Genomic DNA, 115,343 nt, shown 5'->3' on the forward strand with positions numbered 1-115,343 from the left:
ACAAAATTAAGGATAAGAATTGACAGTGTACCACCTGGATGCCAAACCTCATAACCGGTAATGAAGGAATCTTCTTTTTCCAATGAATAGAACCGTTGTCGAAAAGTGTCTCTGTCAGTTACAAAAGATTCAGATATTTGTTGATCATCAACAAAATAGGTGATGGTTTTATTCGTAGCTGTGAGCTTTTTTGAGAGATGTTGACGCAATTCAGTTTCCTTGTTTTCGGCCATTAGGCGGAATATTTCTCTAGCTTTAATGTCCAGAATATTTCTCAATTCATATTCTTTTTGTTTTGACTCAAGTTCCTTACTGAGTTTATTTAATTGAAGCTCCAATTCGGTATTTTGCTGCTTCACCTGTTCTAACTCAATTCTGGTTGATTGTAATTCAAGGGAGTTATTAGAACAGCCTGATGCGAGTAAAAGGAACGACAAAAAGTAAAGCTTCTTCATCACAGCCACTCCTTCTTGTTTAAAAGGTAAGACGAAATAGTATGCAAAATGTTTCCAATAACAGGTTTGTAAAGTCTTGCGGAAGATAGCTTAAAAAAATGCTGCTTCTCATGATGATTTTGTGATAAATGCTCAACAAAAAGGCGATGAGTCAGGTGCAATAAGTGGCAGAGAAATGGCGAGGAAAGACTGTTGATTATCAGGAGTTGGCTTCTATTTTTCGCCGCATAGGAGAAAGGGAAGAAGGAATTAAATAGTGGAGGATTGAAGCAAAAACCCGCGGAACTACCCGAGGGTCGTTGATGGAAGGAACTTATCTACAAATGATAAGCCACTTGCTGGATACTGTGCCGTCTTTGCCGTCGTGAGCTGTAACGATAATCGTTATTTTACTTCCAACTGGTTGTTTTGGAAATCTCGCAAATAAATTGGTTGCAAAAGCAGTAACGGAGACTGAAGGATCATCTGATTTGGCTGTAAATGTAAGTTCATCTCTGTCTGGGTCCGAAAAAGCTGAGTAATTTGGACCATCAGTTCCCTCAACATATTGATTTATAAGTTTCTCCTAGAATTCCATTATTATCATGAACTTCAGGAGGTCTATTGCTATTCTCGACTTATTCCCTTCTGTTTTTGAGGTTTTCGTTCGAGCCTACACTGTGCGGGCGACTTTCATCGCACACGGCGTTCCATCAACGGAGGGAAGGGGAAATTTTACAACTGGCAACTTTAACATACGTGACATATTTAAACTTGTCTGCTAACTAAAGTTAACCCATTTGGTGGCAGCTTTAGAAAGAATGGCTGATCATTACTTGTGATAATTAAACCTAAATTCTTGATTAACCCAAATATCGTTTTGCTTTATCACTTTAGCGGTGGCTACGCATTTCACTCCATTGTAGTCATATGTGGCGACAACAGAATAACCGTTGCCAACGTGCGTTACAGTAACAATTTTGAAATTATTAAGCCGTTTATGTCCGCGCGGAATTTTCCATGATTCATGTGCTTCACATTCATGCCTAATATGTTTCTCAAGTGTCCAACCTTTTCGGATCCAGTGATCTATCGAATTGATAATATCCCTGACCAGTGGCTTTGGATGTGAATCTGCTGCATAAATGTTTGTGGTAAGAAACGGAAACAAAAAGATGCCGAATAAGATGATTAATTTCCGCATCGAAAAGTCACTCCTTTATTAGTAACTTTTCCGACTGCAAAGAGAAATATCAACAAAGTTCAGTTAACATAAGGTCAATTATGTTAAATGACTCGTCGCTTTTGCCAAAGTAAGTAAAAACACACCAAATTCCAATAGCCAAATAGAAGATACCAAACAACCCGTATTCCCAGCTAGATAAAGGCCAATGAAGCAGATTACAATTGAACCTATTTTTTGCAAAGTGTTTTTTCTCATGACAGTTACCTAAATTTAGCATTTCCTAAATAATGTATCACGAGATTATGTAGTTTACAAATTACTCATTGTGATAAGTCTTGTTGTTCGGGCAGCTTATCCCAAACAACAATAATTAGTGTCGCGATTGGACCAAGAAATAATGAAAGGAAGAACCAGTTAAGACCACTGCGGTTTTTACCTTGAGCTAGTCCAGCGTTGATAAGCGATAGAGTTCCCCAACCAACAAAAAATTCATTTTCCATTAAGAGTCAATCCTCCAAGGTTCATAAACTTACTAGTATTTAGTAAGACGTAATTAAATCAATAGAGTTTCAATTAAATTACAAAATGTGTCAAGCTGCTCGAAGATATTCATCGGGGTTATCACTTAGTCTAAGCCTTACAAATTCTTCAGCAGATGTAATCACATAATCAGTCCTGTTCGTGAAAGAAAATCATGAGTTTACACAACATTACATGTGTCTTGTAGCAAATCCAAGGATAAGTGAAGAAAGTGGGCCGATGAATGCAAGTAATCTCGAAAGAACAACATTTTTAATTTGCTGTACCAGAAAGAAGGTAGCAGAGCCAACTACTGTCATTAAGTTAAGAATCCATTCAAAAGGCAAAAACATATGAAGGATTAGGGCAAATAACTCACCTAATAGCACAAAACAAATTAAACCTAACCAGAAACTCGATATGTTTTTTGAATGGAGAATTTTTAACAGAAAAAAACCAAAAATTCCTCCAATAAAAATGAAGGGAGTAATGAGTGCAAGAAGTTTTATGTTTTCAAGTGGATCATTGATAAGTAAAAAAAAGATCGAAGTTGCACCAATTAGCGAACCTGTAAAGCCTTTAAAATATGTAAGCATAATACTCCCACCTATTTTTACGGTTAAGTAGCAGTTCCATTTTAACATGACTATTAATAACTGGCGAAAGCAGAGAATGATCTATCTAACATAAGAAAAATGATGTTAAATCAATTCTTGATAAAAGGTCTTAATTAAAAAGACGACCAATAATCATGCAAAAATTAACATTCCAACTATCGATAGTATTTGAGACGAAAGTGACGTGGCTGAAACTATTCCGATAATTGATAGGCCAATGTTTTCTCGATTCAGTTTCGTAAATTTGTGGAAGCAAATTCGGTACAAAAGAAGGCTAACAAAGAACAGTAACAAGACTATCTGTACGTATTCCAAACTAAACCTCCGAAACCCCGAAGTTACCAATAGTATGAAGTTAAATCTACGCCATGCAACTACGAATGTACCAAGCACATTGCTCATTTTGTTAATTCACTTCGGGAGTGAGTTTTGTAAAAGAGAAAGCTTATATCTTACTTTCTCTAGATCCATCGTTCGAATGTCTTTTGGCGTAAGAGTCTCAGTAATTAACTGGAGAGCATCACCATGTTTCTGCAATTTCTTTTTAGTCTTGGAGGTATCCAAGTCGGAAGATAATTGGTGTATGTAAGTGTGAATTTCAGCTGCTGTCAATGAAACCTCGTCTATAATAACGCTAAAATCTGTTTCGTCATTAATAGTCAGTCTACTGATGTTTAACAAAGATGCATTTGCTGTTTCAACATTACGAAGTAAATAAATGGCGTACTTGATTTGGTCGCCTTTGGTCATTGAGAAGATATCGTCCAACTCATTTTTTTATTACGTAATTGTCCATAATCGCCTGATAAAGAAGTGAGTAGTCCCTGCACAACCTGTGATTTTCCTTTTTGATAAAAATAACTACCACAGAGCCACGAGCTAAATATAATCGCAGAAATTAAAAGGAATAGCTGATTTTTCATAACAACCCACCATTTCAAATATATGGATATTATATCACGAAGCTAAAAGGGGGATTTCAATTGTTTTGTTAACACAATATGTATTTTGAAAAAATAGAAAACGGTAACCCAATTCGTTACCGTTTTCATACAGACCCATTTATCTTACTCGGATAAACACCAAAACATTGTCTCTTGATAACACACGTTGGAACCCGTTATTCAAAAGACAACGCGAAGCAGGACCCACACGTCTACCAATCATTAAAAATTGGGTACATGGTGCGGCACTTCCAATGATGCTAACGTCGCGAATAATTCGCCTCCGTACACCATTCACTCTGACACGTCTGAATAAGATCACTACCACGTCAGTCATATCAATCACCTCACTTCTCTCTATCTGATATAGAGAATGCAAATGGGGGAAGCTTGGCAACTGATACGAGCCTGCAGTAAACGGAAATGTGCTAATTAATACGTTAATTTACAAGATAAAGGCTTGTTCAAAACCAGACTAGGCAACAAAGCCAGAAGTAAATCGTACTGCTTATAAAAACCGCACCGAAAAGGGGCAAAAGTTTAATGTTTTAGTACTGAGATGGCGTGACGAACTTTGTGAGCAAAGTGGATCGGATTGTCAATTGATTCAAAGTGTATAAACATGATACCAGGGTTGTTAAAAAGCCAGTGATTGTGAAGTGCGGTAACCAATATATCGTACAGCGGGCAATTTGATAAGAGGACCACAACACACGATTTGTTAAGAAGAGAGAATGTAAATGCTCATGGTGGTCAACTGGCCCGGCGGGAGCGGGCCAAAGTGAGCCCAGCGAGGACCATGCCGATCAGCCCCATCACAATGGCCACGATGGCCCCGGCTCGCCCGCTGCCGGTGCCGAAATCACCGGTGAAGTTGGTCAGGTGCAGCCCAGCGTAGACTATGACGATCAGTGCCGTCACTGCTGCCACGATGGCCCCGCGTCTCCCCGAACCGGAGCCGAAACGACCGGCGGAGCGGGCCAGAGACAGCCAACCGATGACCGCACTGATCAGTCCCACTACCGCGTCCATCGTGGCCCAGAGTCGCCCGGGGGTTAATCCGTTTACGACATTACCATTGGTCACTTCTGCAGAGGCAATAGTTGGAACAAGTAGAAATGCACAAAATAATACGAATGAAACTAGCCTCATTTTCATTTGTTAATCACTCCTCTTTGTTTTTCGGCTATTTCTTTATTTTCACAGCCAGTTTACACAACAAATGTCGAGAACTTATGCAGATCTTCCTCTCTTTGCGTGAATTTCTTCAAGAGTCTGTCAAATCCCGGTATAATTTTGCGTAAGCGGTATGTTCTCACAAAGGAAGCTGACTATTATGGAAAGATGTGATTGAAATGGAAGCGAAACTATTGCTTGTGGAGGACGAACCGGGCATGCTTGAGGAGATGCAGACCTTTCTGCAACGTGAGGGGTATCAGGTAGTGAGCGCCCGAACCGGCAAGGAAGCGCTAACGATCGCCTTATCTGAGCGGCCCGATCTCATCGTTCTTGATTGGATGCTCCCCGAGAAGAGCGGCATCGACGTATGCCGTGAAATCAGGCAAACTTCACAATGCGGCATTATTATGGTCACGGCAAGATCTGACGAATCGGATAAAATTGTCGGTCTGGAAATCGGTGCGGATGATTATTTGACGAAGCCGTTCAGCTTGCGCGAGCTCGCTTCGCGTATTCGTGCTTTACTTCGCCGCTTACGTGGACCCGAAGACAAGTCGATGTTCTTGGAAAGAGACAACTTGATCATTTCCGAGCCCAAATGTCAGGTATTCAAAGACGGTCAGGAGATCCAATTGACACCTACCGAATTCAAAATTCTGTTCACACTGGCGGGTCGCCCCGGCATTGTCTTTAGCCGTTTGCAATTGTTAAAGGCTGCTTTGGAGGATGAGTACATGGGATACGAAAGAACAATGGACTCTCATATTCGGAATCTTCGCCGAAAGCTGGGAGACGATCCTGCCAATCCTCGATATATTCAAACGGTATATGGTTTCGGATACCGATTTGGTGAACGTTCATGAAAATGACTGTCCGAATGAAAATATTTGCTATGGGACTGCTCTTGCTCATTGTGGGTAACATTATCTCCCTTACAACACAAGTTTACACAGTCGGTTTGTTCGATCAATTTCAAAGGGAACAAATCGATGAAAACTATTTGAGCGCCTCGCCCGAAGAGCAAATTGAAATTTTAAAATCATATTTCCTTGACAAAATGGAGCTGAACATACTTCTTAGAGCGTCCATTTTTCTTTTGATCGGATTGTCCTTTAGTTTTTGGATATCGGGAGTGCTGACCCACCCGCTCAAAAAGCTCGTAGCCGCAATAGAGCGGGTGGCGCAGGGTGACCTGAACGTCAAAGTACCTGTAGACACGAAAGATGAGTATGGGAAAGTCGCTCAAGCGTTCAATGACATGACGTTTCGTCTACGTGAAGCCGAAGAAGCTCGCAGAAGATTGGTGGCCGATGTTGCTCACGAGCTACGAACGCCGCTGTCCATTATGCAGCTTAAACTGGAGAATTATCAGCAGGCCAGTGATCATGTCCCACCAGAAAGGCTGCTTCGGATTCATGATGAGGTGATCCGAATGAGCCTGCTTGTAGATGATCTGCATGTCTTGTCGTTGGCAGAAGCAGGCCGCTTGTCGCTCGATCGCAAGCAGCTCGATCTGACGGTACACTTAGAACGAATCGTGGACGACTTGACATACGAAGCGGAAGAAAATGGGTTGGACATTTGCCTTTATACAAAATCAAGGCCGCTTACCGTGATGGCTGATGCGAGACGGATCACACAGGTTTTCTTTAATTTGCTGACCAATGCGATTCGTTACACACCACGTGGAGGGAAGATTACGGTTGAAATCGAAGACCAGGTCGGTGATGGGAATGCGTTATTTGCACGTGTGTCGGTGATCGATACCGGCATCGGAATACCGGCGGAACATCTGCTCCACCTATTTGATCGATTTTACCGCGTAGACAAAGCGCGCTCGCGGTATACAGGCGGTACGGGGCTAGGCTTATCCATCGCCCATCATTTTGTAAAGGCCCACGGTGGTTTCATCCGCGTTGCGAGTCAGCCTGATGAAGGTACTATATTTACTGTTTATCTTCCTATAAACAATGATATATAAAATAGTTGATAACCCCTGCGGACACACATACAGAAATCTCCATTATTAATTCAATATTCTCAGCAAACATAATTTCATTTAGATGGGAAAGTAACGTCAACGATACATGGGAAGACCGACATTCGGAAAAGGAACCCAATAAAATGTAAAAAGCCGCCATTTAAGCGACTTTTAATGGGGTAATGTGCGGGAACTTTCATTGGGGAACAAGAGCTTTTTAGGTTTTCTTCATCTTTTTAACGAAAAAATAAATGACACCTACAAGAACGAGGATACCTGATATCCAAAGGTAAGGAGAAGCGAGAGTCTGATTTTCTTTCATCGACGGCTGTTCATTCTGTATGGGGGTAATACCTGTTCCAAGGGAGGCAAGGTCCTCAGATGCCGCTGTTAGCTCTTGTGTCCTTGTGCAAATGTTGGTTTCGAGAAAGTTGTCCTGATTCTTGTAGGAATACACGATATAATCCTTTCCCATATCAAAAGAAAAGCCACAGCTTGCCGAATGTAAAGCAGTCACGATTGTGACCTGTTTTGTATCGATGCCTTTCCAAATTTGAGAAACATCAAATGTAACATCGACGGGATCAGCTGATGAGATAACTCCTAGCACATTTGGTCTTGGCTTCACTATCTCTGTAACTCTCCCTGCGAACACGGCGTCTGCTTGAGCCAGTGCTTCCTTTACCGGGGCAGGTGCTGCGCAGGAACAAGCATATACTGACGAAGGAATTGTGAATAACAAGCTATTCAAGGTAATAAGAAATAGAATTGTAACTTGGATGAACCTTCTCATTGACCCACACCTCTTCTTTCTGTCTGTTACTTTTTTGACGAAGAGTGGGTTATGCACGTTTCGTTGAGCGTGATGAAAGAACAAATCCTTGTTTACGTTTATAGAACCGCGATTTCAAGACTTGTTCGCAAGGAGAAAAGCAAAAGTGGTTTAAACGAGGAATAAATTGATGGGGAGCAATGGTGATGCTCAAGAATAAATGAATCAGAAAGGAGACGAATATGAGTCTAACAGAGAAACAGAAGATGGTTAGCGGAAAGCTGTATTTTTCCTCCGATCCTGAGCTGGTTGCGGATCGGGAAAACGCAAGAAGAATTGTCAGGTTGTATAATCAATCATTAGAGACAGAGTATACCCGACGAACGGAGCTGTTAAAGGAATTGCTTGGCTCCACGGGTGCAAATATTTGGATCGAACCTAATTTCCGATGTGATTACGGGTATAACATTCATGTAGGCGACCATTTTTATGCGAATTTCAACTGTACCATACTCGACGTGTGTGAAGTAATGATTGGCGATTATTGTCTCATTGGTCCAAATGTTCAAATATACACAGCTTCACATCCCCTCAATCCGACAGAGCGGAATACAGGTGCCGAGTACGGCAAACCAATTAAGATAGGGAATAGTGTGTGGATCGGTGGGGGAGCGATTATTAATCCCGGTATAACCATTGGGGATAATGTCGTGATTGGCTCTGGCTCTGTCGTGACCAAGAATGTGCCAAACAATGTCCTAGTGGTAGGGAATCCTGCAAAAGTCATTCGTGAGATTAAGAGTAGCTAGTTGTAGGATTCTCTTACTTTGATATCTGGCGCCTTCACCATTCAAACTCTTTAGGATAAGTCTGAAGTTCTTACTTAATTTTGAGCATATAAGCCATCTGTATTATAATAAAACGAAAAAGAACGTTTTTTAGACTAGACAGGTGGAATATGTATGAAAACCAACCCCAAAAATGAAATGTTAAGTGATTGGTTGTCACTCACCCAAATTCAAGCAAGTATTACCAGTGAACTTGAAAGGGAACTACAAGATAAATACAATCTATCTTTAAATGAATTTTATGTCCTGTACTTTTTATCTCAAACAAATGAGAAAAAGCTTAGACTGCAGAAATTACAGGATATGATTGGGTTAAGTCAAAGTGCAGTATCGAGAATGGTTGGGAGGCTGGAAGCAAACAATTGTAAGGCACTACAAAGGCATGTATGTGAGGCCGACCGAAGAGGTATTTACACTTCCTTAACCGAAGTAGGGGAAGAGAACTTCCATAAAGCCTTAGGCACTGTAAATGAAATTCTTCATGCTTCCTTTACAAATGGCACTACACAAAAGGAGCTACAAACGTTACTTCAAAAAATGTCTGCAAATGATGAGCATTAATGACAAGCTCAATAACAGAAAAGCCGATCATTTCTGTTTTAGGTAATGCTCGGCTTCTTTGTTATATAAAGCTGGTTTTCTTTCCTTTTTTAAACTTTACATTTGACAAGTGAAAAAGAGCAATGATAAATTATATGCACGCGCATGCATCTAAAAAACACAACGAAAAAGATTTACCTTTGAACTTACCTTAAAGGAGTGGGAGCTTCTATTATGGAGAGAAGGGAAAACCAGATACTTATGTTGCTTTTCAGGTTCCATTAGCAAGATGCTCTGATATTCCAGTTATAGAAGCTGGACGATTGGATGCTCCGATTTTAGCGAATGCTGTAATAGGAAAAGTGGATGCGGGACTTGTAGTCGTTGGGAGAGGTATGCTACATAATCCGCACTGGGTAGAAACAAGAGTTAAACTGAAAAAAGGCTGTCGTGCCAAAATAATTCAGCAGGTATTTAATAAGATTTGCATTATGAGGAGGATATATCATGAAATCAACAAAATCTGTAGCAGCTTTATTCAAACCTTTTCAATTTAAAGAACTGAAACTTGAAAATCGTTTTGTCATGGCACCTATGACCCGCAGTTTTTCACCGAAGGGGATTCCAGGTCCCGATGTGGCAGAATATTACCGTCGTCGAGCAGAAAATGGGGTTGGCCTGATCATCACCGAAGGAACGCTGATCGAGCATCCGGCTGCCGGAGCAGATCATCATGTGCCGCATTTTTATGGAGAGGAAGCACTGAACGGATGGGCACGCGTTGTTAAAGAAGTCCATGAGGCGGGTGGAAAAATTGCTCCGCAAATCTGGCATACTGGTACGGCACGTCAAAAAGAGAATTTCCCGGAATCAGATGTCAATTCAATCGGACCATCTGGCCTCAGTGCGACAGGTGAAAAAGTATCGGAACCACTCAGTGTTGAAGAAATTCACGGACTCATTCAGGCATATGCACAAGCGGCTGCAAACGCCAAGAAAATTGGTTTCGATGCGGTGGAAATCCACGGAGCGCATGGCTACCTGATTGACCAGTTCTTCTGGGATGTCACAAACAAGCGTACAGACGAATATGGCGGTGATCTGATAGGTCGCACCCGTTTTGGTGTAGAGATCATTAAGGCGGTGCGTGAAGCAGTCGGTCCTGATTTCCCGATTATTTTCCGTTTTTCGCAATGGAAACCGAGCGATTACAATTTCAAACTTGCAAAAAATCCTGAGGAGCTGAAGCTTTTCCTCACGCCGTTGTCCGAGGCTGGTGTCGATATTTTCCATGCGTCCACCCGTCGTTTCTGGGAGCCGGAATTTGAAGGCTCTGATCTCAATCTGGCAGGCTGGACTCGAAAATTGACTGGGAAACCAGCTATTACGGTTGGATCTGTTGGATTGGACTCCGAGTTCCTGAGCTTATTCAGCGAGGGTAAGGGTGGCCAGCCAGATAACATCGACAATCTGATTGACCGTGTTGAGCAGGAAGAGTTTGATCTGGTGGCAGTTGGAAGAGCGCTACTGAGTGATCCGGCTTGGGTTGCAAAAATTCGTGAAGGCAACACCCAAGAACTTCAACCATTTACGCGAGAAGCACTAAAAACCTTATCGTAAAAGGAATTTGACCCGATTACAAGCTAGCGGGAGCATAACAAGTTTGCTTACATTTATAAACACAGGCAGCTTCTCATGGTGAGGAGCTGCCTGGATTCATATTCGTCCGTTGTCAAATGCCACGTACCTTACCGGTAGATGCACGCCATAACCTGATATCCGCAAGCCTTTTCGTTTTAAAATACGAAAATAAAAAGCATCCCGAAATAACAATAATGCCGCCAACACCCTGTAGCCACGTCATCTGCTCTCCGATGAGAAAAAACGCGAGAATGGAAGTGAAGATCGGATTGAAGTTCAGAAAAATACCCGAAGTTGTAGCCCCGAGTTTTTGTACGCCAATATTCCAAAGCACCATGCATACGACAGTAGAGATAACGCCTGTATATAAAATAGAACCGACAAAAGGAGCGTTGATGTTGGTAACCGTAAAGTCAGCGAGATTGAAAGGCAGAAGAATTACCAGCCCAAAGATGGCAGAATACAAAATGGACATTAGCGGAGTTGTCTTGCTCATGGCCCATTTGCTGCATACCGAGTAAATTCCCCACACACAGACAGCCGCCAGCATCCACAAGTCCCCGACGTTGAACTGCAAGGACAAGAGGTATGAAATATCTCCCTTGGACAGGACGAGAACGACTCCCACTAGCAAAAACATCATGGTCAAGATTTGAAGGGCCCTGATTTTTTCTTTTAAAAAGACAAACGAAAAAAGGGAAATCGTAACCATGTTTAAAGTGGAAATTAAGCCGACATTCGTCGCCGAGGTCTTTTCCAACGCTAAAAATTGAAAAACGTTAAAGAGAACAACCCCAGTCAGTCCCATGCAAAATAGCGGGAGAATGGCATCTCGCGTTGGTAGCAGCTTTTTTTCCTTCCACCATACCATTGGAAGTAAGCAGAGAACAGCAATAATCCAACGCAGACTCGTCAAGGTCAGCGGTGAAGCATGACCGACAAGCGATTTTCCCAAGACAAAATTTCCTCCCCATAACATGCTTGTTAATAGCAGCAACATGGCATAAATACTTGGCATAACATTACACTCCTTTTGTATCTGCTTATTAATGAAAATAACATTTACATTGCATTTTCGGTAAATTATTTTGTATAATTAATGAAATTCAAAACAATGTAAAGTTATGCAACGGTAAAAAGTATGATCATTCAATTGAAGTATTGAAAAGTTGCGTTTTTTCGAATAAATGAAAGAGGGAGAATCACATGGAATCTTTCGTTAGCAAGGTGCTGGATGATGTCGATATCCAAATACTCGATCTGATGCAAAAAGATGCGCAGCTAAGTAATGCGGAGCTTGCGAGACGCGTGAATTTATCGCCACCCGCGACGCATGCTAGGGTAAAGCGGCTGGAGAGCGAGGGATACATCAATCGCCAGGTGGCGATCCTGAATCTGGAGAAGCTCGGGTTTGATCTATTGTGTTTTGTGTTTATCAGTACAAATATTCACCAGGCGTACGAGCTGGAGGTATTGGAGAATGCATTGCGTTCGATGCCGGAAGTTTTAGAGTGTCATTGCTTGACGGGAGAGTATGATTATCTTTTGAAGGTAGCCATCAAAGATCGGAAGGGATTGGACAGCTTCATTCGAAAAATAAACAGGCTGGGCGTATCACGCATTCAAACGAACCTGTCTCTCCGGGAAATCAAATATTCTACAGTTTTGCCTATCGGGGATGATCCATTTTCATAGATATGTTAAAATAGAATGCCGGAAAAAACCAAAATGAAGGGAAGGAATGTATGAATACAGCGGAAGAAAAAAAGAAAGCCAACCATAAAAAACTATCAATCAGAAACATTATCAAAAGGGCTCTATTTATTACGATCGGTGCCGTGATCATGGCTTACGGGCTTGAAGCGGTATTAATTCCGAATAATATCATTGACGGTGGAGTAACGGGTTTATCCATGATCTTGAGTCATGTAACGACTATCAACCTCAGTTTGTTCCTCGTCCTGTTAAACTTACCTTTCTTTTTCTTGGGGTATAAGCAAATAGGCAAGACATTTGCGATTAGTATGCTATATGGAATCGTGGCTCTTTCGGTGGCGACTTCCTTTATGCATCATGTAAAGCCGATGGTGGAGAATGAACTGCTCGCCATTGTTTTCGGTGGCTTAATATTAGGGCTAGGAGTAGGCTTGACCATTAGAAATGGTGGGGTTTTAGACGGAACAGAAACATTGGCGATTTTGGTTGAAAAGCGGCTGCCGTTTTCTGTCGGTGAAATTATCATGTTCGTTAATGTGATTATTTTCACGATCGCAGCGTTTGTGTTCTCTTTGGAAAATGCTCTATTTTCGATGATCACTTATTATGTTGCCTTTAAGACAATCGACATTGTTGTTAAAGGATTGGATGATATGAAATCCGTTTATATCATAAGTGATAACACTATTGAGATTGCGGATGCGATTACGGAGCGGTTAGGCCGAGGAGTAACCTATTTACATGGAGAAGGTTCTTATAGCGGTGAAGATAAGCGAATTATTTTATGCGTCTTTACAAGACTAGAGGAAACAAAGCTCAAAGATATTATCAAAGAGCTAGACCCGCAAGCGTTTATTATTGCTACAGATGTATCCTCCGTACACGGTGGTCGTTTTAAGAAAAGAGATATTCACTAATTCGAAAACAGCGGCAAAACGTAAGACCAGCAAAAAGTCTTGCGTTCTGCCGCTGTTTTCCTTTTTGCGCTAAGTCCTTCTTTTGCTCCATTAATATAGATAGGTCCGGTCAAGGCAAGGATCTTACTACGTTCATAGGATTAGTAGATATCTTATGACGGGCAGTTTAATGCAGCAGCTTGGAAACTTATACCTGAAAATTGCGTATCTAAATCAAGGCGAAAAAGAGTGGAGTGACATATGAAATATCTTTTTCAGTTTTAGTTTTAGTTGGTGCAGTAATACCGATTGGGTGAACACAGGGAGGATAATAGGATGAAGATGCCGAGCGATAGTGAGCTGACATTTCTATTCGAAGGAGACGAGCGACAGCTTCAACAATTTATTGAAAATCATCGTGAAACATTAGAGCGCCATCGATTTGTGCTGGCGGACGAGCTTGCGATCGAGAAGCAAATTCCGATAGTATTCGCTTACGTATACAGCGTCATCGTAGATTGGGGAGAGTTTGACGAGGAGATCGTCCGCTTGTTCGGTGAACGGCTTCCAGATGAATCGGTCGAGGTGACGACTACGGACAAAGGATTTGACGTTACCTACAATGGACAACTGCATTCAATTGCGCTCACGTTTTCCGGAAAAGATCGCTATATCACGATTCGCGAGTTCCAGGAATTGATTAGGGACAAATACGAAATTCGTTTGTTTGCAGCCTCGTATCTTTCCGATACCCACGAATTTTTGATATTACCGAAGAGGCAGTGGGAGGTGCTGGATGCCCGGTATCCGGCTCGGAATAGGGAGATGTTCCGCGCAATCGATGGCGAGCTGGACTTTCCGTAACCTCAGGACATTATACGAAGGTGGGGCGGGGACTTCATTACGACGGGTACGATAGCTTCCATTTTGGGGCTACGGGGAAAGATTATAAATCAATGTGTCATTACGCTAACTGGGTCGATCGCGTACCAAAACAGCAGCGAGTCTAGGACCTTTTTTTCAGGTCTTAGGTCGCTGCTGTTTTATCATCCGGGTTCAGTCTAAAACTAACTTATCTGATTCTGGAGATTTTTTTATCCAAGAACTGCATAGGATCAACAATTCCAGTCTATTTATATTATTTTCAACAAACAGACTCAGCTATTTGACACATACAGACTACACGTGTAGTATAGTACTACGCGTGTAGTCTGTTTTGATAATAAAAGGAGTTGATAACTATGTAACATGAGAATCAGTTGAATCGGTTAGTCATTGCCTGTGATGAAGATGTATGCCCTCTAAATAAGGGATTTAGAATAAGCTCGAAATGGGCAATGGTAAAGGTGAAAACAACATGAATCCACCAGTGATACAGGAAGAAAAAAAGCAACGTGTCAATCGGTTACAGATTCTTTTTTTCCTCGTATTTTTGTTTTTTTCCACGATCATCGTTCGACTGATGCAGCTGCAAATTATGAAAGGAGACGAGTTTGCCAGCGAGCTGATGAGCCGTTCGTATAAAACAGACTCGATTCCGGCAATGCGGGGAAATATTTATGACCACACCGGGAATATCATTGCCGAAAGTCGCCCCTCATTTGTCGTTGTATTCAGAGAAACGGATACGATGAATAAAGAAGCATATATCAGCATCATCGAAAAATTGGAAAAGATTTTAAGCCCCGTCGACCGAGCCACCCTTTTGAAGAAGATGGATGTCGGCTATGCCTTTGAAAACGGGAATTACATCAGAGTCTCCCGGCAGATGCCAAAATACATGGAAAAAGAATTGAAAAGCGATCTCTCACCGAAAGAGATGGCAGAAATAGAAGAGCGACGCGGAGAGCTGGAAGGGATCGAAGTCGTGATGAAGCCAATCCGACAATATAATCCGAAGCAAATCGCCGTTCAAGCAGTCGGGTATGTGCGGCCCTACCACGTGGCAGATCAATTGGATATCGGCACTTACAAAGCTGAGCAGAAGCGATACTTGCCAAATCAATTTGTCGGATTAGATGGAATTGAGCTTTCGTATGAAGGCGAGCTGAGGGGAAGGAATGGCCAGCGATTGTATGAAGTGGCAGCGGACCAAACCGTTATCAAGGAGCTGGAGACGATATTGCCAGAGCGAGGCAATGATATTACCCTGACGATTGATCAGCGTGTCCAATTGGCGATACGCGACTCTATCCGCGAGTTTCTCCCCAAGCTCCGCTCTACCATCTCCGAGGCCAGATATGCCAAGAGCGCATATGTCGTGGCCATCGAAATTAAAACGGGAAAAATTGTCTCGATGGTCAGCTATCCAGAGTATGATCCAAACGTCTGGATTGAAGGCCCTGATCAGAAAACATACGATCAGATCAAGTACGCAGTGACAAATGGAACGATTCGCGAGGCACCGTATGACTCAAGGCCTTTGACGGGAGAGGCAGCAGAAATGGAAAACTATAAGCACCCACGCTCCATTGTGCCATCCGGCTCAGTAATCAAACCGATTACGGTTTTGCTCGGATTACAGGAAGGAATCATTAGAACGAATGATCAATGGCAGGATAGTGGCGTGTATCAATACGGCAGGGGATCGGATCGAATTAAAAATGATAATAGTAAAGCTAATGGCATGATATCACCAGAGAAAGCTCTGCAGAAATCCTCGAATACATATATGGCCCGAATAGGAGAGGAGTTGTCTAAACGCAAGCGGGGCGCGTCTGCACCATTACTGCAAAGCTATTATCATGCGTTTGGCTTGGGCATTCCGACAGGAGTTGATTTGCCAAACGAGAGCAGCGGAAAACAAGACTATCTGGTCATGGACAAAAATTATGGTCCGCTTGCAGCCATGGTTCAAGCTTCCTTTGGTCAGCAAATCAGAGCAACTACGATGCAACTCGCGCAGTATTCAGCGACTCTAGCGAACAAGGGTGTACGTTTACAGCCCCAATTAGTAGAAAAGATTACTGCGCCAGACGGTACGATTGTGAAGTCCTTTCAGCCGCAGGTTTTGAGTGAATTCCCACAACCTGATGCATACTGGGATATATTGAAAAAGGGTATGGTTTTGGTGACAAAGCCAGGCGGGACTGCAGTCCGTGCATTTGAAGGTCTTCCATATAGTGTTGCGGCCAAAACGGGCACTTCTGAGCAAGACATATATGTTCCTGTTCCGACAAGCGATGCTAAAACCGGAGAGAAAAAGATTCAATGGAAAATGCATGCGCGTATCACAAATGGGGTTAGTATTTCGTTCGCCCCTGCAAACGATCCGAAGCTTGCTGTTGCTGTAGTCGTCCCGGAAGGTGGTTATGGTGGACGCTCTGCCGCGGTCATTACGCGTAGTGTTTATGAAATCTATGACAAATATATTGGCTTACAGAAATAAGGACGAAAGAGTGGCAGGTATGGTGCATTGCGGTCATTTGTATTACGCGTGTAATCTGCAGGTCGCAAAAAGGAATTCAAAATGAGAAGTGAGGTTAAAAGGATGAAGAAATTTTTTGCAAGCAAATGGATAGCGGGATTTGCAATCATTATGTTGAGTGGGTGTGGAGTGATTCGAGAAGACCTCGCAGCTGTCCAGTTGAAAGAACCGACTCAACACGAGACAGAAGGTACACTAGATCAGCAGTTCAAACAATTAGAAAAGGATTTCGGTGCGCGCCTCGGTGTTTATGCACTGGACACGGGCACAGGCCTGACAATCCGTTATCGTGCAGATGAACGTTTCGCATACGCATCCACTTCCAAGGCTCTGGCTGTCGGCGCAGTGCTTGCACAAAGCCCTGCAGAAGAGCTGGATAAACGAATTACTTATACTAGCGAGGATCTGGTTACCTACTCTCCCATTACCAAGGAGCATGTAGAGAAAGGAATGACTATCAGGGAGCTTTGCGAAGCTGCTGTACGCTATAGCGATAACACCGCAGCAAATCTTTTATTCAAGGAATTGGGTGGACCAGAAGGCTTTGCAAAAGTGCTGAAGGAGATCGGCGATGATGTTACCACCCCCGTCCGGATTGAACCTGATTTGAACGAAGCCACTCCTGGCGACATACGCGATACGAGCACTCCAAAAGCTTTGGCAACCTCACTTCAAGCATTTACGCTCGGCGAAGTCCTACCCGCTGACAAACGTTCCATTCTTATCAATTGGATGAAGGAAAACACGACGGGAGACGAATTAATCCGCGCGGGTGCTCCCACGGGGTGGGTCGTCGGAGATAAGTCTGGGGCAGGAAGCTTTGGAACACGTAACGACATTGCCGTTGTTTGGCCGCCAGATCGCGCACCTATTGTGATTGCCATTTTATCCAGTCGCGATACAAAGGATGCGAAATTTGACAATGCCCTAATCGCACAAGCTGCCAAGATTGTACTCGATTCCCTAAGTAAAACCATGTAAAGCAGAGAATAAAAGCCCGCAAGCTGTTTATTTGTCAGTTTGTGGGCTTTTCCCAGCAACAGAATCGCATCAGAATGCTTGCATGAAACGACATCCGCATGTACGATATGTTTTGTTCGCGTTTTCTCTTCAGGTCCATTCATTTTGCTAGTACATTTCATGTCTTCAAGTGTTTTCTACTGAACTGAAGTTGCTATGCATAGGGAAAAGAGGATACCGTCGGTTCGAAGAGGGAGATGAGTAGAGTGTTCATTACTCAATTAATTACAGGCTTTATCGTGTCTTCTTTTACTGTTGTTGTCATCTTGCTTATGAAAAAGCTCTTTCGAAAGCACTTGTCTGCAAAGTGGCAATACAATCTATGGTATCTATTGTTCATAGCGCTATTGCTTCCTTTTATACCAGCTCATTTTTTTCCATCTGGAAATCTCTTTTCTTTTTTACCCTTCCATTCCTATCAGGAAAGTAGTGAACTGGCTTCTCTGTCAGAAAATCCAACGAGAGGTAACGTAGATTGGCTTGGTGACTTTTCGATCTCTGTCCATCATGCTACTCCAGCTTATTTGGATGATCTCATCGCCATTATTTGGATTGGTGGGCTTATTCTTTGCGTAGTACCGGCTGTCATTGCTTGGCTTAGAATCAAGCGGATTCAAAGGAATATGTCCACATTAAAAAATGAAGCTATCCTACAACTGCTTGAGGAGTGCAAACAACAGCTCCATGTCTCAAGAGATTTGGTTGTAGGGGAGTCTCCTTTTGTCAAAACTCCGATGATGTTTGGGCTTCATAAAGTTTATGTGGTCTTTCCGCTACACTTTCAAGAATGGCTGACGATGAAAGAAATCAAATACATTTTGCTTCATGAGCTGAATCACTACAAAAATAAGGATAATTTGACAAATTATCTGATCGTTATTTTTCAAATTCTGTATTGGTTCAATCCACTCGTGTGGTTTGCCTTTAAAGAAATGCGATTGGACCGTGAAATCTCCTGCGATAGCGACGTACTAAAAGCATTAGATGAGCAACACTATAGTGAATATGGGCATACCATTATTCATTTTGTACACAAAGTATCCAGACAAAGGAGTTTCGTCTTTGAAAGTCAAATGGCTAGCTCCAAAGAACAATTAAAAAAGCGAATTCAAAAGATCGCATCCTTTCAAACAGAGTCTAAGCAGCTGAAGAAAAACAGCATCATGATTTTTACGCTGGCAGGTTTTCTCGTTGCCAGTCAAATTCCTCTTGTAACGGCCATTGCCAGCGAAAATGTTTATTATCCATTTACGAGAGAGAATACAGATTATGAGGACCTTAGCTCTTATTTTGAAGGGTACGACGGCAGCTTTGTCTTGTACGACATGAAAGCCGATCATTTTCAAATTTATAACAAAAAGAACAGCGAACTGAGAGTTTCACCGGATTCCACTTACAAAATCTATATCGGGCTATTTGCTTTGGAGACCGGTATCATCACGAAGGACGATTCCACGCTCGCTTGGAACGGTGAAGTGTATCCGTATGCTGCTTGGAATAAAAATCAAAATGTAAAATCAGCGATGGAAAGCTCTGTGAATTGGTACTTTGAAGAATTAGAAAAAAGAATGAACCAGAAAAGTATACAGAACTATCTAAAGCAACTAGGTTATGGCAATGAAAATTTGTCCGGTGGTATTGGGCAATCTTGGATAGAGTCAACGCTTAAGATTTCTCCCGTGGAGCAGGTTTTATTACTAAAATCACTGTATAACAATCAATTGGGATTTCAAGAAAAAAATATCCAGGCGATCAAAGAGACCATTCAATTAGAAGAAAAGGATGGTACAATTCTTTCAGGTAAAACAGGGACAGGCTCCGTAAATGATAAAACGGTAAACGGCTGGTTTATTGGATATTTAGAGAAAAAAGGGAACACCTATTTCTTTGCAACGAACATACAAAATGAAGATCATAGTTATGGAAGTAAGGCAGCACAAATCACTTTATCGATCTTAAATAAAAAAGGCATTTATTAAAAGGAGGTGGATGAGAGTGTCGAACCAAGTGCCTGGTATCTCTGAAGCAGAGTGGGAAGTAATGAACGTGCTCTGGGAGAAGGAGCCGCTCACAGCAAATGAAGTCATTTTCTCCTTACAAGAAAAAATGGATTGGAAGCCGAAAACCATTCGTACGCTGTTGGATCGGTTAGTGAAGAAGAAGGTAGTCGGGGTAAATCAAAATCAAAAGTTGTATACTTTTTTTCCGTTATACACGCAAGAAGAATGCCAAAAGGCAGAAGCTCAGACTTTTCTTAAACGAATCTATGGAGGCACGATGAAGTCCATGCTGGTGCAGTTTATTGAAGAGGAAGCGTTAACAGAAGAGGATATGAACGAGTTGCGCTCTATTTTGAATGAGAAGCCTAAAAAATAGATGCTTGAATATACGTGCATCAAAACGCAAATACCCCTTTACCTTTCCATCAAGGAGAGAAAAGGGGTATTATTATTACTTCGGGTCACTCAGTTGCCGGAATCAAAGACTAAACAAACTACAAAGGCATTCTGAAGGGTAGAGGAGAGATTATTTTGATAAGAAACAGAGAAGGAAGCAGTACTCTCAAGAAAAAATTCGCACAAGGTAGAAACTATTTCATAGGCTTTATAATTTTGCTTTGCCTTTTTGTCGTTCCTGTTTCTGCTTTTGCTGAAGCAGCTACCATACCATCTATTCAATCACTCAATCTAGAACTAAGATCAGCGGTGCTTGTTGAACCAGTAACCGGCCAGGTCTTACTGTCCATAAACGCAGATCAAGCATACGCTCCAGCAAGTATGACGAAAATGATGACTGGATACATAGTCGCGGATCAAGTCAAAAAAGGAGCAATTTCTTGGAACGATGTAGTAACTGTCAAGGAAAATGCTTCGAAAACGATTGGTTCTCGCGTTTACCTTGCACTTGGGGAAACTCATACGGTAAAAGAGCTATTTACTGCCATGCTTGTCCATTCCGCGAATGACGCTGCCGTTGCTCTAGCGGAATACGTATCGGGATCAGAGCAGCAATTCGTAGCCTTGATGAATGAGGAAGCCAAAAAGCTGGGAATGCAAAAATCCTACTATATAAATGTATCTGGACTAGATCATGCAGATATGCCAATACCGTTTCGACCTCAGGAACAAGGGGAAAATGTAATGTCTGCCATGGACGTTGCGACACTGGTAAAATCGATTATCCAGGATCACCCAGAAATAGTAGAGGTTACGACGCTGCCATCCTATCAATTCCGTGCGTCAGATAAAGAGCCTCTCGTCAATACAAATTGGATGCTCGAATCAAATAAAAATACCAAATATAAGCAATACGCCTATGAGGGCCTTGACGGATTGAAGACTGGCTTTACCGACAGTGCTGGTTATTGCTTTGCCGGTACTGCAGAGCGTGATGGAATGCGGTTGATTAGTGTTGTGATGGGAACAAAATTGTTGGCAAAACGATTCACAGAGACGAAAAAAGTGTTGGACTATGGCTTCGACCATTTTGAGCTCAAAAAAGTGGTAGCCGCCAAGAGTACGCCAAAAGGCATGGAGATCGTTCCAGTCAAAATGGGTACAAAAACAGAGGTGCCTGTAGTAACTGAGCAAGCTGTTCATTTTATTGTTCCGAAAGGCTCGGATGTCTCTCAGCTTTCCTATAAAACCGATTTTGTGGTAGAAGCACTCACTGCTCCTCTTCCTGTGGGAACAAAGGCGGGGACCATTACTTACACGTACCAAATCGAAGGCATGGATACTGTCCAACACAAAACGGTTAACATGGTCGCAACGGAGGAAATTGAAAAAGCAGGATGGTTCCGTCTCATGTTCCGCTCGATATGGGAAGCCTTGAGTGGTCTCTTTTGATTTCAGCGTAATTACAACAAAGTCAGCGGGATCTGAAGTAACCATAATTAACCTGCAGTTTATCTGATTGAGTCATAGACAAAATCTGCGTGTTGATTGATAATCAAAGCAAAAGAATGCATGAAGCCCATTTCCCCCTAATGGAGGTTCATGAAACCATAACATTCACATAACAGGAAAGTAGGTGATCGTATGTTTAGTCAGGTCTTGGCAGTCGTTGAGGCAAAAGGACGCGTAGCATTCGCTCAATCTCCCCCTTATTGGACCTGAAAAGGGCAATAAACTAGGGGGGTGAACACCCCCCTGAGGGGGAAAAATGATGCATAAGAAGTTTATCTTTCATCCGCTAACCGTTCGATACAGCGTGTTTATGCTTGGTTTGGCAGTCATGGGTTTTGGGATTGCTATGATGATTGAGGCCAATGTGGGTGTTGCCCCGTGGGATACGCTGCATATCGGATTACAAAAGACGTTTGGATTGACTATTGGTATGTGGTCCCAGATCATGGGTGCGAGTATAATCATCGCATCCTACGTCATTGGCAAAATAAAGCCTACCGTGGGCATGTTTTTGAACATGATTTTCTTCGGGCTGTTTATAGACTTATTCATGTGGCTAAAATGGGTCCCGATCGGAGAGACAATCATAGAGCGAGTCGTCTTGTTCGCTTCCGGGCTGCTCATCTATACTTTCGGCACAGGAATGTACATCTCACCGCGGCTAGGGGCGGGACCACGCGACAGCTTTATGCTGGCCCTGCATGAGCGAATGGGTTGGGGCATTGGCAAAGTCAGAGTCGGGATTGAATGCACGGTGACATTGTTCGGTTTTTTGCTCGGAGGTCCTGTCTCGGTGGGGACACTGGTGACGGCTTTGGCAATCGGACCGTTAATCAAGCAGTTTATCCCGTTATGGGAACGAATGATGGCAAAGCCATATGGAAAAGCACCTGTGACCAATTTAGCTGAATAAATTTCTTTATGACCACCACGTTAACACATCGCGTGGTGGTTTTTTTTAGCCACAGTACTTGGTAAAAGCAGAAGTACTTGAAATAGCAAATCACGTGTAATTAAATGGGAAGAGAAGCCATTTGGTAAGAAATGATTTACCTTTATATCCTAGAATGAATGGGAGGAATACAGATGAAAGCGATTCAAATCGTAGAGTTTGGTGGACCTGAGGTTTTAAAGTGCGCAGAAGTAAACGAACCGAACCCAGCTGCAAGCGAAGTCCGTGTTAAACTATTTGCTGCCGGTGTGAACCCGAATGAAACCTATATTCGTACAGGGACGTACTCCTTTTATATTCCAGAGTTGCCATACACCCCCGGGTTTGATGGAGCCGGAATAGTTGATGCAATAGGTGAAGGTGTAACGCATCTAAACGTGGGAGATCGCGTATTCGTAGCTGCTCTGCTAGCGAAACGGAATACGGGGACGTATGCACAAAAGGTAGTTTGCGATGCAAGTGCTGTCCATCGCTTGCCTGAGTCTATTTCCTATGAGAAAGGGGCGTCTCTTGGCATCCCAGCATTAACCGCTTATCGAGCATTGTTTCATAGGTCGAAGATCAAGCCAGGGGAGAACGTATTGATACACGGGGCAAGCGGTGGTGTTGGATTGCTGGCAGTGCAAATGGCCAAAGGATTCGGAGCGACGGTAATTGGAACGGCGAGTACAGATGAGGGAAAAGCATTGGTGAAAGCTTCGGGGGCCACACATGTACTCGATCACATCACGGAAGATTCTATCGAAGAAATTATGTCTTTCACAAATGGTAGAGGACCAGATGTGATCATTGAGTTTTTGGCAAACGTGAATTTAGAGACTGATCTGAAGGTAATCGCCCCTTATGGTCGCATCGTCGTCGTCGGAAACCGGGGCAGTATTGAAATCAATCCTAGACTCGCAATGATGAAAGAAGCAGATATACTAGGGTTGGCGCTTTGGAATGCGCTACCCGATGAGTACCAGGAGTGTTTACATGCGATTGAGGCTTTCCTCGAATCTGGTATTTTACATCCGGTGATTGGTGACGTATTAGCCTTGGAGGATGCAGAAAAGGCACATGAACAGATCATTCATAATAAAGCTCAAGGAAAGATAGTCCTATCTATTGAATAATTGGTAGGTTCAACAAAGCAAATCATAACCCGGCAATCTTCCAGACTTAAGTACGAGACACCTCAATGGGTGTCTTTTTTGTTAAGCAAAATGGTATGATATGACATAAGATTCCAATTGTAAGGAAAGAAAGGATGTATTATGAATTTAGGGTATACCGTTACACAGCAACAATTGATGGGAATTTTATTGAACGTCGCCGTGGTTCGGCCTGTGTTCATCTGGGGCGCTCCGGGTATTGGAAAATCGTCTTTGGTCGAAAATTTTGCGGAGCAAGTAGGTCTTCCATGCGTTTCTTTGCTTGGCAGCCAGCTTGCTCCTGAGGATATAATTGGTGTTCCGCAAATTATGGACGGAAAGAGTAGATTTTGCCCACCTGCCATGATTGCGCGGGAAGAGCCGTATTGCTTGTTTTTGGATGAATTAAACGCTTGCTCACAGGAAGTTCAGAAAGCCTTTTACAGCTTGATTCATGAAAAGCGCGTTGGTGATTACAAGCTTCCAGAAGGCTCTATTGTGATTGGTGCAGGGAATCGTGTGCAAGACAGTGCGATCGTGAAGCCTATGTCGTCTGCTTTGATTAATCGCATGTTCCATGTGCAATTAAAGGTTTCCCACAAAGAGTGGATGGAGTGGGCGTACAGCAACGGGATTCACCCGATGATCACGCAATTTCTGGAGATCAGACCAGACTACCTGTGGTCACAACCACCAAAAACGGAGGAGCCTTTTTCTACACCACGGTCCTGGCATATTCTCTCGGATGCCTTACATGAGCTTGGACAGGATATTTCAAACGAAATGATTGGCATTTTGGCTAGCGGATGTGTCACGCCTCCGCATGCAGCGCAATTTAAAGCTTTTCATAAAAACGTCAATGGCAAGCATCAGCTAAATCGGATTATCGAAGGTGAAGCGGTGTTTCCGACTGCACCGGAGGACAGAGATGTTCTCTATTTTCTAGCGGATTCGTTCCGAGCGCAGATCATTAAGGAGCTTCCAGCGGAAAAGGCATCTGTCCACGATCAGCACAAAAGATTCGCTCACCGAGCCAAAGCTTTGTTGAAGGACCTGAGCAGTATTTCGCTTGAGATGGCGCAAATGGTAGTTGCGAAGCACGACGAAGGCAACTCGCTTCCGGATTGGTTTGTTGTGGAGGTTATTCGTGATTTGCCTAGACTTGCGATGGAAAGAAAGGATAAGTAAAGCATGTCCAAGAAAAAGCAGGCTCAGCTGGATATCGCTCTTCAAAACTATTTGCAGGCGGTCAACTTTCTCGAGAAGCATCCGATGTTTGCACCGCTATGCGCGCGCGTACACTTTATTCGCAAAGAGCATAACCTGTGCCCGGAAAATGGCTGGGCGATTGTAACCAAAGCAGGGACTGTTCATATTCATCCCTCTCGAAGAGCAGAAGTAAGCGAATGGGTGTATGTTTTGGCTCACAGCCTGCTTCATCTCGGCTTCGGTCATTTTGTAGAGAAGGAACAACCAGCGGTGTGGAATATCGCCTGTGATTGTTTTATTGCAAAATTTTTGCAGGATATGAAATTAGGCAGCCCGCCTGTGGAACTATCCTATGGGATTACCTTTTCTGGAAAAAGCGAAGAGGAGCTATATCTGCACTTTCTCGAGCAAGGGATTCCCGAGCAAATGAAGCTGTTTGGAACAGGCGGAGAAAAACAACCAGACCTGATCTTTGCAGATAAAAGTGTTCGCTATTCGTACAATCGAGATGTCAAATGGGAGGAGCTTTTCGGGAAGGGACTAGCGCAGGCTGTGCAAAGTGCTGTAAGTGTAGCGGGAGGATATTCGGCAATGCTTGGCGGCGAAGAAAACAAGCTGTCTCCCGCACAAAAGGCAAAGCAGTGGTTCATAAACCATTATCCGCTGCTTGCCTCTCTCGCAGCCAACTTTACGATTGTCGAGGATCAGCAAATCTGTCAGCGGCTGGACATTTCCGTTGCCGCAATTGACGTAACTACCCAAGAAATCTTTTTCAATCCTGCGGCTGGTCTCGATGAGGAAGAAAGCAAGTTTGTCATGGCCCATGAGCTGCTGCACGCAGGACTGAGGCATCATGAGCGCTGCTTGGGCAGAGACCCGTATTTTTGGAATGTCAGCTGTGATTATGTGATTAATCATTGGCTCGTGGAGATGGGTGTCGGGCAATTGCCGGAGATTGGCGTTCTGCTAGACCAGGAGTTGAGCAGTCTTTCCGCAGAAGCGATCTACGACCGGATTGTGACCGATTTAAGAACGTATCGGAAGCTGTATACATTTCGTGGAATCGGGCAGGGCGATATCCTGGACCACGGGGATAAACGCTTTTGGGACATAAAGGAAGGAACTGCGCTTGATGACTTTTACAAAGGGGCTTTGGCACAAGGCTTGGTCTATCATCAGGAGCTGGGGCGAGGACTGCTTCCAGCGGGGCTGATCGAGGAGATTCGCGCCCTGGGTCAACCGCCGATTCCGTGGGATGTGGAATTAGCAAGATGGTTTGATGATCTTTTCCCCCCTTTGGAAAAGAGAAGAACCTTCTCCCGTATGAGCAGGCGCCAATCGTCGACTCCCGATATTCCAAGACCGGCCTGGGCGTACCAGGAGACCGACTTGGAGGGCAGGACTTTCGGTGTTGTTCTCGATACCTCTGGCTCCATGGATCAAAAGCTGTTGGGAAAAGCGCTGGGTGCCATCGCCAGCTACAGTCTGTCAAAGGATGTGCCGTTTGTCCGTGTCGTGTTTTGCGATGCTGCGGCATATGATGCAGGCTACTTGGCAACCGATGAAATTGCTGAAAGAGTAAAAATCAAGGGGCGGGGAGGAACCGTTCTTCAGCCGGGAATTGATCTACTCGAAAAGGCAGAGGACTTTCCCAAAAACGGCCCGATCCTAATTATTACAGACGGTTATTGTGACCGTATTCGCGTTTCCAGAAAACATGCCTTCATTCTTCCAAAGGGAAAAAATCTCCCCTTTGTTCCGAGAGGGCCAGTATTTCGCATTGACTAGCAAAGCAGAGGAGTGAAGTAGAAGGAGATGTACGAAATCCCTCTGGAGCTCCTTTGCCTTTAAAAAATGCAAGGATGTCTATGGGTACGACAGCAACGGGCTGAGACGATATGCCTTGATCATCCAGCTTCAATACGATAAAACCGTGAATGAAGAGGACAAGGAGTTTCTGGAATTTTTGATGCATCAGGAAATGGGTATGCACAGAAACCATCCGTATCAGGGTGCTGATGAATCGATGGATATCCTGGCGTATTTGCTGGCAAAGTTTAGGGATGTCAATAGTCAGAGTGTGAGCACTTCAACTTGGGCAACGGAGTGCTCAACTGCTCTGGCAGTTCCAATTTCAGCATGGAAAGTGCGCTCGTAATGAAATCATCCAGAGGATGGACATGCTCTTGAAATTTCCGAACATTCAGTATAATCTTGAGGAGATAGATTGATTCGAAAGCGGAGGGTGGTTGATGCATGTTCGAGGAGAGCGTTTCGCTCAGGATGTGGAAACGTTTTGTTCATGAAGGTGTAATTGACTCAGCGCGAATCAACAAACGGATTAGTGAATCGTGGCACCGCTGCAAGCGAAACAGTGTAAATCCTCATGCGGGTACTGGTCAGATAGTGCTCGCCGGAGATGCCCTGGTGAGTAAGCAGGAGAACAGCAGACTCTTGCTTGAGCTTGCCTTGCCCCAGATTAATCGGCTGACCCCTTTCATCCACGATTTAGGGATGATCGCGCTGGTCATCGATCCAGAGGGCTATGTGCTTAGTATGCAAGGGGAGAAGCACGCGCTCGCGGATGCACACGCGATCAATTTTGTCGAAGGAGTGCGCTGGACGGAGGAGGAAGTGGGGACCAATGCGATTGGTACGGCCATCCAGGCAAAAGAGGCGATTATGATAAACGGGACGGAGCACTATTCGGTCGCCTCGCATCGCTGGAGCTGCTTTGCGGCACCTATCCATGACGAAATGGGAGCATTGCTAGGGGTGATTGATGTTTCCAGCTGTCTAGAAAGAAGCCATCCGCAGACGATGGCGACGGTGATGACACTCGCTTATTCCATTGAGCAGGCATGGATGAAGCAGCGGCAGCAAGATGAGCTGGAATTGATCCACCGCTCCATACTGATGGCGGATGAGAAAGACAGTTTTACGGTTGTGTGCAATCGGGAGCAGCGGCTGGTCTATGCCAGTAAAAGAGTGCGCACGCAAATAGTCAACTGGGCGGGACTGGCGCGCCAGGAAGTGACAGAGCAAGGCTTTCATGAAGCGAAGCAGACGCCTGTCTTTTCTATGCGGCATCAAGGTGTTATCGGGTGGGCAGTCGAACTGGTGCCAAGGAGTATACAATTTCCTCACGCGTATGAAAACGGCGCTTCGACGTTTCGGTTCAAGGGTGAGGCAGGGACGAGCAAGACGTTTGACTCTGTGCTTCTGGAGCTGGCGCGAATCGCTCCGACAGATGCAAATGCTGTGATCTTTGGGGAAAGCGGTACAGGAAAAGAGCTTGCTGCGCAGGCTATTCACGACAACAGCCCGCGAAAAGACGGCCCTTTTGTGGCGGTCAACTGTGGGGCGATTCCTCGTGAGCTGATGGAAAGCGAGCTGTTCGGATACGTGGAAGGAGCTTTCACAGGAGCTCGTCGGCGCGGTTACCAAGGAAAATTGGCGCAGGCAAACGGAGGAACACTGTTTCTCGATGAGATTGGGGAAGTTCCGACAGCTATGCAGGTCGCCTTGCTTCGCGTGCTGCAGGAGCGCAAGGTAACACCGATTGGAAGCAGTGAAGAGCTTGCTTTGGATATTCGAGTGATCGCTGCCACCCATCGCAATTTGCGTCAGCAAGTAAGGGAAGGAACGTTTCGTGAAGACCTGTTTTATCGTTTGCATGTCCTGCCTGTGTCACTGCCACCGCTTCGTTCGCGCAAGGAAGATATTCCACTGCTCATTCGCCATTACTGCCAGAAAAATAACTACCAGCTCTCCCTGCCAGCTGACACGCTGTCAGATTTGATGGCATACGACTGGCCTGGAAATATACGCGAGCTGTACAATGTGGTGGAGCGTATGAGGGTTCTTCCTCAAGAGGATTGGAAGCGTTTTCTAAAGGGTTTGTCCGCACATGCCTGGCAGGATGCCCGTCCAGCAGACTCCGCTGTGTCCGCAGTTGACTCCAGCGATACTGTAGAGGCTTCACATAAGTATCGGGATGATTTGAGTTTTCGCGATCAACTAGAGAGAAAAACGATTGTCCAAGCGCTTGAAAAGAGTGGCGGCAGTGCCTCTGTAGCAGCCGAGCTGCTGGGCATTCCACGCAGTACCTTTTACCGCAAGCTGAAAAAATATCGTCTTTAACAATAATAGGATGGGAGATAGAGTCGATGCAAAACAGCTGGATAAAAACCTCAGTACAATTACTCGATACCGTCTCCCAACCATACACAGGGGAAGTGCTCGTTCCATTCAGTCTGGATGAGGCATATGCTCGCCAGTGTGCAAAAGACCAAAGGATGTTGCCCCTCGTACATCTATGGCGGCATGAGCGAGCAATGGTACTAGGCTCTCGTGATGCAAAGCTGCCGTATGCTGGAGATGCAATCTGCGAGCTACGGATGAAAGGGTATGAGACGGCTGTCCGACAATCGGGCGGTGCAGCCGTTCCGCTTGCCCCTGGGGTCGTCAATCTGTCGCTTGTCATGCAGGCAGGTGCTACTGATTTGAATCCGGAGCCATTTTTTGTCCATATGGTGGAGCTGATTCGGGCAGCTTTGGGAACAGATGGCGCCCGGATGAGTAGCGGTGAGGTAGTAGGAGCTTATTGTCCTGGCTCTTATGATTTGGCTATTGATGGACTCAAGTTTTGCGGGATTGCCCAGCGCCGCTTAACGCGGGCAGTCGCCGTGCAGGCGTTTGTCAATGTAGAGGGAAGCGGACGTGAGTATGGGGAGCAGGTGCTCTCCTTTTACCGAGTAGCAGCCAAAGGTACCAATGTCCAGAACTATCCACAGGTGCAGCCCGAACGGATGGCGAGTCTGGCTGAACTGGGAGTGCCTGGTGGAGTGAGTGGATTTGCTGCGAGAATCCGCGAAGCTTTAACGACTCACGAAGAATCAGCTATTACTGTGATGGATTGTTGTCCAACGTGGCTTGAAGAAGAGGCTGAGAAAGCATTGGGTACATTAAAAGGGAGGAATCTGTTGGTCGGTTCTTGAGGAACCGGCTTTTTTGTATTACCTGTCACTAACACTTTGCCTGCTACATTCCCCTTTTTGTGTAAAGCGCTCCAAACAAACCTGGCAAATGCACGTTAGGCGCGGCATTATCAATTGAGTTGCATCACAGCTGTTAATCTCATAGATGAGACAAAATGAGACAAACTGGGATATCGTCTCATTTTGTCTCATTTTTTGCTTAGAACAGTCCAAGGTAAATAATCTGAAAAAACTGTCATATCAGCATTTTTCCTGCATACGGTGAGCTGGCATGGGGATTGCAAAATAAAAAAGCAAGAGCGATCGTCCGGTCGTTCCACATACCAAGTGATGGAGGGGGCGTATCTGATGGAAGTCATCCAAGCGGAAGAACAAGTGTTGTCACGTGAAAAGGCGAGATGGATGTACCGTAAGATGCTGGAAATTCGGAATTTTGAGGATGCGGTGCATGTGCTGTTTGGCCAGGGCAAGCTGCCGGGATTCGTTCATCTGTATGCGGGAGAAGAAGCGATTGCTGTTGGGCTGGGAGCACATCTGAATCACCAGGACAGTATCACCAGCACGCATAGGGGACACGGTCACTGCATTGCCAAAGAATGCGACTTGAACGGAATGATGGCAGAAATATACGGAAAAGCAACTGGTCTTTGTAAAGGCAAGGGAGGCTCGATGCATATCGCGGACCTGGATAAGGGGATGCTCGGGGCAAACGGTATCGTTGGAGGCGGATATCCACTAGCATGCGGCTCTGCTTTGACGGCCAAGCTGAAAAAGACCAATGCTGTCAGTGTCTGCTTTTTCGGGGACGGAGCGAACAACCAGGGGACGTTCCACGAGGGACTGAACCTCGCTGCAATTTGGAAGCTGCCCGTCGTGTTTGTGGCTGAAAACAATGGTTATGGAGAGGCGACACCATTTACATACGCCTCAAGCTGCACACATATCGTAGACCGTGCAAGCGGTTACAACATGCCTGGCGTTCAGGTGGATGGAAAAGATGTGCTGGCTGTATACCGCGCGGCAGAAGAAGCAGTTGCCCGTGCGCGTCGGGGCGATGGGCCAACGCTGATTGAATGTATCACATATCGCAACTATGGCCATTTCGAGGGTGACGCACAGAAATATAAGAAGGAAGACGACAAACAAGAGCATTTGAATGAGCGCGATGCCATCGCTGTCTTCCGTGCCCATCTGGCTTCTTCGCAAACGCTGGATGAGACGGAATTGACCGAAATCGAAAATGAAGTTGAGGCTGCGGTACAAGAGTCGATTCGCTTTGCTGAGGAGAGCCCGTATCCTGAAGCTGGCGAGCTATTGACCGATGTATACGTGTCGTACTAAGAAAGGGGGATGGATGAGATGACGAGAAAAATCAGTTTTTCAGCTGCGGTGAACGAAGCGATGAAGCTGGCCATGCGTGCGGATGAGAATGTTATTTTGATGGGGGAAGACGTCGCAGGCGGGGCACAAGTGGATCATTTGCAGGACGATGAAGCATGGGGCGGCGTACTGGGAGTCACCAAGGGTCTGGTACAGGAATTTGGGCGTGATCGCGTACTGGATACCCCGATTACTGAAGCGGGTTATATCGGTGCAGCGATGGCAGCTGCCGCGACCGGCATGCGGCCGATTGCTGAGTTGATGTTTAACGATTTCATCGGCAGCTGCCTCGACCAGGTCATGAACCAAGGGGCCAAGTTCCGCTATATGTTCGGCGGAAAGGCACAAGTGCCAGTCACGATCCGCACCATGCACGGTGCTGGATTCAGGGCGGCGGCGCAGCATTCGCAGAGCCTGTATGCGGTGTTCACGCACATTCCGGGGATCAAGGTGGTTGTCCCATCCACTCCTTACGAGGCCAAGGGCTTGCTGCTCGCTTCCATCGAGGACAACGATCCGGTCATTTTCTTCGAAGACAAGACACTGTATAACACGACAGGAGAGGTGCCAGAAGGATACTACACCATACCGCTTGGCAAGGCGGATATCAAGCGGACTGGCAGTGACATCACGATTGTAGCAATCGGCAAGCAAGTACAAACGGCGCTTACGGCTGCAGAGCAGCTTGCAAAAAAAGGCATCGAGGTAGAGGTCGTAGATCCGCGGACACTGTCGCCGCTTGATGAGGAAACGATCCTCGCTTCTGTCGCGAAAACAAATCGTCTGATCGTAATAGATGAGGCCAATCCGCGCTGCAGCATTGCTACAGATATCGCTGCGCTTGTGGCAGACAAAGGCTTTGATACCCTGGATGCACCGATCAAGCGGGTTACAGCACCGCATACGCCCGTTCCGTTCTCGCCTGTATTGGAGGACTTGTATCTGCCTTCTCCGGAAAAAGTGATCCAGGCCGTGTCCGAGTTGATCGGGGACGCTTCGATCACCGCCGTTTCATAAAATTGACTGGGGAGCACCCGACTGGCAGCAGCAGAGAACGTCGGGTGCCTCGCCAATGAATCAGAGGACAACGTTGGCAGGAGAGGAGAGAGGAAAATGGCAGAGAATATCATCATGCCCAAGCTGGGAATGGCAATGGTGGAAGGAACGGTCATCGCTTGGAAGAAGCAGGCGGGCGAACCGGTGAAAAAGGGAGAGGGCATCGTCGATATCAGCTCAGAAAAAATTGAGATGGAGGTGGAGGCCCCGGCTGATGGTGTCCTGCTTAGTATCGATGTGCCGCAGGGAGGAGTTGTTCCATATGGGACAGTTCTTGGTGTAGTAGGTCAGCTGGGCGAGCTGGTATCAGTCGCCGCGACCCCTGCTACGGCTTCAGGAAATGCTCAGGCAGAATCAGCTGCTTCACTGGCAGTTCATGATCAGCAGGAAGCCCGAACGAGTGTAGCGATAGCAGCAGCTTCTTTGTCACCACAGTCGCGCAATGGCATCAAAATATCTCCTGTTGCCCGTAAAATGGCAGAGGAAGAAGGTGTTGATTACACCCTTCTGATCGGAACAGGGCCGCAGGGACGGATTACAAAGGAAGATGTGGAACGGGCAGTTCAGGCTCGAGGACGGGCAGATGTGAAAACAGAGCAAGCAAAGAAGGAGTCAATCGTGCCCGCAGCAAATGGACAATCCGCCGTGGCAGACACAACCGCAGCTGCGCCAGCCACAGAGCCTTCTCCTGTAAAAACGCTAGAGCGCATTCCGGTTACAGGCATGCGCAGGGTCATCGCTGAACGGATGCATACGAGCTTGCAGCAGAGCGCACAGTTGACGATCAACATGCAGGCGGACATTACGGAGCTTTTACAGCTGAGGGAAAAGCTGTCTGCAGAAATGGAAGCTCGCCATCAGCTGAAGCTATCAGTTACAGATTGGATTGCTAGATCAGTCGTACTCGCTCTCCTGCGTCACAAGCAGTTGAACAGCGCGTTTTTGCAGAATAGCATCGAGATTTATGAAGAGGTTCATTTAGGCATCGCGGTGGCTTTGGAAAAGGGCCTTGTCGTTCCGGTGATCCGCCATGCAGAAGCAAAAACGCTTGCCGAGCTATCTCATGAGATCAAAACTATCAGCACAAAAGCCCGGCAAAATCAGCTTGCCCCCGAAGAAATGAAAGGCTCCACCTTTACAATCACCAATCTCGGCAGCTATGGCGTGGATACCTTTACGCCTGTCTTGAACCCGCCGGAAACAGGCATCCTTGGAATCGGAGCAGCCAGAGATACACCCGTATATATCGGCGGTGAGCTACAGCGGCGTAGCTTGTTGCCGCTCTCCCTGACTTTTGATCATCGGGTATTGGACGGAGCTCCTGCAGCGGCATTTTTGGCCGAGGTTAGACGTTATCTCGAAGAGCCCTACAGCTTGCTGATCTAGGAGGAAGAGAGCATGCATGATATCGCAATCATTGGCGGAGGGCCTGCCGGTTACGTAGCTGCGATCACAGCGGCGCGGCGTGGCAAAAAAGTAGTACTGATTGAACAAAAAGAACTTGGCGGCACGTGCCTGAACGAGGGCTGCATGCCGACGAAGGCATTGCTAGAATGCGCAGAGACGTATCAGCACGTTTTGCATGCCGATCGCTTCGGTATTGAGGGTGCGGGGACTCAAGCCCAGATCAATTGGGGGAAGGTACACGATTACAAGCAGGGCATCGTTCGTAAGCTGACAGGTGGCGTACAATATTTGATGAAGCGAAATCAGGTGCAGGTTATTCGCGGTAGCGCGTCCTTTCAGAATGAGCACACCTTGCAGGTACATACCCCGGACGGCATCAGTGTGATTGAGGCAGAAAAGTATATCGTAGCGACAGGTGCAGAGCCTATTGCCCTTCCTTTTGCACCTTTTGACGGAGAATGGGTCTTAGGCAGCAGTCATTGCTTGTCGCTTCCCTCTGCCCCGCCTGTCATGCTCATCGTAGGTGGAGGGGTGATAGGCTGCGAATTTGCTTCTGTATACAGTCGCATGGGCAGCCGAGTCATTTTGATCGAAATGGCTGGACAGCTCCTTCCCGGAGAAGACAGTGATATTGCTGGTATTCTGAAGAAAAGTCTTCGGCAGTCGGGTGTTGAGATTCATCTCGAAAGCAGCGTAAAATCGCTTGATCGAACAAGCAAAACGGCGCACATCCGCACTGCGGAGGGCATGCGTGATGTAATGGCAGACGCAGTGCTAGTTGGAATTGGACGAAAGCCTCGTGTATCTGGACTCGGCCTTGATCGGGCAGGTGTTCGTTGCACAGCACGGGGAATTGAGGTAAATGAACAGATGCAGACAAGCCAGCCCCATATTTATGCCGTCGGGGATGTGGCAGGTGGCATCCAGCTCGCCCATGTTGCATTCCACGAAGGCGAAGTGGCTGCTCTCGGCGCATGTGGAGAAGATGTCACCGTCAACTTTCGGGCTGTTCCTCGCTGTATCTACACTTCGCCAGAGGTAGCTTCAGTCGGTTTGACGGAATGCCAGGCTCGGGACCAGTATGAAGGACTACTCGTCGGAGAATTTCCTTTTTCGGCCAACGGCAAAGCGATGATTGTGCAAGAGACTTCTGGGAAAGTGAAGGTGCTGGTAGAGCCAGTCTATCACGAGATTGTCGGTGTTACGCTCGTCGGACCGAGAGCAACAGAGCTAATTGGGCAAGCGGCACTCCTGCTGCATGCGGAGATGACAGCGGATGCGATGGAGAGCTTCATCGCCCCGCACCCTACGCTCTCCGAGGCACTGTTGGAAGCGGTTCGAGGGGCACTCGGACACGCCATTCACAGTTAACCTTACAAAAAACTGAATTGGTATACAGGAAACCAGAATGGCATTCATTCTGGTTTTTTTTGTTTTTGTTGACACTTTCTCAAAAAGAAAACAATTGACATCGATAATAGTAATCATTACGATGTAATAATATAAGGTAAACCGTAATCATTACTTTTTAAGGAGTGTTATAAACAGATGCACAAAGTAACCTTACCCGGGCTATTGGCGAGTATTTTTGCCATTAGCTTGCTGACTGGATGCAGCGACACCACGAACAGTGTCACGGAGATGCCAGACAAGACGCGAGAGCTCGTCTATGCAATGGCGAAAGATATAAACGATATGAACCCACATTTGTACCCTGGCTCGATGGCGGCACAGGGCATGGTGTACGAATCGTTGGTCGAGAACACTAGGGACGGGATCAAGCCCTTGCTGGCAGAATCTTGGGACATCTCTGGAGACGGCAAGGACTACATCTTCCATTTGCGAAAAGATGTCTCTTTCCACGATGGTGCACCATTTAACTCTGAAGCGGTCAAAAGAAACATCGAAGCCGTACAGCGCAATGCGAGCAAGCATGCCTGGATCAAACTGTCCTCGAAACTCAAGGATGTTAGTGTAGTCGATGAGCATACAGTCCGATTAACGCTCACGGAGCCGTATTATCCAACGTTACTCGAGCTATCAATGACGCGTCCCTATGTATTTCTGTCGCCTAACGATTTTAAAAATGGAGAAACGAAGGACGGCGTCGCGGGCTTTAATGGCACCGGGCCTTATAAACTGATCGAGCATGTGACCGATCAATACGCGCGCTTCGAGGCAAACGAAAACTACTGGAATGGGGCACCAAAGGTAAAGCGAATAACAAGCAAAGTCCTGCCTGCCGGTGAGACAACTTTGTTAGCTTTGCAAAAGGGTGAGGTCAACTTTGTTTTCACAGACGATCGCGGCGCTGACAGTATCGATGTGGAAGCGATGAATCGACTGACTCATACGGGAACATATCAAATTGTCCGCAGTGAACCGATGAATACGAAGATGATCGTAGCGAATAGCAGCAAGTCTGACAGCCCCGTCAGCGAGAAAGCGGTGCGCGAAGCAATCTGGCACTCCATCGACCGGAAGACGATTAGCCAAAGTATCTTCAGCGATACGGAAACGGCGGCGGAAACGCTTTTTTCCACCAATGTAACCTACGCCAATATTGAATTGAAGAAGCGTGAATACGATCCGGAAGCCGCGAAGCGATTGCTGGTGCAGTCTGGCTGGATTGAAGCAAAAGATGGTGAGGTTCGGATGAAAGAGGGACGCCCGCTCACGATGAAGCTGTATTATGATGTAAATTCCTCTTCCCAGAAAACACAGGCTGAGCTGATTCAAAATGAGGTTTCCAAGATCGGCATGAAGCTTGAATTGATCGGTGAGGAATCAAGCTCCATTGCGAATCGGAGAGCAAAGGGCGACTATGATCTGCTCTTCAACCAAACATGGGGACTTGCCTATGATCCGCAGAGCACGATAGCCGCCTTTGCCGCCGAGTCGTCCTATCGCTATACAACGAGCGGAATCCCTCAGGCAAAAGACCTTTACCGAAAAATTGACGAAGTAATGTTATCTGCAGACGAAAAAACGAGACAAGCGCTTTATACCGACATTTTGACGATCGTACATAGCGAGGCGGTCTTTATTCCGTTGACAAACGGCAGCGTAACTGTGGTCGCTCCAGCTAGTCTACAAGGAGTTTCGTTCAAGCAAACTCAATTCGAGCTTCCGTTTGAACGAATGCATTTCGAGTAGAGGGCGTAAAAACGATGATCCGAGAAAGGGGTGTGAAAGAAACACATTATGGGCGGTTACATCGTTAAACGTATTCTTATCGCATTGCCGTTGCTTGTTGTCATTTCATTTTTGTCATTTGTGCTGAACCATCTGTCACCGATGGACCCAGCTGAGATTATCCTACGTGCACAGGAAGTGCCGATCGTAACCGATGAGCTAATTACAGAGACGAGAGCCGCGCTCGGCATGGACCAGCCGCTGCTCATCAGGTATTTTGACTGGCTGTCTTCCTGCATCCAGCTTGATTTCGGAAGCTCCTACGTTACGGGAAAACCGGTATGGTCGCTACTTGGCCCGGCTTTGCTAAATACCCTCAAACTGACACTGGTTTCGGCGATTTTCATTTTTGTTCTATCAATTGGGCTTGGCATTGTCTGTGCTTTGAGAGAGGGAAAACTACTGGATCTATCCGTTCGCGGCATTTCTTTTATGCTGACCTCGATGCCGCCTTATTGGCTTGCGGCGCTGATGGTTTGGTATTTTTCCGTGAAGCTGGACTGGTTTCCCACCAGTGGAATGGACTCGTATAGCAGCTACGTGTTGCCAGTAACCGTGATTGTAGTCGGATATGCAGGCATCTATTTCCGACTGATCCGCAGCTCCATGCTGAGTAATCTACATGAAGACTACGTTCTGTATGGCAGAGCATGCGGCTTGCCAGAAAAAAGGATCACGCTGCACATTTTACGCAATTCCTTACAGGTCGCTGTATCGGTGTTCGGTCTTGCGATACCCATCATTTTGGGCAGCACGGTTGTTGTGGAAAGCATCTTCGCATGGCCTGGTCTCGGTACATTGACTGTCAAATCGATACTCAGCAGGGATTTTCCCATAATTCAGGCGTATATGCTGGTGCTGGCCTCTTCCTTCGTGTTATTCAATACCGTGTCTGACATTATCAATGTGTTCCTGAATCCCAAGCTGCGGAAGGAGTTTTAAATGAAGCTGGTTGAGCAATTGACGAAGGATAAATTAGGGGCTGTGTCACTTGCCATTGTCACGTCAACCCTTTTGATCGGCCTATGCGCACCTTTACTTGCGCCGCATGATCCGAATGAGGTACATATGGAGCTGCGCTTTGCAGAGGTATCTTGGCAATACTGGCTTGGCAACGACCATCTCGGTCGCTGCGTTCTTTCTCGGCTCATTTACGGTATTCGTCCAAGCGTTCTGTGGGTGTTAGTCGCGTTAGTCGCGTCTGCATTTATCGGTACCGTGCTCGGTTTTATCGCAGGCTATTTCAAGGGGAAAACGGATGCGCTGCTGATGCGAATTTGCGATTGCATGCTTTCTTTTCCGGGATACGTGATGACGCTCGCGATTGTTGGCATGCTGGGGGCGGGGCTAGAAAACATACTGCTCGCGTTTGTGCTGATGAAATGGGCATGGTTCGCCCGTATCATTCGTACTGCTGTCATGCAATATGCGGACGCGGATTACGTGAAGTTTGCCAAAACGCTCGGAGCTGGCCATTTCCGCATAATGGCGAAGCATATCATGCCAGTCGTTCTCCCTGAAATTGCTGTTATATCAAGCAGTAGCTTTGGGTCCATGATATTGCAAATATCCGGCTTGTCCTTTCTTGGTCTGGGTATTCAGGCACCGAATGCAGAGTGGGGCATGATGCTGAATGAAGCGAGATCGGTCATGTTCTCCCGTCCGGAACTGATGTTGATTCCTGGTCTAGCGATTATGGTAGTCGTATCGGCGGTCAATTTCTTGTCCGATTCGCTTCAAACTGCTCTTGATCCGAAATTGATAAGTGCTAGACATGGAACGAAAACACCTATTGGGACATTTTTACCGAAGCTGCGAGGGAAGGAGGTTGCCTAATCAGCCATGAATGTGCTTGAAGTCGATCATTTGAAAATATGGAACCGTCTCACTGGTCGTCTGCTTGTTCCGGACAGCTCTTTCTGTCTCAAACAAGGGGAATGCCTTGCTATCGTTGGGGAAAGTGGAAGCGGAAAGTCACTGACCTGCCGGGCTTTAATGCGTCTGAATCGGCCCGGGCTTCATCAGTCAGGCGACATCATCCTGAATGGGATCAATTTGTCCGAGCTTCCCGAGAAACAGATGCGCAAGCTGAGAGGAAAGCAACTCTGCATGATTATGCAGAATGGCATGCGTGCATTTGATCCGTCTCGTCCAGTCGGTGCTCATCTGCTTGAAACGCTTAGGATACATACTTCTCATTGGAGCCGTACCGAAATGACCGAAAACGTTAAACGAGCAATGGAGAGCGTTGGTTTCAAAGACCCAACGGCAGTAATGAGTCGTTATCCGCATGAATTGTCAGGTGGCATGCTCCAAAGGGTCATGATTGCACTTGCTATCGTGCTAGAACCAGACATCATCATCGCCGACGAACCAACGACAGCGCTAGACGCCATTACACAGTACGAGGTTGTAGAACAGTTCATGCTATTGCGATACCGTCTTGGCTGCTCAATGATTTTTGTCTCGCACGATCTGGGTGTGGTCAAACGCATTGCTGATAATGTTTTGGTTATGAAGGACGGAGAGATTGTTGAGCAAGGTGAGACAGGAGACATTTTCTCCCGCGCCAACCATCCGTATACCCGTTATCTTGTTTCGTCAAAGCTGGCTCTGCAGCGTCATTTCAAGCAGCTTATGGGAGGCGAGGATGTTGCTGATAGTTGATGGCGTATTCAAATCATATAAAAAAGGCGGCTGGTTCAGTAGTACGCAGCAGCAAGTACTGTACGACATTAGCTTTGAATGGAAGAGGGGCGAATGCCTTGGCATTATTGGCGAAAGCGGGAGTGGCAAATCGACGCTGGGACGATTGCTGCTGGGCATAGAGAAACCAGATCGGGGCAGCATCATGCTGGATGGAAAACCGGTATCAGATTACCGTACGAGGAGGGGAGGCATCAGTGCGGTATTTCAAGACTATACGTCTTCAATTAATCCGTTTTATACAGTGGAACAGGCGATGCTTGAACCGTTAATGCTTGCAAAGGAGAAGCCGGAGCTGCGAAAAAGTAAAATGGAGCACCTGCTAGTACAGGTCGGCCTGGATGCATCCTATCTTCCGAAATATCCCCACGAGCTGTCAGGCGGGGAAGCGCAGCGGGTTTGCATTGCCAGAGCCGTTTCCACCGAACCCGCATGCATGGTGCTGGACGAAGCAATTAGCTCTCTCGATGGCTCCGTCCAAGTGCAGGTTCTTGAATTACTAAAAAGCCTAAGGGTCACGCATGGTATGGGTTATATCTTTATCACTCACGATATCCAGGCAGCTGCCTATGTGTGCGACAGGGTTATGATCGTGAGAAATGGCCGGATTGAGGAGATAGTTGGCGTCGAACGTCTGGGCAGTGTCCAATCACCTTATGCAAAGGAGCTGCTGCAAAAGATCATGGCATAACCTAACCAATAAATGGGGAAGGAGCACAAGCAGTGAAAGGAGCTTTAGCCTGGCCGTTTATGCGGCTGTATTTGCTCACGTTATTTTATTTCAGTGGCAATTCGATATTAAATGTTTTGATCCCTTTAAAAGGGGAAGCACTGGGAGCGTCTAATACGTCGATTGGCGTCATTATGGGAGCGTATCTTTTTACTACCATGCTTTTCCGTCCGTGGGCTGGGGGGCTGATTCAACGTCACGGTCCTATTAACGTGCTGCGCGTCATCTTGCTAGTCAACGGAGTTGCGCTTGTCATGTACGCCGTTACCGGTCTAGGAGGATATTTTATTGCTCGTGTACTGCAGGGGGTATGCACGGCCTTTTTTTCTATGGCATTGCAGCTTGGCATTATTGACGCCCTTCCCGACAAAGATCGGTCGCAGGGCATCTCCATGTATTCTATGTGCTCCTATCTGCCGGGAATGATTGGTCCTGTGCTTGCAATAGGAATCTGGCATACAGGTGATATGAACTTGTTTGCAATCATTATGATCGCGATCGCAATTCTGACTGGGGTGGTAGGCTATACGGCAAAAATGGACACCAAGTCAGCTGAGCCCTCAGGTAAATCCGAACAACATAGCCAGGCGACTGTGCTGCTGCAATCCTTTGGTCAATTGGTACATAATCCACATTTGTTCAAAAGTAGTGTGCTAATGTTGAGCGCATCGCTAATCTTCGGCGCCGTAACTACATTTATTCCGTTGTACGCTTCGCAGATTGAAAGGGGCAGCGCAGCCGTATATTTGATGCTGCAGGCGGCAGTTGTCGTTGCGGCACGCTTTGTGCTCAGGAGAAAAATTCCTTCCGATGGCCGATGGCATTCTTTTTTTATGATGGGCACGATGCTAATGCTGGCCGTGGCTTCGTTATGCGTCAGCTTGGCAACAATTGCTGGAGCGGTTCTATTTTATGCTGGGGCGCTATTAATGGGCGTCGCGCAAGCACTCCTTTATCCAACACTGACGACCTATTTAAGCTTCGTATTACCAAAAGAGAATCGTAATGTGCTGATCGGTTTGTTTATCGCCATGGCAGATCTTGGCGTTTCGCTCGGAGGAATCGTGATGGGGCCAGTGGCTGATTTGACCTCCTATTCCATGATGTATATGCTTTGCACGATCCTCGGAACAGCGATGATTCTGGTCGCTTATGACCGCTGTTCACTCTCAGAGAGGGAGAGGCAATCAACAAAGCAAAGCGATGTAGCAATGACGAAAAGCGATCTATAGCCAAGTAAATGAAAGAATCGTAGAACTACCTTTAGCTTCTTAGCAGCAATAATAACGCTCGCTCATGACCAGGAAGCGTAAACCGAGTGATCAGAGTAGCCCTCTTTCAGGAAAATCGTGAGAAGGGCTTTTTCTGATTTGTCCGTTTGGCAGACAAAGGAAAGTGGAGGCATATCCTTGTAAAAAGACAAATAGTATACAAATAGTACAAAGGTCTCCTGACTTTTTGTGGAGATCCGTTTATCCCAAATGATTATATAAAAAAAACGATTGTTATTTTAATAAAAAATAGTTATTATCATTTTAGAATCAATATAAATAAATGGCTTGGTATGTAAGTGACTTTCCCGAGCCTTTTGGGAGGATGAGTCAAAATATTCCATTGAACCGTCCATGAAAAATGTTGTTTTTTGTCAGCCAGTTTGCAAGTTTCTTACTGCTTTAGGCATAATGATTCGCGACTTCATTTACACACTGAGGAGGGACATGAATGGACGCCAATAACACAGCTAACACTGGAAAGTGCCCGGTACACCACGGCGGCGCAACTAGTCATAAATCTAGTGGTACGTCAAACAGGGACTGGTGGCCCAACCAGTTGAACTTGAATATTTTACACCAGCATGACCGAAAATCTAATCCGATGGGTGAAGACTTTGATTATGCGGAGGAATTTAAAAAGTTAGATTACTTCGCTCTTAAGCAGGATCTTTACGATCTAATGACAAACAGTCAAGACTGGTGGCCTGCAGATTATGGCCATTATGGTCCATTCTTTATCCGTATGGCTTGGCACGCAGCAGGTACTTATCGAACAGGTGACGGTCGCGGCGGAGCGGGAGCTGGCTCACAGCGTTTTGCTCCACTGAATAGTTGGCCAGACAACGGTAACCTCGACAAAGCCCGCCGACTGCTATGGCCGATTAAGCAAAAGTATGGCAACAAGATCTCGTGGGCAGATTTGCTCGTTCTAACAGGTAATGTCGCTATTGAATCCATGGGCGGCAAGACATTTGGTTTTGGTGGAGGACGCGAAGATATCTGGCATCCAGAAGAAGACATCTACTGGGGTACCGAAACGGAATGGCTGGGTGATAAGCGGTATACAGGCGATCGTGACCTTGAGAATCCACTGGCTGCCGTTCAGATGGGTCTGATCTATGTGAACCCAGAAGGTCCAAACGGTAAGCCAGATCCGCTTGGAAGTGCTCGCGACATACGCGAAACCTTTGCACGTATGGGAATGAACGATGAAGAAACCGTTGCACTTACAGCCGGCGGACACACTTTTGGCAAGGCGCACGGTGCAGGAGATGCTGCCCTTGTTGGTCCAGAGCCAGAGGCTGCTCCTATCGAAGCACAAGGCTTGGGCTGGCTAAGCACGCACGGCAGCGGCAAAGGTCGTGACGCCATCACCAGTGGTGTTGAAGGGGCATGGACTGCGAATCCAACGCAGTGGGATAATGGCTATTTTGATCTTCTTTTTGGTTACGAATGGGAGCTTACAAAAAGTCCGGCAGGTGCACATCAGTGGGCTGCGGTAAATCCTGCTGAGAAGGATCTAGCACCAGATGCAGAAGATCCATCTATCCGTGTTCCGACCATGATGACCACTGCTGATATGGCAATGCGTATGGATCCGGAATACGAGAAAATATCTCGACGCTTCCATGAGAACCCAGAAGAGTTTGCAGATGCATTCGCTCGTGCATGGTTCAAGCTAATACACCGTGACATGGGTCCTCGTGCAAGATATCTAGGCCCAGAAGTTCCAGAAGAAGTGCTGGTCTGGCAAGATCCTATACCAGCAGTAGATTATGAATTATCAGATGCAGAAATAGCAGATCTGAAAGCCAAGATCTTAGCTTCGGGACTCACAGTTAGCGAGCTTGTAACAACGGCTTGGGCTTCAGCTAGTACCTTCCGTGCCTCAGATAAACGTGGCGGCGCAAATGGTGCACGCATCCGTCTTGCTCCACAGAAGGAGTGGGAAGTAAATCAGCCGGAACAATTGACAAAGGTGCTGACTGTATTAGAAGGCATTCAAAACGAACTAGATAAGAACGTCAGCATTGCTGATTTGATTGTACTCGGTGGTAGTGCTGCAGTAGAAAAAGCTGCACGGGATGCAGGCTTTGATGTAACAGTTCCTTTTGCTCCTGGACGCGGCGAAGCAACACAAGAGCAAACAGATGTAGAGAGCTTTGCCGTGCTAGAGCCAGTCGCTGATGGTTTCCGCAACTATCAGAAGAAACAGTATAGTGTGAGCGCAGAAGAACTCCTAGTAGACAAGGCACAGCTGCTAAATCTGACTGCACCAGAAATGACTGTACTTATTGGCGGGATGCGTGTACTAGGTACAAACTACGGTGGTACGGCGCACGGTGTATTTACGGATCGTGTAGGAACGCTTACGAACGACTTCTTCGTTAGCCTGCTTGACATGGGAGTAGTGTGGAAGCCTGTAGACGGCGGGGTATACGAAGGACGTGATCGCAAGACCGGTGAAGTCGTGCGTACAGCAACGAGAGTTGACCTCGTGTTCGGTTCGAACTCCGTTTTACGCGCACTTGCGGAAGTTTATGCCCAAGACGATAACAAAGAAAAGTTTGTTCGTGACTTTATCGCTGCTTGGGTCAAGGTAATGAATGCAGACCGTTTTGACCTAAAATAACGGCTCCGACAGCCCTTTTCATATGAAGCCAGCGACTAGGAAGGCATCCTTTCCATAGTCGATGGCTTCTTTGTCTTGGTGTCAGGCTTTAGTCGCGCATAGCTCCTGCCTCTCGAGAAGTCATTGCACCTATTCCTTGGCTCAGATCTTTTTCAATTTCTTGTTTTACCTTTTGTGCATCCGTTCCGGCAAACTCTGGGTTCAAAACAGAACTCAGATTCTCGTTAACTTGTTGATCCTCTTGCATGAGAGTCCACCTCCATTTAATGTTCAACAATCTTATTATTTTCAAAAAAACACCATGTCTATCCAGAAAAATTGAGCAAATTCCACTTGAAGATGCGCAAAAGTATGGAATTGATAAAATGCTGCCCAAAAATATGCACCGATTGTAGAAAAGAATGCCTAATTTTCGGCAATAACAAAATCCAGCTACTGAAAATCGTTTATGTTCCTTGTGCCTGACGTTGGCATGGAGCTTGCTTACTGTTACTCGGTAGACACATTACATGCTAAATGTCAGGGAGGAAATTATCAATGCAATGCTTATGGTGTAACGAAGATAAAGCGAGAAAAACCACAAAAGATGGCTATTGGGTACTACCCGATGGAGCAAGCACTGTAGAGATACTTCAGGTGCCTGCACTTGAATGTGCTGACTGCGGATTATATATTGAAGATGAGATCAATGAAGAGGTCGAAGATAGATTACATACTAGCGATCTAACTCACTATTCGAATGTATTCACCTATGAAGAACTTCTGAAAGCACCTACGATTTAACGATTTCTGTTATAGAAGTACCCGTTGCTCCTTCACATGGTGCTTGCAGCGATAGTATGCATGACATTTTGCCTATCATTGACTTTAACAACATGTAAAGGTTTAGAATGTTTGTTCCATTCGTAGTCGTATGGAATTTATGCAGTGGAGGATGACATGTATACAAAAAAAGAAAAGATTTTAGTTGTCGGTGCAGGGTTTGTTGGTGCAGCGATGACCTACCACTTATCAAAGCAAAATAAAAATGTCACCTTAATCGAGAGTAATGTAAAGGCTGCTAGTGAGGTAACGGAAAAATCATTCGCCTGGATCAACCCGGCTGGCCGAGTTTTTGGCAATTCCCGACCTTTATACGATGCAGTTCTAGATGAATACCATGCATTAGAAAAAGAGCTTCCTGATCTAAACGTAAATTGGCATGGCGCTCTTACTTGGGGAGTTTCTGCAAACATGGAAGGGTCTCATGTCCAAGGATTGAATCGAAACCAGATTATCGAATTGGAGCCAAACCTGAAAGAATACCCCGAAGAAGCCGTTTTTGCACATAAAGAGGGCGCATTAGATCCTGTTTTAGCCACAAACCTGTTTATTAAAAAAGCGGAACAGAACGGCGCAACGGTTCTTTTTGATTCAAAAGCAATACAAATAATCAAAGAAGGTTCAAAGGTTGTTGGCGTACAAACGTCCGATCGTTTTATTGAGGCGGATGTCATCGTACTTGCTGCTGGTACCGCAGTTCCTGAGCTTTGTCGACCACTTGGTATCGAAGTGCCCGTTTCGCCTTCGCCTTGCATTCTGATTCGCATGAACTCGAAGGAGAAATTAATTCACACGCTCATATCGAACCAGCAATTTGAAGCGAGACAGCTAACCAGCAACACGCTACTTGCAGCGGAAGATTATATCGATGAATCAGAAGAAAATGGGCCAGAGGCAGTTGGGAAACGAGCATTTGAAACCCTTCGCCATAGCTTGCAAGGAGGGGAGAACTTGACGCTGGAGAGTATCCGTGTAGGGATGAGACCAATGCCTGAAGACGGGTATCCAATTGTTGGATTTCACGACCAGATACAGGGGCTCTACCTAGCAGTCATGCATGCAGCGATTGCATTAGCTCCTTTTGTAAGTCGTTTGGCAGCAAAGGAGATTATCGAAAATGTGCAGATGGACGATTTAAACAGTTGGCGATTGTCGAGGTTTTCAGTTTGACATCCATGAATACCTGTTGAACCTCTATCGCTTAAAAACTTCATCTCCTTTTGTCTAGGGTAAACCATGATGGTTTGCCCTTTTTTGTGTTTCGAGATGCGTAGCTAGTGTGTGTTTCGTTTTGTTTGTCATTGACCTTTACACGATGTCAGGGTTTAGAATGTTTGTTGCATTCCAAATCCAATGGACGATTAAGTCCATGGCCTACAACTACTCGGTGGAATGGCGGTTTTCATTGATTCAAAAACAATTTATTTTTTTGGCAATTATGATAAAATGATTTTACGTAGGATTTAATTCTATTTATACTAATAATTGCAGGACATAATTCTTCTATCGGTTGTAGGAAAGCGATTCATGCTGATGGCTTTAAGTGGTAGCCATGAGTTGCCATGGTCTTGGGGAGGAGGTGAGTATTCATGCAGAACAGACAACTTTTAGAGTCTCTAACAATCAGACTTTTGAACACCCATGATGAGCTACTGGCAGTAAAAGAGCTGGAAGAAATGATTTGGGCGGACGATGACCCAGTGCCTGTGCATCAAACGATGACAGCAGTCAAGCACGGCGGCATGGTCATAGGAGCATTTGTGGGAGAGCGCCTAATCGGCTTTCAATACAGCTTTGCGGGGTTTGACGGCGAAAAGGCATACCTTTGCTCGCACACCATGGGTATCCATCCCGAATACCAAAAAGGTGGAGTGGGAGCGAAGATCAAACTAGCCCAACAGAAAGCCGCGATTGAAAAAGGCTACGACCTCGTTTTATGGACGTATGACCCTTTGGAAACGGTCAACGGAAATTTGAACATTCGCAAATTGGGAGCTATTTGTTCCACTTATATCCAGAACTGCTATGGCGAGCTGACAGATATTTTGAATGCCGGCTTACCTTCAGATCGGTTTCAGGTAGAGTGGTGGATCAGGCGTCCCGGAGTAATCGAGAAACTAGCGAATCCCCAAAAAAAGAGAGAAATGGACGCTCATACAAAGTCAGCCTTGCATTTTGAAATCAATGAGCAAGGCGATCCCGAGCCGCAAACGATTGATCTCACACAGGAGCAGCATGACGGTCCACTAGTCGTTTCCGTACCCTCTGCATTTCAGGATGTGAAAGCGAGGAATTACGATCTTTCGCTCCGTTGGCGAATGGCAACCCGGGGAGTTTTCAAGCATTACTTTCAAAATGGTTGGGTTGTTTGCGATTTTATCAAAGGTGATCCAACAGAACCTGTTCATTATTACCTAATGGAAAAAAAGCCAAGGTAGAACTGTTGAAACTAGACATTCTATCTAGGGTTGCTGTTGATATGGAGATAAAAATTCGTTATCATGTATTCAATGAAGTATTTAATTCTACAAATCGAGCGGAGATGCTTATGATAGCCCAGACATTCCAACAGCTAATCAAGGAGAAATACCAAGATCTTTCTCCCGGACAAAAGAAGGTTGCGGAATTTTTAGTAACTTCCCTGGAACAGAGCGCGCTCTATACGATTTCTCAGATTGCGCGTGAAGTCGGCGTCAGTGAAACAACTGTCATTCGATTGGCGTATGCGCTAGGTTTAAACAGCTTTTCTGAGATGCAAAAAATGATTAGAGAAGAGATGCTTAGCCATAAACATCATGCTTCTCATGCGCTTTCCACTTCAGAAGAGGAAGAAGGAAAAGTAACGAACATATTTGCTCATGCTATCCAGCATGAAAAGAAAATACTGGATTGTTTAATTGATCAAGTAAGAGAGGAGGATATCTGGAGAACAGTAGACCTATTGATAAAAGCTGACCGAATCTTTGTTGGAGGCTTTCGAGAATCATATACTGCTGCTTACTGGCTATCCTACAAACTAAATCAGCTTCGTGATCACGTTTTCAGTTCTTCCCCAACAGGGTACAATCCAGAAACGTTATGTGATTTTACCGAAAATTCAGTTGTGTTGTTAATTTCCTTGCCGCGCTACTCAAAAGAAGCACTGGTTTTGGCGGAACAAGCAAAAGCACAAAAGGCTACCTTAATAGCGATGACAGACCGACCTTTATCACCAATCGGGCAACTTGCCACGATTACACTCAGTACCGGAGAAAATCCCGAGATTTTTTCAGATCACATTTTGGAGCTCCTTAGTCTTTCAGAATTAATTGTAATGGGTATGCACGAAAAAGATCCACAAAACATTCGGGCACGGCGGGAAAAACTCGAACAGCTGTACAACCACACAGGAATGTTTATCGAGTAAAATAATAACTTTTGAGAATAGAGAGGTAACATGATGAAGATTAAAAGTGTAATTGTAAGACGATTGAAATTGGATTTGGTTCATCCCTTCACTACAAGTCTGGGAACAGAAAGAGATCGGGAATTTCTTCTCGTTGAAATTCAGAATGAGGATGGCTTATCTGGATGGGCAGAATCGGTTGCAAGCGCGGACCCTTTTTATAAAGAAGAAACAGTAAAAACAAATTTGCATATCATGGAGGATTTCCTGATCCCGATCCTTCAAAGAGAGGAAATCAGTCACCCAGATGATGTGACGAAGCTCTTTTCACATATTCGCGGGAACTATATGGCGAAATCGGCCCTGGAAGGTGCCATTTGGGATTTATACGCTAGAGAGAAAAATATATCTTTGGCAACTGCTTTAGGAGGAGTCAAGAAGCAGATCGAAGTAGGGGTTAGCATCGGAATCCAGGATTCTATAGATGAGACGCTACGTAAAATTGAACGTAGTCTGTCAGAAGGCTATAAACGGATTAAAATTAAAATCAGACCGGGCTGGGACGTAGAAGTAACACGTTCAGTACGTAAAGAATTCCCTACGATTCCTCTAATGGTCGATGCAAATTCTGCATACAGCTTAGCGGATATTGATCATTTGGCCCAACTCGACGAGTTTCAATTAATGATGATTGAGCAGCCTTTGGAACACGACGATCTGATTGATCACGCAGAATTACAAGCACGCATTCAAACCCCTGTTTGTTTGGATGAAAGCATCCATTCCGCGGAGGATGTACGGAAAGCGATTAAATTGGGAAGTACAAAAGTAATCAATATCAAAATTGGACGGGTTGGCGGACTCACAGAAGCCAAAAAAATACATGATCTATGCCAAAAGCACAACATCCCTGTCTGGTGTGGAGGAATGCTCGAATCCGGAATTGGAAGGGCACATAATATTGCCATGACTTCTCTCCCTAATTTTACATTGCCTGGAGATACGGCGGCGTCCTCTAACTATTGGCATGCTGATATTATTAACCCGGAAGTCACCGTAGACAACGGAATCATAACCGTTCCAGATGGGGTTGGTATCGGCTACATACCGGATATGAACAGAATAAAAGCCGTTACTTTGGAAGAAAAGGTATATGGTTAAGTAATAGTTCTGACTAGCTTATATAACCAATGCTAGGGAAAAAACTGTCACGTCTAGTCCGTTAACAAGCTGTATCCATTTTTATATGAAACCTAATCCCGAGAGGAGTTATGAAAAATGGAACTACAACGCAATTCAAAAGACTTGCAATCCATCCAGCTTGATGAGTTATTTACGACTTTGGCAGATGAAAAGAAATTCAATGGAAACATCATGGTACTTGATAAAGGTGTTCCCATTTACGCGGGTTCATTCGGTTTCGCTCAACTGGCTTCTTCCACGATGTTGACTACCGATTCGGTTTTTGAGATTGCGTCCGTTTCCAAAGCATTTACAGCGATGGGCATCATGATTTTGCAAGAACAGGGAAAACTCAGCTACGAGGATACAATCGAAAAATTCCTTCCTGATTTTCCATATGCAGATATTTCTGTACAGAATCTGCTGACACATACGTCCGGTTTGCCGGATTACATGGAGTTATTTGAGCAACACTGGGACAGGTCAAAAATTGCCACGAGCCATGATATTCTTGAGCAGCTTAAGCTCCATAAGCCTGACGTCTATTTTCGTCCGAATGAAAAATATGAATATAGCAATACCGGATATGTGTTACTCGCCTTAATCATCGAGCAAGTGTCGGGAACAAGCTTTGCTGATTTTATGGAACAACGAATTTTTCATCCGCTTGAGATGGAGAGGACTCGCGTTTACAACAGAAGATATTCTCGGCAGTCAATTGACAATTATGCTTATGGATACGTTTATTCCAAGCATTTAGATAAATATTGTTTGCCAGACGAATTAGCAGAGCACGATTTTGTGTTTTATCTGGATGGAATTCAGGGAGATGGGGTCGTTAATTCAACGCTCGGAGACTTAAGAAAATGGGATAGGGCCTTATATACAGAAAAGCTGGTAAGCAAAGAGACCCTAGAAAAAGCCTTTTCTCCTGTTCTCTTGGCAGATCACCAATCGTATGATTACGGGTATGGCTGGCGGATTCGCAATGAACCCGGGGTGGGAAAGGTTGTTTGCCACGGAGGTGGCTGGCCAGGATATCAAACCTGGTTGGGCCGTTATATCGATAAAGATAAAACGCTGATTTTTCTTTCAAACATGGAGCAGGACCACGCACGGATACAAGCAACTATTGAAGCTGTGGAGAATATTATTTTTAATCGGCCCTATCAGATCCCGGAGTGAGGAATGAAAACCATTGTTTCTTGTGTATAGCCGGGGAATCCGGCTTATTTTCTTTCAGGAAAGGTATGTAACCGTCAAGTTTCCGTCACCCTTTCAGAATTTGGAGACGGTTCAATCAAGGCTAGGAGCTCATAGTGCAGCTCGTTTTGACTAAATAGGTAATGAATAATCGCCAGGTGCTCGTGTTTCCGTGTATAGAGTAAGATTAAACCCTGGGTCTGCCCTAAGGTAAACTTCGATATCGTAATCGGGCATCGCAGCGAATTTTTAGCATTATGTCAAAGAAGACAAACGAATGAAGCAGCAATGGATCAAATGATCATAGAACTCTATGAAGTACTTGAAACAAACGATTTGGTAATGACGGGAACGCATATGACGATCTTTCATGTAACCAATTACGTGTATGATCCTGAGGATGCAGATATCGAAGTATGTATTCCGGTAAACACTGCATTTAAAAGGGGAGCGTTTTATACCAGAATAATCGAAGGTGGATTGTATATGAGCACAATTTATATCGGCAGTTATGAGGATATTAATCGTCCTTACCAAGCGCTCATTGCATGGGCAAAACAGAACAATTATTCTATCACAGGGCCATCTGTAGAGCGATACTATCGAGATCGTGGAGAAACGGACAATCAATCTGAATACGTCACTGAAATATGCATTCCGATTGCAAGTTACTCAAATATTGGTCAATGAAGTTTGATCATACAATTAAATTGCCGTGGATTTATGATCCACCATATTATTTAGAATTATTAGCGACATGAAAAGTCTGTAATATCCTTTATATGATATTTGAAGTTCCTGGAGATCTCTCTTTGGGGCATCAAGAGGTGCGCTGGCAAAATTCAGCACTATGCATGGGATTAGTAGGAAAGATGTTGACCTTGACACAATGTTAGGGTATAGAATGTGTTTTACATTTACAGAAGGAGAATTTTGTCAAATAAAGCCCTCCTTCGTTGTAAAAAGTATCTCAACCTACTAGGAAGTGAACAGAATGACGAACCAACCAACTCAAGTAACAAATATGCCTGTATTTTCACAAACGATCACTGACTTTTGGGGGGCATCATTTATGAATGGAGACGTCCTCTATAGTGATGAATCATTTACTCTCACCATCAAAAACTGTCTGAAGCGATCTTTCGTCAAAAGTTGAATGACGCAGGAATCACTTTGCACGGCGCAGATTATCTTTTTTATTTTTCAAAAGCGGATAAGATCGAATTGCTGCAAGAAAACATCGAAGGTGACTTGTGCCGGTTAAAACAGCAAGATGATGCCGTTTTCTCCGAGTTCCAGTCCTCTGCCTCGGAACAAGACCTGGATGACGCTCAAGTGGAATTGGATCATTGGGCGGTGTTCGGCTCTTTTGAGCAGAACCGCCTCGTAAGCGTCGCGAGTATGTACCCTTGGGAGGACGACTTGCAAATTGCGGATCTCGGCGTACTGACTCTAGCGCCTTTTAGAGGAAAAGGTCACACCCGCAAAGTGGTGCGCTCTATTTGCAAATATGCCTATAGTCAAGGATATGTACCCCAATACCGTTGCCAAATCGATAACCATGCGTCTACATTGCTGGCAAAAGCGGTCGGTTTGACGCTGTTTGGAAAGTGGGAAGTGATTTCACCAGACTCTACTGACTGACAGGTTCATGTTTTATCGTCAAAAAATGAATCGATCTTGGGGTGTTTTTATGAAGAAAAAGCAGTCTAAGGTGCTATCCGCTGCACTTGCACTCACTCTGATTGCACCAAGCGGAGCAATGGCCTCCAATGTGGCACCAGCAGTTGCTGCAAACCAAGGATTGGGGAAAACTGCTGCCGAGAAGGCTGAGCTGATACTCGAATTTACGGAAACGTTTCGTGTTCAATATGCACTGATCGACAACGGTAAAATCACAATTTCTGGACAGACTGGCAAGAACGATAAGCCACTGACCAAGGAAACTAGCAAGAATGAGTTCCGCCTGTGACAGTTATAAACATTGGAAAAGGCGGACCAACCGAATCGGTCCGCATTATTACTGGAACACACCTGTAACGTACCAGCCACCCATCATGTGGAAATGGATAGATACGAGAGAGGGGCCGGTATCAGACAATCATTAAAACCTTTGAGCAACCTCACGCGCTTGTTGAATCGCCTTTTCTTTTATCGCGGGCTCTTGCTCGGGATTTTTGGCCATTCCCTCAACAAATATTCCCTCAAAGGTAGGAACTCCAACGAAGTCCATAATAATCTTCAGGTGGCGGTGCCCCATTTCTAAGTCTTCATCATCTGAACCTGGTGACAAGAAACTGCCACTAGCTTGAATATGAACGGCTTTTTTCTCACTCAGAAGGCCAACTCGGCCGATATCCGGTACATATCTGAAAGTCTTGCCCACAATGCAGATGCAGTCGATGTATGACTTCAGAACGGGAGGATAGGAATAATTCCAAATGGGAGTAACAAATACATATTTATCTGCTTCGACAAATTGGTCAACCAACTCATTCATACTGCTTAATTTCACTATTTCTGCTTCGGTTAACTGTTCAAATGCCAGGCCAGCTCTCAGTTTGTCCCATCCGCTAAAAACGTCTTTATCCAGCTGAGGAATATCCACTTTATACAGATCAAGGTGGATCACTTCATCATATGGATTTGTGGATCGATAAGACTGTATAAACTCATTACCTACTAACATGCTGTATGACTTTTCATGATCGTGTGGATTTGCTGTAATATATAATACTGTTGCCATAATGTAATACCTACTTTCTGTTTTTAGATATTCATTTAACTAGAACCAAATTTGGCTCCTTACTATGCTGACGGATGGCCAACCGGGATTTGTGACAAAACTTTTCTTGAGGAACGAAAAATCTACGGATGACAAATGCTTTGTCACATTGCTCATGCTTCATCCGTCAGTCCTTATAGAGAGTTTTTTATTTATGAGCGAGGGAGTTTATATGATGAGCGAACAGGTTTGGTTGGCAAATAGATTCGACGCACATCGGCAGCATCTTCAGGCAGTGGCTTACCGAATGCTAGGATCATTGAGCGAAGCGGAGGATGCGGTACAGGAGTCTTGGCTGCGCCTTAGTCGTGCTGATGCAAAAGGCATTGAGAACATGGGAGGATGGTTGACAACTGTTGTTTCACGGATTTGTCTCGACATGTTGCGCTCGCGAAAATCAAGACGCGAAGAATCGATAGATGCTCAGGTTGCCGATGCTATTACAAGTCAAGAGAATATCATTGACCCCGAACAAGAAGCCATATTGGCTGATTCCGTTGGTATTGCACTGCTAGTCGTGCTCGGGAATCTGAATCCTGCAGAGCGCATTACGTTCGTGCTGCACGATGTTTTCGCCTTGCCTTTTAATGAGATTGCTCCTATTGTAGGGAAGTCGGAGGTTGCGACAAGACAGCTTGCAAGCAGGGCACGCCAACGGATACGTAGGGCGAAAGCTGTTCCCGAGATCGACCATGAGCACCAACGCGACGTCGTGCAAGCATTTCTAGCTGCAGCGCATGCAGGCAATTTCGATATGCTAGTAGCTGCGCTCGATCCGGATGTAATTCTTCGCGACGATCGTCAAACAGGGGCTGCAAGAGTAACACGAGGAGCGGTTGCTCTGGCGAAGCTAGTTTCGGGACGTGCACAGAAAGCAGCACAACTAGCGCTTGTAGACGGAACAGTAGGAATCATAGTAGCTCCTCAAGGAAAATTGCTCTATGTACTCAAATTTACGATGAGTCACGGAAAAATTACCGAAGTCGACTTGATCTCCAACCCTGAGCGCATAAGCCAGCTTGATCTGGCGCTATTGAACGTTTGAACACAGTTGTGCCCAGGTATTCAGCAACTTGAGTATAGGAAATCTCGTCAGACCCATTTTTAAATATCCCTTGGAGGAGAGGGTACACACGTGAATAAGAAAATAGTGAAAATAGAATCACCTAAACTAGTTCCTGTGGATTTACCCGTATTCAAACAACTTACGATACAGTCCGATGATTTTTTTGAAATGAGAATGATTGAAGACTGTGTGATTGAGAATCAAACGGCGCATAAAGTTACTTTTGAAAAAGTCATCTTCAAAAATGTAACTTTTACTGAAACAATATTACGCGGAGCTGAATTTACTGATGTCATTTTTGAGAGATGTGATCTGTCTAATGTAGATTTCACTGATGCTATTATCCATAGAACAAAGTTCAATGAATGCAAAATGATTGGGATTAATTTTGCTAGCGTTACCCTAAGGAATGTTGAAATGACTAGCTGCATAGCCGATTATGCCACATTCAAATTGTCAAACATTAAACAGGCTATCATTCAAGATAGCTCTTTACGTAAAACAGATTTTAGCAATTCAAAAATACAAAAATTTCACTTATACTCCTCCAATATAGACCAAGCTCAATTGTCTGGAACGAAGCTAGAGGGAATAGATTTAAGTGATTGTGAATTCGATGGGTTAGGCGTAACCGTGGATGATTTAAAAGGGTGTATCATTTCTCGTGAACAAACTTACATATTCGCAAAATTATTTGGACTCATTGTTAACGAATGATCTGAACAAATCATGAGAGTTAAGGAAAATGCAATCATGCAAGCTCAGAGGAGGTGATGTGCAGATGATTTTAACAAAAGGAGAGCGTGACAAGGACTCGCATTCGTCCTGGTATGGAGATTATGCTGACGGATATTACATTCGAACAAGGCAAAAACCCATTTGCACGACATCATTTTTCAAGTATTGCTCAATAAGGGAAGTGATAGTAGAGGACGTTTTTTCGTTAAAAACTATCATTTCCTATTTTACTGCTGACATTTCCTATAGAGTGGAAGGCGCTACGACACACCAACAGAAATCCGAATAATAAAGTTATCAGGGTCCTTCTCAGTAAGGTAATTAAGCATCTCCACTTCATATACATCGGTACTGACGTTCAATCCCATGCTGTTAATGTACTTTTTCAGTGTAGCGTATGTGGACGACATGCTTTCATACGATCCAATATGATCCAAGACAGCATACTTTCCTTTTGGTCTTGTAACCATTTTTTCTGTTTGAATAGGGTCAATAAGTTTATAGGCAATATAGTTTGGAAAGTAATGTTCAGCATGAAAACGTTCTTTACTCAAAATCGACCAAAGAGGAAACTCATGAAGGATGAGGTGTTTTTCGGAATAATCGCGATGCTCACTCAGCTTTTTGGCATATTCTTGCTCATCCAGACAATGTTCTATCTGTGTAGTAATGAAGTACTGCGCTTCACATTCCTCAGTCATCGGGGTATCCCTCAAGTCATTCATGGCTGTTTCGGTCATCTCGACAGCGCCCTTCAAAAAATACTGCATTCTTTGGATTCGAAGATGCTCCACTTCCAGGTCTCGTTGTTTCTGTTGTATTAGGTTAACGAACATCGTTGAATTATGGTTCTGAAAAAAATCCTTGATCTCCTGCAAAGAACTGCCTGCCTTTTTGAGTACATTGATGATATCTAGCGCGTAGCATTGTTTAAAAGAGTAAAACCGATAGCCCTTTTCGTTAACAAAATCAGGCTTTAAAAGCCCGATCTCATCGTAGTGAAAAAGGGTATGTTTCGTAACGCCACAAGTTTTGGCCATTTCACTAGTAGTAAAATACTTTTGCTGGATTTTCGACATGGATTACCACTCCCAAACATTTTCATTCCATACTTTTATGATAAAGAAATTATATAATGAATGATTTATCCTTGACTATAGGGTTACCCGATAGTTTAAATTCGTAATCGTACAAAATTTAGCAACAACGTGAAATTCTCTACGATCTAGAATGAACATTCCGTATGTTTGCGTTTGGAGGAATAAAGCATGACATTACTATTAAAAAATCGGGGCTCGGTATTGATTCTGATGTTCAATATTTTCCTCGTTTTTACCGGGATTGGCCTGATCATACCGATCATGCCTAAGTTCATGACGGCATTGGGCATTAGCGGAAGTACCGTCGGCTTGCTGGTTGCTGCCTTTTCGCTGACACAGCTTCTTTTTTCGCCAATTGCTGGCCGTTTGGCGGATTCTTTTGGAAGAAAACGAATGATTGTCATTGGCTTAATCATATTCGCATTCACTGAATGGCTGTTTGGGATAGCGAGCAACTCAGAGCTGCTGTTCCTCTCTAGGCTGCTCGGAGGTATTAGTGCAGCCATGATCATGCCAGCCGTAATGGCTTGTGTGGCAGACGTCACGACGAATGAAGAACGTGCTGCTGGGATGGGCTATATAAACGCGGCGATTACAACTGGCTTTATTATCGGACCAGGTATTGGCGGATATATCGCCGAATTTGGGATTCGCGTACCTTTTTATTCCGCAGCAGTTGCGGGGCTGATTGCAGCAGGCTTTACACTGTTTTTCCTGCAGGAATCGCGTACTGCCAAAGAAGGACCATCTCAATCTTCAACAATTGCGAAACAGAGACCCGGTCTTTTCTCGCAGTTAGGGCAGATCTATCGCGAGCCGTATTTTTTAAGCTTGATTATAGTGTTTGTAATGTCTTTCGGACTGGCGAATTTTGAAACGGTCTTCGGACTGTTCGTCGATCATAAATTCGGGTTCGGTCCAAAAGATATTGCCTTTATCATTACATTTGGCTCGATAGCAGGAGCAGTGGTTCAAGCTACCTGCTTTAGCTGGATTTTGAACAGGTTCGGCGAGAAACGTGTTATCTCGGTCTGCTTATTTTTTGCAGGTTTATTTATTCTCATGACGCTGTTCGTCCACAAATTCTGGGCTATTTTTGCAGTTACCTTCATTATCTTTTTAGCGATCGATATTTTGCGTCCAGCTATCGGTACGCAAATGTCGATGGTTGCCGAGGATCAACAAGGATACGTTGCTGGACTTAACTCATCCTTTACTAGTCTCGGTAATATTGCCGGGCCGGTAGTGGCAGGGTATATGTTCGATGTGAATCTCAACTCTCCTTACGTGCTCGCATCGATCATCCTGTTTATCTGTTTTGGCTTATCGCTGAGGGGTAAGAAGCATAAACAGCTGAAGGCAGGAGCAGCCTAATACAAAAATTCGACAAATACGTAACCTAGATCCCGATATCTTGTATCGGGATTTTTTCTTTGCCTTTTTCCCAAGCAATCTGCCGCGTTTCTCGATCAGGAGGTTCATAAAAACCTTGAGGTTCCTTAGGGTAATCCATTAGGGTGTAGCTGGTTCCAATTCGACCGTTCTTATCCTGCCCATGTATGAAAATCCCTGCTTAAACGTCCTCATTCTTCTAAATACTCTCTATCTCCCATTGGCACCGAACATGCAAGTGGATCATCTTGGAAAGATCATGCTAGAGCTTCCACATGTTGTCCGCCACCGCAACTCCACCTGATGTCCAATCATTAAGCAAAGAAAGGTGTGATTTTCATGCAAAAAAAGGATTACAGAGGGTATCGTGCTTATCAGTATTTAGAGCCGGGTGTCGATTTCAAAGAGTTTAAGCTATCGAAGGAAACAGGTTTATTCCCGCCATACACGATCCCGTTGACAGAGGCGCAAGAAGAGCGAGCAAAAAGGCTTTTTGAAGAAAACCTCGTGATCTCTCTTCATGACCACATGTTTGTTGCACCAGAGAATCTGAATGAATTTTTCGAGTTTCGCCGGTGGGGCAGGGACAGCATGGGGTATGAGGGGTTGAGCAAGTCTGGTCTGGATTGCGTTTTTGATAATCTCATGAATGGAACCGCTATGATCACCTCTCGCGCGGGGTGGAAATGGGATGATATCCTGTTTGACTTGGGCATGCGCTTGTGTGATATCGCGCACCAGGACATGGTTGTTCTTGGACTCACCACGGATGACATTCGTCAAGCAAAGAAAAATAGAAAGATTGCCTTCGTCACTTCTTTGGAAGCATCCACGATGATCGAGAATGAGCTAGATCGATTGGATATTTTATATGGCTTTGGCGTTCGCTGCATGGGGATCGCCTACAGTGAAGGCAACTCGCTCGGGTACGGATTAAAGGAGAAAAACGACGGCGGCCTGACGGAGTTCGGCAGACAGGCTGTACGCCGTATGAACAAGCTCGGGATTGCCATCGATATCTCTCACTCTGGAGACAAAACCTCGCTGGATACGATTGAGACGAGTGAAAAACCGATTTTCATTACTCACGCAGGTGCTCGGGCGCTTTGGGACTCGAACCGCTTAAAGCCAGATCACATCATTCGAGCATGCGCGGAGCGCGGCGGTGTTATCGGCATTGAGGCAGCTCCTCATACAACGATGACAAAAAATCAGCCGAGGCACAATCTTGATTCTTTCATGGAGCATTTCGAGTATTGTGCGAACCTGGTTGGAATTGATCATGTCGCATTTGGACCGGATGTATTGTTCGGCGACCATGTTGGTATCCATCGTGTTTTTGCCAGTGCCTTATCAATAGCGGCAGCTCATGGCAAAAAAGATTTTGAGGAAGTCGATTATGTCGAGGGGATCGAAAATCCGACAGAAGCATTTCCGAATATCGTCCGTTGGTTGATCACACGCGGTTATTCTGATGAAGATATTGCTAAAGTGATTGGCGGCAATATCATGCGGGTCCTCGATGAGGTATGGTATCAACCGAAAACGATGGGCGTAGGCAAAAAAGACGAAAAAGCTACTGTCTGATCTCCACATACTCTACTAGACAACGCAAAAAGAGCAGTTTGATACGCTCAAGATAGTTCTCGCTTAGCATTTTTCTCGCTAATAGGAGACCTATCTTTCTTTTTATCTGTATCATCAATTCCTAATAAATTCCAGTTGGATCAAAAATTTTTAGCCTCTATTAACCAGAGGGGTTCCCATACTAAGATGATAGAGAAATATCAGTATGAATATCTGGGGAGGGATACTGTGGATAAGCGAACGCTTCTGGTTGTGGCAAAAGATCATCGAACACACACTGTTTTTGCTAGTCAAATCCATGATTTTTTCCAAAATCGAATTACGATCCTCCATGAGTCGAAAGTCTCCAATACGGATGAGGTTGACTTCGTTCTCGCATCATCAGCAAAAGTCATTGAGGGATGGAAGATACCAAGCGAGAAGCTGATCATTGCAAGAAGAGCTATTAACATCGCCAAAATGGAAGAGTTGGTGACCCTCCCCACGGACGTCCGTTGCCTCGTCGTCAACAACATGCTGGAAACGTCGTACGAAACAATTGAATTATTGCGCAATCTTGGCTTTCAGTTTGATATGGTCCCGTACTATCCGGGATGCAAGCAGCCCATTGACGGCATTCATACCGCGATTTACGCTGAGGGAGCAGAGCTGCTGCCACGCGGTATGCAAAAGGTCGTGAATATCGGAATACGGCCACTTGATGTGTCTACAATTATCGAGCTTGCGGTCCGACTGAATGCCAACGTTGATCGGGCCAATCTGTATTCCGCAAGGTACCTCCGAGAAATCATCGAGCACAACAAACGTTTTTTCCGGACCTTGAATCAAATGAAGGAACTCAACAAGCATCTGGATACGATCCTCAATACCGTTCATGAAGGCATTATTACGACTGATCCCAATAAAACGATCATTCAAATCAACCAAGCTGCGAAAAACATCCTCGGCATCTCTGGTTTAAGCAAAGACCTGGTAGGGAAACCCGTTGACGAAGTGCTTCCTTGGCTGGCTCTCCCCGAAGGAATGGAGCAAGGGGAGGTCAATATGGTGCAAGCGGTTAATCATCTGAATCTGGTCGTAAATAATATACCGATCACATTGGAAGACGAAAAGATTGGTGTGGTGACGGCCTTTCAAGATGTAACCAACCTCCAAAAGGTTGAGCAGGAAGTGCGAAAAGAATTGCAGGGAAAGGGCCTGTCCTCCAAATACACAATCAAGGACATCATCGGCAAAAGCGAGCGCCTTACTTCAACACTGGGAGTGCTCCAAAAAATTTCTACAACCGATAAAACCGTCTTGATCCTTGGTGAGAATGGCACAGGCAAGGAACTATTCGCGCATTCCATCCATAGCTTGTCCAAACGTAGAAACGGTCCCTTTTTGCCTGTCAATTTCGCAGGTTTGCCTGAATCGCTAGCGGAAAGTGAGCTGTTTGGCTACGAAGGCGGATCTTTCACTGGAGCGAAGAAGAACGGAAAGCCCGGTCTGTTTGAGCTTGCTCATAATGGGACTCTTTTTCTGGATGAAATCGGAGACGCTTCTCCTTCTCTCCAAGCTCTCTTGCTTCGTGTGCTCCAAGAGAAGCAGGTCATGCGAATTGGGGGACAGCAAATTATTCCTATCGATGTTCGAATCATCGCGGCAACCAATCGCAGTCTGAAAGACCTCGTCGAAGAAGGGAAGTTTCGTCAGGACTTGTACTACCGCTTGTTTGTTCTCCCGTTGCGTGTTCCATCCTTGCGGGAGCGTAGGGAAGATATCCCGTTACTCGTCGAGCATTTTGTAAAAGAGAATACCGTCATCAAAGTGAATATTGAGCCTGCTGTCATGCATCGGCTGCTCACTTACGACTGGCCGGGAAATGTCCGGGAGCTGAACAGCGTCGTCCAGTATATGACGAGTGTCATGAGCGGAAACACAATTACAGAGCTTGATTTGCCTGAACAGTTTAGGGACGCAGAGCAACAGCAGCATAAAACTAAAAAAGGGGATTTGGAGGAGTTGGAGGCAAAAGGAGAGCTGTTTAGCTTCTTTGTCATCCTGGATTGTCTAGAGCAAGCGAAAAGCAGATTGGAGTGTGTCGGCAGGGGAAAAATCGTTGAATTTGCCTCGCGAAAAGGCGTTCCGATAACTGACCAGCAGGTTCGACACCGCATGGATAGCTTAAAGGATTTGGGATACATTTATTCCGGACGTCGTGGACAAGGCAGTCGCATCACAGACAAAGGCTTGCACATGCTTTCTATGATGAAGCAAACGATGGAATTACGCGCATGACTTTAGTTCTGAATATTCAAAAGATTAAACCCGCCTATCTATCATCATTCTGGAAAGGGAGTATGTTTTGTGAGCCATACTGAGCGAGCCGAATGGCCAGAAATTATGAATACGATCATAAATGTCCGCAGTTACCAGGAGATGTCAGTCCCGGAGCTAGCTTTAGAGGAAGTGCTTTACGCTTTTTCATTGGGACCTTCACTAGCAAATACACAGCCATGGGAGCTGCTGATGGTGAAAGGGTCCGACGAGAGAGAGAAACTGACTGCCTCCACACTGGACCCATTTCTGTCGCCCGGCAGCCTTGGTGCACAAGCATGGTTAAAGAACGCGCCAGTCATCGTTGTCGTGTTGATTGAAAAACGAAGAGCTCTGGTTCGACTTGGAGAGAGAGGGGAGATATTTGCGATCCAAGATACTTTTTGCGCCATACAAAACGCACGTCTGACTGCAGCGCTACACGGACTCAGTACGTCGGTCATCCGGGAATTTGACTCGCACCTTTTGCAAAAAAATCTGGAACTCCCTTGGTACATAGAACCAGTCGCCATTCTCACTATCGGCTACAGCGAGGAAGAAAAGGAAATTCCACCGCGACTTACCGTTGCAGAGATCATTTCGTAAATGGAGGTGGACAAGATGAATTCAAAATCTAACTATGCCATTCCTGCGATTTTTGAACGGGTCAGCAAACGCAGGTTCACTAAGCAACCTATTGCACCCGAAATACTTGAACAGCTTTTACTCGCAGCCACGCGTGCCCCCTCTAGTGGCAATATGCAGCCCTGGGAGTTTATTGTCATTGACGAACCTGACAAGAAACAAGAAATTGTGCGCTCGACCTACAGTGGCTACTTTTCCCAAGGAAAGAACTATCAATATTGGATCGCAGATGCAGCCGTCGTGATTGTCGCTTGCACCAACGTGAAACGGACGGTTGCCCGTTACGGCCCGGCCGGAAAAGAATGGGCGCTCATTGATTCTGCTGCTGCAGTTCAAAATCTGCTGCTAACTGCTACGGCGTTGGGATTGTCGGGCTGCTGGGTAGGGGGAATCAATGAACAGGAGATCAAAGCAAGCCTTCGTATCCCTGACTACGTTCGGATTATCGGTTTGGTTCCGATTGGCTATTCAGAGGAAGATGCCACACCGAAAAGCCGCCTGCCGCTGAAATGGGTTACGCATCTTAATGCCTATAACATTCCTTTTTATGATTAGGTTGTCGCTCACACCCTAAGTCACCGTAATCCCCCTCCAAGAGACCGAAATTAGGTGCATTTCCACGTGTTTTGATTGGCATAGACTTTGCTACTGTTCATCCTCGAGGAGGGGTAACTCATGAATGAAACGAAAACACAGGAACTATTCCAGGTGGTCGAGGAGATGCGACCGCAGATCATTGAATTCCTACAGCGCCTCATTCAGATTCCAAGTGAAAATCCGCCAGGAAACTACAATGAGATATGTGATTTCTTACAGAAAGGCCTAACGCAGCTTGGCTTTGAGGTGCAGGTCATCTCTGTACCAGATGAGATGACACATGCAGCAGGGCTTGCGACCCCGCGAAAAAATGTGGTTGCGACTCTGCGTGGCTCGGGTGGGGGAAGAAACCTGATTTTCAATTCGCATCTCGACACTGTACCTGCGGGAGATCCAGCGCAGTGGTTGTTTCCGCCCTTTTCTGGAGCGATTGCGGATGGGCGTATTTATGGCAGAGGAGCCACAGATTCCAAGGGTCGTTTAACCGCATACATCATGTCCGCAGTGGCAGTAGCTCAGTCCACCATTTCGCGAAAGGGAGACGTCATCATTGCCGCCACATGCGACGAGGAGACGGGCGGTATTCTGGGTGCAGGCTATATCAATCAGAATGGGCATGTACATGGCGATATGGTGATCGTAGAAGGCTACAGCAATCACATCGTTCGGGCGATGGCAGGCGTCCTGCAGCTACGAATCGTCACGGAAGGAATCCCGGCCCATGCAGGCTACAAATGGAAGGGGTTAAATGCTGTAGAAATGATGGCAAAAGTGGTACAGGGGTTGGCACAATTACAAAAAGAGCTGGAGCGAGAGCCTTCTTCCATTCCAGGGATGAAATACACTACGGTCAACGTCGGAACCATACACGGAGGAACAAAAGTTAATGTCGTTCCTGCTACATGCGAGATCGAAGTAGATTTTCGCGTCATTCCTGAGCACAGCCTCGATCAGATCTATAACCGAGTCGTGTCGATTCTACAGTCGTTGGAGCAAAAGGACCCCACATTTAAAGCCAAGCTGATACGGATTACTGATTTTCAGACGGAACCGACGATCGTAGATGAAAGCTCACCGCTCATTTCCGAGCTGCAGGATGCTGTACAGGAGGTAACTGGCCGCACCTTGCCTGTCGTAGGAGTATTGGCTCAATCAGACACACGCTGGTTCATCCGAAATGGGATACCAGGAATCAATTTTGGGCCTGGCACGAGTGAGAATAACATCCATGGCTTTAACGAGTGCATGGAGATCGAAGACTTGATTCAGACGACGAAAATCTTGGCTGTCCTCACGAAAAATATCATCGGCTAATCGCTCATACACCTATCAAAAAAACGAAAAGGAAAGAGGACCGTGACATGAACCAATGGCAGACGCTCATTCCAGAAGAACACCTCTTGCAGCAGGTGTCGAAAAGTAAGCTAATGGCGTATACGCAGACCATTTCCAAAGAAGTGCGTCTGTCCGGCTCGGAAGAAGAGCTGCGTGCTTTTCATTTTGCGCGTGAAACTTTAGCTGAATTCGGTGTGGAGTCCGAGCTGCATTTTCACGACGCCTATATCAGCTTGCCTGTGAAATCACAACTCGTCGTGACTGATCAATTGATTCCATCGATTACACATTCAATGGGGCAATCCGTCAATCATTTACAGGCAGAGCTGGTGTATGCGGCTTCCGGTACATCGCTTCATTACAAAGACTTGCAGGTTGTTGGAAAAATCGTACTTCTGGACGGGCTGGCTACACCGATTGCAGTAAAAACGGCGGAGGAGCAGGGCGCGATTGGGGCGGTCTTTATCAATGCGACCCACACTCATGAAATGATCGTCTCGACCGTATGGGGAACTCCAACGCTCGATAACAAAGGGCTGCTTCCAAGCATTCCAGTCGTCTCTGTCACCATTGAGGCAGGAGAGACAATCAAGAACAGTCTGTCAGATGGACAAAATGAATGTACGATCTCGACAGTCGTCGAAACAGGAATTCGCACCATTCCTACTCTCATAGCGGAAATCAAAGGGCAAACAGAGCCGGAGAAATTCGTGCTGTTTAGCGGCCATATTGACTCCTGGCATTATGGAGCGATGGACAATGGCACAGCAAATGCTGCCATGCTGGAGGTCGCGCGCATTCTTTCCGGACAGCGCAATCTATTAAAACGGACGCTGCGCCTCGCTTTTTGGTCCGGACATTCGCACGGTCGCTATGCGGGCTCAGCTTGGTATTGTGACACGCATTGGGAAGATTTACGGGAGAATTGCCTCCTGCACATCAATATCGATTCTGTAGGGGCGATAGACTCAACTGTCCTGACTGAAGCCAATACCATGCAAGAAACAAGAAAGCTCGCAAACGAAGTCATAAGTGCGGTCACCAATCAGGAATTCGCAGGATCACGCTTTGGACGCTCTGGAGATCAGTCGTTCTGGGGGACGGGAACTCCTTCCCTTTTCATGGGCCTTTCCGAACAAGAGCCATCTAACGAACCTGCAGCAAAAGCATTCAGCCAGCTTTTCGGGTCAGGGAAATCGGGAGGGTTTGGCTGGTGGTGGCATACGACGGAAGATACCATCGATAAAATCGACCCCGAGCTCTTGGTCCGGGATTGTCAAATCTACCTGTCCATTATTTGGCGTTCGCTGACGAATCCAATCTATCCGATTGACCAGCTGGAGGCGATCAGGGAGATTGAGCAAAGCGTCACAGAGTGGCAGGAGAAGGCAGGAAATCGTTTCGATTTGTCGTCCACACTCGAACGAATTGGGATCCTTACATCCAGTTTAGTGGAGCTACAGAATGTAATAGGGACAGTAACAGATGAGGAAAAGCTGACGACGATCAATCACTGCTTGCTGGAGCTGTCCAGCTACCTGGTACCGCTGAACTACGTGAAGGGCAGCAATTTTGAGCATGATTTGGCTTTAAAGCAACCAGCCGTACCGAAATTCACTGACATCGAGCTGCTGGTTCAAACGACAACGGAGCAGCAAGAGTACTATTTCCTGATTACTGCCCTGCAAAGAAAACGAAATGAAGTCAATTATGCGCTCAAACAAGCAAACCATCTCGTACAGCACACACTACAATTTTTACAAAAATGAAAACGAGAATATCGAAGCTGTTCCCATTTGCGGAGGTTCCTGGGGGCAGCTTTTTTCTATTTCTCCTAGGTTTCGACTCACCATGACTTAGGGTCACTTGGGGTCATCCAAGGAGCTGTTCACCAACCTAATGAGCCGAAAGCGATCTGCCAGAGCCGTAAAAGTAAGGAATTTACCTGTCTTGTACACTCAACCGAGCTGGCATAGTCCTTGCTATTAACTCTTGTAAACAAAGGAAGATGTCGATTCGCAGGGGGGAAGTCATGTCTCGAGACAAACCAAAAGTGTTGGAAGTCAGAAACGTGAAAACTCGGATCAAAATGGAGAACAAAGAGTACGCCATCATTGAGGGTATCGATTTCCACGTCGATAGCAAAGAAACGGTAGGGATTGTCGGGGAATCAGGTTGCGGGAAGAGCATGACCGCCTTGTCGATCATGGGTCTTCTGCCAGAAAACGCGAGAGTAAGCGAGGGAGAAATATGCTTACAGGGAATCAACTTGCTATCCATTAGTAAAGACGCTTATCGAAAAAAACGTGGAAATGAGATGTCGATGATATTTCAGGAGCCGATGTCCTCACTGAATCCGGTATATACGATTGGCTTTCAATTGATCGAGTTGTTACGAGAGCACACAATCATGAGCAAGTCACAGGCAAAAAAGAAAGCGATCGAGATGCTTCAAACCGTGGGAATTCCCAGGCCAAACGAGGTGATTAACGAATATCCGCATCAGCTGTCAGGCGGGATGAGGCAGCGGGTGATGATTGCCATGGGACTTGCCTGCAATCCAGATATTTTGATTGCAGATGAACCGACAACCGCATTGGATGTCACGATCCAAGCGCAGATTCTTGAATTGATGAAAAAACTCCAGGAACAGTTTGACATGGCGATCTTGCTCATCACACACGACTTGGGAGTTGTCGCGGAGGTTTGTGATCGGGTAATTGTGATGTACGCAGGACAAATCGTGGAGGAAGCACCCGTGCTCACCCTTTTTGAAACGCCCAGCCACCCGTATACGAAAGGGTTGATCGCATCGACACCCAAAATCGGGGACGAAAAGGATCGCTTACATACCATCGAGGGAACTGTTCCTCAGCTGTCCGCAATGCCAAAAGGATGCCGTTTCTCCACACGCTGTTCGGAGGTGACAGAGCGCTGTATGCGAGAATCGCCGCCACTGGTTGAGCTTTCCGAGCATGTCAGATGCCGCTGCTGGTTATATCCAAAAACAAGTGGGGTGTCTGTATGAATGAGATTTTATTGGAAGCAAAAAGCTTAAAAAAGTATTTTCCCATAAAGAAGGGACTATTGCGGCGTACTACCTCCCATGTAAAGGCAGTGGATGATTTATCCTTTCACGTCTTTAAAGGCGAAACCTTGGGAATCGTCGGCGAATCAGGCTGCGGAAAATCAACGACAGGCAGACTGTTAATTCGCCTATTGGATGCAACGGAAGGTGAGGTGATCTACAAGGGTAAAAACATCCTACACACGCAAAAAGAAGAGATGCGAGAGCTGCGAAAGGAATTGCAAATGGTATTCCAGGATCCGTACTCGTCACTGAACCCACGATTGACAGTAGGGCAGATTCTTGAGGAACCACTCGCAAACTATCAATTGTATCCAAAAAAAGAGTGGCGGAGTAAGATTCTCGAGCTGCTTCAGGTGGTGGGACTAGGAGAGCAAGCGATCCATCGATTTCCACACGAGTTTAGTGGAGGACAGCGACAGCGGATCGGCATCGCACGGGCTTTGATGCTAGGTCCCGAGCTGATTGTCGCTGACGAGCCCGTGTCTGCTTTGGATGTCTCAATCCAATCACAGGTATTGAATCTATTGAAGGATTTGCAACAGCAATTTTCTCTTACCTTTATTTTCATCTCCCATGATTTAAGCGTTGTCAATCATTTTTGCGACCGCATTCTGGTCATGTATTTGGGGCGTGTCGTCGAAATCAGCTCGAAAAAGAGCTTGTTTGAAAAGCCTCTCCATCCGTATTCACAAGCGCTCTTATCTGCTGTCCCAAGCTCTGATCCAAAACGCAAGAAAGACCGGATTATCTTGACAGGTGACGTTCCAAGCCCATCCAATCCTCCGACAGGCTGTGCGTTCCATCCGCGCTGTCCGTCTTGTATGGACGTGTGCAGGCAGGTACGACCAGCCTTGAGACAGACAACAGCGGGAGAAGCGGTTGCTTGCCATTTATACAGCGAATAGGACCACACCGGTAGTTTCAAACCAAACAAGAACAGGGGGAAATCAACGTGAAGCGACTCAACCGAAAGAATGTCATGCTCTCACTCTTGCTGTCTGCCAGTATGCTTGCAGCCTGTTCATCACAGCCGACGAGTAGTGGTAGTCAAAATGCAGCAAGCCCATCTGGCACCAGCACCTCTGCCGCCTCGACCACTCAGCCCTCACCTGCAAACGGACAGCCAGCTGTCGGTGGAACACTGGTGGTGGGAACACTATCAGGACCCGATACCTTGAATCCGCTTGTCTCCAATACTACACCTGGCAGCTGGATCGTCAACAATTTGTATCCGCATTTGATGCAGATGAATTCGAGTGGAAAAAAAGAGCCTTACTTGGCTGAATCGGTCAAGACATCTGATGACGGTCTTACCATCACCATCAAACTCCGGGATGGGGTAACCTGGCAGGATGGACAGCCGATTACCTCGGAGGACGTCGCATTTACAGGACAACTGCTGCACGACAAAAAGCTTCAATGGACAGCGGAGATTTTCGATCAGGTTGCCAAGGTTGAAACCCCTGACAAGCTGACAGTAGTGTACACGTTAAAGGGTCCATACCCCGCATTCTCGGGGGCGATTGGTTACTGGGTGCGAATCGTTCCGAAGCATATTTGGGAAAAGGTTGACGACCCTAAAGCCTTTGAAAACCAAGATCCTGTCGGGGCTGGTCCGTTTAAGCTCGTCAAGTATGAAAAAGGCCAGTACATCGAGCTTGCTGCGATCGACAAATGGTTTGCAGCACCAGGTGGACGCGCATATTTGGATAAAGTGATATTCAAGATTTACCCGGATGCCAATACGATGACGCTGGCGCTGCAAAAAGGGGAAGTGGATGTGACATCGTCTGATTTGCCGACCTCTGCTGCCAAGCTGCTGGAAACCAATCCTTCCATTAAGGTGGAGCAAACGGCGAGCCTGGGCTTTGCGTACTACAGCTTTAATACGGATGCATCGAAAGGCGTTTCTCCGACGCAAGATGTAAACTTCCGCCTGGCGATGGCAACTGCGACTGACCGCAACACCATTCTGAATGTGGCGTTGGAAGGGGCAGGCATGCAAATAGACACGCCGATTTCCCCACTGTTTGCAGATTGGATCAATCCTGACGCAAAAGCACCCGCGTATGATTCTGCAAAAGCAAAAGAAACACTCACAAATGCTGGCTATAGTGACACCGATGGCGATGGAATTCTCAACGCCCCAAGCAGCTTCGGAGGCAAAAACGTAGAGCCAGAGGTCATCTATGACGGAGCAAACGTCTTCCACCAAAAGGTTGCGAAAATTCTGGAGAAGAACGCCGCCGATATTGGCGTGAAGCTGATCTTGAAGCCGGTCGAGTACAACACGCTGGTCGCGAAGGTGTTTAACGAACACGATTTCCAAATGCACATCGGAAAATGGGGGGTTTTGGACGAGCCAAGCGAGACTTTCGCCAATCTGTACCATTCGAAAGCCAAGAACAACATGGCCACCTACACCAATACAGAGATGGATCGCCTGGCAGATGGAGCGAAATACGCCAAAACCGAAGAAATTGCCAGGGATGATGTAAAAGCAGCCCAAGCGCTGTTTGTCAAAGAGTTCCCGGTTGTGCCGATCTATGTTCAAAAATTCAATCTGGCCTACAACGCAGATAAATTCGGTGGTTTCACTTTGTTCCCGGGAGACCTTCAAGGCTTGGTAGACCCGAACTCTCTCGTTGGCGTGTACAAAAAGTAAACCGGACATCTTCCCGAGTGGTTGCAGCCTGACTGCTCGGGAAGCGTGATCTACGTAAGGGAGTGCCGCTCATGACGCATTTTCTGATTGCTCGGCTGCTGCGCGGCGTAATTACCGTGCTCGTTGCTGTGACTGCCACTTTTTTGATCCTGCGTGTCATGCCCGGCGACCCGACAACAATGATGCTGGACAATCGAGTCCCTGAGGAAATCAGGCAGCAGTTGTTAAAGGACTTTGGCTTGGACAAGGATCTGTTTACACAATACATCATCTTTCTCAAGCAGCTGTTCCTTCAATTCGATCTGGGAACCTCCTTTGTGCAGAGGGTGCCCGTGATGGATGTGATTTTATCAAGGCTGCCCTGGACCTTGATTTTGATGTCTGTCTCCTTGCTTATTACAGCATTGATTGGCATACCTTTGGGTGTCATCGCCGCCTATCGAAAAGGATCGTTCCTCGACCAGGCGATCAATGCTTTGTCGATCTTGGGGATTGCGCTATTTATTCCCTGGCTGGGGATTATCCTGCTATATTTCCTCGGATTAAAAATTCCCTGGTTCCCCATAGGTGGAGCTGTGACGGTTGGCGTCGAAGGCTGGGATTATATCTGGGATGCCACCCATCATCTCGTTTTGCCAGTCGTGTCATTAACGATTGTACATCTGGCTAGCTATGTGCTGTATATGCGGGCAAGCACGATTGATGTTTTGAACGAGGAATACATTCGCACCGCTCGGGCCAAAGGCTTGAAGGAAAGAGTGGTGCTCTGGCGGCATGCCGTACGAAATTCCTTGCTCTCTACCGTTACCATGATGGGGTTGCAGCTCGGTGCCATCGTCGGCGGTGCCATCCTGACCGAAACCGTGTTTGCCTATCCAGGCCTCGGCAGGCTGATCTATGAAGCAGTTAAAGAGCATGATTATCCAATCCTGCAAGGCACCTTCTTGATCTTGGCAGTAACGGTTGTCATAGTGAATATCTTGACTGATCTCGTCTATTCGTACCTGGATCCCAAAATTACGAACAGCTAGGGGGTGAAAGCGATTGGAAAATACTACGTTGATCGAAGAAAAAGTCCCTAGTTCGTTGCCTTTAACGATCCAACAGCCGAGAACATCCCCTTTGCGGGAGTTCATCAAACACTTTCGGCGGAACCGCTTCGGAGTCATCGGTCTGTATGGCATTGTCGTTTTGTTGCTTCTAGTTATTCTCGCACCAGTCTTCAGCGATCGCCCCACGGGGTACGGAGACGTCGCAAACATGCTCCAACCGCCGAGTGCCCAGTATTGGTTTGGCACCGATTCAGTCGGCTTAAGTATTTTCGACCAGGTCATCTGGGGGACGCGTGTTTCTTTGTATGTCGGCCTGACTTCTGCCGTAATCTCGATCGTGATCGGCGTGCCGATTGGTCTGATATCCGGTTATTACGGGGGGAGAGTCTCCCATATCGGCATGGCGATTACAGATATCTTCCTGACGCTTCCTGTCCTTCCTTTGATGATTATCATGGCGGCTGTACTCGGTACAGGCATCAGCAATATCGCGATCATCATCGGCTTGTTCAGCTGGCCGCAGATTGCACGGGTGACTCGCGCAGAAGCGCTTGCGATTCGTGAAAAGCAATATATCGAAGCAGCGAGAGCGATTGGGACGAAGGAGTCTAAAATCATCTTCCGCCACGTTCTCTTAAATGCCTTTCCACCGATTCTCGTCAATATGACCATCATTATGGGGACCTCCGTGCTTTCCGAGGCAGGGCTGAGCTTCCTCGGTTTGGGCGATCCGATGAGCTGGAGCTGGGGGACCATTTTGCAGAATGCACATTCTACTGGTGTCATTATCCATGCGTGGTGGCTGGCATTGTTTCCGAGCATTGCCATCGTTGTTCTTGTGCTGTCCTTTAACTTCCTCGGAATCGGCATCAATGAAGCTCTGAATCCGCGCTTGAGAAAAAGATAATTTTCTGGAGGGACAAAAAATGCTGACCAAGATTCCAAAAAAAGCTTACACGGAAAGGATTTCCCGTATTCAAGAGCATTTGCAAAAGAACGCTATCAGCGGACTTCTCGTCACAAACACGTACAACATTTTTTACACGACTGGGCTGTTTCACTTTCCAAATGAACGGCCTGTTGCGTTGTTTGTACCAGCGACCGGCGAATCCATCCTGTTCGTTCCCGTGATGGAGCTGGCAGAGGCGAAGCATGCGACAATCTTCCAAGACATACGCGACTATTTTGAATACCCGGGAGTCGTGCATCCGATCGATTGGATGATAAGCAGCATAAAGCAAACGTTTTCGAATCTAACGCAAGTAAGCATCGATGGTGGGAGTCGCGAGCTTTATCTCCGCGTAAAAGAATTGTTTGCGCCCACATCCTTGTCAGTGAATACCCTCATTCATGAAATGCGGTTGACAAAGGATTCCTATGAGGTCGAATTGCTGCGTTTGGCTGGATACTACTCCGACTATATCGTCAAAAAAGGAACAGAGGTAGCCGCTCCGGGCATGTCAGAGCTGGAGATGCTGCAAACGATCTCGGGGGATACCTTGAACAAAATGATTGAAGATTTGGGCGAGGTTGTGTACGTCCCGGGTGGACCTGCTGGTGGACTCGTTCCTAGCGGCCTCCGCACGGCGATGCCACATGCGTTGCCAAGTGCGAGGCGCATGGAGAAGGGAGAGACGTTGATCCTCAGTTGCGGTGCAAATGTAGGGGGTTATCGGGCCGAGTGTGAACGCACCTGCTTTATCGGGGATGTGAGCGATGAGCAGGCTAAAGTGCTGGAGATCATGGCAACTGCGCAGCAGATGGCGATCGAAGCCATGCGTCCTGGCAATAAATGTTCAGATATTGACGCAATCGCACTCGATTACATCCGAAAAGCTGGCTACGGTCAGTACCTGCTGCATCGCACAGGTCATGGAAAAGGCTTGGAGGAGCATGAAGCCCCGTGGATCGAGGTGGGAGACCATACCATACTGCGTCCAGGTATGGTGCTATCAAGCGAACCGGGCATTTACATCGAGGGATTCTCCGGCTTCCGGCATTCGGATACGATCATCGTCACAGACGACGAGCCACTTGTCGTTACGCAATTTCCAAAGACACTCGATCAATTGATTATCAAAGTATAGGAGGTATGGCATGTACACGACTATTAATGATTGCCAAATTTACTATGAGGTCCATGGAAAAGAGGATGGGGATGCGATTTTTTTTATCCATGGAGCACCTGGTCTAGGAGATTGTCGCGCAGACCGCAAAGCGTTCGCTCCTTTGGAAGAGACTCATAAGCTCGTATTTTTGGATATGCGAGGCTCTGGCAGATCGGAAGAAAAGCCACCCTATACGCATGAGCAATGGGCAGCTGATATCGACGAATTGCGCAAGCAGCTGCATCTGGACAAAATCGTGATTCATGGCGGCTCGTATGGCGGGTACATGGCATTGGAATACGTCACTCGCTATCCCCAGCATGTCTCGCAAGTCATGCTACGAGATACAAAACCCGGCTCAGATCGCCAGGATGGCGCGACAAAGAGGGCGCTGGAAGCCAATCTTCCCGGGCTGACAGAAGATGAGCTGGTCCGTATGTTTGCCGGCGAGATGCGTTCCAACGAAGAGCTAAAATCCGTATTTTTCGCTCTCCAGCCTTTATATACGGTGGAGTACGATCCTGTAATCGCGAAAGAAAAAATGGATTCTATCTACTATCACTATGAGACGCATAACTTTGCCTTTCGTGTGAATCAACCGACGTTTAACCTCCGTGACAAGCTGCCAGCCGTTAATGTGCCCGTTCTTGTTTCTGTTGGCAGACACGATTGGATAACCCCAGTAGAAGCTTCAGAGGAAATCGCAAGTCTGATTCCGCGATCCGAGCTGGTTATCTATGAAAATAGTGGACACTCGCCACATCTTGAAGAAAATGAGAAGTACGTAAGCCGAGTCAGGCAATTTCTTTCTAAATAGTGTGGCTGTCATTTGAACGAGAAAAGCTAGAGGAGGGTACCAAAATGAATTTGAATGATGTTCTCACGCATTTGGAGAAAAACTTCGTTGAAGATTTGGAGCGTGTTCGCGAATTTTTGCGGATGCCGAGTATTAGCTATACTGGTGAAGGCATAGAAAAGACAGCGAACAAATTGAAAGAGATTATCGAAGAGCTCGGAGGAACTGCCGAAGTAGTTCCGACCAAAGGGCATCCGATTGTATTTGGGGAGTTTGACGAAGGGCAGGAGCACACCCTTCTGGTCTATGGGATGTACGATGTGATGCCGACGGACGAAGAGGGCTGGACAGTAGATCCTTGGAGCGCAGAAATCAAGGAGCTGCCCAAATTTGGTCCGTGCATCATCAACCGGGGTGCAGTCAATACGAAAGGGCCACTGGGTGCTTTCTTCAATACGATTCGCGCCATAAAAGAAGTGGATGGCAAGCTTCCTGTCAACCTGATCTTTGCTGTCGAGGGAGAAGAGGAAATGGGGAGCCGCAACTTCCCTGCCTTCCTCGAGCAGTATAAGGAGAAACTAGCAAAAGCTGAAGCTGTCCTATTTCCTTTCTTCGAGCAGGATGAGGTAGGTACGCCTGGACTCGTGCTCGGTACGAAAGGCTTGCTCTATTTTGAACTGGTATGTCAAGGCGGCGAGTGGGGCGGCCCCACTTCTCGCGGCATTCACGGTTCCTTTAACGCATGGGTGAAAAACCCTGCCTGGCGACTCGTTCAAGCACTGTCGACCATGGTAGACGTGGATGAAAACATTTTAATAGAGGGTCTCCTGGATGAAGTGTCCGAGATACCTGCAAAAGAGAGAGTGATTTTAGAACAACAGATCGAGGAAGGCATCTATGACGAAAAGGTGTTTCTCGAAAACTATGATGTGAAACGCTTGAAGTATGACGGTACAGGGATGGATGTCTGGGAGAAGCTGTATAGCCGACCTCAGCTGAACATCGACGGAATTTACTCCGGCTACACAGGGCCGGGAACAAAAACGCTATTGCCACATATCGCGACGGCCAAAGTCGATGTCCGCATGGTGCCTCATATGGAGCCGGATGAAGTGGTCCGCCTCATTCGCGCGCATTTGGATAAACACGGCTTTGCCGACATCGAAATGAACGTCGCTAATAAATACTATTGGTCGAAAGTATCTGTGGATGAGCATGTTGTTCAGGCGATGATCGACACGTATCGGACAATGGGCAAAGAACCGCAAATCCAACCGCTGAACCCTGGTAGCGCTCCCTACTATGTATTTGAGCGCTATCTGCAAATTCCATATGTAACAGGAGGCATGGGTCACGGGGCAAGACAGCATTCCAGCGACGAATACTGCACGGTACAAGGCGTGCTTGATTTTGAGAAGTCAATGGCGATCTTTTTTGATCACTATTGCCAACGAGTCTCTGGCAAGCCTGGTGAACAAGAAACGGTTTCCAAGTAATACAAGCTAATCTTAGTACAAGATCTTCGTTGTAGAGGAGGCTTATCCGTGACTTGCGAGCTAGATCAGGTAGAAAAGACGATATTAAACGACATATCGACGGATGTTCCGAAAGCGATTCTGGAGCGATTCGTCACATTGACTCGTGAATCTGGGAGTGAGGACGAGAGGATCGCTGCTCATTTCTTGACCCAGTTTCTGGAGGATTGGCAAATCCCACATCGGATTCACTACCCGAATATTCACTTAAGTGTTCCTAAAAGGGCTACCCTCATCGTCACCGAGCCTGTGTCGCGGGAAATCAGAGCCAAAACGCCGTCGTGCTCGATTTCGACAGGGGACCAATGGATATGTGGCGAGATGGTGTACATTCCTGCAGAGAAAGACGATCTCTCAGATGCATTTGACCCCCTGGCAACTAACAAATACGGTGATATCCGTGGGAAGATCGTATTGACAGACGGTTACCCGGTGTCAGGAAAAACGAAGGAATTAGGCAATGAGGGAGCACTAGGCGTTATTTTCATCAGTCCCGGTCGTTATATCCATGAAGGAACGATCGGAGTCATCTGGGGCTCACCTGATTTGGATAACATGGACGAAGAGCCACGGATTCCTGCTTTGATGATTGGAAAGCAAGATGGGCATGCATTAATTACCGAATGTCAGTCAGGAAAAGTAACCCTGCAATTCCAGACGCATTTGGACAGCGGCTGGTTTCCATGTCCATTGATTGATGTCTGGATTGAGGGAACCGAGGAACCCGAAAAGTACGTTTTATTGCACGGTCATTTGGATTCCTGGCATCAGGGAATAGGAGACAATGGTACAGGAAATGCCGCATTGGTGGAAATGGCACGCCTGTTTCATAAGCATCGTCATCTGCTAAAGCGCAGCATTAGAATTGCGATTTGGCCAGGGCATTCGACAGGCAGATATGCAGGCTCTACCTGGTTCGCAGATCAGTTTGGCCTTGATCTCGACGAGAATTGCATTGCGCAGGTGAATTGCGACTCACCAGGCTGTCGCTGGGCGACTTCGTACGAGGACATGTCCTGGATGAGCGAAGTAGAGGGGCTTTGCCAGTCATCTATACAAGATGCCATCGGTGAGCAGTCCAAAGGCTTCCGGCCACATCGGGCGGGCGATTATTCGTTTAACAACATCGGAATCACGTCGTTTTACATGCTTTCGTCCAGCATTCCCGCAGAAGAATTGAAGGAAAAGGGCTACTACGCCGTTGGGGGCTGTGGATCGAATATCGAGTGGCACAGTGAAGAGGATCTCATGAATGTTGCTGACCTCGATATTCTCGTTCGAGACATTCGGGTATACATGACTACGATTCTGCGCGTTGTCCATTCACCGATTCATCCCTTTTTCTTTTCGAAGACGCTGGAAGAGTTGATGGATACGCTGGAGGAATATGAATTGGCAGCAGCGGGGCATTTTACATTCTCCATTATGAAAAAGGAAGCTACGGAGCTTGCTCATGAAATGCAGGATTTTTACAAGCAACTGCCATTGCTTTCATCTCCCTCGGTCTCAGATCCAAATGTGAAAAGAGTGAACGAGATCATTCGCCAAATCGGCCGAGAGATGGTCACCATCAACTATTCACGAACGGGTAAATTCAGGCACGATCTGGCGATTGATATGCCACGATTACCGGATTTATCTGCGGCACACTATTTGTCCGAGTTAGATCCTGCGTCTCACGCGTATAGGGTTGTCCTCACGCATCTTACACGCGGTCAAAATCGTGTGACCTGGGCCATTCAGCGTGTACGCCGTCTGCTGAAAACATACTCATCTGTAGGGGAACAAGCCACAACCTAATCGGAGGGTGCTATGACGAGTCTCGTAAAAGAGCATGAGAAGCTGCTGCTTGATGAAATCAGCATGGAGATCCCCAAACGGATTTTGCAAACATTCAGCGGGTTGATCCGGGAGTCTGGCAGTGAGGACGAACGCAATGCCGCCGACTTTCTAGCATCGCTCTTGAATGAATGGGGTGTGCCACACACCGTGCACGAGCCTTCTATTTACTTGAGCGTTCCCAAAACAGCTTCAGTAAAGACGCTTACGCCTGAACCCAAGTCGTTCCGTGCAAAAACGCCTTCCTTCTCCGTCTCGACAAATGGCATACCAGTAGCAGGGGAGCTGGTTTATGTCCCATCAGCACAAGCGACGGACCGCTACGATATATTCGATGCCAAGGTGAAGGAAGAAGTGAACAATCTCACTGGAAAAATCGTCATCACTGAAGGGCTGGCGATGCCCGAAAAGGTTGCCACTTTTCACGACAAAGGAGTCCTGGGTGCCATATTTATCAATCCTGGCAAGAACATCCATGATGGGATTTGCACCACGATTTGGGGCTCCCCGGACTTGGACACGATCGACAATGAGCCAAAAATTCCCGTGCTGGCCATCAATATAACAGATGGGGAAGAGCTAAAGGCGATGTGCCAGGCAGGAAACACGATGGTCGAGCTGTCAACAAGCCTTGCAAAGGGCTGGTTCAACTGCCCGTTGATCGACCTGTTTATCAAGGGAACCGAGGAGCCGGAGAAGTATGTTCTCTTGCACGGTCATCTGGATTCTTGGCATGTGGGGATTGGTGATAATACGACAGGTGATGCAGCATTGATGGAAATGGCAAGGATTTTCTACAAGCATCGCGATAAGCTGAAACGGAGCTTGCGAATTGCCATCTGGCCGGGACATTCAACCGGACGCTATGCTGGGTCGACATGGTTCGCAGACAAGTTTGCACTGGATCTGGATGCCAATTGCATTGCGCAAGTAAACTGTGACTCTCCCGGCTGCCGTCAGGCTACCTCCTACGAAAAAATGGACTGGACGAATGAAGTGGAGGATCATTGCAAACAGTCTATTTACGATGCGGTGCAAGAGGAAGCCAAGGGAAAACGTCCGAATCGTGCTGGCGATTATTCGTTCCACAATATCGGGATCACATCCTTCTTTAAGCTATCGTCCAGCATTCCGCGGGAGCAGTTGAAGGAAAAAGGATACTATCCGGTAGGAGGCTGCGGTTCCAACATTGAGTGGCATACGGAAGACGACTTGATGCATGTAGCAGATTACGAGATTTTGCACAGAGATTTGCGGGTGTATATGACCTCGATCTATCGCGTGTTACAGGCGAATTTACTTCCGTATGATTTCAGCAAGACTGCCGATGAGTTCTTGGAAACTATCAGGCGATATCAGGAAGCAGCTGGTGAGCATTTTTCGTTTGAACAAGCTACAAGCGAGGCCACAGCTCTACGTCGTGCTTTACAAGTGTTTTATAGCGAATTGCAATCACTGCAAATGGCAAATCTTTCTTCGCCAGCTGTCAGGGAAGCAAATGAAAAGCTTTTGCAACTAGGAAGGACGCTAATTCCGATCAACTTTACTCGGCGCGGTAAATTCCACCATGATCCTGCCGTTCAAATTCACGCATTGCCCGATATCGCTCCTTCACTGCAGCTAACGTCATTAGAGCCAGGCTCTCACCGCTATCGGGTTATTCAAAATCACTTGCTTCGAGGACAAAATCGCGTGGTTTCGGCGATGAAGGAAGCGCAAAAGATCATGAGAAGTCAATAGATCACTAACAGCACACAATTCATGCTTTCCTGTCAGTAATAACCTTTTGGCAGTCAACGATTCGCATTCGTGTCGGTGGCTGCTTTTTTGTTGTTCTCCATTTCATGATCTCATATGGGCATTGGTGATTAGATTGATGCCAATTTTCTGAATGTTAGGTTTTTGGGGTCCTTACTGCCTGGGATTCCGACCCTAAATTCACCTTCAAGGAAGAAGTTTTCTGCAATTCGACAGCAAGATAGGCCTTTGTTTGCCCTTTTAGTGAATGGCACGGGACTTGCGTATATCATCAGACGAGGCAACGAACGACAAAAGGGGGTAGATGAGTGTTGGTGGAAGCCATGAAAAGGCTGCTGGATGAGATTAGTATGGACACACCAAAAGCGATCCTGGAGCGCTTTGGCAGCCTGGTGAGAGAATCGGGAAGTGAAGATGAAAGAGTCGCTGCTCAGTTTTTATCCAGTCTGTTGGATCAATGGGGTGTACCTCATCAGGTGCATCGCCCGAATCTTTACCTGAGTGTACCAAGACTTGCAAGGCTCAAGCTGATATTGCCTGTGGAAAAAGAAATACGAGCAAAGAATCCGGCCTTCTCAGTGATTACTGGTGATGAATGGAGGGGCGGGGAACTGGTCTATGTCCCCACGGGCTTCAAGAAAAAGTGGGACAACCAAAAGGATGCTTCCTTTGATCCAGCGTCTGGAAGCCTGTCTGGGAAAATTGTCTTGACCGAGGGCTTTCCGAGACCAGCTAGAATCAGGGAGCTAAACGAGCAAGGAATCATCGGCGCCATATTTATCCACCCCGGCAAAAACATTCACGAGAGCATTTGTACACCGATCTGGGGTGCGCCGGACCTGGATACGTACGAAAACGTCCCCAAGCTGCCTGTTCTGATGATCAATCGCACAGACGGACAGGAACTGATTGATAGAATCGCTGAGGGAACCGTGGAGGTGCAGTTCCAAACCCATTTGGATCAAGGCTGGTTTACATGTCCACTCATCGACATCTTCATCGAGGGCACGGAAGAACCAGATAAATATGTCCTGCTGCACGGGCACATGGATTCATGGCATCAAGGCTTGGGAGATAACGCTACTGGTAATGCCGCCATGATTGAAATGGCACGAGTGTTCTACCAAAATCGTCACCTGCTAAAACGTAGCCTGCGGATCGCGATATGGCCGGGTCACTCCACGGGTCGTTATGCAGGATCGACGTGGTTTGCGGATACGTATGGCTTGGATCTAGATGAAAATTGCATCGCCCCGGTCAATTGTGATTCTCCCGGATGTCGATGGGCGACGTCCTACCACGAGATGAGCTGGATGAGCGAAGTCGATCCGTTCTGTAAAACAGCCATTCAGGAAGCGATTGGGGAAGAATCCGTCGGACATCGACCATCGCGGGCGGGCGATTATTCGTTCCATAATATCGGATTGACTGCCTTTTACATGCTATCCTCATGCATTCCTGATGAATTGCTGCAAGAAAAAGGCTACTATCCTGTTGGCGGTTGCGGCTCAAATATTGAATGGCACACGGAAGAGGACCTGATTCACATCATCGATTACGAAATCCTGGAGCGAGATATACGGGTCTATACCGCTTCTCTTTATCGGATCGTGAATGCCACCTTGCACCCTTTCCAATTTGTAAACACCGCCGATGAGTTTATCCAGACTATCGAGACTTATCAGGATTCTGCCGGCAAGCATTTCTCATTCGAGCTCGCACTTGGCGAGGCAAGGGAGCTCCGCACGACGCTGATCGATTTCTACAATCGCATTGAGCACGTACAGCTTCACACGAAGGACGTAAGCGATCCACAAGTAAAGCAGGTTAACCAGGTACTAAGAGGCTTGAGCAGATCGCTCGTATCCATCAATTTTACACGACGTGGCAAGTTTTGGCATGATCCAGCCATTGATATTCCGCCTCTTCCTGATATCGCGCCTGCCACGACACTGCCTCAGCTCGAGGAAGGTTCCCATCATTACAGGGTGACTCTGACGCACTTGATGAGGGGACAGAACCGACTTGCCTGGACGTTGCATCAAGCCAAGCGTCTCGTTCGCACATCATCCGTCTTTTAGGGGGGAAATCGAATGAAAAAAGCAAGCAAGTGGAAGTTCGGTCTTTTGGCAACAACCGTGCTTCTGGCAACCGTGCTTTCTGCATGCACCAGCGAGACCCAGACACAGCCCAAAACCAATGATACGCCGAAAACAGAGCCTGCGGATGCCAAGGGCAGGGAGATTCGTACTCTTCAAATCCTGACCAGACCGCAAGCCTCCTCACCTGATGAATACGAGCGGGCGAACCTGATTGCAGGGGCTATGATAGAGCTGGGTATAAGCGTCGAGCTAAAGCCAATGCCCTATGAACAGCAATCAGATATTGTCTGGTACAAACGCGACCAGTGGGACATGACCGGCTGGCAAATGGCAGCACGTCCAGAAAGATTAGATCCGGATGAATTTATTTATAACCTGTTTCATTCCAGCACGGCAAAAGATGGTTACAACTTCGTAGGGTACAACAACCCTGAGTACGACAGGATTGCAGAGCAGCAGCGGATCACAGTGGATCGGGAAGAGCGGAAAAATCTGATTTTCAAAGCGCAGGAGCTGATCGCAAGCGATGTCGCCTATCTTTTCAACGTCCACCCCAAATTAAAATACGTATACAACCACCAAGTGTTTGACAAAAACTCCATTGTTGAGATGGCGGGGATGGGTATCCGCAACATTTGGACCTATCTGAATGCGATGCCGATCGGACAACAAAAAAACATGATCTTAAACAGCAACGACTCCGTTCAGGCTATCAATCCATTTTACATCAGCGGTTCCTTTGATTCATGGGTAACGGAGCTGATTTGGGATCGCCTGATGCGAATCGACAAAGACGGTCTTCCGAAGTCTTGGGCTGCCGAATCGGTCACCTGGAAAACAGATACACAGGTTGAGATCAAGCTGCGTGCAGGCATGAAATGGCATGACGGCAAGCCTGTTACCGCCGAAGACGTGAAGTTCTCCTATGAGGCTCCGATGACGGGTGAAGTGCCGATGTATAAGCCTTTTGTCGAAATCATCGATAAGATCGATATCAAAGATCCGCTCACCTTGGAGTTTACACTGAAACGACCTTGGGCTGCTTTCGAAACGGCGAGCTTATCTAAATTGAATCTTGTTCCAAAACATATTTGGGGACCGATCATTGAGGATTTGAAGAACAAACCGGAGAATGCGGAGAGCTATCAAGAGAAAACGCCTATCGGCTCTGGACCTTTTAAATACGAGAACTGGAAATTCAAAGAGGAGGTCGTCTTGACCACCAACAAAGCGCATATTTCACCTCCGAAAATCGAGAAGTGGATCATGAAGGAGATTCCGAATACCGAGGCGTCTCTTGGCATGATTGAAAATGGAGAAATCAACTTCCTGGCGGTGTTCCCGGGAGATGGACAGTTGCTCCAGCAAAAGGTAGAAGCGAGTCCCAACCTCACGATGGTAACAACGACCGATCTTGGCTTCCAATTCTTTGCAGTGAATCACCGCAGACCACCATTCAATGACGTGGCTTTCCGGCGCGCCTTGGCTGCTTCCATCGACCGGGACTTGATGGCACAGGTCGTATACAAGGAATTCGCAGAACCAGGCGATTCTGTCATCTCGCCAGCCCTATCAATCTGGAAAAATCCGAATCTACCATATCCGTCAGGTGGAGTAGAGGAAGCAAAAAAGATTTTGCAGGAAGCTGGCTATGAATGGGATGCAAAAGGCAAGCTGCTCTATCCGGCAGGCAAAAAAGAAGAGCTCGGAAAATAAAAGGCTGAATCTCCTTCATATGTGCCAGGCGTGAGGAATACTGGCCGTAGCTGATCGCCAGTATTCCCCACCTTTGAAGCTTTCCGAGAAAGGAGGGAACGTATTGGGGAACCGATCAAAATTCATTTTGAGTCGACTCGCTCAGATGATCCTGACTCTCTGGATCATTGCGACGATCCTGTTTTTTATCTTTCGACTGATGCCTGGTAATCCGCTGGTTGCCTACATTGACCCGACGTTTACCAAAGAGCAGCAAGACATTTTGATGGCACAGTTTGGCTTGGATAAACCGCTGTGGATGCAGTATTTGATCTATTTGGCCAACCTGGTCCAAGGTGAGCTGGGCGATTCCTTTAAATTTCGGGCGCCTGTCATGGATGTGATCTGGGGCGTTTTACCCAACACGCTGTACCTGATGCTCTTTTCGTTTGTGATCGCCTATCTAGTCGGGATACTCGGGGGAGTATTGCTCGCGTGGAAGCGCAAAACCAAATTCGAAACAGTCGGCATAATTGTCACCCTGTTTACGAGATCAGCGCCACAAATGTGGGTCGGAATGATCGTGCTTGTGATCTTTTCCTTTCAGCTGCATTGGTTTCCATCAGGGGGAGCATCCGCGACTGGTGTCGTCTATGCATCCGAATGGGAGAAGCTTGCTTCGCTTTCGTTTCTGAAGCACCTGTTTCTGCCGGCATTGACAGCGGCTATTTATTTGATGGGACTTCCTCTTCTATTGATGAGGTCCAACATGCTGGACGTAATGGGTGAGTCCTACGTGGAAGTCGCCAGAATGAGGGGACTTAGTGAGCGCAGAATCATGCTCAAATATGCCGCGCGAAATGCAGCATTGCCAGTTGTCACTGCTATGGCAGTGGGGATCGGGTACGCGCTTGGAGGGAATGTCGTCATTGAAATGGTGTTCAGCTGGCCGGGGTTGGGGCGTCTTCTCGTCAATGCGGTTTCGGCAAGTGATTACGCATTGGCCCAAGGAGCGTTTATTTTGAGCGCCGCTGTCATGGTCATGATGAACTTTATAGCGGATATTCTGTACAGCTTTTTGGATCCGAGGGTCACATTTGGCAAAGGGAGGTGAGTGGAATGAACACGGACGTAAGAATGGGGCAAAGCTCCGTACAAGTCGCTTATCGGAAAACAAGTGTGCTGACGATCCTTGCAAAGAATTTTGCGGGTGTCTACCGTTTTTTGAAAAACGATCCATTTAGCATGACGGGTGCAGTCATTTACCTGTTTTTTATCTTGATCGCGCTGTTCGCGCCACTCATTGCGCCCTATGATCCACATGAGATGATCAAGCACAACGGAAAACTGGCGTTTAATCAACCGCCTTCTGCTGAGCACTGGCTCGGGACGACGAACATGGGACGAGATATTTTTTCCCAGCTCATCTATGGAGCTAAGCCCGCGATGATGGTAGGGCTGACGGCTGCATTTTTCGTAGTAGTCGTAGGTACTCTTGTCGGCCTGTTCGCAGGCTATTATAAAGGTCGCGTAGACGGTGTGCTCATGCGGATTACGGATATTGCATTCGGTATTCCGTTTGAACCTTTCGTCATCGTTTTAGTCGCTTTCTTAGGACCGAGTGTCTGGAATATCGTCCTGGCGATGGGGCTGCTGTTATGGCGGGATACGGCTCGTGTCATACGTTCCCAGGTTCTCTCAGTACGCGAACGCAGCTTTGTGGAAGCCGCAAAAATTTCGGGTGCTTCTGATTTGCGTATTTTATTCGTGCAAGTAGCTCCCAACATTCTTCCGCTTTCCTTTTTGTACGGATCACTTGCTATGGGCTGGGCTATCTTGACGGAGGCGGCAGTGAGCTTTCTCGGCTTTGGTGACCCTGCCATGATGAGCTGGGGCTTCATGCTCAATGATGCGTATGCTTCCCAGGCATTAAGTCGCGAGGCGTACTGGTGGATTATTCCACCTGGCATATTTATCATGCTGACAGTCATGGCTGGCTTCTATATAGGAAGAGGCTCTGAAGAAATCTTGTATCCTCGGTTGAAGAATCAATAACCAAGGGGGTGAAATCATTGTCGTTATTGGAAGTAAACGACTTGAAAATCTACTACAAAACGTCACGAGGTATGAGCAAGGCTGTCGATGGCGTTTCCTTCTCAGTTGATCAAGGTAAAAGCCTGGGGCTTGTGGGGGAAAGCGGCTGCGGCAAAAGCACCTTGGTGAAAGGCATTATTCGCGTGCTCGCCGGAAATGGGAGCATTGCCGGAGGTTCCGTCACTTTTGATGGGAGTGACTTGACCCAAATGACCGAATCGAGAATTCGCCAGGTTCGCTGGAAGGATTTATCCCTCATACCACAGGCGGCGATGGACTCGCTCAATCCCGTATATCCTGTCATCGATTCATTCTTGGAAATTTTGATGCTAAAGGGCAAGCTATCTCGCGCGGAGGCAACGAAAAGAGCACATGATCTGTTCACCATGGTTGGCCTGGATACAAAGCGACTACGATACTATCCGCACGAATTTTCAGGAGGAATGAAGCAACGGGCGATGATTGCACTCGCGCTTGCCCTAAGTCCAAAGCTTGTCATTGCGGATGAGCCCGTTACTGCACTAGATGTGATTGTGCAAAATCAAGTGCTCCGTGTTCTGAAAACTTTGAAAAAAGGGCTTGGCCTCACGCTGGTGATGATTACACATGATATCTCTGTCGTAGCGGAGACATGTGATGATGTGGCGGTAATGTATGCAGGGAAAATCATTGAAATTGGTCCCGTTTCCCAAGTACTGAAGAACTCGATGCATCCGTACACGATGGGACTAGCCAATGCATTCCCGAACTTGAAGAAAACAGAAAATACACTGATTTCGATTGAGGGTTCTCCGCCAGATTTGGTTGATCCACCCAAAGGATGCCGATTTGCTGCACGTTGTCCGTTCAAACTCGAAACGTGTGCTCATGAAGAACCATCGCTTGTTCCTGTGGGCGATCGTCATTTTGCAGCATGTCATCGTTTGAACGAAATCGCAACCCTGCAGCAGATGGCCAAGGAGGTGGGTACATGGCAGAAAATCCCATCATAGAAGTGCAGGGGTTATCCAAGCATTTTGAAGCAAGGCAGCATTTGTTTCGCAAAAGCGGAGTAGGCGGTGGCGTGTTAAAGGCAGTTGATGATGTGAGCTTTCGTATTCCCAAAGGACATTCTCTAGGTATTGCCGGTGAAAGCGGCTGCGGGAAAACCACGACCGCCAAGATGCTTTTGAAGCTATATGAGCCCACTTCTGGAACTTTTTTATTCAACGGCAAAAACATCACTCATCTAAAAGGGAAGGAAGAGCTCAAGCAGTTTCGCAAGCAGGCGCAATTGATGTTTCAAAATCCATTTGAGGCCTTGAACCCTCGATTCACGATTTTTCGCTCTTTGCTGGAGCCACTGATCGTCCACAACATCGGTACAAACGAAGAGAGGGTTTTCCTTATTAAGCAGGCACTTGAGCAAGTCAATTTGATTCCTGCGGAAACCTTTTTTGAAAAGTATCCCCACCAGATGAGCGGGGGGCAACTCCAGCGGGTCGTATTGGCACGGGCATTGATCGTAGATCCGATCTTTCTGGTAGCGGATGAGCCGGTATCCATGCTGGATGTCTCTGTACGCGCGGGCGTTCTCAACCTGATGAAAGCCTTGACAGAGCGTCTGCAGCTTACGACGGTCTACATCTCCCACGATCTATCGCTCATCTCTTATATGTGCGAGCAAACGGCGATTATGTACCTGGGAAAAGTCGTTGAGATCGGAGATACCATGAGCGTCTTGCACAAGCCCAAGCATCCCTATACCCAGGCCTTGCTAGCAGCAGTACCCTCTCCCGATCCAGATGAGGAGCCGGAGGAGGTTCGCATAAAAAATCATGTGCCCAGCCCGATTAACATGCCCAGAGGCTGTCATTTCCAGGACAGATGCCCCTATACCGAGGCTATCTGCCGGGAGAAGACACCTGAGCTGCGACAAGCCGATACCGGTCAAATCGTTGCTTGCCACATGGTTACACCTTATTTGGAAAGAAAGGCAGACAGAGAGGAGCATGTGATATGAAGATCATGTATGTCGTGCCAGGCCCGATGGATCAAGCGGAAGCCACTCGCAGAGGCGAAATGTTAAAGCTTTGGGCAGCTCCAGGGACGAATGTGGAAATCGTCACGGTACAAGAGGGGCCAGCGTCCATCGAATCGATGTATGAGGAATACTTGTCCATTCCTCCCGTAGCCAAGATCATGTACCAGCTAGAACAGGAAGGCTATGATGCCGCCATCCTCGGTTGTGCAGGTGACCCGGGCCTCGATGCATTTCGGGAGATCACCACGCGTATGCTTGTCGTTGGTCCTGCTGCAAGCAGCTTTCATGCAGCCGCCATGCTTGGGCATCAATTCACCTTGCTCACGGTTGCAGACAGCATGATTGGTTCGAGTCATGAGTTAGTCGCCCGGTCGGGATTGACTGACAAGCTGGCCTCCGTGCGCGCTGTCAACATACCCGTTTTGGAACTGGCCACAAATCGTGAGGAGACCTTGGAAAAGCTCGTTCGCATCGGACGGGAGGCCATCGAGAAGGATCACGCTGACGTACTTGTTCTAGGGTGCATGTCTATGGGCTTTTTGAATGTGGCAGAAGAAATGCAAGAAGCGCTAGGCATTCCTGTTATCAACCCAGCCAAAATCGCTTTGAAAATGACGGAAGCCCTCGTGTCGATCGAGCTGGTTCATTCCAAGAAGGCATTTGGTTTACCGCCAAAGCTGTCCAGTGGAAAAGTAAAATCACTCGATGAGCTGTTGGTAAGCCGTTCTTGAACTTGCAACGGACGAAAGAAGTGAATGTCTAGACGAGTAAGATTAAAAGTTTCGGACTTGCCATGGTAAATGACAGAGGGGTGAAGCGCTGGTGAAGATAGCCTATGTCGGAGCAGCGCCAAAATCGCATGAAGAGGTGGGTGAATTGATTCAGAAATCAGGGCTTGCGAGTAAGATCGCGTCCGTCCGAGCTGTCAATATACCTGTATTAGATCTGGCTGCGAATCGGGAGGTGACGCTGGAAAAGCTCGTTCGTATCGGGCGGGAAGCCATCGACAAAGACTGTGCGGACGTACTTGTTCTAGGCTGCATGTCTATGGCATTTTTGCAAGTCGCAGAGGAGATGCAGAAGCTGCTTGGCATCCCTGTGATCAATCCGGCAAAAGCTGCACTGAAGCTCGCTGAATCCTTGGCATGCTGCGGCTTGAAGCAATCAAAAGCAGCAATTTCCGTACCGCCAAAGCTATCCGCAGGTAAATAAATCCACGTTGGGAGAGAGTTAAATGACAACTACTTATAAAGATACGGAAAAAACACTCCTGGATGAAATCAATCTGGATGCTTCAAAGGTTATCCTGGAGAGGTTCAGCACTCTTGTCCGTGAATCATCCAGTGAAGATGAGCGTAGTGCTTTTGGTCATCTCGTCAGCTTTTTAGAGAAATGGGGAGTGCAGCATAAGGTTCATCATCCAGAGCTGTATCTGAGTGTTCCTGTACGAGCAGGCGTCAAAGTGACAAGCCCGACGGTAAAGGAAATTCGCGCAAAAACTCCAGCATTCGCTGTATCCACAGGCGATCAATGGTTGAGCGGAGAGCTTGTTTATGTCCCATCCGGTCATGCGGCAGACATGCAAGAAGTGTTTCATTCACAGGTTAGTGTAGATTCGAGTGATCTGAAAGGAAAGGTGGTCATTACCGAAGGTCTCGCCATGCCAGGAAAAGTAGCCTCATTTGACAAGCTTGGGGTACTTGGTGCAATCTTCGTTAATCCGGGTAAAAACATCCATGACGGAATTTGCACAACAATTTGGGGAGCCCCTGATCTGGATACGATTGATCAAGAGCCAAAAATCCCTGCGCTTGCCATCAACCGAGCAGATGGAGATGAGCTGATCGAGTTATGCAAGCAAGGTAGTGTCCAGGTCGAATTCCAAACGGCTCACAAAAAAGGATGGTTTGCCTGCCCGCTCATCGACATTTTCATCGAAGGGACAGAAGAGCCAGAGAAATACGTCTTGCTTCATGGACACCTGGATTCGTGGCATGTAGGGATCGGTGACAATACCACCGGGGACGCAGCGATGCTGGAAATGGCACGCGTTTTCTTCAAGCATCGCGACAAGCTGAAGCGCAGCTTGCGGATCGCAATTTGGCCAGGTCATTCTACAGGACGCTATGCGGGCTCTACCTGGTTTGCGGACACATACGGTCTCGATCTGGATGCCAATTGTGTCGCGCAAGTAAACTGCGATTCACCAGGCTGCCGTTGGGCTACTTCGTACGACTACAGTGAATGGATGAGCGAAGTAAATGAGCTGTGCCAAGGAGCGATCCTGGATACGGTGCAACAGAGCTCGAAAGGTAGCAGACCTTCTCGTGCTGGAGACTACTCATTCAATAATATCGGGATTACTTCTTTCTACATGCTCTCCTCAAGCATGCCGGAGGAGCTGCTAAAGGAAAAAGGATATTACCCTGTTGGCGGCTGCGGTGCAAACATCGAATGGCATACAGAAGAGGATTTGCTGCATGTGGCAGATTTGGACATTTTGCTCAAGGACATCAAGATATACACCGCATCCATCCTGCGCGTGGTCAATGCCTCGATTCTACCGTACAATTTCCGCAATACGGTAGACGAATTCATGGAAACCATCCAAACCTATCAGGAAGCAGCAGGGAGTCATTTCAGCTTCGAAATCGCACTTTCGGAGGCACAAAATCTGCGTGCAGAGCTCGATTCGTATTACCAAGCGATCGAAGAGTTGGTAAATACGGAAGTGACCGATCCACAGGTTAGAAAAGCGAATGAACAGCTGCAGGAGCTCGGACGGACGCTGATTACCATCAACTTCTCTCGTCGTGGCAAATTCCGCCATGACCCGGCTCTCGATGTTCCCAAGCTGCCAGATATCGCACCAGCTACGACATTGAAAACTCTCGCACCGGATTCGCATTTGTACAATGTAACGATTAATCACCTAAGACGTGGTCAAAACCGAGTGGCGTGGGCTTTAAAAGAAGCGAAGCGAATCATTCGCAGCTAATTACGAAGTCCAAGAAAAGAGAAGGGAACGAAGACCCGATAGACTCGATGATCGGGTCTTTTTTTGCTTTCTTCTCGACCTCTTTCGCTTTAGAATGATAGGGATGAAAATTAGGTAGGTATGGTAGAATCAGGGCGGAGGACTAGAACTGGGGGGAATAAAAATTGAACAAGCATAGATTTGGTGTATCTGGAAGTACCATTTTAACGAATCCTGAGCAGTTCAATGAGCTGTTTTGGGACGATATTGACCTCATTGAAATTGGGGAATTTCCGAGTGAATCAGCTTTCCATGCTTTCCTAGATCTTTGTAGAGAAAAACAAACTCCGTTTGGTGTTCATTCGCCGTTACTTCGAAATGGAAGTAAATACGACTTACTCGAAAAGGTTTCATTTGACCCTCTGGTCGCCAGAAAGCAGGTAGAGGAAGAAGCCGCGTTATTGTCACGTTTAGGTGCTGAATATATGTTGGTGCATTTTCCTTACTTCACAGGTGAATCCACTGAAAAAGCAACTGACTTAATTGAAGAGGGATTGCAAGAATTGAGTCGCATCCAAAACGAATACGCGATTCCGATTATCTGTGAACCGAAATTAGGGCTTGGCCGTTCTGCGAAAGGAATTCAATATCTTGATTCTTTTCCGTTAGAAAAATGGGAAAAGTATTCCTTGAAGCTCTGTATAGACATTGGGGATTATTTGATCGCAACAGGTGAGGGAATCGTAAAATATGTAGAGAAGTGGAAGGAACACATCAAGATCGTTCATTTGCACAATGTAGCCTATCAAGGCGATAAATACATTTGGATTCCTGTACATCCGAGTCATGAAAATAACGGAGAGCAATACAAGCTAGCACCTATTCTGCGTTTTTTATCACAATGCAAAGAAGTAAATTTCATTTTTGAACATACACCACATAGCAACCCAAGCAGAGGGTTTGTTTATGAAGGATATACCTGGACGAAAAATATGGTGATGTCGAGTGGAACTGACTGCTAGACAATCATGAAAGGTACCCTGAGTCCACCAACATTCACCACCGAGACGAATGTATAATACCCTACATTAACCCAATTTCTATCCATCTAGAATGTCTTTGAGTTAATGGGATACAAACAGTTCATGTAGGGGAGTATCGAATGAGCGATAATAAGCAGAAGAATGCGAAATTAATGTATGATTACATTGTTGTAGGTACCGGACCTGCAGGGTCTGTTATCGCAAAGAAACTAACGGACGATAAAAAAACATCTGTTCTCGTATTGGAAGCAGGAGAAAATAATGATAAGGACACGCCAATTAGCAACTCAACGTATGCCTTAGAGCTTGAGGAGCTTTATTTTCCTCAATATTTTTGGCAAGGAGAAGGAATACCGCAGGAAGAAGTAAATGAACGAAGTTTTGAATGGACGACCGGTCGATTATTGGGTGGAGGCTCCTCCATTAACACACAGCAGTATGTAAGACCGACTTCAGCCGTTTTTCGGCAATGGGAAAAGTTATTGGGACCTCTCTGGTCACCAAAAAACGCAATTAATGGGTTCCGAAAAATGGAAAATTACAATGGGAAGACAAACAATAGCAATGCACATGGCTATAAGGGTAGGATCGACATTCGGCAAGCACCGGAAAATCCAACAGCAATGTCAAAAAAGTTAGTGTCAGCCATCGAGAAAGCAACAGGATTTCGAAAAATTCTCGACTACAATGACCCGAAGACCCCACTAGGGCCTTTTACGCGATGGCAATTATTTCAACAGCCCAGTGGACGGCGAGAAAGTGCTTCCACAGCCTTTTTATCATCAGATATCATGACTTCTGGAGGTCAAGGAGTCAATGGTCGAAAATTGAGTGTTTCCTTCAAATCTACAGCTCTGCGGGTTTTATTTAGGAATAAGCGAGCGATTGGCGTAGAATTTCTTCAAGAGGGTAAACGCGTGCGAGCCTACACGCGGAAAAAAGTAATTATTTCAGCAGGCATCAACAGTTCTCAGCTTTTAATGCTTTCTGGAATCGGTCCAGCGAAAATGCTAAAGGACGCAAAAATCCCTATTGTTTATGCCAACTCCAACGTGGGCAAAGGCATTAGAAACCACACGCTCAACTTTGCAGTGTTCAGTGCCAATCCGAAAGATAACCCATTACCTGATGATGATCCAAATGCGCTTTATTCAGGTGGTGCCTTCCTGCCTGATCCCACGCCAGGCTCAAATAAAACTCGTCGTGCCGTGCAACTAATCGGAATTGGCTCTAAAGGGAAACTGCAAATAGCTATCCTTTTCCTAAAACCAAAAAGCCGTGGTTCCATAAAAATACAAAGCAATGATCCGTTGAAAATTGTGCTGGCTGATGAAGGCTATCTTACAAATCCCGCTGATCTTGAAGCAGTTAAAAACTGTTATAAAATATATATCAAGAAGATCGCTGCACAGTTAGCTTTGATCGACCGATCATACCAGCTTATTTCTCCGACACTAGACATTATCAATAATAATCGCAAGCTGGAAGAGTTTATCAAAAATAATTTTGACCATAATCATCATGAACAAGGTGCGCTTCGCATGGCGCCCCTTAACAAGGGGGGAGTGGTGGATAGCCACGGTCAAGTCCATGGAGTAAAAGACCTAATTGTTGCTGATGATTCGATTATTCCATTCACGGTGGATGGTAACACGTCTGCACCAGCCTACCTTATCGGACATACAATTGCACAACAGCTATTGAAAAAAAAACGCGCGAATGAATGAGAAGACGTAAAACAAGGCACTCCCGAGGAAATGCCTTGACCAATTGTCTAACACTATCGCCTGAAAGTTCTTAGCGGGTCAAAACTGAGCGGCAGTCTAGAACGATATTACGACCTCTACGTCTGCCGCTGTTTCTGTTATTGGATCAGACATCAACAAGCTAATGATTAACCCAAGAAAGCAATAGAACGTTTCACTTTCCTAGCGAATGCAATGGGATTATCGATCGACTCCCAGTGAATATACATCAGACGTGGGTTGTCAAAGAGCCAGTGATTATGGACTGCTGTTACTTTAATCCCGTTTTTTCGAAGATTTGACAGTAAACGGTTTACTTGGTTTTGGAAAAGAGCCGTTTCACCTAAACATAGTGCACGTCCTGAACTATTTAGGGATTCGAATGAGAATAGTTGGTACCGGATCAATGGGGAGGTGGTTTTTCTACCCAAAATGGATGCATTGAATTTTCTGTTTCTGGAGACGAAACAAACGGGACCTCTTGTAATTTCATGCTCTGTTCCACCTAAAATGGCTGAAAATCGGTTACAGAGTCTTCTGAATTGAGGACTTGTATTCACTTTGGCCATATTCGTCATCCTTTCGATTATGATGAAAATGTAACTTCATGACGCCACCAAGTTAACCCAGGAAAGCAATGGATGCTTTGGTTTTCCTGGCGAATACGATAGGATTCTCTACGGCTTCCCAATGCATATACATTAAGCGCGGGTTTTCTTTCAGCCAGTGATTGTGAAGTGCCGTCACTTTTATCCCACGTTTACGAAGATTTGACATCAAACGGTTCACCTGATTTTGGTGAACGGCAGTCTCGCCCAAACAAAGTGCACGACCAGACTTATCTAAGGATTCGAACGAAAACATTTGAGCCCGAACCAAAGGGGAAAGGGTTCGTCTTCCCAGGATTGTTTCCCGAAGATTGGTAAGTCGCATGACGAAACAAACTGGTCCTTGGTCAATTTCCGATTCGCCACCTAATATTCTTCCAAATTGGGTACAGAGTCTTCTGAATTGCGGGCTAACCTTCACATTTTTCGCCATAGTAATCCTCCTTTTTGTCAATTCCGAATTATCTTATGACGAACCGAAAAAAGGGACATGGTTAAAAACCTGCTTTTTCAATTGAAAAGGACCCACTTTTCGTTGAGATCCTGGTTAACTTGTTCTTAATAGCACTAGATTACATAGAAATCCATGTATAAAAGCATCAGGAATAAAAACTAGCAATCTCTTGCAAACGAAGATGCAGCTATTTTCACACGGACATGCAAACAAACAAACGGCTTTGATGAATTCTCATCGAAGCCGTTTGCATAAAAGAAAGCTATTCGTCACCACTCGTTTTTCCCCGATACATATGGGAGTGTGGATGTCTTCCGTCTACGGTCGTGTATCCCTCGAAATAATGATAATGACCACCACTTGGTAATGGGATGGCAGGACCGGTTGTTCCTTTGATTCGATGAGTATGACCATCGCTCAAGTCTGTCACTGTATAATACTTATGAACGTGAGGTACTCCTGTCGGGGCTGGCTCCGTCATTCCTGCATAATAGTGCGAGTGACCATCGTCACATGAAGTACATCCTGAGAAAGCGTGAGTGTGGACAGGTCTACCATCCCAGGACGAAATATACAATGTGTGAGAGTGTTCAGAACCCAATCCACTTGATTCGATTACAAATCCTGTTACAGGTATTCGCATTGATGTTCCTCTTTTCTAAATGAATTTTCATGAGTTTAGGGAGATGGGGGGAGTAACAATGTTAAGGAAGAGTTGCCCAAGTTTCGACTTCTGGAGATTTCACATGATGATGTATGCCTATGTATTTACTCAGCTGCTTGAAATAGGCTTAAGCCTAAAACAGCAAAGTTGGGTAAGCCTATTTTGAAAAGAGGGGATAAAGGATGACTTTAAACTGTCATTTATTGGATTTGAATAAAAAAGCAGTGACGGACTAGGATCGAAACACCTAGACTGTCACTGCTTTTATTGTGCTAACTATCTTATGTGGATGGGGGGAATGACTTGAGTTTAGGCCCGGGCCGGATGAATACGGCAATCCACATCAGATAAGCAGCCCATGAACTTTTCTTTGTCCATTTGCCCGTTACAGGATTTTTTCGAAAAAAGGTCATTTTTCCCCGAATGACCCCCAAGAACAAACCCACGCCAAATCCTAGTAGTAAAATGGTAGGTGCAACGACCGAGTCAAACCATATGACCATGACATCCTGAGTAGTTGCCACCGTAAGTAGCGTTGTTTTCTGATAGACTCCTTGCAATTCGTTAATCAGGTTGTGAAAGATCATTCTTGTCCGCTAATGTTTCAGATAAAATATTCACCATATTGAGTTGCCCATTATTGAGTAGTTTACTTCCCCAGAAGTAGGCGTCTACATAGGATACACTGTAAAACAATACAGAGGGGAGTATCGACATGTATCGATATGCAAATCATTATTATCAGTGGGATCATCCTATGTATGGACAATGGCTTCGCTACAATTGGGATAATTATTGGAACCCTTATCAGATAAATTGGAATAACAGATGGGGCGAGAGTACCCACATTCCTCTACAGGATTATGGTCCAAAGCCTTTGGTGATAGATATCGATCAAGCGGCTAAGGAGAGCAACAACTATAGAACTGCATTATGGACAGGTAAATACTTCCAGGTCACCCTCATGAGCATCAAAGTTGGAGATGACATCGGCTTGGAAGTTCATCCAGAAACGGATCAATTTATACGAATTGAACAAGGTCAGGGACTTGTTCAAATGGGACCTCGCAAGGATTCTTTAGATTTTCAAGAAATGGCATATGATGGCTACGCAATTATGGTGCCTGCAGGAACATGGCATAATGTAATCAACACTGGCAACACACCGCTCAAGGTTTACGTCATTTATGCCCCTCCTCATCATCCTTTTGGAACAGTGCATGTAATAAAAGCTGAAGCGATGTCGGAACACACTTAACTGAAGGGTAAAATGAAAACACAGCAAAAAGCCACTTTGCCATAAGGTGGTTTTTTGCTCTGAGCTTGCATAGCTAGTTGTTCAATCACAAGAGAATCCTTCAGCAGCTTTCGATCAGTATATGATTCGGGTGCGAAAGATGTTTTTAAGTAGGACAACTATGGTTTATACTCGGAAAACAGAGTATTTTTCCACGACACCATACCGAAAAGAGATTCGTAGTTTAATCTGAAAAAGTGGGGCTTGATCTGATGATAAAAATAACGAAGCAAACGGCTAAACAATTTTTATTACGTCGACTCATTTATCCAGAATTACAACAAGCCAACTTCTGTGAACTTCTGCAATGCTTAGAAGCGATTCAACTTGATCCAGTTAATACGGTTGAGCGAAATCATCATCTAGTGGCGGCATTACGCTTACCATCATTCTCTCCTCTCGATTTGAACAGTACCCTAAAGAATGGTCAAGCTTTCGAGTATTTCGCACAGGCAGCGTGTATTTTGCCCATGAATGACTACCCGCTTTTTGCAGACATTCGAACACAAATGAGATTGAGAGCTCAAGAAGAATTGAATCGGTATGCTTCAACCACAGCCGATATTTTATCAAAATTAGCGAATGAGGGGCCGCTCCCATCAAATGCGTTTGCAAGTGAAAATAAAGTTCGTGCAGGATGGGATACAACGGAAGAAAAGACCAAGGAATCCTCCCACGTTCTAGCGATGCTGTTTCAAACAGGACAAATTCAAGTAGTGGGGCGAGAAGGAGCAACTCGTTTTTTTGCTCGAACAGAAGATGCAATCCCTCTTTCCTTACTACAGCAAGAACATGAACAAAGCAGCGAAGAACGCTCTCATGCTCTGTTAAAAAAGTATGCACGAGCCTACAGAATATTTAGTGCAGACGATGCTCGGTATGGTTGGCAACACAAAAGTACGGCGCCAAGGCGCAAAAAAATGCATCAGGAATTCCTAGCAAACAACACCTTTACGGAAGTGAGTATTGAGGGTGTTAAACGCTCGTATGCCATATTAACCGAGGATTTACCTGAACTCGTAAAATGCCAATCTTTGGAGATACCTGAAGGAATCCATTTTATTTCGCCGCTTGATTCACTGCTATGGTATAGAGAACGGTTGGTAGACTTGTATGATTTCCATTATCGCTGGGAGATCTATACACCAAAACAAAAAAGAATGTATGGGGCATATGTAATGCCAATTTTGGAAGATGGGAATTTGATCGGACGGATTGATCCTCTCTTTGATAGAGCGAATGGTACTTTGCATGTTCAATTACTCTTTTTTGAATCAGATGTCTTTTGGTCAAACAATCGTAAAACGCGTATCATGGAAGCATTGCATTTATTTGCAAAACAGCTTGGGGCAGATCATGTAAAGTTACCTGAAACGATATCAATCAAGCTGTAGTTGGGAAGAAAACAAACAGGTAAAGAATGACCGAAGTCAGGTTTATGCTGCCCGACTCTAAAAGCACGAAGAATGGTAAAATGTGAATACCGATGAAAATCATATGAACAGAAAGGATGGTAGCATGAGCGGAGCTAATCAGGAGTATATCGTCATCTCGGGTGCACGGGAAAACAATCTCAAGAACGTATCCTTGCGCATTCCCAAGAGGCAGATCACGATCTTTACTGGAGTATCTGGATCTGGAAAGTCCTCAATCGTCTTCGATACAATCGCCGCAGAATCTACGCGATTATTAAATGAGAACTTCAGCATGTTCGTGCGCACTTTCCTCCCACGCTATCCGCAGCCGGATGCGGACGCAATTGAGAATCTGAGCATGGCTGTTATTGTAGATCAAAAGCGGCTTGGCGGCGGTTCCCATTCCACGATGGGCACAATTACCGATATCGCTCCCATTCTTCGGCTTCTTTTCTCCCGAGTGGGCGAGCCCTACGTAGGACAAGCGCACATGTTCTCCTTTAACGATCCACACGGCATGTGTCCTGAGTGCAACGGAATCGGTCGCAAATTAGGCGTCGACATGACCAAGGCGATAGACATGTCAAAGTCGTTAAATGAAGGGGCAATTATGCTCCCGGACTATAAGGTAGAAAGCTGGGATTGGACGATGATCGTGCAGTCAGGGTCTTTTGATCCAGACAAAAAGCTGAGCGATTATTCGGCTGAGGAACTGGAAGAGCTGCTGTACGGCAAGGCGCGAAAAGTGAAGATGGATTTCGCCGGTAAAGCGACGAATATTACAGTCGAAGGCGTTATCGAGAAGTTCACAAACAAATACATCAAGCAAGATGTGAAGACGAAGTCTGAGCGAACACAAAAAGCAGTTGCCCCGTACATCAATGAGGGTCCCTGCCCCAGCTGCCACGGCGCCAGACTCAGTCAGGCCGCGCTTAGCTGCAGGATTAATGGACTGAGCATTGCCGAAATGTCCTCCATGGAGGTCGGACAGCTTATCCGCAACATTCGCGAGATTGATGATCCAGTGGCTGCGCCAGTCGTCACTTCGCTGACAGAGCGTTTACAGCATCTGGTGGATATCGGGCTTGACTATTTGACGCTGGACCGTGAGACAGATACGTTGTCGGGTGGCGAGTCGCAGCGTGTCAAGATGGTGAAGCATCTGAGTGGTAGCCTTGTGGATGTCACGTACATTTTTGATGAGCCGAGCGTTGGTTTGCACCCCCGTGATGTACATCGGTTAAATGAATTGCTTCAGAAGCTTCGCGACAAGGGTAATACCGTGATTGTCGTGGAGCATGATCCCGATGTAATCAAGGTGGCGGATCATATCGTTGATGTCGGCCCTCATGCTGGCAATCGCGGCGGTTCCATCGTGTATGAAGGCAGCTACAATGGACTCCTCGAATCAGGCACACTAACAGGTAGCCATATGAAACAGCCACTCCAGCTGAAGAATGATTGCAGGCAGTCATCCGGCAAGCTGTCAATCAAGCATGCCACGCTGCACAACCTGCAGAATGTGAGTGTAGATATCCCAACTGGAGTACTGACCGTGGTTACAGGTGTTGCTGGCTCGGGTAAAAGTACACTGATCAACGAAGTTTTCCTCAGCCAGCATTCGGATGCGATCGTCATCGACCAATCGGCGGTAGGGGTGTCAACACGCTCGAATCCAGCGACCTATACGGGGATTATGGATGATGTACGCAAGGCATTTGCTTCCGCGAACAAAGTGAACCAGGGCTTGTTCAGCTTCAACTCCAAGGGAGCTTGCGAAAACTGCCAAGGTCTGGGTGTTGTGTGTATACTGACCTGGCATTCCTCGATAGCGTCAAGCTGCCATGCGAAGTATGCGGAGGAAAACGGTTCAAGGAAGAGGTCCTCTCGTACAAGCTAAACGGCAAGTCTATTGCAGAAGTCTTGGAGATGACGGTGGAGCAGGCATTGGTTTTTTTCGAGCTCAAAGAGGTTGTGCGCAAGCTTCGGGCACTGAGCGATGTGGGGCTTAACTACATCACACTCGGACAGCCGCTCAGCACGCTTTCGGGTGGAGAATGCCAACGCATCAAGCTGGCAAGCGAGCTGCATAAGAAAGGAAGCATCTACGTGATGGACGAGCCGACAACTGGCCTGCATATGTCAGATATCGGTCATCTTCTGGGGATCATGAACCGCCTCGTGGATGCTGGCAATACGGTGATCGTCATCGAGCACAACCTTGAGGTAATCAGTCAAGCAGATTGGATTATCGATATGGGACCGGATGGGGGTAGTAAAGGCGGCCAGGTGGTGTTCGAGGGTACACCTTCGCAGATCATTCATGCCAAGCAGTCGATCACTGGAAGATACTTGTTGCCATCATCAAACTAGAACAGGGCTGCTTTCCCTCGGTGATCAGTCAAGCTCGTGGCATCATATACTCGTTTCCAGAAAAATGGGGCGGCTGATTCCGGTCGAGTACCGAGAAACAGCCGCTCTTTCACTTGTCCATTTTACCTTGGTCTTTTCAGGTTCAAGCCCGGGCAGGAATGACCGAATAGGGGAGGGTTATTGGCTTTTTTCCAAAGGTGCTATCCCAGCCAAACTCTCCCCGACAAAACAGTAACGTGGCGGACTAACAGTTGTAATGACACCGGAGAAGGGAGCAATTATCGGACTTCCTTCAAACGTACCCAAAAGATCTCCTTCCGCACACGTCTCACCAGCGGTAGCCTCAGGGATAAATAACCCGGGATGAGGTGCAGTCAATGTGGTGATCTCGTCGTAAAAAACAACGGAGGAACCGGGGGGAGCGGCATTCACTAAGCCAAGATGGCGTAGGCTGCGGATGATAGCTCGGCAGCATTCCTCAGCAGCAGGGATATCGATGATGCCACCCGGTTGACCCGCGGGCAATTCGATTATCAACGCTTTTTGACCAGCCTGGCACGATTCAACGAACAACTGTCCTCTGACTCCGCTTGATTGGATGACGATCGGGAGAGATAGCGACTCTGCAAGCTCCCGTATTTCCGGATATTCCTTGTAGAGTGCGAGTGTATAGGTGGTACCACCAGCACCGATGCAATGCAGATCAATCAAATATTCGGCATCGCGCGTCTCGTGCCAGAGTGCATGGGCCAATTGCATGGTGGGGCTGCCCTCAGCTTGGCCAGGGAAAATGCGATTCATATCAATCCCATCAAAAGGGGAGACGCGCGTTCTATTTCGGAAAGAAGCGGGATTGCATATCGGGATAACTTTCACGCGGCCGTTGATCGTCTGTTGATCAAGCTCCTTCATAAGCAGCATAGCAGCGTGAACAGCCGTCTGCTCATCGCCATGGATAGCAGCTGTTACAGTAATGCTAGGTCCATTTCCGTTACCAAATTCATATACTGAAAAGCTAGTGACGCTTGTTTGCTCAAATATGACCTCACGCATGAGGGAAAACCTCCATTTCTTTACTGGTATTTGCATGTAATGAAACGTTTATATAGTCCACTCCTGGCCTGGTCAACTTAATTCCGGCCCTGCCTCTGGTCGTAACGACATATCCCCGTTGTTCAAGGGCTTTCAAGCGGCTGCGTATTTGCTGCTCCGATAAATCCTTGTGCCATTCTTGGGTTTTCTCCGCAATTTTTTTTCGGCCAATCGATTCCCCCTTCTGGTTAAACGAATGAATCAATTTCAAAATAAACAGGAATTCCTCATGATCCACAGGTAGCTCTTCTACCGGTGGGAGGGGGACGGCTGTTGTTTCTGATACTAGGCTCGCAGTCATCAGTGGCTCCCTCTGACTCTTCCGCTGGAAAAAGCCTTCATTCGGGATATCATTCATGGTGATAAACGTCCCTTCGCAAACGGCAAGCATATAATCAATCGTGTTTTTCAGCTCCCGCACATTCCCGTACCAATGATATTGCATTAATCGTGCCATCACCTCGGGGAGGAGCTGGATGTGGCTCCTACCGCTTTGGGAGAGGAAGTGCTTTACAAGGTGCGGGATGTCCTCTTTCCGGTTGCGAAGCTCAGGCAAATGAATAAACAGGATTTTAAGTCGGTGGTAGAGGTCCTCCCGAAATGTTCCACATTCGATCATGGACAATAGATTTCGGTTGGTGGCAGCGATGACGCGTACATCGATCGGGATAATCTTATTTCCCCCGACCCGCATGATCTCTTTTTCCTGTAAAACGCGAAGCAGTCTGGCTTGCAGCTTTAAAGAGATGTCCCCGATTTCGTCCAGAAAGATCGTTCCGCCGTTCGCTTGTTCAAACAGACCGATTTTTCCTCCTTTTTTGGCGCCAGTGAAGGCACCTTCCTCATAGCCGAACAATTCGCTTTCAACCAGTTCATCGGAAAGTGCGCTGAAATTGACTGCGAGAAACGGACCCTCCCGACGCAGTGATTCATTATGAATAGCGCTCGCATACAGCTCTTTTCCCGTTCCGCTTTCTCCTTCAATCAGCACGGTCAAATTTGTTTTCGCGATTTTGCCAGCGATCTGCTTGCACTTTTCGATGGCAGGGCTATCCCCACGTATATCAGAAAACGTGTATTTGGCGATGTAGCCTTTTTTCACCAGCTCGCGTCGAAACGTTTTTTCCATTTCAATCGTTTCGTGCGCATTTTTAAATGTGGCAACAATTGCGCCCTCATTTTCTAAATAAAAGCGGTGGACAATCACATCGGAATGCAGGACGGAAAACCAACCGGATTCCTCCGCAGAGTTGTTAAATACAAATGAAACGAGTTCGGAGTTGTGAAACACCTCTCGCAGATGTCTACCGAGTGCTTTTGCAGGAAACATGCCTAGCATGTTCTGTAGGTTTTCATTGAACACGGTAATGACACCCTTGCTGTTGACTGCCAAAATTCCGTCGTTTACCCCGTCCAATACTTGCTTGAGATGCTTGTTCAACCGATCTGACTCTTTACTCGTTTTGGACAACTTTTTGCTGAGGTCAATGATTTTCCGTATGTATTTCTCGGATACGATGTCACCCTTCTGTGCAAGCAGACCGATATGCTGAAGGATGGTCATGATTGTCGTGATATCTATTAGTCGCGGGCCAATATTCACGGTTTCCTTAATAAAAGAGGGGACCAGGCTTACTTCCCCGGGGGTAATGGCAATCTCCACTTCGGGAATGTTTTTTTTGCCTGGGTAGAAAGGGATATAGTTGATATGGTTAATCCCTAGCTGGAGCAAGGTTTCGATAGATTCATAGACCGTTTCTGGAGCATCATTTACATACAAGGCGTTTGTCTGTTCTGGTAGAAACAACAGCTTGTCAATGTGCTCAAAATTGACCGTCCGCTTGGCGACTACAACCGTACAGCCGCTTCCGATAAAAGGAGCCGTTTCTTCCTCAATAGCAGAGGTGGAGAGAATGATGAGCTGGTTGTGAAAGACTTGCGGAATTCCTTCATCATAGGAGTAGGAGTGAATGCGTACGAAATCGCCAATCACGTCTTGGAGCTGGCGGACAAGCATTTTTCGGGTTTCCATCGTACCGGTCAATAAAATGATCTCTTTGGCGTGCATCGTAAACCCCCTGAATCTTTCGCATGAAATGGTGGTTAATGGTGATAAATGGTTATAATTTTCCACGTTATTTTTAACCATTATAGGAGGGGAAAGAGTGATTTGTACACAAAATATAGAAAATTTAAAATACAACCGAACCATTTCTTCACTATTTTCCAGTTTGGCATACTCTTTGCTTAAGATAGGAACCATGACAGGTTGAATGAACTTGTCTATGTATTGCACATAAAGGAGGGGGATGTTTTTTGAAAAAGAACAGAAGGTTACTTAGCGGCCTGAGCTGTATGCTCGTTGTCGGGATGCTCGCCGCTTGTTCTGCGCCTGCAGAACAGGCAAAGCCCAATACGAACACAGGAGGCACGAGTAACACCGCGACACCAGCAACCAGTACAGCAACAGGGACTACACAGACAGAGAAAAAGGCAGTGGATAAAACGATCACGTTAGCAGTCGAGGCAGAGCCTGTCTCACTCGATCCGCAAAACGTAACCGATGGAAACTCCATCACTGTACAGAGATCCATGTATGAAGGCTTGCTCACCTTTACGGACAAAATGCAGCCTGTGCCCGTTCTGGCGACAGAATACCAGTTGAACGAGAATGCAACGGAAATCACCTTCACCTTGCGCGAAGGAATCACCTTCCATGATGGCTCCCCGTTTAACGCGGAAGTGGTGAAGGCCAACCTCGATTTCGTACTGGATGAAAAAAATGGCATGGCAAGAAGAAGCTTTTTCTCATTTATCAAGGAAGTCGTGGTCAAAGACCCGACACACGTGACAATCATCGCCAATGCTCCAAATTCGACGATGATTTCGTATCTGGCCCATCCCGCCGCGTCAATGAAATCATTGGAGGTTCTAAAAAAGAAAAAAGCTGATCCCACCTTTAACCTTGACCGCAATCCGGTAGGCACAGGTCCTTATCAATTTGTAGAGTGGAAAGAGAATCAGCACGTGAAGGTTACACCGTTTGCTAACTATTGGAACAAGGAACAGGCTGCCAAAGCGGAAAGCATCGTGTATAAGCCGGTCGTGGAAGCTAGCACGCGGATTAATATGCTGAAAGCCGGAGAAACGGACATCATCACCAAGCTGCCGACCTTGAACGCCAAGGAGATTGCCGAAGACAAAAACTTCAACGTATACAAGGCACCTTCACTAAACGTCTACTATGTCGGAATGAACCTCAAGCTGAAAAAATATCAGGACAAGAAAGTAAGGCAGGCCATGAACTATGCCGTGAACAAGGATGAATTGATTGGTGGCGTTCTGGACGGCTATGGGACTGTGGCTGATTCCGCAATCGCACCGAACACCTACGGCTATTCGCAGCAAAAGGTATATGAGTATAACCCGGACCAAGCCAAGAAAATGCTTGAAGAAGCAGGGCTGAAGGATGGCTTTGAGGCAACACTGTGGACCAGAAATTCAAGCGAGTTCATCGCGATTGCCGAAAATGTCGCGATGCAGCTTGGCAAGGTAGGTATTAAGGCGAAGGTCCAAGCGTACGAGAGCGGCACTTTGTTTGATATGCTTGACCACGAAAAAGGAACCGATCTCTGGATTGGCCGCTGGTCTCCAGGAACAGGGGAAGTAGATTATGGCATTCGTCCGAATTTTCATACGAAAAGTTTTGCCCCTGACAACAATAACTCTGGCTTCTACAGCAATACACAGGTAGATAAGCTACTTGACGAAGCGATCATGACAGCGAACAAGGATGAGGCGATGAAAAAGTACGCTGAGGTGCAAAAAATCATTTACGACGACGCGCCTTGGGTATTCCTGCATGTACCTGACCTCATCGTTGCAAAAACAACTTCTGTTAACGGTGTGATGGTGCTGCCTAGTGATACTGTGATCGTTAACACCGCCGAAAAGCAATAAGACCCAATACGTTGCGGGCAAGTTTTGCAGGCTAGCTCGATTGCCCGCAACGGTTGTCTAAAGAGGTGAGCTTCTTGTTGTCATTTATTTTGAGGCGGACGGCTGGCATGGTGCCTATGTTGATCGTTGTTTCCATTATTGCGTTTTTATTTGTCCACCTGACGCCCGGAGACCCAATCCGCGTGCTGTACGGCAATGAAATCGATGCGGAAACGTACCAGAAGCTCAAGGAAAAAGAAGGCTTCAACGATCCGCTTTACCTGCAATATACGCGTTATGTCAGCAAGATCGTCACCCAAGGAGATTTCGGCATTTCCTATCGCACGAAGTCGAATGTGTCCGATGAGATCCTGCGTCGCTTTTCCTATACACTTTTTCTGACCCTCGCCAGCATGGTCTGGGCGGTGGTGATTGGGCTTATCGTGGGAATCCTATCGGCCGTCAAGCGAAACTCGCTGCTAGATCGGCTCGGCATGGTGTCAGCCATCACCGCCCTGAGCATTCCGGAATTCTGGTTTGGCCTTATGCTCATGCAAATTTTCGCGGTGCAGCTTGGCTGGTTTCCGACGAGTGGGAGTGGAACGATTTCTCATCTGATCTTGCCTTCCCTGACACTGGGTCTAGGCGTAGCAGCCATCATCGCACGGTTTACGCGCTCCAGCATTTTGGAGGTACTTCGAGAGGATTATGTTCGTACGGCAAGGGCGAAGGGGCAAAATCAATGGGTCATCGTGTTGACACATGTGTTGCGTAGTGCCTTGATTCCGGTCGTGACTATGACCGGCTTGCAGTTTGGCTTCTTGCTCGGTGGTGCCGTCGTTGTGGAGCAGGTTTTTGCTTGGCCAGGTCTGGGCTCTTATTTGATCGACTCTATCCTGACGCGTGATTATCCCGTGATCCAGGCGTTGATCCTGCTCTTTTCCGTGCAGTTTTTGGTGGTGAACCTACTAGTCGACATCAGTTACGGACTTTTAAATCCGCAAATTCGCTACGAATAACGAGGAGAAGGAGACCGATATGCAAACAATGAAAAACCAATCTCCCTCGCCTTTTCAGACGTTTCTGAAAAAGTTTCGCAAGCAGCGCGTTGCGCTCTGGTCCCTGTTTGTCGTCGTTGGCATCGTTTTCGTGGGGGTGTTTGCTCCGCTGCTCGTCCCATATGACCCACATCGGCCCGTAACAGATCAATACAAGGAAAAAGGAATGGATGCGAGCCAGCTGACGAGTGAGCAGGTGTCGGTAACAGTCTGGATGAGCGATGGTAGCAAAGCCAATGACAGTGCTGGAAGCGAGTTCACCCTGACAAGCGAGGATGGGCAGATCGCCGCAGCTCGGAAAACGGACAGCGGGGCGTTCGTATATGCGAGTGGTGAAGGAACGACCTCCATCCTGATATCAAACGGAGAGATTGTCAGTCGCCTGAAAGTGGTGGTGTCCGGCCAGGATAACGGACTTCCCTCTCTGTCCCAATTGGTGGCTACCGCCCCTAAGCAGTCCTTGCAAAAAGGGGAGAGCGTAAAAGCGGGCGTTAGTGCCATCTTGACGGACGGCACGGAACTGGCAGAAATGACGGATATCCTGTCGTTTGCCAAGCAAGATGAGGCGATGGAGGCATCTGCACCAAGAGCGAACGATGGCTTTGCCAGTTCGACAGATGGCTTTAGCAATTCGGCTGAAGCAGCTGCAGATAGTAGGTCTCTTTCATTCCAATCGCTAATGCCCGCTGTAGTGGAAGTGAGTCAGGATGGCACGATTACCGCAGTCGGAGATGGGGAAGGGACGATCAAGGTTTCAGTTGATGAGATTTCTACCCTGATTCCGGTGGCTGTGAATCTGCCGATTAGTAAGGCCATTCCGGTGCGTATGGAGCCAGGCAGTCTGGTCATGAATCTGGTGAATGCGTATAAACACCAGCCGCCGTCCTCCCTGCACTGGTTTGGCACTGATCACCAAAATCGAGACATATTCTCCCGGGTTCTTTGGGGAACGAGAGAAACACTCCTGATTGGTTTCGTATCCGTCTCGATCGGCGCAGTTATCGGGACGATTCTCGGGCTGATCGCCGGTTACTGGGGTCGGTGGATCGATGGATTGATTACACGATGTACAGATGTACTGCTTGCATTCCCAGGCATCTTGCTTGCAATCGCGGTAATCGCCCTGCTTGGACCCGGGATCACGAATATCATCTTCGCTGTGTCTGTCTTTACGATTCCGATCTTCATTCGGATCGTACGGGGTAGTACGCTGGCACTGAAAGAGATGACTTATGTAGAGGCAGCACGGTCCATCGGGGTCCGTGACTCTGTCATCATCAGGCGACATATCTTTCCAGGTACGATCTCTGTAGTAATGGTGTATTTGACGATGCGGATTGGAACCGCCATTCTTATCGGAGCTTCACTGAGCTTTCTTGGGCTGGGTGGCGATATTACAGCTCCCGAATGGGGGGCCATGCTGAGTGCGGCAAAGGATAACAGCCGTAATCTGTTCCACCCGACCTTTTTTCCGGGCATCGCGATTGTAATTACTGTTCTTTGCTTCAACCTGATGGGCGATGGGCTGCGTGATGCGCTTGACCCGAAATTAAAGGACTAGGAGGCGGGGCACATGCAAAACATCATGCTGGAAGTAACTGATTTAACAGTCAATTTTCGCAATGATGATACAGAATATACGGTTGTGAACAGCATTTCTTTTCAAGTGAAAAAGGGGGAGACCTTGGGGCTAGTCGGGGAATCCGGATGCGGCAAAAGCGTTACCTCCTTATCCATCATGAGGCTGGTGCCGACACCTCCGGGGCGTATCGCGTCGGGAGAAATCCGCTACAAGGGCACCAACCTCCTCGCACTGAAGGAAAAAGAGATGAATGCGGTCCGAGGCAATGAGATTTCGATGATTTTTCAGGAGCCGATGACGTCGCTGACTCCTGTATTCACGATAGGACGACAGCTGGACGAGGTGATTCTGCTCCACACGGACTTGTCCAAAAAGGCAGCAAAAGCGAAATCGATCGAGATGTTAAAGCTGGTCGGCATACCACGTGCGGAGGAGATATATTCCAGTTACCCGCATGAGCTGTCTGGCGGTATGCGTCAACGGGTGATGATTGCGATCGGGCTCGCCTGCGAGCCGCAGCTGTTGATCGCGGATGAACCCACGACGGCACTCGATGTAACGATCCAGGCGCAAATTTTGGATCTCATGCGGGAGCTGAAGGAAAAAACAGATACCTCCATCCTGTTCATCACGCACGACCTAGGAGTCGTCGCGGAAATGTGCGATCGGGTGATGGTCATGTATGCAGGAGAAATTGTGGAGGAGGCAGATGTGGATACGTTGTTCCACAATCCAAAGCATCCCTATACCTGCGGACTGCTTGAGTCGATCCCTAGCTTGCATGAGAAAAAACACCGCTTGTTTTCCATCGGTGGACAGGTGCCGGCCGCTGGTTCTATCCAGATGGGGTGCCGTTTCCGTGACAGGTGTAGTAAAGCCTTCGAGCGCTGCGAAAAAGAGGACCCGGAATTGATCCCGCTCTCCAGCGGTCATTTCTGCCGATGCTGGCTGTATGTGGAGCAAGGGGGACGATCATGAGCGATACCCTATTAGACGTACAACAGCTACAGGTACATTTTCCGATCAAAAAGGGCATATTTCAACGGACACAAGGGTATGTCAAAGCCGTAGATGACGTTTCGTTTACGATCGGCAAAGGAGAGACTTTCGGTTTGGTTGGCGAGTCGGGCTGCGGAAAGTCCACGACCGGTCGGACCGTCATGAATCTGATCAAGCCGAGCGGTGGACAGGTGCTTTTTGCAGGGGAAAACCTGTCAGCCCTGTCCCCGAAGGAGATGCTCTCGAGACGAAAGGACCTGCAAATGGTGTTTCAAGACCCGTATGCATCCCTAAACCCACGTCTGACTGTTGAACAAATTTTAGAGGAGCCGCTTACGGCGCATCATGTGGGGGAAGCGGCTGAGCGAAAGCGGACTATCGAGCGGATGATGGAGGTTTGTGGACTAAATCCTGCCTATCTGAAACGGTACGCACACGAGTTTTCTGGGGGACAGCGGCAGCGTATTTGTATCGCACGGGCTTTGATTCTGAAGCCGAAGTTGATTGTGGCTGACGAACCGGTCTCCGCTCTTGATGTCTCCATCCAATCGCAAATCCTTAATCTTCTCCAGGATTTACAGGAAGAATTTCAGCTCACGTATCTATTTATTTCGCATGATCTGGCGGTGGTGAAGCATCTGTGCAGCCGATTGGGTGTGATGTATTTGGGTCGAATGGCGGAGATTGGCGCGGCGGACAGCATATACGCAAATCCACTCCACCCGTATACGAAGTCTCTCCTGTCGGCCATCCCTGCTGCAGACCCCCGGCAGAAACAAGAGAGGATCTTGCTGCGCGGCGAAGTGCCGTCGCCAGCTAATCCCCCTAAGGGTTGTGCATTTGTAACTAGATGCCCGAGTGCCAAAGACATCTGCAAGCATGAAAGGCCTCGTGTCAGCAGGGTGGAAGACGATCATTTGGTCGCCTGTCATCTCTTTACGTAAGAGAGGAGTCACATATGGAAGAAACAATGGTAGTAGTCAAACGCGGAAATCAAGTCGAAAGCAAACACGCTGGGAGCATCGCCGTCGTGGATAGGGATGGCAATCTCCTATATGGTCTAGGGGACATCACAAAGATGACCTTTTCCCGCTCTGCATTGAAACCGGTACAGGCCATTCCCGTTCTGCAGTCAGGTGCCGCGGAGCGTTTTCTGATGACGGATAAGGAAATCGCCATTTGCTGCGGTTCTCATAATGGAGAAGAGCAACACACGCAGGTCGTCGAATCCATGCTGTTTCGCATCGGGCTACAAGAAGAAAACCTACAGTGCGGGCCCCATCCGCCATACAATCAGGCGCATTATCTGGAGATGGTGCGAAGGCAGGAGGAGCCTAGCGCGATTCATAACAACTGCTCGGGCAAGCATGCCGGCATGTTGGCGTTAGCGATGCACCTGGAAAGTGATATCGCTACCTATCACCATTTGGAGCACCCCGTTCAGCGCAAAGTGGCGGAAAGCCTGGCGGAGCTGGCTGAGATCCCGGAAGATCAGATGTTGACAGGCATCGACGGCTGCGGCGTGCCCAATTTTTCCATTCCGCTTCACAAGTTGGCGCTCGTCTTCGCCAAATTAGCCAATCCCGATAACATTGAGCCTCTATCGCTCAGGCAAGCAATCAAGCGAATTACCCACGCCATGGTCCAGTATCCAGAAATGATCAGCGGGACGAATGATTTCTGCACGGAGCTGATGAAGGTAGGAAATGGAAAAATCATCGCAAAGGGCGGTGCAGAAGGTGTGTATTGCTTGGGGCTTCCACATAGGGGGATCGGTATCGCAATCAAGGTAGAAGACGGTAATTGGAGGGCAGCTACACCGGCTGCTGTTGAGGTGCTGAAACAGCTAGGGGAGCTTACCTCGCAAGAAGAGATGGCTCTTAAAGCTTTTCACACGCCTGTAATCGAAAATCGCAAGGGTGAGGTGGTCGGTAGCGTAGAGCCCATTTTCCAATTGAAAGCAGCAAACACCATTCACTAAGGGGGATATCATGATGTCACTTGTGAAACGTAACGTCTCGAAGCTGCTCTCCATTTTCCTGACTTCCATTTTAATGGTAGCAGGAGGAGTGCAGGGAGCATTTGCGGAAGAAAGTACAGCTGCAGCCAAAGGATCACTCATTATTATTGGCGGAAACCTGGAAACCAACAACGCAGACATCTACAACAAAATGATTGAGCTTTCAGGGGGAAAGGAAAAGGCTGTTATCGGGATTTTTCCCACAGCCAGCGGTTCCATGACCTCGTCGAACGAGATGAAAAAAGATTTGGAAGCGTACGGCATTCCGGCGGATCATGTCCGCATCATCGACATTACTGAAAAGAACTACACCGAAAAGGTGAACAACGCAGATGTCGTGAAAGCCATTTCCGAAAGCACGGGGCTCTTTTTCGTTGGCGGTGACCAGTCGCGCATCACCAAAGCGTTTTATAATCCGGACGGTTCCCATACAAAGGCGCTCACTGCAGTGTGGGATTTGTACAAGGCAGGAGGTATGGTAAGCGGCTCATCCGCAGGAGCAGCGATTATGTCCAATCCGATGATCCAGAACACTACCTCGTTGGAAACATTCGAAAAGGGTGTGACCTACGATGGAGACAAACCCGGATTGTGGGTGACGAAAGGTCTTGGCTTTTTTGAAGGCGGAATCGTTGACCAGCACTTCAGCAAGCGCGGCCGGATCGGTCGTCTCGTCGTGGCCCTAGTCCATGAAAAAATGAACTTCGGCTTTGGTATTGATGAAAATTCTGCGATGGTTGTGAAAGGCAGCGAGATCCAGGTCATCGGCGCAAGCGGCATGTTCTTGATCGACGTGTCAAAAACAACTCTGAGCAAAAAAGGTGCCTATGAAAACGTTGATGTTTCCTATATCGAAAAAGGGGACAAATACAATTTTGCCACCAAACAGTTCACCATGGATGAATCCAAAACACTGATTCCAAAAGGGAAAGAATATTACGAAGGAAATTCGCTGAACACGAACATTTTTGGCTCGGACGCTGCGAAAACGGCCCTGCTGGATGATTTGATCGATAATACGGAAAAGCAATCACGCGGTCTGGCGTTCAGTCTCGACTCGAGTAAGAAGGGAAAAGGCGTATCCGTCGTCTTCACCAAAACAGCCGAGACAATCGGGTACTATGATGCAACCGAGTATGCTTCCTCTGCGCTTCATGTGCGAATGGATATCATTCCGATCGAGGTTCAGGTAAAAGAGTCGAAATAATGAATGGCTTCACTTTTTTGCCATCCGCTTGGATGAGGCAATGACATGCAAGCAAATCCAAAAAGTAGTGAGACCAATTTTTTAAGAGGACCTATCAAAAGCTTTGAAAACGTAAAAAGCTTCGAAAAGTGATCTAACGGACTGACCCCTGTCATACGGACCGGGGTCAGTCCCCTATTCATTTGCGAAGTTTTTATATTTCCCAATTAGTTATGTCGATAGCTACCTCGTTTTTATGACACAAAAATTCATTACAGTATTCCAAAAAAACCCTTTACAAGATTACGGTATAGGAATAATATATTTTCATGGAACAAAAAATCAGAAAATGAATTCAATTCAGACAGGAGGAACAAGTTTCTGGAAAGCATCTATGAGAAGATTCGCGAGCTGCGCACACAGCAGAACATGACCTTAAAAGAACTTAGCGCCAAGTCGGGCTTGTCGATTAGCTTCTTGTCGCAGGTGGAGAGAGGCAATAGTTCACTCGCTATCACATCTCTGCAAAAAATCGCCGAGGTGCTGAATGTGCCCATTACCGCTTTTTTCGAAGAACAGCAAAATTCACAGTACTTTGTGCCTGAGTCTGAGCGAAAGCAATTTCAGATTGAGGGATCGAGCGCAATCTATGTGCGCTTGGGTGGTGATTTTACGGGTAGGGCGCTGGAGCCGTTTCATGTAACGCTGCCGCCTGGACAAAAGCAGGATGTGGTGTTTAACCATCCAGGGGAGGAGTTTTACTACGTCATCGATGGTCAAGTCATTTTCACTGTGGAAGGCCAGGAGTATCACCTATCCAAAGGAGACACGATCCACTTTCCATCGACTCTCGATCATACGTGGTTTAATCCAACGGAAGAAGCTGCACAGGTAATCAGCGTGTTGACGCCAGTCATCTTTAAAATAAACAACTAGAGGAGTGTAAAAACAGACACATTCTTTTTTTTGCGGAAAATTTTCCGAAATTTCTGTTTATTTATGTTGTCCAAAAATAGCTATAGGGAGGAATTATGCAATGATCGTAATCAACGCTAAAGAAGTGAAACCGGATGACCGACCAGGGGATACTTTGCTAAAAACGTTGTTTCCGAAAGACATCATCGAGGGAGGAAAGGTCATGTTTGGCACTGTGGTCATTCCGCCTAAAGCACGCGTCCCTATGCATGGTCAAGGGTCACACGAACAGGATGAGTATTCTTATATCATTCGCGGGACCATTCAGACTGGCAGTGGGGGAAAAGAGTACATGGTTTCAGCAGGGGAAGCGACGTTGATCCCAGCCGGAGAAGAGCACTGGGCGTACAATGCCGGAGACGAGGACTGTGAGATCGTCTGGGTGCTCGTGGAACGTTGATATACGTGCCCTTTCAATCAGGGTCCATATCAAAATAAATAGACAAATAGGTATAAGCAAGGGGGATATTGTGATGAGGAAAGCGCCAAAGGTTTTAAAACTTGTCAGTACGCTTACGCTAATGGCCAGCCTGGCATTGGCTGGATGCAGCAGCCAACCGTCAGCAACTAGCAAGCCAGCAGACAACAATCAATCACCGCAAGCGACACAGGAGGCACCGAAAGACAATACCAATACACAGGCATTTTTGCGGTCTAACCTGAAAACAGAGCCAGTCTCTCTTGATCCACCAAAAGCGTATGATCCGGTAGCGTTTGAGGTGCTTTACAACGTGCTGGAGGGTCTTGTGCGATTGGATGAAAACCATATGACTCAACCGGCGATCGCGGAGAAATGGGAGATTTCCGAAGGCGGCAAGAAATATACGTTCAAGCTGCGGGACAGCAAATGGTCCAATGGCGACCCAGTAACCGCCCATGACTTCGAATTGGCTTGGAAACGCATGGTTGATCCGAAAAACGCCTTTCCGGCAGCGTTCCTCGCGTATGTAATCGAGGGCGCCGAAAAGTTCAACAAAGGCGAAGGCACCGCTGATGATGTGAAGGTAAAAGCTATTGATGACAAAACGCTGGAAGTGACACTGAAAGCGCCGACAGGCTACTTTCTGAACCTGGTTGCAACCCCGGTATTCTACCCAGTAAACAAAAAGACCGTGGAAGCCAATCCGAACTGGTCTGCCGATGCATCCACCATCATCTCCAATGGACCATTTACGCTTACGGAGTGGACTCATGACCAATCGATTAAAGCGGTAAAAAACGAAAATTACTGGGATAAGGATAAAGTCAAGCTGGCGGGCATCAACTGGGTCATGATTAATGACGAAAATACGCAGTTCCAAATGTTCCAGACTGGCGAGCTCGATAACATCGAAACTGTGCCAAAAGATTCAAAAGAAAAGCTGCTGGCATCTGGTGAAGCCAAAATTGCCCCAGAAGCAGCAACTAGCTTCTATCGTTTGAACACAGCCATGCCGCCATTCACCAACAAAAACGTTCGCAAGGCGTTTGCGCTTTCGGTAAACCGTCAGCTGCTCATCGACAAGGTGACACAAGGCAAGCAGGTGCCAGCAATGGGCATCGTGCCGGTTGGTTTCCCTGAGCCGGATGGCAAAGACTTCCGTCAGGTAGGTGGGGAGCTCTTCAAGGACAATGATTTGGAACAGGCAAAAGCACTTCTGGCACAAGGCATGCAAGAAGAGGGATGGACCACGCTGCCGGAAGTGACACTCACGTATGATACGAACGCTTTGAACAAGACAGTCGCACAAGTATTGCAAGAAATGTTCAAGAAAAATCTAGGCGTCGAAGTGAAGCTGGATAGCCGTGAGTGGAAGGTATTCCTCGATGAGCAGCGCGCGAGCAAACATCAGATGTCACTCTCCACATTCTATGCGGACTATGCAGACCCACTCAATTTCATCGAGATTTTTCAGACCGGTCACCCTGGCAATCGGATTAACTACAGCAACAAGGCATTCGATGAATTGATTCAAAAAGCGAGCGTAGAGCCGGATGAGAAAACGCGTTTTTCCCTCATGCACGATGCAGAGAAGATGTTCTTTGACGATATGCCTGTGTTGCCGCTTTACTACAGTACAAAGGCATACATGGAGCAGCCGAACGTAAAAGGCATCTTGCGTCATCCTGCAGCACTGATGGATTACAAAACAGTGGAGATCACGCCTAAGTAAGCGAAATCATGGCTAATCATCAAGGGATAGGAAAGCACAACAATAGGGAAAGGTGTGTTGAGTGTCCATGAATGAGCGCCTGGAAAAACTGTATGCTTATATGGAACAAAGCGGTGTGGATGCCATGCTGATCACTCTGCCAAAGCATATTTATTACCTGACTGGCTTTCTCAATGAGCCGAACAAGCGGTTTATGGGACTGGTTTTGCCAAAGGGCGAGCAACCGTTTCTGATTGTACCATTGCTCGATCTGGAGAAAGCGCAGCTAGCCTCAAGTGTGACGACTATTTTTGCGCATAGCGATTCGTCCGATCCATATGCATTGCTAAAAGAGAAGCTGCCCGCTCCGATCGCAAAGCTCGCCGTAGAGGAGGAGCATTTGCACGTGGCTCGCTACCGAGCTGTGATGGAAGCGACTGGCGCTAACGTATCCGTTGATGCCGGAGAGCCTTTGCGCGAGATGAGAATGGTGAAAGGCCCGGAAGAGATCGTGATTATGAAGAAGGCCATCCGCCTCATCGAAGAAGTGCTGCAAGCGACCATCCCCTATGTGAAGCCAGGTATAACG

Annotated in this window: 101 protein-coding genes and 1 pseudogene (2 of these 102 cut by a window edge); 84 read left to right on the forward strand and 18 right to left on the reverse strand. The window is 46.6% G+C overall.

What is annotated here, in order from left to right:
- From SB752_RS14805 to SB752_RS14835, 7 genes are all read right to left on the reverse strand, one after another.
- Nucleotides 1-455, reverse strand: partial view of a hypothetical protein gene (locus tag SB752_RS14805; protein WP_410716394.1) — the 5' portion only. It extends 49 nt beyond the left edge of the window; only the first 455 of its 504 coding nucleotides appear in the window; it begins with the start codon at nucleotides 453-455; its stop codon lies beyond the left edge, outside the window.
- 811 nt (nucleotides 456-1,266) lie between these two features.
- Nucleotides 1,267-1,638 carry a hypothetical protein gene (locus tag SB752_RS14810; protein ID WP_410716395.1) on the reverse strand — a complete coding sequence of 124 codons (372 nt, stop codon included), beginning with the start codon at nucleotides 1,636-1,638 and terminating at the stop codon, nucleotides 1,267-1,269.
- Between the two features lie 302 nt (nucleotides 1,639-1,940).
- A complete protein-coding gene (locus tag SB752_RS14815) occupies nucleotides 1,941-2,120 on the reverse strand; it encodes a hypothetical protein (protein ID WP_410716396.1) in 180 nt (59 codons plus the stop codon).
- 210 nt (nucleotides 2,121-2,330) lie between these two features.
- A complete protein-coding gene (locus SB752_RS14820; RefSeq protein WP_410716397.1) occupies nucleotides 2,331-2,735 on the reverse strand; it encodes a hypothetical protein in 405 nt (134 codons plus the stop codon).
- Nucleotides 2,736-3,502: 767 nt separating this feature from the next.
- The gene (locus SB752_RS14825) at nucleotides 3,503-3,679 is read right to left on the reverse strand and encodes a hypothetical protein (protein WP_410716398.1); all 177 of its coding nucleotides are present in this window, start codon (nucleotides 3,677-3,679) and stop codon (nucleotides 3,503-3,505) included.
- Between the two features lie 561 nt (nucleotides 3,680-4,240).
- A complete protein-coding gene (locus tag SB752_RS14830; RefSeq protein ID WP_410716399.1) occupies nucleotides 4,241-4,408 on the reverse strand; it encodes a DUF1259 domain-containing protein in 168 nt (55 codons plus the stop codon).
- A 45-nt stretch (nucleotides 4,409-4,453) separates the two neighbouring features.
- Nucleotides 4,454-4,858, reverse strand: a complete 405-nt coding sequence (locus SB752_RS14835) for a DUF6223 family protein (protein ID WP_410716400.1) — start codon at nucleotides 4,856-4,858, stop codon at nucleotides 4,454-4,456.
- 197 nt (nucleotides 4,859-5,055) lie between these two features.
- Here SB752_RS14835 and SB752_RS14840 point away from each other — a divergent pair, with 197 nt between their 5' ends.
- On the forward strand, nucleotides 5,056-5,742 hold the full coding sequence (locus SB752_RS14840) for a response regulator transcription factor (RefSeq protein WP_410716401.1): 687 nt from the start codon (nucleotides 5,056-5,058) through the stop codon (nucleotides 5,740-5,742).
- Complete coding sequence (locus tag SB752_RS14845) at nucleotides 5,739-6,860, forward strand: sensor histidine kinase (protein WP_410716402.1); 1,122 nt, start codon at nucleotides 5,739-5,741, stop codon at nucleotides 6,858-6,860. Before SB752_RS14840 ends, SB752_RS14845 begins: the two co-directional genes overlap by 4 nt.
- Nucleotides 6,861-7,077: 217 nt before the next feature.
- Here the strand turns inward: SB752_RS14845 and SB752_RS14850 are convergent, their stop codons facing one another.
- The gene (locus SB752_RS14850) at nucleotides 7,078-7,653 is read right to left on the reverse strand and encodes a hypothetical protein (protein WP_410716403.1); all 576 of its coding nucleotides are present in this window, start codon (nucleotides 7,651-7,653) and stop codon (nucleotides 7,078-7,080) included.
- A 221-nt stretch (nucleotides 7,654-7,874) separates the two neighbouring features.
- Here SB752_RS14850 and SB752_RS14855 point away from each other — a divergent pair, with 221 nt between their 5' ends.
- From SB752_RS14855 to SB752_RS14865, 3 genes are all read left to right on the forward strand, one after another.
- A complete protein-coding gene (locus tag SB752_RS14855; RefSeq protein WP_410716404.1) occupies nucleotides 7,875-8,441 on the forward strand; it encodes a sugar O-acetyltransferase in 567 nt (188 codons plus the stop codon).
- Nucleotides 8,442-8,594: 153 nt separating this feature from the next.
- Complete coding sequence (locus SB752_RS14860; RefSeq protein ID WP_410716405.1) at nucleotides 8,595-9,041, forward strand: MarR family winged helix-turn-helix transcriptional regulator; 447 nt, start codon at nucleotides 8,595-8,597, stop codon at nucleotides 9,039-9,041.
- Between the two features lie 486 nt (nucleotides 9,042-9,527).
- Complete coding sequence (locus SB752_RS14865; RefSeq protein WP_410716406.1) at nucleotides 9,528-10,640, forward strand: NADH:flavin oxidoreductase; 1,113 nt, start codon at nucleotides 9,528-9,530, stop codon at nucleotides 10,638-10,640.
- Between the two features lie 112 nt (nucleotides 10,641-10,752).
- Here SB752_RS14865 and SB752_RS14870 read toward each other — a convergent pair whose 3' ends face one another.
- Nucleotides 10,753-11,679: a DMT family transporter gene (locus SB752_RS14870; protein WP_410716407.1), complete on the reverse strand. Its 927-nt coding sequence runs from the start codon at nucleotides 11,677-11,679 to the stop codon at nucleotides 10,753-10,755.
- 188 nt (nucleotides 11,680-11,867) lie between these two features.
- On the opposite strand from SB752_RS14870, the gene SB752_RS14875 reads away from it, so the two are divergent.
- The 26 genes from SB752_RS14875 (at nucleotide 11,868) to katG (ending at nucleotide 44,302) form a co-directional block, all read left to right on the forward strand.
- A complete protein-coding gene (locus tag SB752_RS14875; RefSeq protein WP_410716408.1) occupies nucleotides 11,868-12,356 on the forward strand; it encodes an Lrp/AsnC family transcriptional regulator in 489 nt (162 codons plus the stop codon).
- Nucleotides 12,357-12,406: 50 nt separating this feature from the next.
- Nucleotides 12,407-13,294: a YitT family protein gene (locus tag SB752_RS14880; RefSeq protein ID WP_410716409.1), complete on the forward strand. Its 888-nt coding sequence runs from the start codon at nucleotides 12,407-12,409 to the stop codon at nucleotides 13,292-13,294.
- A 315-nt stretch (nucleotides 13,295-13,609) separates the two neighbouring features.
- Nucleotides 13,610-14,137 (forward strand): hypothetical protein, encoded by a 528-nt coding sequence (locus SB752_RS14885; protein WP_410716410.1) that lies wholly within the window; start codon nucleotides 13,610-13,612, stop codon nucleotides 14,135-14,137.
- A gap of 493 nt (nucleotides 14,138-14,630) precedes the next feature.
- A complete protein-coding gene (locus SB752_RS14890) occupies nucleotides 14,631-16,661 on the forward strand; it encodes a peptidoglycan D,D-transpeptidase FtsI family protein (RefSeq protein ID WP_410716411.1) in 2,031 nt (676 codons plus the stop codon).
- Between the two features lie 102 nt (nucleotides 16,662-16,763).
- The gene (bla, locus tag SB752_RS14895) at nucleotides 16,764-17,681 is read left to right on the forward strand and encodes a class A beta-lactamase (RefSeq protein ID WP_410716412.1); all 918 of its coding nucleotides are present in this window, start codon (nucleotides 16,764-16,766) and stop codon (nucleotides 17,679-17,681) included.
- A 236-nt stretch (nucleotides 17,682-17,917) separates the two neighbouring features.
- Nucleotides 17,918-19,699: a BlaR1 family beta-lactam sensor/signal transducer gene (locus SB752_RS14900; protein WP_410716413.1), complete on the forward strand. Its 1,782-nt coding sequence runs from the start codon at nucleotides 17,918-17,920 to the stop codon at nucleotides 19,697-19,699.
- A 16-nt stretch (nucleotides 19,700-19,715) separates the two neighbouring features.
- Nucleotides 19,716-20,096: a penicillinase repressor BlaI gene (gene blaI, locus SB752_RS14905; RefSeq protein ID WP_410716414.1), complete on the forward strand. Its 381-nt coding sequence runs from the start codon at nucleotides 19,716-19,718 to the stop codon at nucleotides 20,094-20,096.
- Between the two features lie 155 nt (nucleotides 20,097-20,251).
- The gene (locus SB752_RS14910) at nucleotides 20,252-21,568 is read left to right on the forward strand and encodes a D-alanyl-D-alanine carboxypeptidase family protein (protein ID WP_410716415.1); all 1,317 of its coding nucleotides are present in this window, start codon (nucleotides 20,252-20,254) and stop codon (nucleotides 21,566-21,568) included.
- A gap of 319 nt (nucleotides 21,569-21,887) precedes the next feature.
- Nucleotides 21,888-22,541, forward strand: a complete 654-nt coding sequence (locus SB752_RS14915) for a YczE/YyaS/YitT family protein (protein WP_410716416.1) — start codon at nucleotides 21,888-21,890, stop codon at nucleotides 22,539-22,541.
- Nucleotides 22,542-22,714: 173 nt separating this feature from the next.
- The gene (locus SB752_RS14920) at nucleotides 22,715-23,695 is read left to right on the forward strand and encodes an NADPH:quinone reductase (protein ID WP_410716417.1); all 981 of its coding nucleotides are present in this window, start codon (nucleotides 22,715-22,717) and stop codon (nucleotides 23,693-23,695) included.
- A gap of 141 nt (nucleotides 23,696-23,836) precedes the next feature.
- Nucleotides 23,837-24,901 (forward strand): AAA family ATPase, encoded by a 1,065-nt coding sequence (locus SB752_RS14925; RefSeq protein WP_410716418.1) that lies wholly within the window; start codon nucleotides 23,837-23,839, stop codon nucleotides 24,899-24,901.
- Nucleotides 24,902-24,904: 3 nt separating this feature from the next.
- Nucleotides 24,905-26,710 (forward strand): vWA domain-containing protein, encoded by a 1,806-nt coding sequence (locus SB752_RS14930; RefSeq protein WP_410716419.1) that lies wholly within the window; start codon nucleotides 24,905-24,907, stop codon nucleotides 26,708-26,710.
- A 115-nt stretch (nucleotides 26,711-26,825) separates the two neighbouring features.
- On the forward strand, nucleotides 26,826-27,080 hold the full coding sequence (locus SB752_RS14935) for a hypothetical protein (RefSeq protein WP_410716420.1): 255 nt from the start codon (nucleotides 26,826-26,828) through the stop codon (nucleotides 27,078-27,080).
- 98 nt (nucleotides 27,081-27,178) lie between these two features.
- Nucleotides 27,179-29,065, forward strand: coding sequence for a sigma-54-dependent Fis family transcriptional regulator (locus tag SB752_RS14940; RefSeq protein ID WP_410716421.1), 1,887 nt, complete (start codon nucleotides 27,179-27,181; stop codon nucleotides 29,063-29,065).
- A 26-nt stretch (nucleotides 29,066-29,091) separates the two neighbouring features.
- On the forward strand, nucleotides 29,092-29,922 hold the full coding sequence (locus SB752_RS14945) for a lipoate--protein ligase family protein (RefSeq protein WP_410716422.1): 831 nt from the start codon (nucleotides 29,092-29,094) through the stop codon (nucleotides 29,920-29,922).
- A gap of 348 nt (nucleotides 29,923-30,270) precedes the next feature.
- Nucleotides 30,271-31,263: a thiamine pyrophosphate-dependent dehydrogenase E1 component subunit alpha gene (locus SB752_RS14950; RefSeq protein ID WP_410716423.1), complete on the forward strand. Its 993-nt coding sequence runs from the start codon at nucleotides 30,271-30,273 to the stop codon at nucleotides 31,261-31,263.
- Between the two features lie 18 nt (nucleotides 31,264-31,281).
- Entirely contained in the window at nucleotides 31,282-32,319 is a 1,038-nt protein-coding gene (locus SB752_RS14955; RefSeq protein ID WP_410716424.1) for an alpha-ketoacid dehydrogenase subunit beta, read from the forward strand.
- Nucleotides 32,320-32,415: 96 nt separating this feature from the next.
- Nucleotides 32,416-33,744, forward strand: coding sequence for a dihydrolipoamide acetyltransferase family protein (locus tag SB752_RS14960; protein WP_410716425.1), 1,329 nt, complete (start codon nucleotides 32,416-32,418; stop codon nucleotides 33,742-33,744).
- Nucleotides 33,745-33,756: 12 nt separating this feature from the next.
- A complete protein-coding gene (lpdA, locus tag SB752_RS14965; protein WP_410716426.1) occupies nucleotides 33,757-35,136 on the forward strand; it encodes a dihydrolipoyl dehydrogenase in 1,380 nt (459 codons plus the stop codon).
- A gap of 177 nt (nucleotides 35,137-35,313) precedes the next feature.
- The gene (gene cntA, locus SB752_RS14970; protein WP_410716427.1) at nucleotides 35,314-36,921 is read left to right on the forward strand and encodes a staphylopine-dependent metal ABC transporter substrate-binding lipoprotein; all 1,608 of its coding nucleotides are present in this window, start codon (nucleotides 35,314-35,316) and stop codon (nucleotides 36,919-36,921) included.
- 48 nt (nucleotides 36,922-36,969) lie between these two features.
- Nucleotides 36,970-37,902, forward strand: a complete 933-nt coding sequence (gene opp1B / locus SB752_RS14975; RefSeq protein ID WP_410716428.1) for a nickel/cobalt ABC transporter permease — start codon at nucleotides 36,970-36,972, stop codon at nucleotides 37,900-37,902.
- On the forward strand, nucleotides 37,903-38,796 hold the full coding sequence (cntC, locus tag SB752_RS14980; protein ID WP_410716429.1) for a staphylopine uptake ABC transporter permease subunit CntC: 894 nt from the start codon (nucleotides 37,903-37,905) through the stop codon (nucleotides 38,794-38,796).
- A 6-nt stretch (nucleotides 38,797-38,802) separates the two neighbouring features.
- The gene (cntD, locus tag SB752_RS14985) at nucleotides 38,803-39,627 is read left to right on the forward strand and encodes a staphylopine uptake ABC transporter ATP-binding protein CntD (protein ID WP_410716430.1); all 825 of its coding nucleotides are present in this window, start codon (nucleotides 38,803-38,805) and stop codon (nucleotides 39,625-39,627) included.
- Entirely contained in the window at nucleotides 39,614-40,357 is a 744-nt protein-coding gene (locus SB752_RS14990) for an ABC transporter ATP-binding protein (protein ID WP_410716600.1), read from the forward strand. Before cntD ends, SB752_RS14990 begins: the two co-directional genes overlap by 14 nt.
- 32 nt (nucleotides 40,358-40,389) lie before the next feature.
- A complete protein-coding gene (gene cntE, locus SB752_RS14995; protein WP_410716431.1) occupies nucleotides 40,390-41,628 on the forward strand; it encodes a staphylopine family metallophore export MFS transporter CntE in 1,239 nt (412 codons plus the stop codon).
- A 490-nt stretch (nucleotides 41,629-42,118) separates the two neighbouring features.
- Nucleotides 42,119-44,302: a catalase/peroxidase HPI gene (katG, locus tag SB752_RS15000; RefSeq protein ID WP_410716432.1), complete on the forward strand. Its 2,184-nt coding sequence runs from the start codon at nucleotides 42,119-42,121 to the stop codon at nucleotides 44,300-44,302.
- Nucleotides 44,303-44,390: 88 nt separating this feature from the next.
- On the opposite strand, the gene SB752_RS15005 is transcribed toward katG, so the two are convergent.
- Entirely contained in the window at nucleotides 44,391-44,549 is a 159-nt protein-coding gene (locus SB752_RS15005) for a hypothetical protein (RefSeq protein ID WP_410716433.1), read from the reverse strand.
- Nucleotides 44,550-44,839: 290 nt separating this feature from the next.
- Here SB752_RS15005 and SB752_RS15010 point away from each other — a divergent pair, with 290 nt between their 5' ends.
- From SB752_RS15010 to SB752_RS15050, 9 genes are all read left to right on the forward strand, one after another.
- Nucleotides 44,840-45,085: a YokU family protein gene (locus SB752_RS15010; RefSeq protein ID WP_410716434.1), complete on the forward strand. Its 246-nt coding sequence runs from the start codon at nucleotides 44,840-44,842 to the stop codon at nucleotides 45,083-45,085.
- Between the two features lie 156 nt (nucleotides 45,086-45,241).
- Nucleotides 45,242-46,294: an NAD(P)/FAD-dependent oxidoreductase gene (locus SB752_RS15015; RefSeq protein ID WP_410716435.1), complete on the forward strand. Its 1,053-nt coding sequence runs from the start codon at nucleotides 45,242-45,244 to the stop codon at nucleotides 46,292-46,294.
- Nucleotides 46,295-46,713: 419 nt separating this feature from the next.
- On the forward strand, nucleotides 46,714-47,562 hold the full coding sequence (locus SB752_RS15020; protein WP_410716436.1) for a GNAT family N-acetyltransferase: 849 nt from the start codon (nucleotides 46,714-46,716) through the stop codon (nucleotides 47,560-47,562).
- Between the two features lie 5 nt (nucleotides 47,563-47,567).
- Complete coding sequence (locus tag SB752_RS15025; RefSeq protein ID WP_410716437.1) at nucleotides 47,568-48,530, forward strand: MurR/RpiR family transcriptional regulator; 963 nt, start codon at nucleotides 47,568-47,570, stop codon at nucleotides 48,528-48,530.
- Nucleotides 48,531-48,563: 33 nt separating this feature from the next.
- A complete protein-coding gene (gene menC / locus SB752_RS15030; protein ID WP_410716601.1) occupies nucleotides 48,564-49,670 on the forward strand; it encodes an o-succinylbenzoate synthase in 1,107 nt (368 codons plus the stop codon).
- Between the two features lie 117 nt (nucleotides 49,671-49,787).
- Nucleotides 49,788-50,876: a serine hydrolase domain-containing protein gene (locus tag SB752_RS15035; protein WP_410716438.1), complete on the forward strand. Its 1,089-nt coding sequence runs from the start codon at nucleotides 49,788-49,790 to the stop codon at nucleotides 50,874-50,876.
- Between the two features lie 246 nt (nucleotides 50,877-51,122).
- Nucleotides 51,123-51,584 carry a GyrI-like domain-containing protein gene (locus tag SB752_RS15040; protein WP_410716602.1) on the forward strand — a complete coding sequence of 154 codons (462 nt, stop codon included), beginning with the start codon at nucleotides 51,123-51,125 and terminating at the stop codon, nucleotides 51,582-51,584.
- Nucleotides 51,585-52,118: 534 nt separating this feature from the next.
- Complete coding sequence (locus SB752_RS15045; protein ID WP_410716439.1) at nucleotides 52,119-52,538, forward strand: GNAT family N-acetyltransferase; 420 nt, start codon at nucleotides 52,119-52,121, stop codon at nucleotides 52,536-52,538.
- A 49-nt stretch (nucleotides 52,539-52,587) separates the two neighbouring features.
- A complete protein-coding gene (locus SB752_RS15050) occupies nucleotides 52,588-52,866 on the forward strand; it encodes a hypothetical protein (protein WP_410716440.1) in 279 nt (92 codons plus the stop codon).
- A 132-nt stretch (nucleotides 52,867-52,998) separates the two neighbouring features.
- Here SB752_RS15050 and SB752_RS15055 read toward each other — a convergent pair whose 3' ends face one another.
- Nucleotides 52,999-53,640, reverse strand: a complete 642-nt coding sequence (locus tag SB752_RS15055) for an NAD(P)H-dependent oxidoreductase (protein ID WP_410716441.1) — start codon at nucleotides 53,638-53,640, stop codon at nucleotides 52,999-53,001.
- A gap of 214 nt (nucleotides 53,641-53,854) precedes the next feature.
- On the opposite strand from SB752_RS15055, the gene SB752_RS15060 reads away from it, so the two are divergent.
- Both SB752_RS15060 and SB752_RS15065 read left to right on the forward strand, forming a co-directional pair.
- Nucleotides 53,855-54,724 carry a sigma-70 family RNA polymerase sigma factor gene (locus SB752_RS15060; RefSeq protein WP_410716442.1) on the forward strand — a complete coding sequence of 290 codons (870 nt, stop codon included), beginning with the start codon at nucleotides 53,855-53,857 and terminating at the stop codon, nucleotides 54,722-54,724.
- Between the two features lie 90 nt (nucleotides 54,725-54,814).
- Nucleotides 54,815-55,462: a pentapeptide repeat-containing protein gene (locus SB752_RS15065; RefSeq protein ID WP_410716443.1), complete on the forward strand. Its 648-nt coding sequence runs from the start codon at nucleotides 54,815-54,817 to the stop codon at nucleotides 55,460-55,462.
- A 281-nt stretch (nucleotides 55,463-55,743) separates the two neighbouring features.
- Here SB752_RS15065 and SB752_RS15070 read toward each other — a convergent pair whose 3' ends face one another.
- On the reverse strand, nucleotides 55,744-56,562 hold the full coding sequence (locus SB752_RS15070) for a MerR family transcriptional regulator (protein WP_410716444.1): 819 nt from the start codon (nucleotides 56,560-56,562) through the stop codon (nucleotides 55,744-55,746).
- 189 nt (nucleotides 56,563-56,751) lie between these two features.
- On the opposite strand from SB752_RS15070, the gene SB752_RS15075 reads away from it, so the two are divergent.
- The 28 genes from SB752_RS15075 to SB752_RS15210 all read left to right on the forward strand — a co-directional run bounded on the left by SB752_RS15075 (nucleotide 56,752) and on the right by SB752_RS15210 (nucleotide 92,942).
- Nucleotides 56,752-57,957, forward strand: coding sequence for an MFS transporter (locus tag SB752_RS15075; protein ID WP_410716445.1), 1,206 nt, complete (start codon nucleotides 56,752-56,754; stop codon nucleotides 57,955-57,957).
- A 357-nt stretch (nucleotides 57,958-58,314) separates the two neighbouring features.
- Nucleotides 58,315-59,562, forward strand: coding sequence for a dipeptidase (locus SB752_RS15080; RefSeq protein WP_410716446.1), 1,248 nt, complete (start codon nucleotides 58,315-58,317; stop codon nucleotides 59,560-59,562).
- A 228-nt stretch (nucleotides 59,563-59,790) separates the two neighbouring features.
- On the forward strand, nucleotides 59,791-61,842 hold the full coding sequence (locus SB752_RS15085) for a sigma-54 interaction domain-containing protein (protein WP_410716447.1): 2,052 nt from the start codon (nucleotides 59,791-59,793) through the stop codon (nucleotides 61,840-61,842).
- 69 nt (nucleotides 61,843-61,911) lie between these two features.
- A complete protein-coding gene (locus SB752_RS15090) occupies nucleotides 61,912-62,466 on the forward strand; it encodes a nitroreductase family protein (protein WP_410716448.1) in 555 nt (184 codons plus the stop codon).
- A 15-nt stretch (nucleotides 62,467-62,481) separates the two neighbouring features.
- On the forward strand, nucleotides 62,482-63,060 hold the full coding sequence (locus SB752_RS15095) for a nitroreductase family protein (protein WP_410716449.1): 579 nt from the start codon (nucleotides 62,482-62,484) through the stop codon (nucleotides 63,058-63,060).
- A 120-nt stretch (nucleotides 63,061-63,180) separates the two neighbouring features.
- Entirely contained in the window at nucleotides 63,181-64,416 is a 1,236-nt protein-coding gene (locus tag SB752_RS15100; RefSeq protein WP_410716450.1) for a M20 family metallopeptidase, read from the forward strand.
- A gap of 47 nt (nucleotides 64,417-64,463) precedes the next feature.
- A complete protein-coding gene (locus SB752_RS15105; RefSeq protein WP_410716451.1) occupies nucleotides 64,464-66,206 on the forward strand; it encodes a M28 family peptidase in 1,743 nt (580 codons plus the stop codon).
- Between the two features lie 263 nt (nucleotides 66,207-66,469).
- Nucleotides 66,470-67,465, forward strand: coding sequence for an ABC transporter ATP-binding protein (locus SB752_RS15110; RefSeq protein ID WP_410716452.1), 996 nt, complete (start codon nucleotides 66,470-66,472; stop codon nucleotides 67,463-67,465).
- A complete protein-coding gene (locus SB752_RS15115) occupies nucleotides 67,462-68,433 on the forward strand; it encodes an ABC transporter ATP-binding protein (protein ID WP_410716453.1) in 972 nt (323 codons plus the stop codon). The genes SB752_RS15110 and SB752_RS15115 overlap by 4 nt, the downstream gene beginning before the upstream one ends.
- A gap of 47 nt (nucleotides 68,434-68,480) precedes the next feature.
- Nucleotides 68,481-70,193 carry an ABC transporter substrate-binding protein gene (locus SB752_RS15120; RefSeq protein WP_410716454.1) on the forward strand — a complete coding sequence of 571 codons (1,713 nt, stop codon included), beginning with the start codon at nucleotides 68,481-68,483 and terminating at the stop codon, nucleotides 70,191-70,193.
- Between the two features lie 71 nt (nucleotides 70,194-70,264).
- Entirely contained in the window at nucleotides 70,265-71,224 is a 960-nt protein-coding gene (locus SB752_RS15125) for an ABC transporter permease (RefSeq protein ID WP_410716455.1), read from the forward strand.
- A 13-nt stretch (nucleotides 71,225-71,237) separates the two neighbouring features.
- Nucleotides 71,238-72,152: an ABC transporter permease gene (locus SB752_RS15130; RefSeq protein ID WP_410716456.1), complete on the forward strand. Its 915-nt coding sequence runs from the start codon at nucleotides 71,238-71,240 to the stop codon at nucleotides 72,150-72,152.
- Between the two features lie 19 nt (nucleotides 72,153-72,171).
- Nucleotides 72,172-73,332 (forward strand): M24 family metallopeptidase, encoded by a 1,161-nt coding sequence (locus tag SB752_RS15135; RefSeq protein WP_410716457.1) that lies wholly within the window; start codon nucleotides 72,172-72,174, stop codon nucleotides 73,330-73,332.
- 10 nt (nucleotides 73,333-73,342) lie between these two features.
- Nucleotides 73,343-74,170 carry an alpha/beta fold hydrolase gene (locus SB752_RS15140; RefSeq protein ID WP_410716458.1) on the forward strand — a complete coding sequence of 276 codons (828 nt, stop codon included), beginning with the start codon at nucleotides 73,343-73,345 and terminating at the stop codon, nucleotides 74,168-74,170.
- Between the two features lie 44 nt (nucleotides 74,171-74,214).
- Nucleotides 74,215-75,645 carry a M20/M25/M40 family metallo-hydrolase gene (locus SB752_RS15145; protein ID WP_410716459.1) on the forward strand — a complete coding sequence of 477 codons (1,431 nt, stop codon included), beginning with the start codon at nucleotides 74,215-74,217 and terminating at the stop codon, nucleotides 75,643-75,645.
- Between the two features lie 48 nt (nucleotides 75,646-75,693).
- Nucleotides 75,694-77,484 carry a M28 family peptidase gene (locus tag SB752_RS15150; RefSeq protein ID WP_410716460.1) on the forward strand — a complete coding sequence of 597 codons (1,791 nt, stop codon included), beginning with the start codon at nucleotides 75,694-75,696 and terminating at the stop codon, nucleotides 77,482-77,484.
- A 12-nt stretch (nucleotides 77,485-77,496) separates the two neighbouring features.
- On the forward strand, nucleotides 77,497-79,263 hold the full coding sequence (locus SB752_RS15155) for a M28 family peptidase (RefSeq protein WP_410716461.1): 1,767 nt from the start codon (nucleotides 77,497-77,499) through the stop codon (nucleotides 79,261-79,263).
- A 326-nt stretch (nucleotides 79,264-79,589) separates the two neighbouring features.
- Entirely contained in the window at nucleotides 79,590-81,362 is a 1,773-nt protein-coding gene (locus SB752_RS15160) for a M28 family peptidase (RefSeq protein WP_410716462.1), read from the forward strand.
- Between the two features lie 12 nt (nucleotides 81,363-81,374).
- Nucleotides 81,375-83,099: an ABC transporter substrate-binding protein gene (locus tag SB752_RS15165; protein ID WP_410716463.1), complete on the forward strand. Its 1,725-nt coding sequence runs from the start codon at nucleotides 81,375-81,377 to the stop codon at nucleotides 83,097-83,099.
- A 103-nt stretch (nucleotides 83,100-83,202) separates the two neighbouring features.
- Nucleotides 83,203-84,192 carry an ABC transporter permease gene (locus SB752_RS15170; RefSeq protein ID WP_410716464.1) on the forward strand — a complete coding sequence of 330 codons (990 nt, stop codon included), beginning with the start codon at nucleotides 83,203-83,205 and terminating at the stop codon, nucleotides 84,190-84,192.
- A 5-nt stretch (nucleotides 84,193-84,197) separates the two neighbouring features.
- Nucleotides 84,198-85,133 (forward strand): ABC transporter permease, encoded by a 936-nt coding sequence (locus tag SB752_RS15175; RefSeq protein ID WP_410716465.1) that lies wholly within the window; start codon nucleotides 84,198-84,200, stop codon nucleotides 85,131-85,133.
- 8 nt (nucleotides 85,134-85,141) lie between these two features.
- Complete coding sequence (locus SB752_RS15180) at nucleotides 85,142-86,164, forward strand: ABC transporter ATP-binding protein (protein ID WP_410716466.1); 1,023 nt, start codon at nucleotides 85,142-85,144, stop codon at nucleotides 86,162-86,164.
- Nucleotides 86,143-87,174, forward strand: coding sequence for an ABC transporter ATP-binding protein (locus SB752_RS15185; protein ID WP_410716467.1), 1,032 nt, complete (start codon nucleotides 86,143-86,145; stop codon nucleotides 87,172-87,174). The genes SB752_RS15180 and SB752_RS15185 overlap by 22 nt, the downstream gene beginning before the upstream one ends.
- The gene (locus tag SB752_RS15190) at nucleotides 87,171-87,926 is read left to right on the forward strand and encodes an aspartate/glutamate racemase family protein (RefSeq protein WP_410716468.1); all 756 of its coding nucleotides are present in this window, start codon (nucleotides 87,171-87,173) and stop codon (nucleotides 87,924-87,926) included. The genes SB752_RS15185 and SB752_RS15190 overlap by 4 nt, the downstream gene beginning before the upstream one ends.
- 91 nt (nucleotides 87,927-88,017) lie before the next feature.
- A complete protein-coding gene (locus tag SB752_RS15195) occupies nucleotides 88,018-88,407 on the forward strand; it encodes an aspartate/glutamate racemase family protein (RefSeq protein WP_410716469.1) in 390 nt (129 codons plus the stop codon).
- Between the two features lie 22 nt (nucleotides 88,408-88,429).
- Nucleotides 88,430-90,193 (forward strand): M28 family peptidase, encoded by a 1,764-nt coding sequence (locus SB752_RS15200; RefSeq protein ID WP_410716470.1) that lies wholly within the window; start codon nucleotides 88,430-88,432, stop codon nucleotides 90,191-90,193.
- 164 nt (nucleotides 90,194-90,357) lie between these two features.
- Nucleotides 90,358-91,194 carry a TIM barrel protein gene (locus SB752_RS15205; RefSeq protein WP_410716471.1) on the forward strand — a complete coding sequence of 279 codons (837 nt, stop codon included), beginning with the start codon at nucleotides 90,358-90,360 and terminating at the stop codon, nucleotides 91,192-91,194.
- Between the two features lie 140 nt (nucleotides 91,195-91,334).
- Nucleotides 91,335-92,942, forward strand: a complete 1,608-nt coding sequence (locus SB752_RS15210) for a GMC family oxidoreductase (RefSeq protein WP_410716472.1) — start codon at nucleotides 91,335-91,337, stop codon at nucleotides 92,940-92,942.
- A 167-nt stretch (nucleotides 92,943-93,109) separates the two neighbouring features.
- On the opposite strand, the gene SB752_RS15215 is transcribed toward SB752_RS15210, so the two are convergent.
- From SB752_RS15215 to SB752_RS15230, 4 genes are all read right to left on the reverse strand, one after another.
- Nucleotides 93,110-93,529: a DUF1259 domain-containing protein gene (locus SB752_RS15215; protein ID WP_410716473.1), complete on the reverse strand. Its 420-nt coding sequence runs from the start codon at nucleotides 93,527-93,529 to the stop codon at nucleotides 93,110-93,112.
- Between the two features lie 52 nt (nucleotides 93,530-93,581).
- Nucleotides 93,582-94,001, reverse strand: coding sequence for a DUF1259 domain-containing protein (locus SB752_RS15220; RefSeq protein WP_410716474.1), 420 nt, complete (start codon nucleotides 93,999-94,001; stop codon nucleotides 93,582-93,584).
- Between the two features lie 283 nt (nucleotides 94,002-94,284).
- Nucleotides 94,285-94,665 (reverse strand): YmaF family protein, encoded by a 381-nt coding sequence (locus tag SB752_RS15225; RefSeq protein WP_410716475.1) that lies wholly within the window; start codon nucleotides 94,663-94,665, stop codon nucleotides 94,285-94,287.
- Nucleotides 94,666-94,967: 302 nt separating this feature from the next.
- Nucleotides 94,968-95,273 (reverse strand): hypothetical protein, encoded by a 306-nt coding sequence (locus SB752_RS15230; protein ID WP_410716476.1) that lies wholly within the window; start codon nucleotides 95,271-95,273, stop codon nucleotides 94,968-94,970.
- Between the two features lie 128 nt (nucleotides 95,274-95,401).
- Between SB752_RS15230 and SB752_RS15235 the strand changes: the two genes are divergently transcribed.
- The 3 genes and pseudogenes from SB752_RS15235 to SB752_RS15245 all read left to right on the forward strand — a co-directional run bounded on the left by SB752_RS15235 (nucleotide 95,402) and on the right by SB752_RS15245 (nucleotide 99,771).
- Nucleotides 95,402-95,944 (forward strand): cupin domain-containing protein, encoded by a 543-nt coding sequence (locus SB752_RS15235; RefSeq protein WP_410716477.1) that lies wholly within the window; start codon nucleotides 95,402-95,404, stop codon nucleotides 95,942-95,944.
- Between the two features lie 251 nt (nucleotides 95,945-96,195).
- Nucleotides 96,196-97,377, forward strand: a complete 1,182-nt coding sequence (locus tag SB752_RS15240; RefSeq protein ID WP_410716478.1) for a DNA glycosylase AlkZ-like family protein — start codon at nucleotides 96,196-96,198, stop codon at nucleotides 97,375-97,377.
- A gap of 124 nt (nucleotides 97,378-97,501) precedes the next feature.
- A pseudogene (locus SB752_RS15245) lies at nucleotides 97,502-99,771 on the forward strand (ATP-binding cassette domain-containing protein).
- Nucleotides 99,772-99,948: 177 nt separating this feature from the next.
- Here SB752_RS15245 and SB752_RS15250 read toward each other — a convergent pair.
- Both SB752_RS15250 and SB752_RS15255 read right to left on the reverse strand, forming a co-directional pair.
- On the reverse strand, nucleotides 99,949-100,824 hold the full coding sequence (locus SB752_RS15250; RefSeq protein WP_410716479.1) for a succinylglutamate desuccinylase/aspartoacylase family protein: 876 nt from the start codon (nucleotides 100,822-100,824) through the stop codon (nucleotides 99,949-99,951).
- Nucleotides 100,817-102,931 (reverse strand): sigma 54-interacting transcriptional regulator, encoded by a 2,115-nt coding sequence (locus tag SB752_RS15255; RefSeq protein ID WP_410716480.1) that lies wholly within the window; start codon nucleotides 102,929-102,931, stop codon nucleotides 100,817-100,819. The genes SB752_RS15250 and SB752_RS15255 overlap by 8 nt, the downstream gene beginning before the upstream one ends.
- 248 nt (nucleotides 102,932-103,179) lie before the next feature.
- On the opposite strand from SB752_RS15255, the gene SB752_RS15260 reads away from it, so the two are divergent.
- From SB752_RS15260 to SB752_RS15310, 11 genes are all read left to right on the forward strand, one after another.
- The gene (locus tag SB752_RS15260) at nucleotides 103,180-104,823 is read left to right on the forward strand and encodes a glutathione ABC transporter substrate-binding protein (protein WP_410716481.1); all 1,644 of its coding nucleotides are present in this window, start codon (nucleotides 103,180-103,182) and stop codon (nucleotides 104,821-104,823) included.
- Between the two features lie 74 nt (nucleotides 104,824-104,897).
- Nucleotides 104,898-105,821 carry a nickel ABC transporter permease gene (gene nikB, locus SB752_RS15265; RefSeq protein ID WP_410716482.1) on the forward strand — a complete coding sequence of 308 codons (924 nt, stop codon included), beginning with the start codon at nucleotides 104,898-104,900 and terminating at the stop codon, nucleotides 105,819-105,821.
- Nucleotides 105,822-105,840: 19 nt separating this feature from the next.
- On the forward strand, nucleotides 105,841-107,421 hold the full coding sequence (locus SB752_RS15270; RefSeq protein ID WP_410716483.1) for an ABC transporter permease: 1,581 nt from the start codon (nucleotides 105,841-105,843) through the stop codon (nucleotides 107,419-107,421).
- A gap of 12 nt (nucleotides 107,422-107,433) precedes the next feature.
- Entirely contained in the window at nucleotides 107,434-108,420 is a 987-nt protein-coding gene (locus tag SB752_RS15275) for an ABC transporter ATP-binding protein (RefSeq protein ID WP_410716484.1), read from the forward strand.
- Nucleotides 108,417-109,385 (forward strand): ABC transporter ATP-binding protein, encoded by a 969-nt coding sequence (locus SB752_RS15280; protein WP_410716485.1) that lies wholly within the window; start codon nucleotides 108,417-108,419, stop codon nucleotides 109,383-109,385. The genes SB752_RS15275 and SB752_RS15280 overlap by 4 nt, the downstream gene beginning before the upstream one ends.
- A 14-nt stretch (nucleotides 109,386-109,399) precedes the next feature.
- Nucleotides 109,400-110,422 (forward strand): asparaginase, encoded by a 1,023-nt coding sequence (locus SB752_RS15285; RefSeq protein WP_410716486.1) that lies wholly within the window; start codon nucleotides 109,400-109,402, stop codon nucleotides 110,420-110,422.
- A 10-nt stretch (nucleotides 110,423-110,432) separates the two neighbouring features.
- Entirely contained in the window at nucleotides 110,433-111,668 is a 1,236-nt protein-coding gene (locus SB752_RS15290) for a cyanophycinase (protein WP_410716487.1), read from the forward strand.
- A gap of 360 nt (nucleotides 111,669-112,028) precedes the next feature.
- Nucleotides 112,029-112,583, forward strand: coding sequence for a helix-turn-helix domain-containing protein (locus SB752_RS15295; RefSeq protein ID WP_410716603.1), 555 nt, complete (start codon nucleotides 112,029-112,031; stop codon nucleotides 112,581-112,583).
- A gap of 100 nt (nucleotides 112,584-112,683) precedes the next feature.
- The gene (locus SB752_RS15300; RefSeq protein ID WP_410716488.1) at nucleotides 112,684-113,022 is read left to right on the forward strand and encodes a cupin domain-containing protein; all 339 of its coding nucleotides are present in this window, start codon (nucleotides 112,684-112,686) and stop codon (nucleotides 113,020-113,022) included.
- Between the two features lie 73 nt (nucleotides 113,023-113,095).
- Complete coding sequence (locus SB752_RS15305; RefSeq protein ID WP_410716489.1) at nucleotides 113,096-114,775, forward strand: peptide ABC transporter substrate-binding protein; 1,680 nt, start codon at nucleotides 113,096-113,098, stop codon at nucleotides 114,773-114,775.
- Nucleotides 114,776-114,842: 67 nt separating this feature from the next.
- Nucleotides 114,843-115,343, forward strand: the 5' end (the start) of a protein-coding gene (locus SB752_RS15310) for a M24 family metallopeptidase (protein ID WP_410716490.1). It continues 591 nt past the right edge of the window; 501 of the gene's 1,092 nt are visible here — the first part of the coding sequence; it begins with the start codon at nucleotides 114,843-114,845; its stop codon lies beyond the right edge, outside the window.

Source organism: Brevibacillus sp. SIMBA_040, assembly GCF_046535075.1.
Lineage (GTDB): Bacteria > Bacillota > Bacilli > Brevibacillales > Brevibacillaceae > Brevibacillus.

What these genes read in the sequence shown, in the direction of transcription:
- SB752_RS14810 (WP_410716395.1), bottom strand. Translation starts at nt 1,638, where the DNA reads ATGCGGAAATTAATCATCTTATTCGGCATCTTTTTGTTTCCGTTTCTT.
- SB752_RS14815 (WP_410716396.1), bottom strand. Translation starts at nt 2,120, where the DNA reads ATGGAAAATGAATTTTTTGTTGGTTGGGGAACTCTATCGCTTATCAAC.
- SB752_RS14820 (WP_410716397.1), bottom strand. Translation starts at nt 2,735, where the DNA reads ATGCTTACATATTTTAAAGGCTTTACAGGTTCGCTAATTGGTGCAACT.
- SB752_RS14825 (WP_410716398.1), bottom strand. Translation starts at nt 3,679, where the DNA reads ATGAAAAATCAGCTATTCCTTTTAATTTCTGCGATTATATTTAGCTCG.
- SB752_RS14835 (WP_410716400.1), bottom strand. Translation starts at nt 4,858, where the DNA reads ATGAAAATGAGGCTAGTTTCATTCGTATTATTTTGTGCATTTCTACTT.
- SB752_RS14840 (WP_410716401.1), top strand. Translation starts at nt 5,056, where the DNA reads ATGGAAGCGAAACTATTGCTTGTGGAGGACGAACCGGGCATGCTTGAG.
- SB752_RS14845 (WP_410716402.1), top strand. Translation starts at nt 5,739, where the DNA reads ATGAAAATGACTGTCCGAATGAAAATATTTGCTATGGGACTGCTCTTG.
- SB752_RS14850 (WP_410716403.1), bottom strand. Translation starts at nt 7,653, where the DNA reads ATGAGAAGGTTCATCCAAGTTACAATTCTATTTCTTATTACCTTGAAT.
- SB752_RS14855 (WP_410716404.1), top strand. Translation starts at nt 7,875, where the DNA reads ATGAGTCTAACAGAGAAACAGAAGATGGTTAGCGGAAAGCTGTATTTT.
- SB752_RS14860 (WP_410716405.1), top strand. Translation starts at nt 8,595, where the DNA reads ATGAAAACCAACCCCAAAAATGAAATGTTAAGTGATTGGTTGTCACTC.
- SB752_RS14865 (WP_410716406.1), top strand. Translation starts at nt 9,528, where the DNA reads ATGAAATCAACAAAATCTGTAGCAGCTTTATTCAAACCTTTTCAATTT.
- SB752_RS14870 (WP_410716407.1), bottom strand. Translation starts at nt 11,679, where the DNA reads ATGCCAAGTATTTATGCCATGTTGCTGCTATTAACAAGCATGTTATGG.
- SB752_RS14875 (WP_410716408.1), top strand. Translation starts at nt 11,868, where the DNA reads ATGGAATCTTTCGTTAGCAAGGTGCTGGATGATGTCGATATCCAAATA.
- SB752_RS14880 (WP_410716409.1), top strand. Translation starts at nt 12,407, where the DNA reads ATGAATACAGCGGAAGAAAAAAAGAAAGCCAACCATAAAAAACTATCA.
- SB752_RS14885 (WP_410716410.1), top strand. Translation starts at nt 13,610, where the DNA reads ATGAAGATGCCGAGCGATAGTGAGCTGACATTTCTATTCGAAGGAGAC.
- SB752_RS14890 (WP_410716411.1), top strand. Translation starts at nt 14,631, where the DNA reads ATGAATCCACCAGTGATACAGGAAGAAAAAAAGCAACGTGTCAATCGG.
- bla (WP_410716412.1), top strand. Translation starts at nt 16,764, where the DNA reads ATGAAGAAATTTTTTGCAAGCAAATGGATAGCGGGATTTGCAATCATT.
- SB752_RS14900 (WP_410716413.1), top strand. Translation starts at nt 17,918, where the DNA reads ATGAGTAGAGTGTTCATTACTCAATTAATTACAGGCTTTATCGTGTCT.
- SB752_RS14915 (WP_410716416.1), top strand. Translation starts at nt 21,888, where the DNA reads ATGCATAAGAAGTTTATCTTTCATCCGCTAACCGTTCGATACAGCGTG.
- SB752_RS14920 (WP_410716417.1), top strand. Translation starts at nt 22,715, where the DNA reads ATGAAAGCGATTCAAATCGTAGAGTTTGGTGGACCTGAGGTTTTAAAG.
- SB752_RS14925 (WP_410716418.1), top strand. Translation starts at nt 23,837, where the DNA reads ATGAATTTAGGGTATACCGTTACACAGCAACAATTGATGGGAATTTTA.
- SB752_RS14930 (WP_410716419.1), top strand. Translation starts at nt 24,905, where the DNA reads ATGTCCAAGAAAAAGCAGGCTCAGCTGGATATCGCTCTTCAAAACTAT.
- SB752_RS14940 (WP_410716421.1), top strand. Translation starts at nt 27,179, where the DNA reads ATGTTCGAGGAGAGCGTTTCGCTCAGGATGTGGAAACGTTTTGTTCAT.
- SB752_RS14945 (WP_410716422.1), top strand. Translation starts at nt 29,092, where the DNA reads ATGCAAAACAGCTGGATAAAAACCTCAGTACAATTACTCGATACCGTC.
- SB752_RS14950 (WP_410716423.1), top strand. Translation starts at nt 30,271, where the DNA reads ATGGAAGTCATCCAAGCGGAAGAACAAGTGTTGTCACGTGAAAAGGCG.
- SB752_RS14955 (WP_410716424.1), top strand. Translation starts at nt 31,282, where the DNA reads ATGACGAGAAAAATCAGTTTTTCAGCTGCGGTGAACGAAGCGATGAAG.
- SB752_RS14960 (WP_410716425.1), top strand. Translation starts at nt 32,416, where the DNA reads ATGGCAGAGAATATCATCATGCCCAAGCTGGGAATGGCAATGGTGGAA.
- lpdA (WP_410716426.1), top strand. Translation starts at nt 33,757, where the DNA reads ATGCATGATATCGCAATCATTGGCGGAGGGCCTGCCGGTTACGTAGCT.
- cntA (WP_410716427.1), top strand. Translation starts at nt 35,314, where the DNA reads ATGCACAAAGTAACCTTACCCGGGCTATTGGCGAGTATTTTTGCCATT.
- opp1B (WP_410716428.1), top strand. Translation starts at nt 36,970, where the DNA reads ATGGGCGGTTACATCGTTAAACGTATTCTTATCGCATTGCCGTTGCTT.
- cntC (WP_410716429.1), top strand. Translation starts at nt 37,903, where the DNA reads ATGAAGCTGGTTGAGCAATTGACGAAGGATAAATTAGGGGCTGTGTCA.
- cntD (WP_410716430.1), top strand. Translation starts at nt 38,803, where the DNA reads ATGAATGTGCTTGAAGTCGATCATTTGAAAATATGGAACCGTCTCACT.
- katG (WP_410716432.1), top strand. Translation starts at nt 42,119, where the DNA reads ATGGACGCCAATAACACAGCTAACACTGGAAAGTGCCCGGTACACCAC.
- SB752_RS15005 (WP_410716433.1), bottom strand. Translation starts at nt 44,549, where the DNA reads ATGCAAGAGGATCAACAAGTTAACGAGAATCTGAGTTCTGTTTTGAAC.
- SB752_RS15010 (WP_410716434.1), top strand. Translation starts at nt 44,840, where the DNA reads ATGCAATGCTTATGGTGTAACGAAGATAAAGCGAGAAAAACCACAAAA.
- SB752_RS15015 (WP_410716435.1), top strand. Translation starts at nt 45,242, where the DNA reads ATGTATACAAAAAAAGAAAAGATTTTAGTTGTCGGTGCAGGGTTTGTT.
- SB752_RS15020 (WP_410716436.1), top strand. Translation starts at nt 46,714, where the DNA reads ATGCAGAACAGACAACTTTTAGAGTCTCTAACAATCAGACTTTTGAAC.
- menC (WP_410716601.1), top strand. Translation starts at nt 48,564, where the DNA reads ATGAAGATTAAAAGTGTAATTGTAAGACGATTGAAATTGGATTTGGTT.
- SB752_RS15035 (WP_410716438.1), top strand. Translation starts at nt 49,788, where the DNA reads ATGGAACTACAACGCAATTCAAAAGACTTGCAATCCATCCAGCTTGAT.
- SB752_RS15050 (WP_410716440.1), top strand. Translation starts at nt 52,588, where the DNA reads ATGAAGAAAAAGCAGTCTAAGGTGCTATCCGCTGCACTTGCACTCACT.
- SB752_RS15055 (WP_410716441.1), bottom strand. Translation starts at nt 53,640, where the DNA reads ATGGCAACAGTATTATATATTACAGCAAATCCACACGATCATGAAAAG.
- SB752_RS15060 (WP_410716442.1), top strand. Translation starts at nt 53,855, where the DNA reads ATGAGCGAACAGGTTTGGTTGGCAAATAGATTCGACGCACATCGGCAG.
- SB752_RS15070 (WP_410716444.1), bottom strand. Translation starts at nt 56,562, where the DNA reads ATGTCGAAAATCCAGCAAAAGTATTTTACTACTAGTGAAATGGCCAAA.
- SB752_RS15075 (WP_410716445.1), top strand. Translation starts at nt 56,752, where the DNA reads ATGACATTACTATTAAAAAATCGGGGCTCGGTATTGATTCTGATGTTC.
- SB752_RS15080 (WP_410716446.1), top strand. Translation starts at nt 58,315, where the DNA reads ATGCAAAAAAAGGATTACAGAGGGTATCGTGCTTATCAGTATTTAGAG.
- SB752_RS15095 (WP_410716449.1), top strand. Translation starts at nt 62,482, where the DNA reads ATGAATTCAAAATCTAACTATGCCATTCCTGCGATTTTTGAACGGGTC.
- SB752_RS15100 (WP_410716450.1), top strand. Translation starts at nt 63,181, where the DNA reads ATGAATGAAACGAAAACACAGGAACTATTCCAGGTGGTCGAGGAGATG.
- SB752_RS15105 (WP_410716451.1), top strand. Translation starts at nt 64,464, where the DNA reads ATGAACCAATGGCAGACGCTCATTCCAGAAGAACACCTCTTGCAGCAG.
- SB752_RS15110 (WP_410716452.1), top strand. Translation starts at nt 66,470, where the DNA reads ATGTCTCGAGACAAACCAAAAGTGTTGGAAGTCAGAAACGTGAAAACT.
- SB752_RS15115 (WP_410716453.1), top strand. Translation starts at nt 67,462, where the DNA reads ATGAATGAGATTTTATTGGAAGCAAAAAGCTTAAAAAAGTATTTTCCC.
- SB752_RS15125 (WP_410716455.1), top strand. Translation starts at nt 70,265, where the DNA reads ATGACGCATTTTCTGATTGCTCGGCTGCTGCGCGGCGTAATTACCGTG.
- SB752_RS15135 (WP_410716457.1), top strand. Translation starts at nt 72,172, where the DNA reads ATGCTGACCAAGATTCCAAAAAAAGCTTACACGGAAAGGATTTCCCGT.
- SB752_RS15140 (WP_410716458.1), top strand. Translation starts at nt 73,343, where the DNA reads ATGTACACGACTATTAATGATTGCCAAATTTACTATGAGGTCCATGGA.
- SB752_RS15145 (WP_410716459.1), top strand. Translation starts at nt 74,215, where the DNA reads ATGAATTTGAATGATGTTCTCACGCATTTGGAGAAAAACTTCGTTGAA.
- SB752_RS15155 (WP_410716461.1), top strand. Translation starts at nt 77,497, where the DNA reads ATGACGAGTCTCGTAAAAGAGCATGAGAAGCTGCTGCTTGATGAAATC.
- SB752_RS15165 (WP_410716463.1), top strand. Translation starts at nt 81,375, where the DNA reads ATGAAAAAAGCAAGCAAGTGGAAGTTCGGTCTTTTGGCAACAACCGTG.
- SB752_RS15175 (WP_410716465.1), top strand. Translation starts at nt 84,198, where the DNA reads ATGAACACGGACGTAAGAATGGGGCAAAGCTCCGTACAAGTCGCTTAT.
- SB752_RS15185 (WP_410716467.1), top strand. Translation starts at nt 86,143, where the DNA reads ATGGCAGAAAATCCCATCATAGAAGTGCAGGGGTTATCCAAGCATTTT.
- SB752_RS15190 (WP_410716468.1), top strand. Translation starts at nt 87,171, where the DNA reads ATGAAGATCATGTATGTCGTGCCAGGCCCGATGGATCAAGCGGAAGCC.
- SB752_RS15200 (WP_410716470.1), top strand. Translation starts at nt 88,430, where the DNA reads ATGACAACTACTTATAAAGATACGGAAAAAACACTCCTGGATGAAATC.
- SB752_RS15210 (WP_410716472.1), top strand. Translation starts at nt 91,335, where the DNA reads ATGAGCGATAATAAGCAGAAGAATGCGAAATTAATGTATGATTACATT.
- SB752_RS15215 (WP_410716473.1), bottom strand. Translation starts at nt 93,529, where the DNA reads ATGGCCAAAGTGAATACAAGTCCTCAATTCAGAAGACTCTGTAACCGA.
- SB752_RS15220 (WP_410716474.1), bottom strand. Translation starts at nt 94,001, where the DNA reads ATGGCGAAAAATGTGAAGGTTAGCCCGCAATTCAGAAGACTCTGTACC.
- SB752_RS15225 (WP_410716475.1), bottom strand. Translation starts at nt 94,665, where the DNA reads ATGCGAATACCTGTAACAGGATTTGTAATCGAATCAAGTGGATTGGGT.
- SB752_RS15230 (WP_410716476.1), bottom strand. Translation starts at nt 95,273, where the DNA reads ATGATCTTTCACAACCTGATTAACGAATTGCAAGGAGTCTATCAGAAA.
- SB752_RS15235 (WP_410716477.1), top strand. Translation starts at nt 95,402, where the DNA reads ATGTATCGATATGCAAATCATTATTATCAGTGGGATCATCCTATGTAT.
- SB752_RS15240 (WP_410716478.1), top strand. Translation starts at nt 96,196, where the DNA reads ATGATAAAAATAACGAAGCAAACGGCTAAACAATTTTTATTACGTCGA.
- SB752_RS15250 (WP_410716479.1), bottom strand. Translation starts at nt 100,824, where the DNA reads ATGCGTGAGGTCATATTTGAGCAAACAAGCGTCACTAGCTTTTCAGTA.
- SB752_RS15255 (WP_410716480.1), bottom strand. Translation starts at nt 102,931, where the DNA reads ATGCACGCCAAAGAGATCATTTTATTGACCGGTACGATGGAAACCCGA.
- SB752_RS15270 (WP_410716483.1), top strand. Translation starts at nt 105,841, where the DNA reads ATGCAAACAATGAAAAACCAATCTCCCTCGCCTTTTCAGACGTTTCTG.
- SB752_RS15275 (WP_410716484.1), top strand. Translation starts at nt 107,434, where the DNA reads ATGCAAAACATCATGCTGGAAGTAACTGATTTAACAGTCAATTTTCGC.
- SB752_RS15280 (WP_410716485.1), top strand. Translation starts at nt 108,417, where the DNA reads ATGAGCGATACCCTATTAGACGTACAACAGCTACAGGTACATTTTCCG.
- SB752_RS15285 (WP_410716486.1), top strand. Translation starts at nt 109,400, where the DNA reads ATGGAAGAAACAATGGTAGTAGTCAAACGCGGAAATCAAGTCGAAAGC.
- SB752_RS15290 (WP_410716487.1), top strand. Translation starts at nt 110,433, where the DNA reads ATGATGTCACTTGTGAAACGTAACGTCTCGAAGCTGCTCTCCATTTTC.
- SB752_RS15300 (WP_410716488.1), top strand. Translation starts at nt 112,684, where the DNA reads ATGATCGTAATCAACGCTAAAGAAGTGAAACCGGATGACCGACCAGGG.
- SB752_RS15305 (WP_410716489.1), top strand. Translation starts at nt 113,096, where the DNA reads ATGAGGAAAGCGCCAAAGGTTTTAAAACTTGTCAGTACGCTTACGCTA.